Annotated in this window: 98 protein-coding genes and 1 tRNA gene (2 of these 99 only partly in view); 49 read left to right on the top strand and 50 right to left on the bottom strand. The window is 64.7% G+C overall.

Going from position 1 to position 113840, the window contains the following annotated elements; all coding sequences use genetic code 11:
- The 3 genes in view from ACXZ1M_RS10180 to ACXZ1M_RS10170 are tightly spaced (at most 52 nt apart) and all read right to left on the bottom strand, a layout consistent with a single transcriptional unit that may run on beyond the window.
- Positions 1–913, bottom strand: the start of a protein-coding gene (locus tag ACXZ1M_RS10180; protein WP_459053044.1) for an MHYT domain-containing protein. Its footprint begins 2510 nt before the window's first position; the window shows 913 of its 3423 coding nt (coding positions 1–913); it begins with the start codon at positions 911–913; its stop codon lies off the left edge, out of view.
- Between the two features lie 52 nt (positions 914–965).
- Positions 966–1925, bottom strand: coding sequence for an alpha/beta fold hydrolase (locus tag ACXZ1M_RS10175; RefSeq protein WP_459053043.1), 960 nt, complete (start codon positions 1923–1925; stop codon positions 966–968).
- A gap of 15 nt (positions 1926–1940) precedes the next feature.
- The gene (locus tag ACXZ1M_RS10170; RefSeq protein ID WP_459053042.1) at positions 1941–2645 is read right to left on the bottom strand and encodes a dienelactone hydrolase family protein; all 705 of its coding nucleotides are present in this window, start codon (positions 2643–2645) and stop codon (positions 1941–1943) included.
- A gap of 237 nt (positions 2646–2882) precedes the next feature.
- On the opposite strand from ACXZ1M_RS10170, the gene ACXZ1M_RS10165 reads away from it, so the two are divergent.
- From ACXZ1M_RS10165 to ACXZ1M_RS10155, 3 genes are read left to right on the top strand one after another with little or no spacing between them, the layout of a single operon-like run.
- Positions 2883–4151 (top strand): efflux RND transporter periplasmic adaptor subunit, encoded by a 1269-nt coding sequence (locus ACXZ1M_RS10165; protein ID WP_459053041.1) that lies wholly within the window; start codon positions 2883–2885, stop codon positions 4149–4151.
- The gene (locus ACXZ1M_RS10160; protein ID WP_459053040.1) at positions 4148–4885 is read left to right on the top strand and encodes an ABC transporter ATP-binding protein; all 738 of its coding nucleotides are present in this window, start codon (positions 4148–4150) and stop codon (positions 4883–4885) included. Before ACXZ1M_RS10165 ends, ACXZ1M_RS10160 begins: the two co-directional genes overlap by 4 nt.
- A gap of 5 nt (positions 4886–4890) precedes the next feature.
- Positions 4891–6114 (top strand): ABC transporter permease, encoded by a 1224-nt coding sequence (locus ACXZ1M_RS10155; protein ID WP_459053039.1) that lies wholly within the window; start codon positions 4891–4893, stop codon positions 6112–6114.
- Between the two features lie 12 nt (positions 6115–6126).
- On the opposite strand, the gene ACXZ1M_RS10150 is transcribed toward ACXZ1M_RS10155, so the two are convergent.
- The gene (locus ACXZ1M_RS10150) at positions 6127–6588 is read right to left on the bottom strand and encodes a hypothetical protein (RefSeq protein ID WP_459053038.1); all 462 of its coding nucleotides are present in this window, start codon (positions 6586–6588) and stop codon (positions 6127–6129) included.
- A 111-nt stretch (positions 6589–6699) separates the two neighbouring features.
- On the opposite strand from ACXZ1M_RS10150, the gene ACXZ1M_RS10145 reads away from it, so the two are divergent.
- From ACXZ1M_RS10145 to ACXZ1M_RS10125, 5 genes are all read left to right on the top strand, one after another.
- Positions 6700–7983, top strand: a complete 1284-nt coding sequence (locus tag ACXZ1M_RS10145) for a BNR repeat-containing protein (RefSeq protein ID WP_459053037.1) — start codon at positions 6700–6702, stop codon at positions 7981–7983.
- A 38-nt stretch (positions 7984–8021) separates the two neighbouring features.
- Positions 8022–9554 (top strand): S10 family peptidase, encoded by a 1533-nt coding sequence (locus ACXZ1M_RS10140; RefSeq protein ID WP_459053036.1) that lies wholly within the window; start codon positions 8022–8024, stop codon positions 9552–9554.
- Between the two features lie 256 nt (positions 9555–9810).
- Positions 9811–12888, top strand: coding sequence for a TonB-dependent receptor (locus ACXZ1M_RS10135; protein WP_459053035.1), 3078 nt, complete (start codon positions 9811–9813; stop codon positions 12886–12888).
- Positions 12889–12957: 69 nt separating this feature from the next.
- Positions 12958–14598 (top strand): GH35 family beta-galactosidase, encoded by a 1641-nt coding sequence (locus tag ACXZ1M_RS10130; RefSeq protein ID WP_459053034.1) that lies wholly within the window; start codon positions 12958–12960, stop codon positions 14596–14598.
- Positions 14599–14622: 24 nt separating this feature from the next.
- Positions 14623–15975 (top strand): enolase C-terminal domain-like protein, encoded by a 1353-nt coding sequence (locus ACXZ1M_RS10125; protein ID WP_459053033.1) that lies wholly within the window; start codon positions 14623–14625, stop codon positions 15973–15975.
- A gap of 57 nt (positions 15976–16032) precedes the next feature.
- On the opposite strand, the gene ACXZ1M_RS10120 is transcribed toward ACXZ1M_RS10125, so the two are convergent.
- The 4 genes from ACXZ1M_RS10120 to ACXZ1M_RS10105 all read right to left on the bottom strand — a co-directional run bounded on the left by ACXZ1M_RS10120 (position 16033) and on the right by ACXZ1M_RS10105 (position 21061).
- A complete protein-coding gene (locus ACXZ1M_RS10120) occupies positions 16033–16512 on the bottom strand; it encodes a glycine zipper 2TM domain-containing protein (protein ID WP_459053032.1) in 480 nt (159 codons plus the stop codon).
- Between the two features lie 134 nt (positions 16513–16646).
- Positions 16647–17327 carry an isochorismatase family protein gene (locus ACXZ1M_RS10115; RefSeq protein ID WP_459053031.1) on the bottom strand — a complete coding sequence of 227 codons (681 nt, stop codon included), beginning with the start codon at positions 17325–17327 and terminating at the stop codon, positions 16647–16649.
- 118 nt (positions 17328–17445) lie between these two features.
- Positions 17446–18099, bottom strand: coding sequence for a response regulator (locus ACXZ1M_RS10110; RefSeq protein ID WP_459053030.1), 654 nt, complete (start codon positions 18097–18099; stop codon positions 17446–17448).
- Positions 18092–21061 (bottom strand): sensor histidine kinase, encoded by a 2970-nt coding sequence (locus ACXZ1M_RS10105; protein WP_459053029.1) that lies wholly within the window; start codon positions 21059–21061, stop codon positions 18092–18094. Before ACXZ1M_RS10105 ends, ACXZ1M_RS10110 begins: the two co-directional genes overlap by 8 nt.
- Before the next feature lie 516 nt (positions 21062–21577).
- Between ACXZ1M_RS10105 and ACXZ1M_RS10100 the strand changes: the two genes are divergently transcribed.
- Complete coding sequence (locus tag ACXZ1M_RS10100; RefSeq protein WP_459053028.1) at positions 21578–24667, top strand: HD domain-containing protein; 3090 nt, start codon at positions 21578–21580, stop codon at positions 24665–24667.
- A gap of 190 nt (positions 24668–24857) precedes the next feature.
- Here ACXZ1M_RS10100 and ACXZ1M_RS10095 read toward each other — a convergent pair whose 3' ends face one another.
- Positions 24858–25340, bottom strand: a complete 483-nt coding sequence (locus tag ACXZ1M_RS10095; RefSeq protein WP_459053027.1) for a phage integrase central domain-containing protein — start codon at positions 25338–25340, stop codon at positions 24858–24860.
- Here ACXZ1M_RS10095 and ACXZ1M_RS10090 point away from each other — a divergent pair.
- A complete protein-coding gene (locus tag ACXZ1M_RS10090; RefSeq protein ID WP_459054095.1) occupies positions 25275–25469 on the top strand; it encodes a hypothetical protein in 195 nt (64 codons plus the stop codon). The genes ACXZ1M_RS10095 and ACXZ1M_RS10090 overlap by 66 nt on opposite strands.
- 359 nt (positions 25470–25828) lie before the next feature.
- Here ACXZ1M_RS10090 and ACXZ1M_RS10085 read toward each other — a convergent pair.
- Positions 25829–25913 (bottom strand) — tRNA-Leu (locus ACXZ1M_RS10085).
- Positions 25914–26045: 132 nt separating this feature from the next.
- Between ACXZ1M_RS10085 and ACXZ1M_RS10080 the strand changes: the two genes are divergently transcribed.
- Complete coding sequence (locus tag ACXZ1M_RS10080) at positions 26046–26504, top strand: hypothetical protein (protein ID WP_459053026.1); 459 nt, start codon at positions 26046–26048, stop codon at positions 26502–26504.
- Here the strand turns inward: ACXZ1M_RS10080 and ACXZ1M_RS10075 are convergent.
- Positions 26484–28382 carry an AAA family ATPase gene (locus ACXZ1M_RS10075; RefSeq protein ID WP_459053025.1) on the bottom strand — a complete coding sequence of 633 codons (1899 nt, stop codon included), beginning with the start codon at positions 28380–28382 and terminating at the stop codon, positions 26484–26486. The two genes, ACXZ1M_RS10080 and ACXZ1M_RS10075, sit on opposite strands and share 21 nt — an antisense overlap.
- Before the next feature lie 386 nt (positions 28383–28768).
- Here ACXZ1M_RS10075 and ACXZ1M_RS10070 point away from each other — a divergent pair, with 386 nt between their 5' ends.
- A complete protein-coding gene (locus tag ACXZ1M_RS10070) occupies positions 28769–29158 on the top strand; it encodes a gel scht (protein ID WP_459053024.1) in 390 nt (129 codons plus the stop codon).
- Positions 29159–29202: 44 nt separating this feature from the next.
- Positions 29203–29601: a gel scht gene (locus tag ACXZ1M_RS10065; protein WP_459053023.1), complete on the top strand. Its 399-nt coding sequence runs from the start codon at positions 29203–29205 to the stop codon at positions 29599–29601.
- Between the two features lie 21 nt (positions 29602–29622).
- On the opposite strand, the gene ACXZ1M_RS10060 is transcribed toward ACXZ1M_RS10065, so the two are convergent.
- The 8 genes from ACXZ1M_RS10060 to hutC all read right to left on the bottom strand — a co-directional run bounded on the left by ACXZ1M_RS10060 (position 29623) and on the right by hutC (position 40362).
- Positions 29623–30351 (bottom strand): substrate-binding periplasmic protein, encoded by a 729-nt coding sequence (locus ACXZ1M_RS10060; RefSeq protein ID WP_459053022.1) that lies wholly within the window; start codon positions 30349–30351, stop codon positions 29623–29625.
- A gap of 81 nt (positions 30352–30432) precedes the next feature.
- Positions 30433–32157, bottom strand: a complete 1725-nt coding sequence (locus ACXZ1M_RS10055) for an ArnT family glycosyltransferase (protein ID WP_459053021.1) — start codon at positions 32155–32157, stop codon at positions 30433–30435.
- A gap of 101 nt (positions 32158–32258) precedes the next feature.
- Positions 32259–32528: a type B 50S ribosomal protein L31 gene (locus ACXZ1M_RS10050; protein ID WP_459053020.1), complete on the bottom strand. Its 270-nt coding sequence runs from the start codon at positions 32526–32528 to the stop codon at positions 32259–32261.
- 227 nt (positions 32529–32755) lie between these two features.
- Positions 32756–34018, bottom strand: coding sequence for a transcription termination factor Rho (rho, locus tag ACXZ1M_RS10045; protein ID WP_110845290.1), 1263 nt, complete (start codon positions 34016–34018; stop codon positions 32756–32758).
- A gap of 121 nt (positions 34019–34139) precedes the next feature.
- Positions 34140–34466 carry a thioredoxin TrxA gene (gene trxA / locus ACXZ1M_RS10040; protein ID WP_459053019.1) on the bottom strand — a complete coding sequence of 109 codons (327 nt, stop codon included), beginning with the start codon at positions 34464–34466 and terminating at the stop codon, positions 34140–34142.
- Positions 34467–34662: 196 nt separating this feature from the next.
- Entirely contained in the window at positions 34663–35094 is a 432-nt protein-coding gene (locus ACXZ1M_RS10035; RefSeq protein WP_459053018.1) for a response regulator, read from the bottom strand.
- 1 nt (position 35095) lies between these two features.
- Complete coding sequence (locus ACXZ1M_RS10030; protein WP_459053017.1) at positions 35096–39376, bottom strand: PAS domain S-box protein; 4281 nt, start codon at positions 39374–39376, stop codon at positions 35096–35098.
- 221 nt (positions 39377–39597) lie between these two features.
- Entirely contained in the window at positions 39598–40362 is a 765-nt protein-coding gene (gene hutC / locus ACXZ1M_RS10025) for a histidine utilization repressor (protein ID WP_459053016.1), read from the bottom strand.
- Between the two features lie 94 nt (positions 40363–40456).
- Here hutC and ada point away from each other — a divergent pair, with 94 nt between their 5' ends.
- Positions 40457–41530 carry a bifunctional DNA-binding transcriptional regulator/O6-methylguanine-DNA methyltransferase Ada gene (ada, locus tag ACXZ1M_RS10020; protein WP_459053015.1) on the top strand — a complete coding sequence of 358 codons (1074 nt, stop codon included), beginning with the start codon at positions 40457–40459 and terminating at the stop codon, positions 41528–41530.
- A gap of 175 nt (positions 41531–41705) precedes the next feature.
- Positions 41706–42425, top strand: coding sequence for a 2OG-Fe(II) oxygenase (locus ACXZ1M_RS10015; protein WP_459053994.1), 720 nt, complete (start codon positions 41706–41708; stop codon positions 42423–42425).
- 92 nt (positions 42426–42517) lie between these two features.
- Here ACXZ1M_RS10015 and msbA read toward each other — a convergent pair whose 3' ends face one another.
- Positions 42518–44356, bottom strand: a complete 1839-nt coding sequence (gene msbA / locus ACXZ1M_RS10010) for a lipid A export permease/ATP-binding protein MsbA (protein WP_459053014.1) — start codon at positions 44354–44356, stop codon at positions 42518–42520.
- 110 nt (positions 44357–44466) lie between these two features.
- On the opposite strand from msbA, the gene ACXZ1M_RS10005 reads away from it, so the two are divergent.
- Complete coding sequence (locus tag ACXZ1M_RS10005) at positions 44467–46122, top strand: amidohydrolase (protein ID WP_459053013.1); 1656 nt, start codon at positions 44467–44469, stop codon at positions 46120–46122.
- Between the two features lie 47 nt (positions 46123–46169).
- Here ACXZ1M_RS10005 and ACXZ1M_RS10000 read toward each other — a convergent pair whose 3' ends face one another.
- Positions 46170–46688, bottom strand: coding sequence for an FxDxF family PEP-CTERM protein (locus ACXZ1M_RS10000; protein ID WP_459053012.1), 519 nt, complete (start codon positions 46686–46688; stop codon positions 46170–46172).
- Between the two features lie 283 nt (positions 46689–46971).
- Here ACXZ1M_RS10000 and hutU point away from each other — a divergent pair, with 283 nt between their 5' ends.
- From hutU to ACXZ1M_RS09960, 8 genes are all read left to right on the top strand, one after another.
- A complete protein-coding gene (gene hutU / locus ACXZ1M_RS09995) occupies positions 46972–48675 on the top strand; it encodes a urocanate hydratase (RefSeq protein ID WP_459053011.1) in 1704 nt (567 codons plus the stop codon).
- 10 nt (positions 48676–48685) lie between these two features.
- Entirely contained in the window at positions 48686–50230 is a 1545-nt protein-coding gene (gene hutH, locus ACXZ1M_RS09990) for a histidine ammonia-lyase (protein ID WP_459053993.1), read from the top strand.
- A gap of 11 nt (positions 50231–50241) precedes the next feature.
- On the top strand, positions 50242–51036 hold the full coding sequence (gene hutG, locus ACXZ1M_RS09985) for an N-formylglutamate deformylase (protein WP_459053010.1): 795 nt from the start codon (positions 50242–50244) through the stop codon (positions 51034–51036).
- Entirely contained in the window at positions 51033–52406 is a 1374-nt protein-coding gene (locus ACXZ1M_RS09980; protein WP_459053009.1) for a formimidoylglutamate deiminase, read from the top strand. Before hutG ends, ACXZ1M_RS09980 begins: the two co-directional genes overlap by 4 nt.
- Positions 52403–52978 (top strand): HutD/Ves family protein, encoded by a 576-nt coding sequence (locus tag ACXZ1M_RS09975; RefSeq protein WP_459053008.1) that lies wholly within the window; start codon positions 52403–52405, stop codon positions 52976–52978. The genes ACXZ1M_RS09980 and ACXZ1M_RS09975 overlap by 4 nt, the downstream gene beginning before the upstream one ends.
- Positions 52979–52990: 12 nt before the next feature.
- Positions 52991–54208 carry an imidazolonepropionase gene (gene hutI, locus ACXZ1M_RS09970; RefSeq protein WP_459053007.1) on the top strand — a complete coding sequence of 406 codons (1218 nt, stop codon included), beginning with the start codon at positions 52991–52993 and terminating at the stop codon, positions 54206–54208.
- Positions 54209–54275: 67 nt separating this feature from the next.
- Positions 54276–56933: a zinc-dependent metalloprotease gene (locus ACXZ1M_RS09965; protein ID WP_459053006.1), complete on the top strand. Its 2658-nt coding sequence runs from the start codon at positions 54276–54278 to the stop codon at positions 56931–56933.
- Positions 56933–58477: a glycine betaine ABC transporter substrate-binding protein gene (locus ACXZ1M_RS09960; protein WP_459053005.1), complete on the top strand. Its 1545-nt coding sequence runs from the start codon at positions 56933–56935 to the stop codon at positions 58475–58477. Before ACXZ1M_RS09965 ends, ACXZ1M_RS09960 begins: the two co-directional genes overlap by 1 nt.
- Positions 58478–58599: 122 nt before the next feature.
- Here the strand turns inward: ACXZ1M_RS09960 and ACXZ1M_RS09955 are convergent, their stop codons facing one another.
- Together ACXZ1M_RS09955 and ACXZ1M_RS09950 are read right to left on the bottom strand one after the other, a co-directional pair.
- A complete protein-coding gene (locus ACXZ1M_RS09955) occupies positions 58600–59091 on the bottom strand; it encodes a GNAT family N-acetyltransferase (protein ID WP_459053004.1) in 492 nt (163 codons plus the stop codon).
- Positions 59091–59999 (bottom strand): DMT family transporter, encoded by a 909-nt coding sequence (locus tag ACXZ1M_RS09950; protein WP_459053003.1) that lies wholly within the window; start codon positions 59997–59999, stop codon positions 59091–59093. Before ACXZ1M_RS09950 ends, ACXZ1M_RS09955 begins: the two co-directional genes overlap by 1 nt.
- A gap of 176 nt (positions 60000–60175) precedes the next feature.
- Here ACXZ1M_RS09950 and ACXZ1M_RS09945 point away from each other — a divergent pair, with 176 nt between their 5' ends.
- Positions 60176–60313 carry a hypothetical protein gene (locus tag ACXZ1M_RS09945; RefSeq protein ID WP_459053002.1) on the top strand — a complete coding sequence of 46 codons (138 nt, stop codon included), beginning with the start codon at positions 60176–60178 and terminating at the stop codon, positions 60311–60313.
- Positions 60314–60323: 10 nt separating this feature from the next.
- Here the strand turns inward: ACXZ1M_RS09945 and ACXZ1M_RS09940 are convergent, their stop codons facing one another.
- Positions 60324–60761: an Mpo1 family 2-hydroxy fatty acid dioxygenase gene (locus ACXZ1M_RS09940; RefSeq protein ID WP_459053001.1), complete on the bottom strand. Its 438-nt coding sequence runs from the start codon at positions 60759–60761 to the stop codon at positions 60324–60326.
- A 60-nt stretch (positions 60762–60821) separates the two neighbouring features.
- Between ACXZ1M_RS09940 and ACXZ1M_RS09935 the strand changes: the two genes are divergently transcribed.
- Complete coding sequence (locus ACXZ1M_RS09935; RefSeq protein ID WP_459053000.1) at positions 60822–61316, top strand: DNA-deoxyinosine glycosylase; 495 nt, start codon at positions 60822–60824, stop codon at positions 61314–61316.
- 18 nt (positions 61317–61334) lie between these two features.
- Here the strand turns inward: ACXZ1M_RS09935 and ACXZ1M_RS09930 are convergent, their stop codons facing one another.
- The 5 genes from ACXZ1M_RS09930 to ACXZ1M_RS09910 form a co-directional block, all read right to left on the bottom strand.
- Positions 61335–62033: a GNAT family N-acetyltransferase gene (locus tag ACXZ1M_RS09930; protein ID WP_459052999.1), complete on the bottom strand. Its 699-nt coding sequence runs from the start codon at positions 62031–62033 to the stop codon at positions 61335–61337.
- On the bottom strand, positions 62030–64648 hold the full coding sequence (locus ACXZ1M_RS09925; RefSeq protein WP_459052998.1) for a BACON domain-containing protein: 2619 nt from the start codon (positions 64646–64648) through the stop codon (positions 62030–62032). The genes ACXZ1M_RS09930 and ACXZ1M_RS09925 overlap by 4 nt, the downstream gene beginning before the upstream one ends.
- Before the next feature lie 127 nt (positions 64649–64775).
- Positions 64776–65960 (bottom strand): tetratricopeptide repeat protein, encoded by a 1185-nt coding sequence (locus tag ACXZ1M_RS09920; RefSeq protein WP_459052997.1) that lies wholly within the window; start codon positions 65958–65960, stop codon positions 64776–64778.
- A gap of 118 nt (positions 65961–66078) precedes the next feature.
- The gene (locus ACXZ1M_RS09915; RefSeq protein WP_459052996.1) at positions 66079–67266 is read right to left on the bottom strand and encodes a hypothetical protein; all 1188 of its coding nucleotides are present in this window, start codon (positions 67264–67266) and stop codon (positions 66079–66081) included.
- A gap of 14 nt (positions 67267–67280) precedes the next feature.
- Positions 67281–68147, bottom strand: a complete 867-nt coding sequence (locus tag ACXZ1M_RS09910; RefSeq protein WP_459052995.1) for an HDOD domain-containing protein — start codon at positions 68145–68147, stop codon at positions 67281–67283.
- A 183-nt stretch (positions 68148–68330) separates the two neighbouring features.
- Between ACXZ1M_RS09910 and ACXZ1M_RS09905 the strand changes: the two genes are divergently transcribed.
- Positions 68331–68924, top strand: a complete 594-nt coding sequence (locus tag ACXZ1M_RS09905; RefSeq protein ID WP_459052994.1) for a DNA-3-methyladenine glycosylase — start codon at positions 68331–68333, stop codon at positions 68922–68924.
- Here ACXZ1M_RS09905 and ACXZ1M_RS09900 read toward each other — a convergent pair.
- Positions 68826–70571 (bottom strand): methyl-accepting chemotaxis protein, encoded by a 1746-nt coding sequence (locus ACXZ1M_RS09900; protein ID WP_459052993.1) that lies wholly within the window; start codon positions 70569–70571, stop codon positions 68826–68828. The genes ACXZ1M_RS09905 and ACXZ1M_RS09900 overlap by 99 nt on opposite strands.
- Positions 70572–70595: 24 nt before the next feature.
- A complete protein-coding gene (locus tag ACXZ1M_RS09895) occupies positions 70596–71042 on the bottom strand; it encodes a cache domain-containing protein (protein WP_459052992.1) in 447 nt (148 codons plus the stop codon).
- Positions 71043–71176: 134 nt separating this feature from the next.
- Here ACXZ1M_RS09895 and ACXZ1M_RS09890 point away from each other — a divergent pair, with 134 nt between their 5' ends.
- The 4 genes from ACXZ1M_RS09890 to ACXZ1M_RS09875 are packed head-to-tail and all read left to right on the top strand — an operon-like array spanning position 71177 to position 75644.
- Positions 71177–72607, top strand: coding sequence for a KamA family radical SAM protein (locus ACXZ1M_RS09890; protein ID WP_459052991.1), 1431 nt, complete (start codon positions 71177–71179; stop codon positions 72605–72607).
- Between the two features lie 9 nt (positions 72608–72616).
- Entirely contained in the window at positions 72617–73900 is a 1284-nt protein-coding gene (locus ACXZ1M_RS09885; RefSeq protein ID WP_459052990.1) for an MFS transporter, read from the top strand.
- A 7-nt stretch (positions 73901–73907) separates the two neighbouring features.
- Positions 73908–74759, top strand: a complete 852-nt coding sequence (locus tag ACXZ1M_RS09880; protein WP_459052989.1) for a 2OG-Fe(II) oxygenase — start codon at positions 73908–73910, stop codon at positions 74757–74759.
- Between the two features lie 30 nt (positions 74760–74789).
- Entirely contained in the window at positions 74790–75644 is an 855-nt protein-coding gene (locus tag ACXZ1M_RS09875) for a fumarylacetoacetate hydrolase family protein (protein WP_459052988.1), read from the top strand.
- Here the strand turns inward: ACXZ1M_RS09875 and ACXZ1M_RS09870 are convergent.
- Positions 75619–76947, bottom strand: a complete 1329-nt coding sequence (locus ACXZ1M_RS09870) for an aspartate aminotransferase family protein (RefSeq protein ID WP_459052987.1) — start codon at positions 76945–76947, stop codon at positions 75619–75621. The genes ACXZ1M_RS09875 and ACXZ1M_RS09870 overlap by 26 nt on opposite strands.
- 103 nt (positions 76948–77050) lie before the next feature.
- Between ACXZ1M_RS09870 and ACXZ1M_RS09865 the strand changes: the two genes are divergently transcribed.
- On the top strand, positions 77051–77647 hold the full coding sequence (locus ACXZ1M_RS09865) for a carboxymuconolactone decarboxylase family protein (RefSeq protein ID WP_459052986.1): 597 nt from the start codon (positions 77051–77053) through the stop codon (positions 77645–77647).
- On the opposite strand, the gene ACXZ1M_RS09860 is transcribed toward ACXZ1M_RS09865, so the two are convergent.
- From ACXZ1M_RS09860 to yjgA, 4 genes are all read right to left on the bottom strand, one after another.
- Entirely contained in the window at positions 77638–78126 is a 489-nt protein-coding gene (locus ACXZ1M_RS09860; RefSeq protein WP_459052985.1) for a PEP-CTERM sorting domain-containing protein, read from the bottom strand. The two genes, ACXZ1M_RS09865 and ACXZ1M_RS09860, sit on opposite strands and share 10 nt — an antisense overlap.
- Before the next feature lie 146 nt (positions 78127–78272).
- Positions 78273–78941 (bottom strand): alpha/beta hydrolase, encoded by a 669-nt coding sequence (locus ACXZ1M_RS09855; RefSeq protein ID WP_459052984.1) that lies wholly within the window; start codon positions 78939–78941, stop codon positions 78273–78275.
- Complete coding sequence (gene mog / locus ACXZ1M_RS09850; protein WP_459052983.1) at positions 78938–79594, bottom strand: molybdopterin adenylyltransferase; 657 nt, start codon at positions 79592–79594, stop codon at positions 78938–78940. The genes ACXZ1M_RS09855 and mog overlap by 4 nt, the downstream gene beginning before the upstream one ends.
- A complete protein-coding gene (gene yjgA / locus ACXZ1M_RS09845; RefSeq protein WP_459052982.1) occupies positions 79584–80183 on the bottom strand; it encodes a ribosome biogenesis factor YjgA in 600 nt (199 codons plus the stop codon). Before yjgA ends, mog begins: the two co-directional genes overlap by 11 nt.
- 95 nt (positions 80184–80278) lie before the next feature.
- On the opposite strand from yjgA, the gene pmbA reads away from it, so the two are divergent.
- Positions 80279–81631: a metalloprotease PmbA gene (pmbA, locus tag ACXZ1M_RS09840; protein ID WP_459052981.1), complete on the top strand. Its 1353-nt coding sequence runs from the start codon at positions 80279–80281 to the stop codon at positions 81629–81631.
- A gap of 158 nt (positions 81632–81789) precedes the next feature.
- Here the strand turns inward: pmbA and ACXZ1M_RS09835 are convergent, their stop codons facing one another.
- The 6 genes from ACXZ1M_RS09835 to ACXZ1M_RS09810 form a co-directional block, all read right to left on the bottom strand.
- A complete protein-coding gene (locus ACXZ1M_RS09835) occupies positions 81790–82815 on the bottom strand; it encodes a branched-chain amino acid ABC transporter permease (protein ID WP_459052980.1) in 1026 nt (341 codons plus the stop codon).
- A 1-nt stretch (position 82816) separates the two neighbouring features.
- Positions 82817–83740, bottom strand: a complete 924-nt coding sequence (locus tag ACXZ1M_RS09830) for a branched-chain amino acid ABC transporter permease (RefSeq protein ID WP_459053992.1) — start codon at positions 83738–83740, stop codon at positions 82817–82819.
- A 75-nt stretch (positions 83741–83815) separates the two neighbouring features.
- On the bottom strand, positions 83816–84538 hold the full coding sequence (locus tag ACXZ1M_RS09825) for an ABC transporter ATP-binding protein (protein ID WP_459052979.1): 723 nt from the start codon (positions 84536–84538) through the stop codon (positions 83816–83818).
- On the bottom strand, positions 84531–85280 hold the full coding sequence (locus ACXZ1M_RS09820; protein ID WP_459053991.1) for an ABC transporter ATP-binding protein: 750 nt from the start codon (positions 85278–85280) through the stop codon (positions 84531–84533). The genes ACXZ1M_RS09825 and ACXZ1M_RS09820 overlap by 8 nt, the downstream gene beginning before the upstream one ends.
- A 12-nt stretch (positions 85281–85292) precedes the next feature.
- Entirely contained in the window at positions 85293–86462 is a 1170-nt protein-coding gene (locus tag ACXZ1M_RS09815; protein WP_459052978.1) for a substrate-binding domain-containing protein, read from the bottom strand.
- Positions 86463–86506: 44 nt separating this feature from the next.
- Complete coding sequence (locus tag ACXZ1M_RS09810) at positions 86507–87373, bottom strand: alpha/beta fold hydrolase (protein WP_459052977.1); 867 nt, start codon at positions 87371–87373, stop codon at positions 86507–86509.
- Between the two features lie 149 nt (positions 87374–87522).
- Here ACXZ1M_RS09810 and ACXZ1M_RS09805 point away from each other — a divergent pair, with 149 nt between their 5' ends.
- A complete protein-coding gene (locus tag ACXZ1M_RS09805; RefSeq protein WP_459052976.1) occupies positions 87523–88443 on the top strand; it encodes a LysR family transcriptional regulator in 921 nt (306 codons plus the stop codon).
- 29 nt (positions 88444–88472) lie between these two features.
- Here ACXZ1M_RS09805 and ACXZ1M_RS09800 read toward each other — a convergent pair whose 3' ends face one another.
- From ACXZ1M_RS09800 to ACXZ1M_RS09790, 3 genes are all read right to left on the bottom strand, one after another.
- The gene (locus ACXZ1M_RS09800; RefSeq protein WP_459052975.1) at positions 88473–90848 is read right to left on the bottom strand and encodes a TonB-dependent receptor; all 2376 of its coding nucleotides are present in this window, start codon (positions 90846–90848) and stop codon (positions 88473–88475) included.
- A 122-nt stretch (positions 90849–90970) separates the two neighbouring features.
- Positions 90971–92077, bottom strand: coding sequence for a hypothetical protein (locus tag ACXZ1M_RS09795; RefSeq protein WP_459052974.1), 1107 nt, complete (start codon positions 92075–92077; stop codon positions 90971–90973).
- Positions 92078–92171: 94 nt separating this feature from the next.
- Positions 92172–93305, bottom strand: coding sequence for a M14 family metallopeptidase (locus ACXZ1M_RS09790; protein ID WP_459052973.1), 1134 nt, complete (start codon positions 93303–93305; stop codon positions 92172–92174).
- Between the two features lie 169 nt (positions 93306–93474).
- Between ACXZ1M_RS09790 and ACXZ1M_RS09785 the strand changes: the two genes are divergently transcribed.
- Entirely contained in the window at positions 93475–93729 is a 255-nt protein-coding gene (locus ACXZ1M_RS09785) for a DUF2442 domain-containing protein (protein WP_459052972.1), read from the top strand.
- Here ACXZ1M_RS09785 and ACXZ1M_RS09780 read toward each other — a convergent pair.
- Entirely contained in the window at positions 93726–94700 is a 975-nt protein-coding gene (locus ACXZ1M_RS09780; RefSeq protein WP_459052971.1) for a PaaX family transcriptional regulator, read from the bottom strand. The two genes, ACXZ1M_RS09785 and ACXZ1M_RS09780, sit on opposite strands and share 4 nt — an antisense overlap.
- Before the next feature lie 156 nt (positions 94701–94856).
- Here ACXZ1M_RS09780 and paaA point away from each other — a divergent pair, with 156 nt between their 5' ends.
- The 11 genes from paaA to paaZ all read left to right on the top strand — a co-directional run bounded on the left by paaA (position 94857) and on the right by paaZ (position 105577).
- Positions 94857–95840 (top strand): 1,2-phenylacetyl-CoA epoxidase subunit PaaA, encoded by a 984-nt coding sequence (paaA, locus tag ACXZ1M_RS09775; RefSeq protein WP_459052970.1) that lies wholly within the window; start codon positions 94857–94859, stop codon positions 95838–95840.
- A gap of 92 nt (positions 95841–95932) precedes the next feature.
- On the top strand, positions 95933–96217 hold the full coding sequence (gene paaB, locus ACXZ1M_RS09770) for a 1,2-phenylacetyl-CoA epoxidase subunit PaaB (protein WP_373989026.1): 285 nt from the start codon (positions 95933–95935) through the stop codon (positions 96215–96217).
- A gap of 8 nt (positions 96218–96225) precedes the next feature.
- Positions 96226–96978, top strand: a complete 753-nt coding sequence (gene paaC / locus ACXZ1M_RS09765; protein WP_459052969.1) for a 1,2-phenylacetyl-CoA epoxidase subunit PaaC — start codon at positions 96226–96228, stop codon at positions 96976–96978.
- A gap of 5 nt (positions 96979–96983) precedes the next feature.
- Complete coding sequence (paaD, locus tag ACXZ1M_RS09760) at positions 96984–97538, top strand: 1,2-phenylacetyl-CoA epoxidase subunit PaaD (RefSeq protein WP_459052968.1); 555 nt, start codon at positions 96984–96986, stop codon at positions 97536–97538.
- Between the two features lie 5 nt (positions 97539–97543).
- Positions 97544–98623, top strand: coding sequence for a 1,2-phenylacetyl-CoA epoxidase subunit PaaE (paaE, locus tag ACXZ1M_RS09755; RefSeq protein ID WP_459052967.1), 1080 nt, complete (start codon positions 97544–97546; stop codon positions 98621–98623).
- A gap of 11 nt (positions 98624–98634) precedes the next feature.
- Complete coding sequence (gene paaG / locus ACXZ1M_RS09750) at positions 98635–99435, top strand: 2-(1,2-epoxy-1,2-dihydrophenyl)acetyl-CoA isomerase PaaG (protein ID WP_459052966.1); 801 nt, start codon at positions 98635–98637, stop codon at positions 99433–99435.
- Position 99436: 1 nt separating this feature from the next.
- Positions 99437–101092 carry a 3-hydroxyacyl-CoA dehydrogenase gene (locus ACXZ1M_RS09745; protein ID WP_459052965.1) on the top strand — a complete coding sequence of 552 codons (1656 nt, stop codon included), beginning with the start codon at positions 99437–99439 and terminating at the stop codon, positions 101090–101092.
- The gene (gene paaI / locus ACXZ1M_RS09740) at positions 101085–101531 is read left to right on the top strand and encodes a hydroxyphenylacetyl-CoA thioesterase PaaI (RefSeq protein WP_459052964.1); all 447 of its coding nucleotides are present in this window, start codon (positions 101085–101087) and stop codon (positions 101529–101531) included. Before ACXZ1M_RS09745 ends, paaI begins: the two co-directional genes overlap by 8 nt.
- A 13-nt stretch (positions 101532–101544) precedes the next feature.
- Positions 101545–102870, top strand: a complete 1326-nt coding sequence (gene paaK, locus ACXZ1M_RS09735) for a phenylacetate--CoA ligase PaaK (protein WP_459052963.1) — start codon at positions 101545–101547, stop codon at positions 102868–102870.
- 8 nt (positions 102871–102878) lie between these two features.
- Positions 102879–103490 (top strand): phenylacetic acid degradation protein PaaY, encoded by a 612-nt coding sequence (locus ACXZ1M_RS09730; protein ID WP_459052962.1) that lies wholly within the window; start codon positions 102879–102881, stop codon positions 103488–103490.
- 41 nt (positions 103491–103531) lie between these two features.
- Positions 103532–105577 (top strand): phenylacetic acid degradation bifunctional protein PaaZ, encoded by a 2046-nt coding sequence (paaZ, locus tag ACXZ1M_RS09725; RefSeq protein WP_459052961.1) that lies wholly within the window; start codon positions 103532–103534, stop codon positions 105575–105577.
- A gap of 15 nt (positions 105578–105592) precedes the next feature.
- Here paaZ and ACXZ1M_RS09720 read toward each other — a convergent pair whose 3' ends face one another.
- Positions 105593–105979 carry a VOC family protein gene (locus ACXZ1M_RS09720; RefSeq protein ID WP_459052960.1) on the bottom strand — a complete coding sequence of 129 codons (387 nt, stop codon included), beginning with the start codon at positions 105977–105979 and terminating at the stop codon, positions 105593–105595.
- A 41-nt stretch (positions 105980–106020) separates the two neighbouring features.
- Positions 106021–107244, bottom strand: coding sequence for a M24 family metallopeptidase (locus ACXZ1M_RS09715; protein WP_459052959.1), 1224 nt, complete (start codon positions 107242–107244; stop codon positions 106021–106023).
- Positions 107245–107369: 125 nt separating this feature from the next.
- Here ACXZ1M_RS09715 and ACXZ1M_RS09710 point away from each other — a divergent pair, with 125 nt between their 5' ends.
- On the top strand, positions 107370–108971 hold the full coding sequence (locus ACXZ1M_RS09710; protein ID WP_459052958.1) for a CehA/McbA family metallohydrolase domain-containing protein: 1602 nt from the start codon (positions 107370–107372) through the stop codon (positions 108969–108971).
- On the opposite strand, the gene ACXZ1M_RS09705 is transcribed toward ACXZ1M_RS09710, so the two are convergent.
- Together ACXZ1M_RS09705 and argH are read right to left on the bottom strand one after the other, a co-directional pair.
- Positions 108972–111311: a M4 family metallopeptidase gene (locus ACXZ1M_RS09705; protein WP_459052957.1), complete on the bottom strand. Its 2340-nt coding sequence runs from the start codon at positions 111309–111311 to the stop codon at positions 108972–108974.
- A 114-nt stretch (positions 111312–111425) separates the two neighbouring features.
- The gene (gene argH / locus ACXZ1M_RS09700) at positions 111426–112820 is read right to left on the bottom strand and encodes an argininosuccinate lyase (protein ID WP_459052956.1); all 1395 of its coding nucleotides are present in this window, start codon (positions 112818–112820) and stop codon (positions 111426–111428) included.
- An 86-nt stretch (positions 112821–112906) separates the two neighbouring features.
- Here argH and ACXZ1M_RS09695 point away from each other — a divergent pair, with 86 nt between their 5' ends.
- Together ACXZ1M_RS09695 and ACXZ1M_RS09690 are read left to right on the top strand one after the other, a co-directional pair.
- Positions 112907–113341 (top strand): GNAT family N-acetyltransferase, encoded by a 435-nt coding sequence (locus ACXZ1M_RS09695; protein ID WP_459052955.1) that lies wholly within the window; start codon positions 112907–112909, stop codon positions 113339–113341.
- A 181-nt stretch (positions 113342–113522) separates the two neighbouring features.
- Positions 113523–113840, top strand: partial view of a hypothetical protein gene (locus ACXZ1M_RS09690; protein WP_459052954.1) — the 5' portion only. The gene runs 147 nt beyond the window's last position; 318 of the gene's 465 nt are visible here — the first part of the coding sequence; it begins with the start codon at positions 113523–113525; the stop codon falls past the right edge of the window.

The raw sequence follows: 113840 nt of genomic DNA, 5'->3' as shown, positions 1-113840 counted from the left end.
AGCCGAAGATGCGTTCGGCCGAGGCGTTGAATTCGTGGATCACGCCGGCGCGGTCGACCGTGATGACGCCGTCGACGGTGGTGGTCAGCAGGGCGCGCATCCAGGCTTCGCTTTCGGCCTGCTGGCGGTACATCTCGCGGTAGCGCAGCATGCCGTTGGCAGCCATCACGAAGATGGTGAAGGCGACCGTGATCAGGGTGATGGCCAGCGCCAGGAAGGTGGAGTTCTGCTGCGGCGAGGCGTCCACCGGCAGCGTGCCAACGAAGCGCGCCGCCGCCATGCCGGTGTAGTGCATGCCGGCGATGGCGCAGCCCATGACGGCGGCGCTGATCGCGCCCAGCACGCGGCGCGGCAGCTTCAGCTCGCGCAGGCCGAAGCGGATCCACAGCGCCAGCGTGGCCAGCACCACCGCCACCACGATCGAGAGGCCGAACATGTAGGGGTTGTAGCGCAGGTCCAGCGCTGTCTGCATGGCGGCCATGCCGGTGTAGTGCATGGCGCCGATGCCGGCGCCCACCAGTACGCCGCCGACGATCAGCGAGGCCGTGGTCAGGCGCCGGCGGCTGATGATGGTCAGCGCCACATAGGAGGCGGCAAGGCTGGGCAGCACCGAGAGCAGCGTCAGGCCATGGTCGTAGTCGACATCGATGCACAAGTCAAAGGCCAGCATGCCGATGAAGTGCATGGCCCACACGCCGCAGCCCAGCGCCAGGCTGCCGCTGGCCAGCATGGCCGCGCGCAGGCCGCGCGTGCTGGCCAGGCGTGCCTGTCCGGCAACTTGCAATCCCATCCACGATGAGAATATGGCAACGAGTATCGAGAGCATCACCAGCCACGGCGCGTAGGTGCCGTAGTGGAGCAGGGAAGGATTGTCGGGCGGCGAGAAGATTTCCATCATGGTGAGGGAAACCATAGCACAGAAAAAAACCGCCCGGAGGCGGTTTGTTGCGAATTGTCAAAACTGTTTAAGACTTGGCGAAGGCCAGGAAGTCGGCGTTGAACTTGTCCTTGTGGGTGTCGGTCAGGCCGTGCGGCGCCCCCGGGTAGACGATCAGCTTGGCGTGCTTGACGATCTTGGCCGAGGCCTTGCCGGCGGCGTCGATCGGCACGATCTGGTCGTCGTCGCCGTGGATCACCAAGGTGGGCTTGTCGAATTTCTTCAGGTCGTCGCGGAAGTCGGTTTCCGAGAAGGCCTTGATCGAGTCGTAGGTGTTTTTGAAACCACCCTGCATGCCCTGCGCGTACCAGGCCTGGATGATGCCCTGCGACGGCTTGGCGCCCGGACGGTTGTAGCCGTAGAACGGGCCGGAGGCGATGTCCAGGTACAGCTGGCCGCGATCCTTGACCGAGCCGGCGCGGATGCCGTCGAACACTTCGATCGGCAGGCCGCCCGGGTTGGTGTCGGTTTTCAGCATCAGCGGCGGCACGGCGGAGATCAGGCCCAGTTTGGCGATGCGTTTGGTGCCGTGGCGGCCGACGTAGCGCGCCACCTCGCCGCCGCCGGTGGAGAAGCCGGCCAGGATGATGTTCTTCAGGTCCAGCGCTTCGATCAGCTGCGCCAGGTCGTCGGCATAGTGATCCATGTCGTTGCCGTCCCATGGCTGGCTCGAACGGCCGTGGCCACGGCGGTCGTGGGTGATGACGCGGAAGCCGTTATTGGCCAGGAAGAAGGCGGCCGATTCCCAGCTGTCGGCATTCAGCGGCCAGCCGTGGCTCAGCACCACCGGCTGGCCGCCGCGCGGGCCCCAGTCCTTGTAGTAGATCTCGACGCCGTCGCGGGTGGTGATGGTGCTGGCGGTCTTGGTGACCTTGCCCATCGGTGCGGCCACGGCTTCGGTGCCGACGGCGGCCAGCGCGGTGGCGGCTGCGGCGACGGCGCTGCCGACCATGGCGTTGCGGCGGGATGGGTTGATTTGTTCGGTCATGATGTGCTCCTTGGTTTAGGCTAAGTGTTGTTTGAAGAAGGCGTCGGTGCGGGCGTTGGCCAGGGTGGCGGCGGCCGTGTCGTAATGGGTGCCGCCGGGGCGCGCGAAGGCGTGGTTGCAGCCCGGGTAGCTATGCAGCTCGATGTTCGGGTTGTCCTTGAAGGCGGCGGTGATAACGGCTTGCGCATCCTTGCCGATGTATTCATCCTCCTCGGCCAGGTGGTATAGCAGCGGCTTGCCGACCTTGCCCGCTTCGGCCGCGTACTTCTCGGTGCCGCCGCCGTAGTAGGCGACGAAGGCATCGGCGTTATCACCGGCGCGGGCGGCGGTCAGGAAGGTCATCAGGCCGCCCAGGCAGTAGCCGGTGACGCCGACCTTGCCCGAGGCGCCCTGCATGCCGCGCGCCGCCGCCACGGTGGCGGCGATGTCGCCCACGCCGCCGTCGAAATCGTAGGCGCTGTACAGCGCGAAGCCGCGCGCCCAGTCGCCCGGGCTGTCTTCCGACATGTCGAGGCCTGGCTCGGCGCGCCAGAACAGGTCCGGCGCCACCGCGATGTAGCCCTTGGCGGCGTAGTCGTCGGCGATGCTGCGGATGCCGGCGTTGACGCCGAAGATCTCCTGCAGGACCACGATCACCGGCGCGCTGGCGGCGTTGGCGGGACGGGCCACATAAGCCTTGAAGCTGCCGTCGGCGACCTGGATGGTGAGGGTTTCTGACATGGTGTCCTCCGTTGTTTGGAGCACCCATCTTAGGGAGAAAACCGGGGCTTGAGAACGGACATTCCTGCAAAGCCGCATTGCAATTTTGCATATACCACGACGCAGGTACGACCGCCTGTGCCCTAAGTAATAGAAAGTGGATGGAAAACTGGTTTGTTGCTTTAAAAACAAATTTGTTTGATACTGAGCCGGCTGATCCGCATATCGCCGGATCTCACTACGAGAGTGTTGAAAACAATGGCTTTTTTGACTAAGAAGAAGATCGCGGTGGCCATCGGGCTGCTGGTGATTGTCGGCGGCGCGGCCGCCTACTATTCCAAAAGCAAGACCCCTGTGGTGGAAGCACCACGCTTCCGCACGGCGGCCGTCGATACCGGCAATATCACGCAGTCGGTGACGGCCACCGGCACCATCAACCCGGTGGCCCTGATCAACATCGGCTCGCAGGTATCGGGCACGGTGAGCGAGCTGAAAGCGGACTTCAACGACCGCGTGACCAAGGGCCAGGTGCTGCTGAAGCTGGACCCGACCATCTTCAACGCGCAGATCCGCCAGGCCGAGGCGCAGCTGGCGTCGGCGCGCGCCTCGCTGCGGCTGGCGCAGGCCACGCACTCGCGCAATCAAACGCTGGTGACGCAGAGCTTCATTTCGCCGCTGGCGCTGGACCAGTCCAAGCGCGAGGTCGATGTGGCGGCGGCCAATATCCAGCTATCGGAAGCGCAGCTGGCGCGCGCCCAGGCGGACTTCAACAACAGCGTGATCCGCGCGCCGATCGACGGCGTCATCATCAAGCGCACGGTTGACCTGGGGCAGACCGTGGCGGCGTCGTTCACCACGCCGCAGCTGTTCCAGATCGCGCGCGACCTGACCAAGATGCAGATCGATACCAGCGTCTCGGAAGCGGACGTCGGCGCGCTGAAGGAAGGGCAGGAGGCGCGCTTCGTGGTGGATGCTTATCCGGACAAGGAATTCAACGCGCGCATGCGTCAGTTCCGCCTGGCCGCCAACGTGGTGGCAAACGTGGTGACCTACAACGTGGTGCTGGATGTCGACAACCAGGACGAACTGCTCAAGCCGGGCATGACGGCGCAGGTGCGTCTGCTGGTGGGCAATCGCCAGAATGTGCTGCGGATTCCCACCGCCGCGCTGCGTTTCCGCCTGAGCGACGAGGAAGTGGAGAAGCAGAAAAAACTGGAGGAAGCCGTAGCAGCAGGCAAGACGGCATCGGCTTCCGCATCGGCTTCCGCATCGGCTTCCGCTTCTGCCTCTGCTTCGGCCAGCGCGGTGGCGGCGGCGCAAGAAGACGACACCTCCTTCCGCAGCAAGGCCGACCTGGCGCGCTTGTTCCGCATCTACACGCTGGACACGCACAACCAGCCCAAGGCGCTGGACGTGAAGATCGGCCTGTCCAACTTCCGCTACACCGAGGTGGTGGGTGGCGACTTGAAAAAGGGCGACAAGGTCATCACCCGCGCCATCGGTACTGAAAAAGAAGGTGAGCTGTGAGCGGACATGCGGGCGAACTGCTGATCGATATCCGCCAGGTTACCAAGAGCTACTTCTCCGGCAGCGTGGAAACGCAGGTCCTGTTCGGCATCGACCTGGCCGTGCCGCGCGGTGATTTCCTGGCCGTGATGGGGCAGTCCGGCTCCGGCAAGTCGACGCTGATGAACATCTTCGGCTGCCTGGACCAGGCCACCGGCGGCAGCTATTTCCTCAACGGCGTGGACACCCTGACGCTGTCGCGCAACGAGCTGGCGACCATCCGCAACCGCACCATCGGCTTCGTGTTCCAGAGCTTCAACCTGATCAAGCGCATGAGCGTGGCGGAGAACGTGGCGCTGCCGCTGATCTATGCCGGCGTGTCGCGCGCCAAGGCGCACGCCAAGGCCCTGCTGGAGCTGGAGCGCGTGGGCTTGAAGGAGATGGCCAAGCGCACGCCGAACCAGCTGTCCGGCGGCCAGCAGCAGCGGGTGGCGATCGCCCGCGCGCTGGTGGGCGATCCGCCGCTGATCCTGGCCGATGAACCGACCGGCAACCTCGATACGCAAACCAGCGAGGAAATCATGCGCTCGTTCCAGCAGTTGAACGAGGAACGCGGCATCACCATCCTGCTGGTGACGCACGAACCGGACATCGCCGCCTACAGCAAGCGCCTGATGCGGCTGAAGGATGGACACGTGCTGTACGACGGCCCTTCCGCCGAAGGCCTGCTGCAAATGAAAACCTTAACGGTATAAACGATATGAATATTTTGCAGATCGTGGTGGAGGCGTTCCGCTCTATGCTGGCGAACCGCCTGCGCACGCTGTTGACCATGCTGGGCATCATCATCGGCATCACCTCGGTGGTACTGCTGCTGGCGGTGGGCGACAGCATGAAGCGCTTCATCGCCAAGGAGCTGGAGCAGTTGGGCACCAATATGCTGTTCATCTCGCCCGGCGGCGACCGCGCGCAGCAGCAGCGCATGCGCAACGGCGCGCAACCGGCGCTGACCGTGCGCGACGCGGCGGCGCTGGACCAGCTGCCATCGCTGGCCGGCGCGGCGCCGGTGCTGCAGGGCGGCTTCAATATCGGCGTCGGCAACGAGAACTCGTCGAAGACCGTGCACGGCGTGACGCCGGCCATGTTCAAGATACGCGGCTGGAAGGTGGACAAGGGCAGCGCCTTCAGCGACGCCGACGTGCGCGCCGCCGCGCGCATGGTGGTCATCGGCCGCAAGGTGGCGGACCAGTACTTCTACAAGCAAGACCCGCTGGGCAAATTCATCCGCATCGAGAACGTTTCGTTCCAGGTGGTGGGCGTGCTGTACGGCGAGGGCAAGCAGGTGGATGGCGGCGATTTGAGCGAATACGTGATCGTGCCGATTACGGCGGCGGCGGCCAACCTGGTCAAGATGCAGTTCCCCGGCAATGTGCACTACGTGGTGGCGCAGGGTAAATCCGGCGGCAACCTGCAGGATGCGATCCAGGACATCAACGAAACGCTGCGCGACCGTCACCACATCAAGGTCGACCAGCCGGACGACTTCCGCATCGATAACCTGGCCTCGTTCGCCGAGACGGCGCAGAAGATCAGCGCCGGCATCGCGCTGCTGCTTGGCTTGATCGGCGCGATCTCGCTGGTGGTGGGCGGCATCGGCATCATGAACATCATGCTGGTGTCGGTGACCGAGCGCACGCGTGAAATCGGCATCCGCATGGCGATCGGCGCCAAGCCGCGCGACGTGCTGCTGCAGTTTTTGACGGAGGCGGTGGTGATCTGCCTGGTGGGCGGGATCTTCGGTATTTTGCTGGCCAGCGGCGCGGCGGCGGCGATCACGGCGACCGGAAAGTTCGACGTCATCATCACCTTGCGGGCGGTGGTGGTGGCCTGCGGATTTTCCAGCCTGGTGGGCGTGTTCTTCGGCTTCTATCCGGCACGCAGGGCGTCGCGCCTGCTGCCGGTGGATTGCCTGCGCTACGAGTAGTTAATAGTCGACTCAGTATTCGAACTTGCTGCTGCGGCCCGAGGCCTTGGCATAGATGGTGTGCTCGGCGCGTTCCTGGCGCACTGCTTCGCGGCGCTCGCGGTTGGCCTGCATGCGTTCTTCGCGGCGCGCGTTCTGCTCGTCGATGCGCCGCTGCGTGGCCAGGCCCTGCTTGCTGTTGTGTAGCAGGCCGAATTTCTGGCGCAGGGCGGCGGCCCACAGCAGGAAGATCAGCAGCAGCGCCGCCACGTAGGCGGTCTGCCACAGGCCGTAGTTCTGGCTGATGATGGGCAGCAGCGGCGCACCCTGTTCCAGCCAGCCCTGTCCCAGCACGCCAAGTCCGGCCGCGAGAGCGCCCAGGCACAGGGTCTTGATGATCATCCAGCGGCTGGCCTTGATGCGCGACTCCCAGAAGGTGTGCGGATCGTCGTTCAACTGGTCGAGATAGGGCGTGTGGTTGTGTTGCGTGGTCATGGCGGCAATGTGTGGAGGCGCTCGGTTGCGGTGGATATTATCGCATAGTTTGCCGTATGGAAACTCCGTTGGTTTTGATTCAAAACAGGCTTTTTGCACTATCATGGCAAGATGATAAAACGTTTACTTTCGGCGGCCTTGCTGGCTGCGTCCTTACACGTTGCCGCCGCGCCGGTCGAGTCCACGGTGGGGCCGGGCTGGGCCAACAATTCGGTCAACGCCGTGGTGTTCCGCAAGAATTCGCTGGTCACGCATGGCGACACGCAATATGTGGCCTACTACGACGCCGAGCGTTACCTGGTGCTGGGCAAGCGCAAGCTTGGCGGCGCCGAGTGGACCACGCGTCGCACGCCGTGGCAGGGCAACGCGGCCGATGCGCACAACGCCATCAGCATCATGGTCGATGGCGCCGGCTACCTGCATGTGTCGTGGGACCATCACAACAATCCGCTGCGCTACGCGCGCGGGGTGGCGCCGGGCTCGCTGGAGCTGGGCGCCAAGCTGGCGATGGTCGGCGCCGATGAGGCGGAAGTATCGTATCCGGAGTTCTACCGTCTGCCCAATGGCAATCTGCTGTTCTTCTACCGCCTGGGCGGCTCGGGGCGCGGCGACCTGATCATCAATCGCTACGACGTCGCCACCGAGCGCTGGACCCGGCTGCACACCAATCTCATCACCGGCGAGGGCAAGCGCAACGCCTATTGGCAAGCCTTCCTCGACCATCGCGGCACGCTGCACCTGTCTTGGGTGTGGCGCGAATCGCCGGACGTGGCCAGCAACCACGACATGGCCTATGCGCGCTCGCCCGATGGCGGCGTGACCTGGGAGCGTTCGGACGGCACGCGCTACGCCTTGCCGATCAGCGCGGCCAGCGCCGAATACGCGCTGCGCATTCCGCAGAACAGCGAGTTGATCAACCAGACCTCGATGGCGGCCGATAGTGAAGGGCGTCCCTACATCGCCAGCTACTGGCGTGACGCCGGTTCCAGCGTGCCGCAGTACCACGTGATCTGGCACACCGGCACGGCATGGCAGGTGCGGTCGCTGGACTTCCGCAAGACGCCGTTCTCGCTGGGCGGGCAGGGCACCAAGCGGATTCCGATCTCGCGTCCGCAGATCATGCTCGGTGCGGCCGGTGGCCTGCTGGTGTTCCGCGATGAAGAGCGCGGCAGCAAGGTGTCGGTGGCCAGCATCGCCGATTTCGCCAGCGGCGCATGGCAGCTGCGCGACCTGACGGCGACCTCGGTCGGCGCATGGGAGCCCAGCTACGACACCGAGCTGTGGCGCCGCAGCGGCATACTTAGTCTCTTTGTACAGGATGTTCAACAAGTTGATGGCGAGGGCCGCGCCGCCGTGCCACCGTCGCCGGTGTCGGTGCTGGACTGGACACCGTAAGCGCTCTACTATGGGCGCTTTCAACCTTGAGAGATGCCATGAAATCCAAGCTTGCCCTATCAATGCTGCTGGCCATAAGCTGCGCCGCATTCGCCCAGGACGCCGACAAGGCGCCAGCCCTCACCAAGGAGCGCGCCGCCGAGCTGCAGGCCAGCGAGCGTCTGCTCAAGGCCGAATCGCAGGTCAGCAAGACCGGCCAGGTGACCATCAAGGGCAAGCTGGTGCCGTACAAGGTTACGGCCGGCACGCAGCCGGTGTGGGACAAGGATGGCAAGGTGACGGCATCGCTGTTCTACACCTACTACCAGCGCAGCGACACCGCCGACAAGGGCAAGCGGCCGCTGGTGATTTCGTTCAACGGCGGTCCCGGCTCGGCGTCGGTGTGGATGCACGTGGCCTACACCGGCCCGAAAGTCTTGAACCTGGACGCGGAAGGTTATCCGACCCAGCCTTACGGCGTGAAGGACAATCCGCACTCGATCCTGGACGTGGCCGACATCGTCTACATCGATCCGGTCAACACTGGCTTCTCGCGCATCCTGGACGGCAAGGCCGACCGCGCGCGCTTCTTCGGCGTCAACGCGGACATCCAGTACCTGGCGGAGTGGCTGAGCACCTTCGTTTCGCGTGAAGGCCGCTGGACCTCGCCCAAGTATTTGATCGGCGAAAGCTACGGCACTTCCCGCGTGGCCGGCCTGGCGCTGGAACTGCAGAACGCGCAGTGGATGTACCTGAACGGCGTAGTGCTGGTGTCGCCGACTGAACTCGGTCTGAAGCGCGACGGCGTGATGGATGATGTACTCAAGCTGCCGTACTACGCGGCCACCGCCTGGTATCAGAAAGTGCTGCCGGCGGACCTGCAGGCCAAGGATCTGAAGGACGTGCTGCCGGAAGTGGAGGCCTTCACCACTGACGAATTCCTGCCGGCGCTGGCCAAAGGCGGTTTCATCGACCCGCAGAAGAAGGTGCAGATCGCCGCCAAGGTGGCGCGCTACTCGGGCCTGTCGGTCGAATACGTTTTGCAGAACAACCTGGCGGTGCAACCGCAGCAGTTCTGGAAAGAGCTGCTGCGCAAGCAGGGCAAGACCGTGGGCCGTTTGGACTCGCGCTATATCGGCATCGACAAGAACGACTCGGGCGACAAGGTGGACTACAACGCCGAGCTGACCTCGTGGTTGCATTCGTTCACGCCGGCCATCAACCAGTACCTGCGCGTGGACCTGGGCTACAAGACCGACATCAAGTACAACCTGTTCGGCGACGTCCATCCGTGGGACTTCAAGAACGAGAACACGGGTGAGAACCTGCGCCTGGCGATGGCGGCCAACCCCTACCTGAAGGTGCTGGTGCAGTCCGGCTACTACGACGGCGCCTGCACCTACTTCGACGCCAAGTACACCATGTGGCAACTGGACCCGAGCGGCAAGATGAAGGACCGCCTGCAGTTCGCCGGCTACCGCAGCGGCCACATGATGTATCTGCGCGCGGAAGACCTGGCGACCTCCAACGAAGACCTGCGCAACTTCATCCGTTCCGCCACCCCGGCGCCGAACGCGCCCGCCAAGTACTGATTTTTATCGTTCCATCGTCCTCCCCCGGCGGCGTTTCGTCCGCCGGCGTTCCCCACCGTAGCATTTCCACCACGCCTCGCAGTCATCGCCCGGGCCATCGTGCGACAAAATGGTTGCGCATAGCATTTTTGTCGAGATTTCCGTTGACAAGGGCTTTTAAACGCTCCTACACTAAAAATGATCGCGCAACCATTTTGGCTTACTGTTGTGTGATACATAACAATAACCCCGGTTCCTCACCGCAGGAGACATTAAAATGCAAGTGAAACAACAGAAATCCCGGCAATCGCGCCGGCAGATGGCGTTTGGCCTGACCGTCATGGCTGGATTGATTGCGCAGTCATACGCCCAGGAGGTCGCCCCGACCGCCCCGGCCCAGGAGGCGGAAGCGGCGCCGATGACGGTGGTGCAGGTTAGCGGCTACCGCAACAGCTTGCTGTCGTCGGCCAAGGACAAGAAGGAAGCCGTCGGCTTCCAGGACTCGATCAACTCCGAAGACTTCGGTAAATTCCCGGACAAGAACATCGCCGAATCGCTGAGCCGCATTCCCGGCGTCGGCGTATCGCGCGACATCACCGGTGAAGGTTCCACCATCCAGATCCGTGGCCTGGGTTCGAGTTTCACCAAGATCCTGCTGAACGGCGCACCGATCGCGGTGGCTTCGTCCGGCCCGATCGACGGCGCCAACACCAACCGCGAGGTCGACCTCGACCTGCTGCCGACCGACCTGTTCACCAAGCTGACCGTCAGCAAGAGCCCGACCGCCGAAATGATCGAAGGTGGCGCGGCCGGCGTGGTCAACCTGCGCAGCGCGCGTCCGTTCGACAAGGAAGGCCGCACCATTTCCGCCAGCGTCACCGCCACCAAGCAGCAGATAGCCGACAAGACCGGCGGCCGCGGCTCCTTCCTGGCCAGCCAGACCTTCGGCAACTGGGGCATCCTGGGCGGCGTTACGCTGTCGCGCCAGCAGGTGCACACCACCGGCTGGGAAACCGTCGGCTACACCAACGCCAACCTGTCGGCCGCGCAGAATCCGGCCGCCAACCGCAACAACACCGGCGGCGGCAACTACACCATTCCAGCCACCGTGCCTGTCGGCGCGGGCAATGGCCTGGTCACCGGCGAGGTCATCGACCAAGCCTGGCTGCTGGCGCATAATCCGGGCCTGACCATCCAGCAGATCGACAATGCGATCATCCCACGCCTGGGCCGCAAGATGGATTACTTCGGCACCAAGGACAAGGGTTCGGCGATCTTCAGCACCGAGTACCGTCCGACCGAAAACCTGCACTTCTACCTCGACACCGTGTACAGCAAGCGCGACGACAAGATGACGCGCATGGACTACGACTGGTCGGTCCGCAACGGCGGCATGATCCCGCTGAACATGAAGGTCGACAAGGCCGATTGCGCCGACGGCTGCACGGTCACCGGCGGCACCTTCGCCAACACCCAGAACTTCTTCGAGCACGGCTATCGCCGCGACCAGGTCAACATGCTGGGCATTAACCCGGGCATGGAATGGAAGATCACGCCGACCCTGAAACTGGACGCGCAGGTCAACTACACCCGTAGTAGCTTCAGCCACGAAGCGCCGACCGTGTACCTGATCACCGCGCCGAACAGCGGCAACACGGTCACCTTCAACAACAACAACGGCGGCATCCCGTCGGTGGTGGCCAGCACCAACCTGAACGATCCGAACAGCTATGTGTGGAACACCGGCCGCGTTAACGTGCAGAACGAGTTCCGCAAGACCGAGACCAAGGGCTTCCATAGCGACCTGGCCTGGGGCGACGAGAAGTTCAACCTGAAGGGCGGCGTCGCCTACGACGACATCACCCGCCGCATCAACGCCACCGACAACTCGGCGGCATGGCAGGCTGCAGTGTGCGGCAACAATCCTAGCGTGTTCCTGCTCGGCCCGAACGGCGCACCACCGTGCAACGGCGCGTCGACGCCAGGCGCCAGCGCCGCCGCGCTGTATCCAGGCTACGGCACCGGCTACACCGCCGGCGCCACCACGCCGCTGACCTATGGCGGTTCGCTGATTCCGCAAAGCGCTCTGGCCGGCTACATCCAGAACGGCCCGTACGGCCAGCCGGTCCTCGACTGGGATCGCTTCGCCAAGGATTCGAGCTACCAGAAGTACTACAACACCGCGCCATCGAGCGGTGCCTCGTCGACCGGCGCCAGCTCGGGCTTCATCGGCGAGAAAACCACCGGCCTGTACTTCGAAGCCAACGGCAAGGCCGATCTGGCCGGCTTCCCGGCACGCTACAACGCCGGCGTGCGTTATGTGCGCACCAAGCAGTCGGTGGGTTCGCTGAATTCGATCTCCGATCCGCGCAACGCCACGCTGCCGCTGAACGGCAGCAAGTTCCCGAACATCGACCAGTGGGTGTACCAGGACACCACCTACAACAACACGCTGCCTTCGGGCACGCTGGCGGTCAATCTGCGCAGCGACGTGGTGGCCCGTGCAGCACTGTCGCGCAGCATGACCCGCGCCGACCCGAACGCGCTGCGTCCTGGCGTGAACTTCTCGTCGGTATCGGCGGACGTGGGCTCGATCGGCAATCCAGCGCTGAAGCCTTACCTGTCGGATAACATCGACCTGGGCATCGACTGGTACACCGGCCGCGAAGGCTACGTCAGCCTGACCGCGTTCCAGAAGAAGGTGGACGGTTTCACCATCAACGAAAACGTCACCCTACCATTCAGCGCGCTGGCTGCCTACGGCATCACCTACAACACGCTGATTCCGAACCAGCAGCAGGCGATCGATTCGCGTGGCGGTCCTAACAACGCCACCGTGGTGATGACCCGTGCCCGCAACGCCGAAGGCGAACTGCGCATCCGTGGCCTGGAACTGGGTTGGGTGCAACCGCTCGACAAGATCCTGCCGGTACGCGGCTTCGGCATCAACGAGACCGCCACCTTCATCACCCAGCGCGCCAGCGGCGAAGGTTCGAACGGCTTTGTGGCGCTGGGCGTTCCACGTCGTACCAACAACTTCTCCGTCTACTACGAGAACCACGGCTACATGGCGCGCCTGTCGCACACCTTCTCGAAGGGCAGCCAGGCCGCCAACGCGAACCAGAACGGCATCACCAACGCCGCGCTGTTCTCGGACAACTACAAGCAGCTGGACTTCTCGTCGAGTATCGACCTGGGTGAAGTGTTCGACAAGGATGGCTGGCCTAGCCTGAGCTTCGACATCGTCAATCTGAACAACGATTCGCGCCGTACCTACTTCCAGTTCAGCAACGCCAACTTCTCGCAGTATTCGCCTGGCCGCACCTACTCGCTCGGTCTGCGCGCCAAGTTCTGATCGTCTGGTCCCGTTCTCCACGGGGACTTTTACCCGCCCCTTTACGGGGCGGTTTTTTTAAGGAATGCCATGTTCCCATCGTTCCACCAGATCGGCGCGGCGTGCGCCGTGTCCGTGGCTTTGCTGAGCTGGACGGCGGCGCAGGCCGCCGAGCCGCCGCAGTTGCGCAAGCAGGGCAGCGCGACCCAATTGATCGTCGACGGCCAGCCGTTTCTGCTGCTGGGCGGCGAACTGCGCAACTCGTCCGCCTCCAATCTGGACTATCTGAATAAACAGTGGCCGACGCTGAAGGCGGCCGAACTCAATACCGTGCTGGCGCCGGTGGAGTGGGACCAGCTCGAGCCGGCGGAAGGTAAGTTCGATTTCACCGTGATGGATGGCCTGCTGAAACAGGCGCGCGCCAACAACACGCGGCTGGTGCTGCTGTGGTTCGGCGCCTGGAAGAATTCGATGTCGACCTATGCGCCGGCCTGGGTCAAGCGCGACACCCGGCGCTTCCCGCGCGCCGTGACGCGCGCCGGCGTGGCACAGGAAATCCTCACACCGTTCGCGCCGGCCACGCTGGCCGCCGACACCGCCGCCTTCCGCGCCATGCTGGCCCACCTCAAGCAAGTGGACACGCAGCGCACCGTGCTGATGATCCAGGTCGAAAACGAGATCGGCATGCTGCCCGAGGTGCGCGACTACAGCGCCGCCGCCAACGAGGCCTGGCGCGCACCGGTGCCGGCCGCACTGACGGCCTACCTGGCCGCCAACCGCGCCACCTTGCAGCCGGGCGTTAAGGCTGCATGGGAAACGCGCGGCGCGCGCAGCAGCGGCACCTGGGCCGAGGTGTTCGGCGACACCATCGAAACCGAAGAGATGTTCCAGGCCTGGCACTACGCCGCCTTCGTCGAATCGATGACGGCCGCCGGCAAGGCGGTGTACCGCTTGCCGATGTATGTGAACGTGGCGCTGAACCGGCCGGGCAAGCGTCCCGGCGAGTATCCGAGCGCGGGACCGTTGCCGCACCTGTTCGACATCTGGAAGCCGGGCGCGCCGTCGATCGACGTGCTGGCCATCGACACCTACTTCCCCAACTTCAGCTACTGGGCCAAGCAGTTCAAGCGCGCGGACAATCCCTTGTTCGTGCCGGAAGCGAATCATGCGGAACGGCCGGACGCCGGCGCCGATGCCTTCTACGCCATCGGCGAGCATGACGCCTTCGGCTTCTCGCCGTTCGCCATCGACGACATCAAGGATGGCAACTCGTCGCTGCCGCAGGCTTACCGGGTGCTCAGGCAACTGGCGCCGGTGATCAATCAACACCAGGGCAGCGGCAAGGTGCGCGGCTTCAAGGCGCCGCTGTCGTATGACGGCGTGGTGGACACCGCGCCGCAGCAAGTCGCCATGGGCGGCTACACGCTGAACGTCAGCTTCAACGCGCCGTGGGAAAAACTGACGCCGGAGCAGGTGCAGAATCGCGGCGGGCTGGTGATACAGACCGGCGAAGATGAATTCATCGTCGCCGGCATGGGGCTGACCGTGGTCTTCGGCAGCGCCGATGGCGCCATGGTCGGCATCGAGAAATCAGTGGAAGGCAGCTACCAGAATGGCCGCTGGATCGAAGGCCGCTGGATGAACGGCGACGAAACGCACCAGGGCCGCCATATCGGCCTGCCGGGCAGCGCCTTCACCATCCAGCGCGTGAAGCTGTATCGTTATCGCTGATTGACATTATCCGGATTGGAATCTATGAGCACTATGAGCCCTGTGGTAACGACCATGCAGGTGATCCCGGTGGCGGGCTACGACAGCATGCTGCTGAACCTGTGCGGCGCGCACGCGCCTTTCTTCACCCGCAACCTGGTGCTGCTGACCGACAGCGTCGGCAATACCGGCATGGGCGAAGTGCCCGGCGGCGCCGGCATCCTGGCGGCGCTGGAACGCGCCGTGCCGCTGGTGGTGGGCACGCAGATCGGCCGCTACAACCGCACCCTCAACGCGGTGCGGGCGTCGATCGGCGGCCAGCACCAGGTGACCTCGGCCGCCGAGGCCGAGGTGCTGAAGCAGCCGCACGAAATCAACCTGCGCCTGGAAAACGTGGTGACCGCTGTGGAAGCGGCGCTGCTCGATCTGTTGGGCCAGCACCTGGGCGTGCCCGTGTGCGAATTGCTGGGCAGCGGACAGCAGCGCGACAGCGTGCCGATGCTGGCCTACCTGTTCTACATCGGCGACCGCCGCCGCACCGACCTGCCTTACCTGACCGGGGATGGCGCCAGCGGCTGGTATGCGCGCCGCCATCAGGAGGCGATGACGCCGTCGGAGATCGTCGAACTGGCCGAAGCCACGGTGGAAAAATACGGCTTCCGCGATTTCAAGCTGAAGGGCGGCGTGATGCGCGGCTCTGAGGAAATGGAAGCGGTGACGGCGATTAAAAAGCGCTACCCGGATTCACGCGTGACGCTGGACCCGAACGGCGCCTGGTCGCTGCGCGAAGCGATCGACCTGTGCAAGGGGAGGGGAGATGTGCTGGCCTACGCGGAAGATCCGTGCGGACCGGAGAACGGCTACTCGGGCCGCGAGATCATGGCCGAGTTCCGCCGCGCCACCGGCATTCCGACCGCCACCAATATGGTCGCCACCGACTGGCGCCAGATGGCGCATTCGCACTTGCTGGGCGCGGTCGATATTCCGCTGGCCGATCCGCACTTCTGGACCATGCAGGGTTCGGTGCGGCTGGCGCAGTTGTGCGAGCAGTGGGGCCTGACCTGGGGTTCGCATTCGAACAATCACTTCGACGTGTCGCTGGCGATGTTCACGCACGCCGCCGCTGCGGCGCCGGGCAATATCACCGCCATCGATACGCACTGGATCTGGCAGGAAGGGCAGGAACGCCTGACGCGTGATCCGTTGCAGATCGTCGGCGGCGCGGTGCAGGTGCCGCAGAAGCCGGGCCTGGGCATCGAGCCGGACATGGAGCGCATCCAGGCCGCGCACGACTTGTACAAGAAAGTAGCCACCACCGCGCGCGACGACGCGATGGCGATGCGCTACCTGGTGCCGGACTTCGTCTACTCGCCCAAGCGCCCCAGCTTCCACGGTTAACGCATTGCGGACGGCGAGCGCCACAAGGTGGTGCTCGCCGTCGTCCGTGCTTGCTGATTACTGCTGAGGCTGTTGCTGCTGATTGCGCTTGGCGATCTCGTTGCCAGCATAGCCGCCACCGATGGCGCCGGCGACAGTCGCCAGCTTCTTGCCGTTGCCGCTACCCACCTGGTTGCCGAGCAAACCACCCACCACGGCGCCGATACCGATCCCGAGGGCGCTGTTCTGCGGCGCCGGAGCAGGTGCTGGCGCCGGTGCCTGTGCCACCTGCGGTTGTGGAGCCGGCGCGTTGGTGTGATGCACCACTGTGCGATGCTCGACCACGCGGCGTGGTTCCGGCGCTGGTGCGGCTGCAACTACGGGTGCTGGTGCAGGCGCCGTCACTGCGGCGACAGGAACCTGATCGCCGTTCGGCGTAGCGTGCGAGCTCGGCAGAAGGCCGGCAATCGAAGCTGCGCCAACCAGGCTAACCAGGGCCACCGAAGCGGCGGCGGCGATCATCATCGGATGAATGCGGGTGCGTGCGGTCTGTTCCATTTTGTTCTCTCCTGTATGTCGCCATGAGTGGCGCTTAGCCATATAACGAGCTCGGGAGTAAAAGCGGTGACGCAGAAAGTGTTTCTAGCGTAAGCAAATGTTACATACCGATCGGTGGCCGCCAGGCGGACGCGTTAAGACGCGTCCCGCACCGCTTGTTGCGCACGAGCATAGCTTTCCATGACGGCAGCATAGTTCGGCGCCACCAATCCGTACAGCGTAGCCAGGTCGACAGCTTCCGGGCGGGCCCAGGTGCGGTGCATCTCCGACAGCAGGGCGTTGGTGGTGGTGGGCTTGACGCCGCCCTGAACAAAGCGCGCCAGCGACACACGCGAGGCCATCTCGCTCGGATCACCGGAGGCATCGATGACGGCATACACATCGTAGCCGGCGGCCACCGCGTCGAGCGCGGGGAACATCACGCACACACTGGTCCAGACGCCTGCCATGACCAGCGTCTTGCGTCCGCTGGATTTCACCTTCTCGACGAAATCGGCATTGTCCCAGGCGTTGACTTCGCCCTTGCGCGGCACGTAGACGGCGTGCGGTGCATATTCGTGGATTTCCGGCATCAGCGGACCGTTGCTGCCGGCCGGCTCGGACGCCGTGGTCAGTACCGGAATCTTCAGCAAGGAGCACAGCTTGGCGATCATCTCCACATTGCGCCGCAGGTCGGCAACCGGAATATCCTTGACGGTCTGGAACAAGCCGGACTGGTGATCGAGCAGCAGCACCAAGGTATCGGCGGGATCGAGCAGGCGCGCGCCGCCGCCGGTGGACAGTATGCTGGCTTTCTGTTGGGAAGTATTTTGCATGGTTAATCTCCTTCGTTGATGAGTCCATTTCAAGAAGGTTTAGATTGCCTGAGTTTGCCCGCGATGTGCGGGCGCGGGAAAAAGATAGGCCCGTGTGCTCCCCCGAAACGGGGTAGCGCTAAAGGTGGAGGACGCCGCGCTCCAGCGCGATCATCACCGCGTGGGCGCGGTCGTGCGCCTGCAGCTTGAGCAGGATGCTGCTGATGTAGCCTTTGACGGTGTCTGCGGAAATGCCCAGAGCCTTGCCGATCAGCAGATTGGAATTGCCGCGCGCCACCAGCTTGAGCACATCGACCTCGCGGCTGGTGATGACGCTGCTGTTGCGGCTTGCCACCATGGCGTGCTCCAGGGCCGGCGGGATGATGCGTTCGCCGGCATGCACGCGCCGCACCGTGTCCAGCAGGGTCTTGCGGACCGTGGTCTTGAGCATGTAGCCGACCGCCCCGGCCTTGATGGCGCGCACCGCGTGGACGTCGCCCTCCAGCGTGGTCAGCACCACGATGCGCGCGGTGGGAAATTCGGCGCGGATGGCGGCGATGGCGTCCACGCCGCACATGCCGGGCATCTGCAAGTCCATCAGCGTGACGGCCGGGCGCAACTGCCGATGCATGGCGACGGCCTCGGCGCCGTTGTCCGCCTGGCCGAGCAGATAGAGATCGGGTTCGGCCGTGATGACGCCGGCTATGCCCTGTTGGAACAGGGGATGGTCGTCCACGGTCAGCAGCGTAATCGGCAGCGGTTGGAAGGTGCTCATGGAAGTGGTGTTATGCATAGCACTGCCTGGCGCGCAGCGTTACCACCACGCCCGTTCCTTTGCCGCGCGTGCTGTCGAGCGCGAGCCTGGCGCCGATGCGGGCGGCGCGTTCGCGCATGCCAGCCAGGCCCCAATGGCGGTGCAAGCGTCCGGCCTTGCGTACCTCGTCGTCCAGGCCGATGCCGTGGTCGCGCACCTCCAGCGTGAAGCTGGCTGCGTCATAGCTCAGATGCAGCTCCACCGTGTCGCTGCCGGAGTGGCGCAGCGCATTGGTCAGCGCCTCCTTGGCGATGGCCAGCAATTCATCCTGGACATTGGCCTGCAGCTCGCGCCGCGCGCCGTGCTCGTGCAGCGAAAACGCCACGCCGTGCTGGGCGCAAGCGGCGGCGCCGGCCGTCTCCAGCACCTGCGCCATGGCTGCGTCGATGGGTTCGCTGGCGCGCAGTTCCATGAGCTGGTCGCGTCCTTCGACATTCACCGCATCGGCCAGTTCAAGCGCGGCGTCGATCTCCTGCCGGACCACGTGCTCCTTCGGCAGCACCGCCTTGATCCGGTTGAACCGCAGGATCAAACCCTGCACGCTTTGCAGGTAGGTGTCGTGCAAGGTGCGGGCGATCCGTTCGCGTTCTTCCAAACGCTCGTGCATCAGCTCGACGACGCGCGCCGTCATGCGTGCCAAGCGCCACCGGTACAGCAGGCTCATCGCACCGGCCACCAGGACCGCGCACAACGCCTTGAACCAGTTGGTCTGGTAGAACGCCGGCGCAATGGTGAAGGCGACGCTGGCGGGTGCCACGCTCCACACGCCGTCTTCATTGGCGGCCATGACTTCGAAGCGGTAGTCGCCGGGGCCGAGGTTGGTGTAGAACGCTTGTCGGCGTGCGCCGGATTCGCGCCACGCATGGTCTTGCCCGATCAGCCGGGTGCGAAAGCGCGCCCGTTCCGGGATCGACAGCACGGCAGCGGTGAAGTCGATCTGCAGGTTGCGGGTATGCTGCGGCAAACCGAGTCCGCTGACGGCATGGTGGCGCGCGTTGTCGGTGCTGAGCCAGGTGATGAGGGGCGTTGGCGCGAGCCGGTTGCGATCGATGCGGTGCGGGTCGATCCAGCCGACGCTGCTATTGGTGGCGTACCACAGGCGGCCATCGGTGGCCTCGACCAGCGAGCCGAGCGGGCGCATCTGCGCCGCCATGCCACGGTAGCCGTCCAGGTAGTCGATGCGCTCGATGGCGACCCGGTTGCGGCCATCGGCCAGCGCGCTCGCCAGCTCGTTGGCGCCGATGCGGACCAGTCCATTCGCATCGTGCAGCCAGAGTTCGCCGGCCGCCGTTTCCACGATGCCGGACACGCCGGTGAAAGGCCGGCCGGCGCTGTCGTCGACCGCGACGAAACGGCGACCGTCGAAGCGCGCCAGTCCCTGGTCGCCGCCGATCCACAGCATGCCCCGGCGGCTGAAGATGGCCAGCACATTGCCAAGCGCGAGGCCGTCGGCCGGGCCGAATTGCTGGATCTTCCCGTCATGCAGCATCGCCATCGCGTTGTTGGGATAGCCGAACCAGATGCGGTCCTTGGCGTCTGCGTGCAGGGACACAGCGGTGCGGCCAGCCAGTTCGGCGTACCCGCCGCCGGGCAGCCACACGCCGTCCTTCAAGACATGCACGCCGCGCTGGATCACCGAAGCCCACAGCTGGCCGTCGTTCCCCAACGCCAGCGCCTGCACCGGCTGACCTTTCAGCGCCGGCGGCAGCGGCCAGCGCGCCAGTTTGCCAGCCTGACGGCGCCACACCATCGTGGTGTCGCCAAACCACAGGCTGCCATCGGCGCCGCGCGTGCTGGCGCTGGGGGACGGCATGTCGCTCTCGATGCGATGGCCGTCGGCGGCAACGGCAAAGGCGTTCGGCGCAATCGTTTCCTTGGTCGAGTTGGAGCCGACCCACACCTCGCCGTCGGCGCCGGCCGTGACGATGAAATCGCCGTAAAACGGCGGCAACGGCTGGAGCGTCAGGCGGGAGTTTCGAATACGGTCCACCCCGTTTTCGGTGGCAAACCACAGATTGCCTTCGCGGTCGTTGAGCGGCGTGGTATAGACCCCCGTGCCGCTGAAGCTTTGGGGCGCCAGCAACAGCTGCTTCGCTTGAAAGTTGAGGTCGTACAGCTGCACCCCGTTGCCGGTGGCGATCCACCAGGCGTTGCGGCGGTCGCGGTGGATGGCCACGGGTGTGGGGATGGCGGCGGGCATTTGCAAGGGCGTCGCCGTTTCCGTGACGGGATCGAATATCCGGGGCGTTTGGCCGAACCTCTTCAGGACCACACTGCCATCGACGCTCACTTCGGTGTAGTCGATGGCGCCGCTCACGGGCAGCTTGCGGAACTGATGTGTTCCCGGCACGCTGCGGAACAAGCCGTTCGCATGCGATACCAGCAGGGTGCCATCTTGCAGTTCGGCGAAGGTGCCATACACGCTTTCCGGCAGCGCCTGGCGCCACTTTGCGCCATCGAGCCAGTAGACCCCACGGCTGCAATACACCCAGCGCGTGCCGTCGGCGGTCTTGCCGAACTGGCTGATACTGCCCGACGGCAAACCGTCCGCTTCCCCGTAGTGGCGCACCATGCCGTTTTCAAACACGCTGACGCCGCCGAAAGCGTAGCCTATCCACAGTGCATCGCCGAACACTTCCAGTGCGCGGACATTGGGCGAGAGCAGCTTGTTGCCGCCGATCTCGACGACGCGCTCGAAGCGGACGCCGTCGAAACGGAACAAGCCATCGGCGGCGGCAAACCACAGCATGCCGGTGCGGTCCTGCATCATCGCGGCAGCGGCGACGGGAGCGCCGTCCAGCTTGGTCCATGCTTTATGTGTGGGATTGGCGTTCCAGAACGGCAGCGGCTCGATCGCGGACAGCGCTGGCGTCGATGCGGTGGCAAGCAGCACCACCGTGGCCGAAAAGATGACCAATGGATTGCGCAGGAAAAAAATCATGCCGCCGCTTTTTGGTATTCAAAAGATAAGAGCCTACACCAAGGATGGCGACGGCTCCATATCCCGATAGGCGGAGGTTTGTTCGTGGGGACTAAAGGTTCACGAAGCGCTATAGCACGATAAGCAGCGCGACCGACCCAAGATATGAGCGCTGATGCGATATTTCATAGTTTTCACATCGGTGTAGATTGTCGGAAATATGATGTATCTTCTGACATGCGCACAATTCAGCAACGTCAAAGGTTCAAGTCACATTAAGTAGCGAACCTGGGCTGCAGCAGGCGATGTGGGTGCAGTCCGCCCAACTGAATTGCGCCGGAGGGAGGGAAGGTTATCCCTGTTACCGTGAAGAAGTTTATGTCGAAAGACAAGATTAAAGAATAAATTTAAAATTCAGAAATTCGTTTAGATTAAGCTAAAAACTTTTAATAAATTTATTTTTATTCATTAAATTAATCGTATTAGGCAAAATTAATCTGGAACGCTCAAAATTTTATACTGAAAAGAAAATAAAAAATGCCAACCAAAATTGAAGAAACGCTCTTATATAAAAGCTTTTCGCTCCGAATTAGTGAAATGTCGGCAGCGCCAAACAATTTACTTTCGATTTTTAATAATCTTCGAGAGCGACTTGAGGCTGAAGGAAAATACATTGTAACTGTATTCCCAGAATATACTCCTCATGATTGGGTGGATCATATAAGTAACCTTTTTTCTTTGGCCGACCGTCTCTTGGGGCAGAAAATTTACGATAAATTACGATCTGCGGAACTAACGCTTCTGGTTTTCGGGTTGGCTTCGCATGATTGGGGTATGGTAGTTGGCGATACGGAAATTCAAATCTTAAAAGGAAGTTTAACGCACGATTTTTCATTTGCGATGCTTCCAGGGGAGCCTAATTATGCAATTCACAAAGTAAAATTAGCTAAAAGCCATGGAGTTGAAGAGGGGATGGCATGGCAGGAATATCTTCGCGAAACATCTGGCTTACGGAGTGGTGCTAGGCTTCGCCAGCTCCTTGCGCCGACAAGTATTGTATTCGCCGAGGCTGTCGCCAAAATTGCAGAAGGGCACACATTAGATACTCAAGAGATCCGTGATCCCAATATGTATCCTAATAGCATGTCCGTATTTGGTGAGGCCGTGAACTTGGCTGCGGTCGCGACTTATGTTCGACTTATTGACTTATTAGACATTGGTGAGGATCGAACTCCTTATGTGCTTTGGAGGTTTATTGCGCCTAAAGATCGGATCTCAAAGATGCATTGGGAACGCCATCGCGCCTTATCCCCAATTTCGGTAAAGCAAGGAGATGTATTACGACGTGTTGTGGTTACCGGTACTACATATGATCCAGAAACGTATGCAGCGTTGGCGGACTTGCAATCGTGGATCGAAAGCCAATTTGAAAAATCCATTAATACTTTAAGAACGATACCAGGAGACTACGATGTTGACCTCGATTCACGGATTGATTGGACTATCCACGCTGTGGGATTTGAACCATTAAAGCTGAGATTCGAGCTTGACGGTAGTCGAATAATGCAGTTATTGAGTTCGGAGCTGTATGATAGAGATGCACTAGTTTTTCTGCGTGAGCTTCTTCAGAACAGTGTTGATGCGATTGATACTAGAGTGGAGGTGCTTCGTGCTGAAGGTGCATTGTTGCGTGGAGAGATCGACGTAAAAATTAATACTGATTCCGATGGACTTTGGATCGAATGGAGGGACAATGGTATCGGAATGGATGAAAAAATCCTTCGGTCCTTCTTTTGTAAAATAGGCCATAGTTGGTACCGAAGTAAGGAGGCTCGGAATTTCCCCGGATTGGATGCAATTTCCCAGTTTGGAGTTGGTATCTTAAGTTGTTTTGCCGTGAGCGATGAAATTCAAATCGAAACTCGCAGAGATCCTAATGTAACGGATAATCGAGAAGGGTTTCTTATAGAGATTCCAGCTCGTGACAGTTACTTTAGGATAAAAAGGATGCCGGCAGTTCCCGTGGGAACATGCATTCGTATGAAGATTATTCAGATTCCGGGTCGAGAAATATCAAAAAATAAAATACATAGTGCGATAAAAAAAATATCACGTTTTGTAAAGCATAACATTAAAATTGATGTTCAAGGTATGGTGGCGAATGCAGGGCGTCTCGGTGAAATTGGAGAAGATGAGAGGCGGGTGATAGATTTTATCATACCGGTTGACGAGGACTCTGCTGAATTTATTAGAAAAAATACGAAATTTATTGAAATGAAAATTGGTGGTGATTCTTATGACTATGATGGTATATATAAAGCGTTGTTCCCGAATAATCCATCTGAAGTAAGATCTACGGTAAATACTAAGGTTTGGAATATCAATGGTAAATCGGTTAATTTTAACAGTGTAATTTTTCAATCAGAACAAGCGGTCTTTCTGAAAGGTGTGCAAACCGGCAGCGTCGCCGTTCGCCGCAGGGGTGGCTTTCAAAGAAGTGAGTTCTCAAGTTTATTAATGCATTCCGATTGGGCAATGCCTACACTTTTATTGAATTTAAAAAGACCTTCTCTTGCAGATGTAGATCTTTCAAGGTCTGAAGTTAATGTAAAAAATGATAAATTAATTTCGACTCTGCACTGTGATATTGCGAAAAATCTTGTGGCTAGTTTTTTTGGGGGATTCAGTCAAGATCCAGCTTATAATGCGCTTATTTTGGGAACGATAGCATGTTTTTGCGGAATTCCGCCAAATTCCCTCTTATTTTTGCTCCCAATTGAGGAGATTCCCGTTCTAGTAATGACTTCTCAAAAGGGGTTTCAATGGAAAAAAATTGGTGAAGTTATTGCGAGCGGTAGTTTCATCGAAGCTCCATTTGAATTTAAATATGCATGGAATAATCAATATGGCGAACATTCTTTAGACGTTGCTCAAGAGTTCAAATGGGGCGGGAGCGATGCGTTAATCTTAGAGCTTAGTAGTAAGAGACAACCTTGGTTGAGTTACTCTCTTGAAGTTGTTAGAACAGCTTTAGATACCCTTGGGTGGCGACCCACAGGATTACGGTTAGTTACTTCGCCTAGCAGTGAGCTTGTTCCTTTGGTTTGTCGGACTTGGACGAATGATGCTATACATCACTTAAAGTCAGTGGATAGAGATTACGACGATAACAAAGTTTGGAAATCAGATTCGCCGGAGCTTTTTGCATTTCCAGAGGAATTCAATGGATTCGCTTCTATCGGGAGTCGATATTGGAACTTATCTCATAAAAAAATCCGTGCAATTGTTGACGTACTTAAAAAGCTAAGATTTCAAGTTGAAGAAGGAATAGTTTCTGAAGAAGTTTGTAAAAAATATCGATATTTAACAAGTCATGATTTTTATGGTTATATCGTCCCGTCACGTAAATCAGGAACTCAAATGGCAATGACTTTGCCAAATAAATTACTTGATTTGGCTAATGAGGGCGGATTGGAAATAGATTACAGATTTGAATTGGAAGATTTTTTTCCCAATACTGCGATTGGTTATGAAAACCCCTACCATTATCCTTTAGGATCTTGGGGCAATTCAGATAGTCTATTTGGACATGAAAACAATTCAGCTACTATATATCCTTCTAAATAAAATTGGAGATTTATTGCTTAATATTATCGTTGCGTAATGAAAAATTTTCTTCGAATAGGCTTTAATGGTTTTTAGTTTGATTTTTGGATTTTTTGGTACCGAGGTTGGTAATTTCCTACTTCGGTGGCAAATTAATGAATAATTCGATTGCCAAAAGCGGATTTTTCCAGATAATCGATCCAGGGTTGCATCATTTGCTTCCTGGCGGGGAGGGGTATGCGCCATTCGGCTTCAACGCAATCAATCTCATCCTATTGTGCCGCCGTAGTTGGCGGGACCTTACGAATAGGTTGAGAGCTTGAGTGCGGCCATGGCATGAGATGCCCCCGATAGTTGTAGATCGCATAAGCGTAATTGTATGATTCGGATCGGTGATTTCGGCATAGTTGGTCTTTTCGGGCGTGGCTAAGGCGCCTTTTAGATCGGCACTGATGCGCTCAACGATTCCATTCGCGACGGCGAAATGGACGATTTGTTCACATACTTTCCGAACCTGATGGCCTGATTCGACAGCGTCGCGTGCTGCCATTCGCTGAGCGGTGATCAGGATATCGCTGGGTCTGAGAGAGGAGATTGGTCGCGCGCCGAGATAAGGAAGCAGGTTCTTGTGATCCAGCCGCTGATTTTCTCTTGTGAGCTGGCCGCGCGCTCGGCTTCCGTTGTGCTCAGCCATTCGAGTGCCACTGCCAAGCGTCTGGTTGGAGATTCGCTGCGGCTGAGTTTATCCTCGTGGCACTATGCATGGGTTGATACATCCAGCAAGCTGGCTTTTGGCGTCGGCGCGTTTGAAGCGCCTTACTGACAGTAATTTGTGGGATAGACTCACAGGGCCAATGTCGTGTGCTTGCCGAGATACCGGTAGTCCAGCCGCCATATTTCCCGGCCCGCGTGACGAGGAGACACATGTTTTCTCCGTCGCGGTATTTCTCTCCAGTCGCCTAGATGGGTTTGACCATTTTCACGAATGTGTCTGTCAACGCCATCGCTGCCTCGCTCTGCGACAGTATACGGATTTAACCTAGCAAACCTACAGTAAGAAATACCGTCAAAATCAAAGTTTGTGGGATTAAGGCAGGCACGGGCCTTAGTCAATAAAAAACCCGCCGTCATAGGAGATGGGCGGGTTTTTGACTGATACTGATGCGCTTGAATATTAACTGTTGGTGCCCCGGGCCGGAATCGAACCGGCACGCCTTGCGGCGGCGGATTTTGAGTCCGCTGCGTCTACCAATTCCACCACCGAGGCAGGTGTAGCAATGCGACCCGCATTATTACCGATTTGCCCCGGCTCCGCAACCCTGGGACGGGTTTTTGAGATAAATCAATCGGAACGAGGGAGGGGCGGGCGGATAATGGTCGTCTACGCGCGGAGGCGGCCATGGAATTGGTTGAGCGGGTGACCTTGCTTGAAGAGCGTTTTGTACGGATCAGGATGTTGGTCACAGAGAGGCGCGGCGGCTTACTCAGTTACCACAGCGGAGAGCTGCTGGAGCTGCGCAAGGATGCATTTACGCTGATAGTAAAGGTTGCTTTTTTCGAGGAGCGTGCCAAAGCGCTGGCTGAAAGATTGGCATCCCTTGGGCTGCGAGGCGAGATGCTTGGGAAGCGGCTGGAGGCGTTTGAGGTGCGACTTGCGGCAATTGAGACGCGACTTGTAGCGCTTGAGCAGAATATCAAAGCGCTTGAGAAGCTGATCGAGGCGCTTGAGAAACGGCGGATCGAGATGGATAGGAGGCTCGACGCGCGCCTTCTGCGCGTCGAGATCCTGCAGTGGTTCACCCTCGCCCTGCTGGCGCCGCAGGCGCTGATCTTTTACTTACGCATGCTTACCACTTAACTGCTGCTGCTCCAGCAGCGCGAAGATCGCATCCTTGGACAGCACATACTGATCCATCAGCACGCCCTTCAGCTCGCTGATCTGGTCGCGGTAGTCGGCGATGGCTTTCAGGGTGTAGCTATAAAGCTCGTCGGCCTTGGCTTCCACCTGGTCGAGGTCGCTTTCCTTGTTCTTGAACTGACTGTGGTCGATCTTCGAGCGCGAGTACATGGACAGTTTGTTGACCATCAGGTCCAGCATCGAGGTCGCCTTTTCAATGTCGTTCTGGCTGCCCACCGAAATGCCGCGCGCGCCGTAGAACAGTTCTTCCGCCGCCACGCCGCCGTACAGCTGGATCACGTCGCGCTCCAGTTCTTCCAGCGTGCGCAAGGCAACGTCGTCCGACGCCGACAGCACATAACCGAGCGCGCCCAGCTTGGAGACCGACTCGGTCGAGATCTTCAGCAGCGGCGAGCGCTCCTTCACTTCCGCCAGCGTCATGCCCTCGCGCAGCCATGGATCGATCTGCATGAAGAAGTGGCCCAGCTCGTGCAAGGCGACGCGCTCGCGCTGGCGCGTCTTCTCGGCCGTGGTGGCGCGGTCGGTCAGGCCGATGGTGGCGCGCTCGAAGGCGCGGAACATCAGGTCGGTGTTGATGACCTTGGTCTCCTGGATGGCCAGCATGCTGGCGCGTTCCACCACCGTTTGCAATACCGCCGGACTGAGGTTGGCGGTGATTTCGGCAACATGGTCGAGCTGCAAATCTTCCCAGTCGACGCAGCCTTCGGCCTTGCGCGCCAGGAAGGAGCGCAGCAGTTCGCGGCGCTCGGTCTTGTTGGGCAGGCGGAAGTTGATCTTGACCGAGAAGCGGCGCAGCATGGCTTCGTCCATGCGCGTGGTGGCGTCGTCGAAGTTGGAGGCCACCACCCAGATCACGCCCTTGCCCTTGTCGCTGCGCACGCCGTCCAGCAGGCCCAGCAGGGTGTTGGCGGTGTCGTCTTCCCATTTCTTTTCGCCACGGCCGCGCGGCATGAACAGGCTTTGCGCTTCGTCGAGGAAGATGATGCAGCTGCCGCGCGCGCAAGCCTTGCGGTGCAGCGCGTGCAGCGCTTTCGAGCCGCCGCCGATGTAGCCCGATTCCAGCGCCGAGCCGGAGGCCTGGATCAGCGGGATGTTGAGGCGCTTGGCCAGGTAGCCGGCCAGCTTGGTCTTGCCCGTGCCCGCCGGTCCCGTCAGCATGACGTTGAACGGCTTGTCGATGTCGTGTTCCTTGTACAGCGCGCGGTTGCGGATCATGTCTTCCAGGTGCAGCACTTCCTGCTTGATGTCTTCCATGCCGATCAGGTCGTCCATGCTGCCGCCCAGCTGGTCCGGCGTCAGCACGGTGGCGTTCACGCCCATGCCCGGCAGGCCGTGGCGCAGCAGGAACAGCGCCAGTCCGATCAGCAGGATGTCGAGCACATGGCGCGACAGGAAGGCGCCCACCTTGGCCAGCTTGCTGACGTCGTCGTCCAGCATCACCGCCTTGTGCGAGGCCAGGTAGTCTTCGCGCGCGATGGCGTAGGGGATGTTGTTGCGCAGCAGGACTTCGCGCTCCAGGCTCAGGTGCGTGGTGCCCGGCACTTTCACCACGTACAGCGTGGCTTCGTTCTTGAGCTTGATGATGTAGCGCGGCGCTTCCGATTGCGGCGCCGCCACCAGCAGGTATTCCAGCTGGGCGCGCTTGGCCGGCAGGGCCGTGATCTGGGCGATGTCCTGGGTGCGCAGCACGGGGCTGCCGTCCTGCGGCACTTCGGCGCGCAGGCCCAGCACGATCGCCAGGCTGATGGTGAGCGCCAGCAGGGCGAGACGGACGTAGTTGTTACGGAGAGCGGATTGAAGTTTGTGCAAAGTGAACATGATGCCATCCAGAGAGGCATGCTGCCAGGGCCGAGCGCGGGGATAAGGCGCAGCAGCCAGGGCCGCCGTGACCGGCGCGCAGACTGGGGGCGCGGCCGGGGGTCATCTAATGCTGCCGTACGGCAATGCATTCATTGCGCAACTATAGCCGCAGCGGCGGCTTTTGTATCACTTGGGGGCCACAAAAAGCCGCGATGCGCAACAGATGCGGCGCCGGCGCCGTCCATGCCGGTTTTTTTGCAGTTGGTGCGCGTGCTTTGACCGCTCGTCGCATGCGCAGGATATTTGCCGGGGGCTTTGTTAATCTGATCATGTCTACCGCTGAATTGAAGATTACAGCGGTGGCTCCCGGTAGTAGTTCAGCACACAACTTATGGAGCACACCTATGAAAACGATCCTGATTGGCATCGCGGCTTCGCTCGCCCTGTCGTCCCTGTCCATCGCCCACGCCGACGATCTCAGCGTGCAGATTACGTCCAAGTCGCCCCAGCGCTATCACATGGTGGAGCAGGACTTCCACGATTTCAAGAGCACCTACCAGCTGGAGAACGGCCAGCGCGTCACCTTCAGCGCGCGCATGAATCACTACTATACCCAGCTCGATGACGGCGACCGCGTGCGCATCTATCCGGTCTCGCGCAGCGCCTTCGTCACCGATGCCGGCGCCCGCTTCGAGTTCCGCGAAAAAGGCGAAACCGTGGGCATCGCCAACTTCGAAAAACTGTCGGTGGCCGGCAAGCTGCCCGCCAACACCCTGGTCATGGCCCGCCGCTAAGCGCCGCCCCGCAAACATCCCTTTAACGATCCTGGAGAACCATCATGAAAACCACCCTGTTGAGCATGGCCGTCGCCGCCGCATTGTCGATCACCACCCTGGCCCACGCCGCGCCGCCCGATAACGATAGCGTCAAGATCACCGCGCCGGGCGTGTCGGACTTCAAGTTCAAGCCGCAGGAGTTCTCGGACTATCTGTATTCCTACGCGCTGAGCAATGGCGACAAGCTGAAGTTCAGCCAGAAGGTGGCGCATTACTACGCGGAAGTGCGTGGCGAGAAGCGCGTGGAAATTTTCCCGGTCGCGCCCGGCGAATTCGTGACCCAGGCCGGCACCCGCCTGACCTTCACCGACGACGGCGCCGAACTGATCATCGACAACTACGAACGCCTGCCGATGACGGCCCAACTGCCAGCCGGCACCAGCGTGGTGGCCACGCGTTGAGCGCGGCCGCAGCGAGCCGGCCTACCTGGCCGGCTGATCGTATTTGCGGTCGATCCGCGCGAAGGTGCCGTCGCGCCGCATCTCCGCCAGCGTGGCGTTGAGTTTCTCGATCAGTTCTTCCGGTACGGCGTGGTTGCAGGCCAGGTAGACCTTGACGCGGTTGAACACCATCAGCGGCACCACCTTGTCCGACCATTCCGGATTGCTGGGCATGGCCGCGCCGTTGCGGATGCCCACGGCCCACAGGTCGATGCGGTTGAGCAGTAGTTTTTGTGGATTGACCTGGTCGTTGTTGACGGCGTCGACATTGAAGCCGCGACTGCGCAGGTATTCGTCGCGGGCGTCGCCGATGTAGGTGCCGATGCGCAGCTTGCGCGCGTCGTCGATATTGTTGAGCGGGAAGCTGTGGTCGGCGCGGCCCCAGAACTGCCATTCGGCCTCGTCGGTCGGTCCCACCCATTTGAACATGCCCTCGCGGTCCGGCGTGCGCGAGGTCGAATACACGCAGGTGTGGGCCTGCGTTTGCGCCATCAGGAAGGCGCGCTTCCAGGGCAGCAGTTCGATCTTGTAGTCGGTGCCGGTGCGCGCCATCAGTTCGCGGATCTTGTCGGTGGCGCGGCCGGTGATGACGCCATCGGCGCCGCGCATGCTCGACGGCGGCAAGTGTTCCGTGGTGATCAGTAGCGGCGCGGCCGCAGCCACGCCCGTACAAGTCGCCAGCAGAAATATTATGTGAATGATAAATCGCATGGGCTGGCCGCTTTCTGAAGAAAAGCATAGCAGCAATGCGATCCGGGCGGCAACACGGCTTTGTATCCGTGTCGCACATCCTTAGTCGGCGCGGCGGAACAGGCGGAAGCGTTCGGTGCGGTCGGCCGGACGGCGGCCTTCCCACAGCAGCACCCATTGCTTGCCACGGTGCTGCGCCTGGATCTCGCGGTTGTCGCGCACCTTGATGCTATCTTGCAACAGCAGCAGGTCGCAGCGGCCGCCTTCGACGCCGGTGAACGGCAGTTGCGCGTAGTAGGCGAACGAGGCGCGCTGGGCCGGACCGACATTGGTTTCGATGCAGCCGGAATTCGGCGGCAGCTTGTCGGCGATCTGGCGCGCGACGCCGGCGTAGCTCTTGCTGTAGTTGACGTCGGGCAGGAACAGGGTCATCAGCAGGATCCAGATGAGGATCAGGCCGCCCGAGGACAGCACCACCGCGCGCCACAGCACGGCCGGCCGGCGCGAGACGCGCCAGTACACCAGCGCAAACCAGCCCAGCGTGGCCGCCAGCGCCACGAAGAAGGCGATCCAGCCCAGTTCCGGGGTGAAGCCCGGCACCAGCTTGAGCGCGTTCTTGGCGGCCCGCGCCGGCACGCCGGTCAGCTTGGCCACCCAGAAGATCCAGATCACGGCCGCGCACAGGGTCAGCGCCATCACCGAGAACCAGTCGATGGCGTTGATGGCGCCGCGCTTGACGGTCAGCAGGCCGAAGGCGGCCATCACCGCCAGCGGCGGCAGCAGCACCAGCAGATTGGCTTGTTCGGGCTGAGGATGGCACAGCGTCAGCAGCACGCCGACGCCGACGAAGGCCAGCGGCACCACGATGTGCAGCACGCCGCGCTGGCGGCGCCAGGCCCACACCGCCCAGGCGGCGAACGGCCAGGCCGGCCAGAAGAACCACAGGCCCACGCGGAAGAAGAATTTCAGGCTGTCCCAGCCGGGCCAGGACAGTTGCAGCCAGTTCCAGCCCAGCCAGGCGTTCAGCGGCTCTTGATGATACGGTTCCAGCAGCGCGGCCGGGAGCAGCCACAGCGCGGCGATCAGGCCGCCGACGGCGATCATGGCGCCGAGGTCGCGCATGGCGCGGATGGCCGGCTGGGCCAGGAAACGGGTGCAGGCGAACAGGGCCAGCATCAGGCACACCGGCGTGATCCAGCCGCGCGTCAGGGTCAGCAGGCCGACCGCCAGGCCGCTCAGGGCGGCGTTGCGCAGCGACGGTTTTTCCACGTAGCGCACGGTGCGGTACAGCAGGAAGGCAGTCATCGACACCAGCAGCGATTCGGGCGTGGTTTCGTGGCTGTGCAGCAGCAGGCCGAGGCAGCCGAGGTAGATCAGGACGGCGGCGTCGGCCAGGGTGCGGCCGAAGTCGTCCGGCTCGGGCTGGCCGCCGAAGGCCAGGCGCAGCGGTTGCGCGTCCTGGCGGCGGCCCAGGTGGAAGGTGGCGTACCACAGCGACAGCACGCCGCTCAGGAAAATGACGATGGTGCCCACGCGCGCGGCCATGACGTCGCCCAGCAGCCAGCCGAACAGCTTGATGCCGGCCGCGCCCAGCCAGAACGCCAGCGGGCCTTCGTCCGGCCACGACAGGCCGGCGACATTCGGCCACAGCCAGTCCTGCCAGCTGCCGTGCGCCATGGTCCACATGATGCCAAAGCTGGCGGCGTCGTCGTTCTTCCACGGCTCGCGGCCGATCAGGCCGGGCAGGATGTACAACAGGCCGAGGGCGAACAGCGCCCAGCGCGGCAAGGCCAGGGTAGCGGCGGCGGGAAGACGGACTGGCTTCATCGATCAGTGTGTTTTTATGAGTAGAACCGGAGTATGCAGGAAAATGCTGCGGCCAACAAAAAAAGCAGCCAAAGGCTGCTTTTTGAGCGAAGCGGCTGAAATTAGCCTGCTGCGACGGCGGTTTTCGAACCGACGGTACCGAACTTCTGGCGGAATTTCTCAACGCGGCCAGCGGTGTCGACGATTTTGTGTTTGCCGGTGTAGAACGGGTGCGATTCAGCCGATACCTCGATCTTGACCAGTGGGTATTCTTTGCCGTTGAATTCGGTTTTTTCGCGGGTGCCGATGGTCGAACGGGTGACGAATTTGAAGTCGCACGACAGGTCGTGGAACACAACTTCGCGGTAATCTGGATGGATTTCTGCTTTCATTTGTAGCCTCTATGGTTTGGTAGCCAAACAGCACTTCGTCGGTCATTCCTGCTTCTTGACCCGATTGCCGATCACTTGCCTAGTTAAATAATGCGATCGGGGATTATACCGGGGTAAACGCAAACAGGCAACCGAAGTTGCCTGTTTATACACTCCGTCATTCCCGCGCCAGCGGGAATCCATGGTCAGCATGGGTACCCGCCTGCGCGGGTACGACGGCGACGGCTTTAGCCGCCGCGACGCATCATGTCGAAGAACTCGGTATTGTTCTTCGTGGCGCGCATCTTGTCGAGGATGAACTCCATCGCTTCGATCTCGTCCATCGAGTACAGCAGCTTGCGCAGGATCCAGATCTTCTGCAGCTGGTCCGGCTTGATCAGCAGTTCTTCGCGACGGGTGCCCGATTTGTTCAGGTTGATCGACGGGTAGACGCGTTTCTCGGCCAGGCGGCGCTCCAGGTGCACCTCCATGTTGCCGGTGCCCTTGAATTCTTCGTAGATCACGTCGTCCATGCGCGAACCGGTTTCGATCAGCGCGGTGGCGATGATGGTCAGCGAGCCGCCTTCTTCGATGTTGCGGGCGGCGCCGAAGAAGCGCTTCGGACGTTGCAGCGCGTTGGCGTCGACACCACCGGTCAGCACCTTGCCGGAGGCAGGGATCACGGTGTTGTAGGCGCGCGCCAGGCGGGTGATCGAATCCAGCAGGATGACCACGTCTTTTTTCATTTCGACCAGGCGCTTGGCTTTTTCCAGCACCATCTCGGCGACCTGCACGTGGCGGGTGGCCGGTTCGTCGAAGGTCGAGGCGACCACTTCGCCGCGCACCGAGCGCTGCATCTCGGTAACCTCTTCAGGACGTTCGTCGATCAGCAGCACGATCAGGGTGACGTCCGGGTGGTTCGAGGTGATCGCGTGGGCGATGTGTTGCAGCATGACCGATTTGCCGGACTTCGGCGACGCCACCAGCAGGCCGCGCTGGCCTTTGCCGATCGGCGCGATCAGGTCGATGATGCGGCCGGTGATGTTTTCCGTACCGTTGATGTCACGTTCCAGGCGCAGCGGCTCGTTCGGGTGCAGCGGCGTCAGGTTTTCAAACAATATGCGGTGCTTCGAGGCTTCCGGCGATTCGCCGTTGACCTTGTCGACCTTGACCAGCGCGAAATAGCGTTCGCCGTCTTTCGGGGTGCGCACTTCGCCCTCGATCGAGTCGCCGGTGTGCAGGTTGAAGCGGCGGATCTGCGATGGCGAGATGTAGATGTCGTCGGTCGAGGCCATGTAGCTGGCGTCCGGCGAGCGCAGGAAGCCGAAGCCGTCCGGCAGCACTTCCAGGGCGCCGTCGCCGAAGATCTGTTCGCCCGACTTGGCGCGTTTTTTCAGGATCGCGAACATCAACTCCTGCTTGCGCAACCGCGCAGCATTGTCGATATCGAGACCGATGGCCATCTCCAGCAATGCCGAGACGTGTAAGGCCTTTAGTTCAGATAGATGCATATTGTTTGAGTATCCCGTGACGGGAAAGTAAAGGTAGGGGAGGGGACTACGTGGGTTGTCTCGTATTATTCAGCGGCGTCGCGGGCGCGGCGCCGCTGGTACAACGTAGCGATATCTTATCTTAGATATTGCTGTCGATGAAAGAGGTCAGCTGGCCTTTTGCCATTGCGCCAACCTTTTGAGCGGCGGCGACGCCGTTCTTGAACAGGATCAGGGTCGGGATGCCACGGATGCCGAACTTGGCCGGTACGGCCTGGTTCGAGTCCACGTCCATCTTGGCGATCGTGATCTTGCCTTCGTATTCTTTCGCTACTTCTTCCAGGATCGGCGCAATGCTCTTGCATGGACCGCACCACTCGGCCCAGAAGTCGACCAGCACAGGACGGTCGGATTTCAGCACGTCAGCTTCGAAGGAAGAATCGGTAATGTGTTTGATATTTTCGCTCATAATTTCCTCAAATGAGGTCAGTGTCAGTAATAACGCCTGGGGACGTGCCTCAAACGCTGCCATAGGCAGCAAGTGGTGGCCATTTGCACGATTTCAATGTCTCGGAGGGGATGGCAGTCAGGTCGGCAGGCGAGGGATGGCGTAAATAATAACCCATTTTTTAGAAATGTGCGGCGCTTTGTCGCAAGTGGCTAAACTATTTACCAAGATTGTCTGGAAGCACGGCCGGCTGCGGCGTCGGGGCCGGCACCGCGCTGCGGGCGGCGGCGCGCTGCAGCACCGTGGCCAGGGCCTCGATGCTCATCGGCTTGGCGCAGGCGTCGAGGATGGCCAGGCCCTGCGCCTCGGCCAGGCGGGCGGCGGTCTTCAGCACCGCGCCGTCCACGCCCGACAGCAGCACCACGTCGCCGCGGTATTGCTGGGCGGCGGCCAGGCGCAGGAAGTCGATGCCGTCCATCACCGGCATCGACAGGTCGCAGATCACCAGCTGGGGCGGGCGCAGGCGCAGTTCGATCAGCGCACGGCGGCCGTCGGTTTCGCGCAGCACGGTGTGCTCGCCCAGTCCGGCGATCATGTCGGCCAACAGTTCCAGCATGAAGGCGTCGTCATCGAGCAGCAGTATGCGCATGTCAGTTGTCGTCGGCGAAAGTAGTATTGGTCATGATTTGTTCGGTGATGCGTTCGAGCAGCGGCCAGAGTTTTTGCAGCACTGCGCGGGCGTGCTGGCGGTTGCCGGCGTCGCTCTCGGTGACCGGCAGCTGTTCCACCTCCAGCAGCAGCTCGCCCATGCCCAGCGCGCCGACCGTGCGCGCCGGCGACTTCAGGCGGTGGCCCAGCTCGCGCACAGTGGTCAGGTCGCCGCGCTGCAGCGCCGCTTCCATCTGGTTCAGGCCATCTTGCGTATTTTGCAAAAACTTGAAGGCGAACTTACGCACCTTATGAGGATGATAGCCCAACAGCTTGGCCAGTATCGATAAATCGATCACGGCCGGGTCGCCGCCCAGCGTGGTCTTGAAGGCGGTGCGCTGCGCCCGCGCTATCGCGCCGCCGCGCAGCTCACCATCATTGCGGCCCTCGCCGTCGTCATCGCCGCGCGCCGGCAGCCAGTTGGCGATGGTCTGGTACATCAGCGCCGGCTGGATCGGCTTGGAGATGAAGTCGTCCATGCCGGCCTCGATGCAGCGCACCCGGTCTTCGCTGGTGGCGGTGGCGGTCATGGCCAGCACCCGCATATTGGTCAGGCGCGGATCGGCGCGGATGCGGCGGGTCGCCTCCAGGCCGTCCATCAGCGGCATCTGGACGTCCATCAGCACGCAGTCGAAGGCGGTCTGGCGCAGCAGCTCCAGTGCCTCCATGCCGTTGGCGGCCAGGCACACCGAGGAGCCGACATCCTCCAGCATTTCCAGCGCGATCTGCTGGTTGAAGGTGTTGTCCTCGACCAGCAGGATGCGGGCGTTCTTCAGCGCCGCCATCACGGCCGCGCTGCGCGAGGAGGCCAGCAGCTCGGCGGCGGCGTCCTTGACGCGGTCGATCAGGGCCGGCACGGTGGCGCTGGAAATGCCCAGGCGCGCGGTGAACCAGAAGGTGCTGCCCTGGCCGGGGCGGCTGTTGACGCCGACGTCGCCGCCCATCAGTTGCGCCAGCTGCTTGCAGATGGCCAGGCCCAGGCCGGTGCCGCCGTATTCGCGCGTGGTGGAGGTGTCGGCCTGCTGGAATTGCTGGAACAGTTTTTCGATTTCGGCCTCCGACAGGCCGATGCCGCAGTCGCTCACTTCGAAGCGCAGCAGGCAGCCGGCGGCGTCGCCCACCACCTGGCGCACGCGCACTTCGATGCGGCCTTTTTCGCTGAACTTGATGGCGTTGTTGGCGTAGTTGATCAGCACCTGGCCGAGCCGCAGCGGATCGCCGCGCAGCACCTTGGGCAGGCCGGGATCGAGGTCGTACACCAGTTCCAGTTCGCGGCTGGCGGCCTTCGGCGCCACCACCGTGTTGAGGGTCTGGATCACGTGGTCGAGCGCGAAGTCGACCTGCTCGATCTCCAGCTTGCCGGCCTCGATCTTGGAGATGTCGAGGATGTCGTCGATGATGCCCAGCAGGTGCTCGCCGGCGAAGCGGATCTTCTCCAGGTAGTCGCGCTGGCGCGGATCGAGTTCGGTCTTCAGCGCCAGGTAGGCCATGCCGATCACGCCGTTCATCGGCGTGCGGATCTCGTGGCTCATATTGGCCAGGAACTGGCCCTTGGTCTGGCTGGCCTCCTCGGCCACCAGGCGTGCATGATCGAGTTCGCGGGTGCGGATCTCGACCCGTTCCTCCAGGTGTTCATTGAGTTCGCGCAGCGCGTCCTCGCCGCGCTTGCGGTCGGTGATCTCGGTCAGGCTGGCCACCACCAGGTGCACCGCGCCGCCGTCGTCGAAGATCGGCTCGGCGTTGACCGACAGCCAGCAGCGCGTGCCGTCCGGATGCGTCAGGCCCATCACCACGTCGCGCACCGACATGCCGGTCACCAGCGCCAGGCGCACCGGATGGCTGGCGCTGTCGAACGGCGTGCCGTTCTCGCGCACGCCGGCCCACAGGCCGCCGGCGTTCAGCTCTTCGCTGTGATCGAGCATGCGCGCGGCGGCGGCGTTGCGTTCGAGGATCAGGCCATGGCCGTCGACCATCACCAGGCCGTTGGTGACGGTGTTGAAGATCGAGGCCAGGCGCTGGCTGGAGTCGCGCAGCGCGCCTTCGGCCTGGCGGCGCGCGGTGATATCGGTCAGCATGGCCAGCATGCCGGCGTAGTGGCCGGAATCGGCGTTCAGCACGGTGGTCGACAGCAGGCACCAGACGGTGCTGCCGTCGCGCCGCCGGAAGCAGACGTCGCCCTGGCTGGCCTGGCCGGACAGGCGGTGCTGCAGGTGCTGCTTGAGCAGGGCGCGGCCGCTGTCGTCCATGAAGTCGGTCATGGCGCGGCCCATCATCTGCTCGACGTCGTAGTCGAGCATGTGGGCCAGGGTGGGATTGACGAAGGTGGTGTGGTCGTCGGCGTTGGTCATCCAGATGCCTTCGGCGGCGGTCTGCACGATCTGGCGATAGCGCTCGGAGCTGGCGTGCAGGGCTTCCTCGGCGCGCTGGCGCTGGGTCATGTCGCGCAGCGCCACGATCACCAGTTCCTGCCCGCCCAGTTCCACCGGCGACATGTGCGCCATGGCCGGGAAGCTGCTGCCGTCGGCGCGGATGGCGCACAGCACGCGGCCCGGCAGGTTGGGGCGCGAGAACAGTTCGCGCGCGCGGCCGTTGCTGCGCATCGCTTCCGGCGCCAGTTGTTCGAGCGAGCGGCCGGCCAAGTCGCCCTCGTAGCCGAAGCTGCGGGCGCAGGCCGGGTTGGCGTGGCGCACGCGCCCGGCCTTGTCGGCCACCAGCAGCGCGCCGGGCGTGGCATCCACCAGCGCCCACATGCGGCGCTCCTCGGCGGCGGCGCGCTCGCCGCTCTCGGTCAGGGTGCCGGCGGCGCGCAGCGGCAGGCCGTCGGCGTCGCGCTCGACGATCATGCCGCGCGCCACCACCCAGGTCCAGCCGCCGTCGCGCGCGCGCATGCGGTGCTCGCTGCGGATGCGGCCGGAGCTGTCGCCGCTGCTGGTCAGGTAGTCCTGGATCTCGCGTTCGAGGCGCGGGCGGTCGTCCGGATGCACGTGGTCGAGCCATTGTTCCAGTGTCGGGTGGAATTCGTCGGCGCGGTAGCCGAGCAGCGCGCAGTAGCGCGGCGACAGCTTCAGGGCGCCGGTGTCGAGCCGCCATTCCCAGCTGCCTTCGTCGGCGCCTTCCAGCGCCAGGCTGGCCGCGCGCTCGACGGCGCCCAGCTCCGCGCGCGCGGCGCGCAGCGCGTTGCCCTGCACGCGCAGGCGCCAGGCGCCGGCCATCGTCACCAGCAACAGCAGGGCGCCGACCAGCATGCCGCCGTAGCGCAGCAGCGGATTGCCCTGCGGCGGTTGGTAGAGAAAGCCGTCGAGGTTGAAGCTGGCCGGTAGCATGCCCTGCGCGATGTAGGCGGAGGCGATGCCACGCCAGCGTTCAGGATTGCTGTAACCGAGTTCGATCAGCGGCTGCTCGAGCAGCGGCGCCAGGCGCCGGGCCTCGAACATCAGGTGCTCGCGGCTGTGGCGCTCCGGGTAGCGCGCGCGGATCAGGTCGGCGATCTCGCCCGGATGCTGCATGGCGTAGACCCAGCCGCGCAGCGTGGCGTCGCGCAGCGCCTGGGCGCGCGCCGGATGCTCGCGCAATTCGCTTTCGGTGGTGTACAGCACGTCGCCGTAGAAATCCAGGCCGTGGCTGCGCGGCGACAGCAGTTCGTAGGACAGGTTGAGGCGGTCCAGCAGATACGGCGCCTCGGTCAGGTAGACCGACATGGCGTCGATGCGGCCCTCGGCCAGGTCGTCGAAATTGTAGCCGTGCGGGACCATCAGCACGCTGTCCAGGCGCACGCCCTGCTGTTTCAGGAACACCGTCAATTCTTCGTTATTGGGGGCGATCATCAGGCGGCTGCCGGGCCAGGGGCGCGGCTTGCCGTCGGCTTCGAGGCGGCGCAGCAGGTTGGCGCCGGAATGCTGGAAGATCGAGGCCAGCACCACCACCGGCTGGCCGATGCTGCGGGCCAGCAGCAGCGTGGTGTTGCCGACGCCGTACTGGGCCTGGCCTTGCATCACCGTTTGCAGCGGATCGGTGCCGGGGCGCGCTTCGAGCAGGGTGACGTCGAGGCCGGCGTCGCGGTAATAGCCCTGGTCCTGGGCGGCGTAGTAGCCGGCGAACTGGAACTGGTGCAGCCATTTGAGCTGGATCGTCACCTTTTCGGCGGCGCCGGCGGGCGCCACGGCCAGCGCGAACAGGCACAGCGCCAGCCTATGCGACCAACGTTGCCAAGGGATCTGGCGCAAGCGCGAACGGCAGTGAAACAAGAGCTTCCCTTTCGGTGATCGATGCGAGCTGTACCGAGAAACTATAGCATTGAAGCGCAGGCAGTTGGCGCGGACGTGGCAAGAAAACGATTGCATACTGGATGGACGGCAAACGGCGCCCGATTTAACAATTGGGGCCGTTTTTCGTGACAATCGGAGAGAATGCGCGGCGCGCGGTTGCTTGCGCCGTGCTAGCCAGCCTAGCTGAAGCTGCCGGTGAACTGGTAGCGGTGGCCGGGATGCCACATGGTCGCCAGGGTGGCGGTCTTGCCGCCGGAGCGGGTCTGGCGCTTGAGCACCAGGCAGGCCTGGCGGGTGTCGATGGCCAGCATGTCGGCGATGTCGCGCGGGGCGGCCAGCGCCTCGATGCTGTAGACGGCGCCCTGCAGCGGCGCGGCCTGCATCAGGTATTCGTTGGGCGTGATGTGGGCGAAGTCCTGCTCCATGTAGTCGGGCGCGCACTGCGGATTGACCCAGCGGTCCTCGACCTGGATCGGCACGCCGTTCTCGAAGTGCACGATGACGGAATGGAACAGCGGGTGGCCGGCCGGCAGGTCGAACTGCTTGGCCATCAGGTCGCTGGCCTTGACGCGTTCGAGCTGCTGCAGGCTGCTGCGGTGGGCGTGGCCGCGCGCGCGCACCTCGTCGGCGATGGATTTGATCTCCAGCAGGGTGGCCTGGTACTTGGGCTGGGCGACGTAGGTGCCGGAACCCTGGCGGCGCGTGAGCACCTGGTCGGCGGTCAGCTCGCGCACGGCGCGGTTGACGGTCATGCGCGACACGCCGAATTGCTTGACCAACGCCTGTTCGGACGGGATCACGTCGCCTTCCTTCCAGGTGCCGGCGGCGATTTCCGCCAGCAGGTAGTCTTTGATGCGCTGGAAGATAGGCGTGCTGTCTTGTGCGGTCTCTTGCGTCGGTTGATCGTCCAAACGGCTTCTCCTGGAAAGTGAGCATTCTAGCATCGCCTGCTTGTACAATTCAAAAGCAAGAGGCGGGATGCGCGGCTTTTTGGTGCTGGCTAAGATAGTCCGTATTCCACCAACCACGGAGTCTGAGATGGGCAAAAGTGAAAACATGAGTGCTTACGGTACGGATGAAGCGCGCTGGGAAGCGGTGCGGCAGCGCGACGCCGGCGCCGACGGCGTGTTCTGGTATTCGGTGCGCAGCACCGGCGTGTACTGCCGCCCGTCGTGCGCGGCGCGGCCGGCCCTGCGCAAGAACGTGGCTTTCCACGACAGCCGCGCGGCGGCCGAGCAGGCCGGCTTCCGGCCCTGCCTGCGCTGCAAGCCGGACCAGCCGCCGCTGGCCGAGCGGCAGGCCGCGCTGGTGGCCCAGGCCTGCCGCCTGATCGATGAAGCGGAGCAGGCGCCGGACCTCGACAGTCTGGCGGCGGCGGTCGGCGTGAGCCGCTTCTACTTCCATCGCATGTTCAAGACCGTGACCGGGATCACGCCCAAGGCCTATGCCAACGCGGCGCGGGCCAGGCGGGTGCAGGACGGCCTGGCCGGGCAGGCCTCGGTGACCGATGCGCTGTATGCGGCCGGTTTCAATTCGAGCGGGCGGTTTTATGCGCAGTCGCCGGCGGTGCTGGGCATGAAGCCATCGGCCTTCCGCTCCGGCGGCAAAGGAGAGCAGATCCGCTTCGCGATTGCCGAGTGTTCGCTGGGGCCGATCCTGGTGGCCAGCACGGAGCAGGGTATCTGCGCGATTCTGATCGACGACGATCCGGATTTCCTGGTGAAGGATTTGCAGGACCGTTTTCCTCGTGCCGAGTTGATCGGCGCGGAGCCGGAGTACGAGCAGGTGGTGTCGCGCGTGATCGGCATGGTCGAGCAGCCGTCGCTGGGATTGGACTTGCCGCTTGATGTGCGCGGTACGGCGTTCCAGCAGCGCGTGTGGCAGGTGCTGCGGGCGATTCCGTCGGGGCGGCGGGTGTCGTATGCCGAGCTGGCGGAGCTGGCCGGCGTGCCGCGCGGCGCGCGGGCGGTGGCCACGGCCTGCGCTGCCAATGCGATCGCGGTGGCGATCCCTTGTCACCGCGTGGTGCGCAACGATGGTTCGATTTCCGGCTATCGCTGGGGCGTGGACCGCAAGGCCGAATTGTTGAACCGGGAGGCGCTCAGTGAGTAAGGCGGGCAATGGCGAGCTGGACTTCGGCGACGCTGCTGCCGAGCGCAAGGCGCGCCCGGTGCCGCCGGTGATCGCGGCCACGGGGGAGCCGCGCAGCGAGGGCGACGCCGACGGCGATAGCGCGGCGGCAGCCGGGCGCGAGGCCGCTGCCGCCCACGCCGCCGCGCGGCGGGCGGTGGGGGCGGCGGCGGGCATTGCAGTGCACGTGGCGGGGCTGGACTGGCAGGCCATCGGCGACGAACTGAATGCGCGCGGCTATGCCATCCTGCCCGGCATGCTGGACGCTGGGGAGTGCGCCGCCATGGCCGCGCAATACGCGCAATCGCAGCTGTTCCGCAGCCGCGTGGTGATGTCGCAGCACGGCTTCGGCAGCGGCGAGTACCAATACTTCCGCTACCCGCTGCCGTCGATGATCTCGGCGCTGCGCAATGCCCTGTATGGCCCGCTGGCCGTCATCGCCAACCGCTGGCACGAGCTGATGGACCTGCCCGACCGCTTCCCGCCGGAGCACGCCGACTTCCTGGCGCGCTGCCACGCGGCCGGCCAGCAGCGCCCCACGCCGCTGCTGTTGCAATATCAGGCCGGCGACTACAACTGCCTGCACCAGGACCTGTACGGCGAGCACGTGTTCCCGCTGCAGGCGGCGGTGCTGCTGAGCGAGCCGGGCAAGGATTTCGAAGGCGGGGAATTTGTGCTGACGGAGCAGCGCCCGCGCATGCAGTCGCGGGTGGAGGTGGTGTCGCTGAAACGTGGCGACATGGTCATCTTCGCGGTCAACCACCGCCCGGTGCAGGGCGGTCGCGGCATCTACCGCGTCAACCTGCGGCATGGCGTGAGCCGGCTACGCGCCGGATCGCGCCACACACTGGGCATCATCTTTCACGACGCCACCTAAAACCGGGGTCAGTTCCGACATTCGGACACGAGCCCAACCGTAGCGACCGCTACGGTTGGGCTCGTGTCCGAATGTCGGAACTGACCCCGAATCTAGGCCACGGTTTTCTGCGTTTGGTAGAGACGGGCGTAGATGCCGTTCTGCGCCAGCAGGGCGGCGTGCGGGCCGGCTTCGGCGATGCGGCCGCGGTCGAGCACCACGATGCGGTCGGCGTTTTCAATCGTCGACAGGCGGTGCGCGATGACCACCGTGGTGCGGCCCTTCATCAGCACTTCCAGCGCCTGCTGTACCAGCCGTTCCGATTCCGTGTCGAGCGCGCTGGTCGCTTCGTCCAGGATCAGGATCGGCGCGTTCTTGTAGATGGCGCGGGCGATCGCCAGGCGCTGGCGCTGGCCGCCCGACAGGCGCAGGCCGTTTTCACCGACTGGCGTGTTGTAGCCTTCCGGCTGGCGGACGATGAATTCGTGGGCGTGCGCCGCTTTGGCCGCCGTTTCGATGCGCTCCATCGACGGCGCCGGGTCGCCGTAGGCGATGTTGGCCGCCAGCGTGTCGTTGAACAGCACCACGTCCTGCGAGACCAAGGCGATCTGGCGCCGCAGCGAGGCCAGGGTGTAGTCGCGCAGGTCGATGCCGTCCAGTGCTATGCCGCCGCCGCTGACGTCGTAGAAGCGCGGCAGCAGGCCGGCCAGCGTGGTCTTGCCGCTGCCCGAGCTGCCCACCAGCGCCACCGTTTCGCCGGCGGCGATGTCCAGCGATACCCGGTCCAGCGCCGGACGCGCATCCGGGGCGAGCGGCGTGCCGTCGGCGCCGCGATAGTGGAAGCTGACCTCGCGCACCGTCAGGCGGCCTTCGGCGCGCTCGATGGCGCGGGTGCCCCGGTCCATTTCCGATTCCAGGTCGATCAGGCCGAACACCGATTCGGCCGCCGCCAGCCCGCGCTGCATCGGCTCATTAATCTTGGTGAGGTTCTTGATCGGCGACTGCATCGCCATCAGCGACGACATGAAGGCCACGAAGGCGCCCGGCGACAGCGCGCCGGCCTGCGCGCGCAGCAGCGCGAAGTAAATCACCGACGACAGCGTGATCCCGATCAGCATCATGATGATGCCGGAGTTGAGCGCCGACGTCGCCGCGTGCTTGACCGCCAACTGGCGGTTAAGCTTGACCACGTCGTCGAAGCGCGCCTGCTCGTAGCGCTGGCCGCCGAAGATCTTCACCACGCGCTGGCCGCTGATGCTTTCATCGAGCACGTTGGTCAGGTCGCCCATGGCCGCCTGCGCGCTCTTGCTCAACTTGCGCATGCGCCGTCCGGCGAAGGTGACGATGGCCGCCACCAGCGGCAGCAGCCCAAGGCAGAACACCGCCAGCTGCCAGTCGATGGTGAACAGGGTAAGCAGGTAGCCGATGGTGGCCACCGAGTCGCGCACCGCGACGTTGACCACGGTGAGGCCGGCCTGCGCCACCTGCGCCGCGTCGAACGCCACCCGCGACAGCGTGGTGCCGGTGGACGATTGGTCGAAGTAGCCGTTCGGCAGGCGCATGATGCGGGCGAACATGACCTCGCGCAGGTTGGCCTGCACCCGGCTGCTCAGCCACGCGGCGCCGTATTCGCCGGCGAAGCTCGACACCATGCGCATCACGGCCAGGCCGAAGATGACGGCCGGGATGGTCCACAGCGCGGCGTTGACCGGGTCCCTGGGCAGCAGATGGCCCAGCAAGTCCTGCACCGCCGCCAGGATGCCGGTGGCCGGCGGCTTGGCCGCGCCCAGCGTGTGGGCCGGCGCCAGCGCGTCCACCACGTTTTGCAGCTGGCGGATCAGCAGCACGTCGGTGGCCGCAGCCAGGCCGACCGCCAGCAGCGTGACGGCGGCGATCCAGGCGTAAGGGCGGAATTCCTTGAGCAGGCGGAGATAAAGTAGGCGGCTGGACACTGGTTCTCTGTGTTCTGTGTGCTGGGAAGCCTGCATTGTACCTGTCCCGCTACTGAATTTCCCCGCTTTGCCTGCTACACTTCGATTCTTGCTGCCGAATGGAGAGATCGATGCGCACCCCCCTTTTAATCGCTGCCGCGCTGGCGCTGGCCTTCCCAGCCCACGCCGACACCATCATTGACCGCGCCAACGGCTACACGCTGGACGCGGCCGGCCAGCTGCAGCGTTTCACCTCGCTGGCCTTTGATGATCTGGGCCGCATCGTGGCGGTGGGCAGCGAGGCGCAGACGGCGGCCGCGCTGCCGAAGGCGGAGCATATCGACGCCCAGGGCAAGACCCTGTTGCCCGGCCTGATCGACGCCCACGGCCACGTGTTCGAACTGGGCGAGATCGCCTCCGGCGTGGAGCTGTACAGCCCCACCTCGCTAAACGGCGCAGTGCGCGCGGTGGCCGACTTCGCGCGCTCGCATCCGAAGAACGCCTGGATCATCGGCTTCGGCTGGAACCAGGAGATCTGGAAGCTGGGCCGCTTCCCCACCGCCGCCGAGCTGGATGCGGTGGTCAACGACCGTCCGGTGCTGCTGCACCGGGTCGACGGCCACGCGGTGTGGGTCAACACCAAGGCGCTGGAAATGGCGGGCATCAGCCGCAGCACCGTCGATCCGGCCGGCGGCAAGATCGAACGCGACGCCAGCGGCAAGCCGACCGGCGTGTTGGTGGACGCGGCGATGGAGCTGGTGAACAAGGTGGTGCCGCTGCCGACGCTGGCCGAGGCGCGCGCCACGCTCGATGTGGCGCTGGCGTCGCTGGCCAAAGTGGGCCTGACCAGCGTGCACGATGCCGGCATCAAGGCGGTGCAGGATGATATCTACCGCGACTACGCCGACCACGGCAAGCTGACCGCGCGCGTCTACGCCATGATCGGCGACACCGGCGCCGATTTCGACGAACTGTCCAAGGACGGCCCGCTCAAGTCCTACGCCAACGACGTGTACGCGCTGGCCTCCGTCAAGTTGTATTCGGACGGCGCGCTGGGCAGCCGTGGCGCGGCGCTGCTGGCGCCTTATTCCGACATGCCGTCCACCAAGGGCCTGCTGTTCTATCCGGACGCCGAGATGCGCGCCAAGATGAGCAAGGCCATGAAGGCCGGCTTCCAGGTCAATATCCACGCCATCGGCGACGCCGGCAACCATCAGATCCTGGATGCCTACGCCCAGTTGATCGACCAGTACAAGAACGTCGGCCTGCGCCATCGCATCGAGCACGCGCAGGTGGTCACGCCGGAGGACATCCCGCGCTTCAAGCAGTTGGGCATCATCCCGTCCATGCAGCCGACGCACGCGACGTCGGACCAGAACATGGCCGAGCAGCGCATCGGGCCGGTGCGCATCAAGGGCGCGTATGCCTGGCGCACCTTCCTGGACCAGGGCTCGAAGATCGCCTGCGGTTCGGACTTCCCGATCGAGTCGCCCAATCCGTTCGAGGGCCTGCACGCGGCGGTCACGCGCCAGAACAACGCCGGCGTGCCGCTGGGCGGCTGGTACAAGAACCAGGCCATGTCGTTGACCGAGGCGTTCCGCTGCTTCACGCTGGACGCGGCCTACGCGGCGCACCAGGAAGAGGTGATCGGTTCGCTGGAGAAGGGCAAGTGGGCCGACTTCATCCTGGTCGACCGCGACATCTTCAAGATCGCGCCTGAGCAGCTGGGCAAGACCCAGGTGCTGCAAACCTGGATGGGCGGCAAACGCGTCTACCACCGCAAATAAAAAAAGGGAATCACATGTGATTCCCTTTTTTGTGGACAAGTCTTTTCTCATTCTTTGCGGCGCCTTGCGAACATGGCCAGGATGCCCAGGCCGCCGATCATCATGCCGTAGGTGGCTGGTTCCGGCACCATGGTGACCGTGATGTTGCCGCCGTAGCTGCCGCCGGCCATGCTGTTGCCCTTCACTGTCAGCGTGAGCAGGCCCGAGACAGGGGTTTTCAGCAGTTTTGCCCATGAGGTGACGGTATCGCCTTCCGTCGTGCCGGACAGGGTCAGCAATGTCCCGTTCAGATCCACACTGGTGAAGGTAATGCCGTCCGCGCCATCGAAACTAGTGCTGACCAGTCGGACGGCGGCGTAGGCGCCGGCGCTGGTCAACGGCGAAAATGTAAAGACGTCGATAAAGTTACCCCCGTCCACCACGTCGCCGATGGCTGCGGTCCATGAGTTGCCACTGGTGTTGGTGAGCGTTACCACGCCCGGCCCCTGCGGTGGCGCGGCGGCCAACGCCAGCGAGGAGCTGGCCAGCAGGAACGCCAATGCTACCGCATTTAATTTTTTATTCATTTTTTTACCTCACACAATGATGATGAGAACAAAAACCCCGACTGCTCAGCGACGATATGACTAGGCCGTTTTATTGTCAATACTGCATTTATGGATGGAAAATTGGCAATGAATAGGAATCTTTAATGCTGGGGCAAAAACGGTATCAGCCATTAGCTTGAATCGTGGTAAATCATTGGTTTTGAGTAACTGTGTTGTTTCTTTACGATGAAAAAGCGGTTGACTATGTTGTATAGACAACTTATGCTCCGCTGTATTCCCATCACCGCCGCAGGAGACCAGCATGAGCAGCCATTTAGACAGCGACCCCCGTTACGACGCCAGCCGCGAGATCCGCGCGCCGCGCGGCCCTGAGCGCACCTGCAAGAACTGGGGCGCCGAGGCGGCTTACCGCATGATCCAGAATAATCTGGACAAGGAAGTGGCCGAGAATCCCAAGCATCTGGTGGTCTACGGCGGCATCGGCCGGGCGGCGCGCAACTGGGCCTGCTACGACCAGATCCTGGCCTCGCTGCGCGAGCTGGAGGAGGACCAGACGCTGCTGATCCAGTCCGGCAAACCGGTCGGCGTGTTTCAGACCCACGCCGACGCGCCGCGCGTGTTGATCGCCAATTCCAACCTGGTGCCGAAGTGGGGCAACTGGGAGCACTTCAATGAGCTGGACCGCAAGGGCCTGTTCATGTACGGCCAGATGACGGCGGGTTCGTGGATCTACATCGGCACCCAGGGCATCGTGCAGGGCACCTTCGAGACCTTCGCCGAAGCGGGTCGCCAGCATTTCGGCGGCGACCTGAAAGGCCGCTGGGTGCTGACCGCAGGCCTGGGCGGCATGGGCGGCGCGCAGCCGCTGGCCGCCACCATGGCCGGCGCGGTGTCGCTGACCATCGAGTGCCAGCAGAGCAGCATTGACTTCCGCCTGCGCACCCGCTACCTGGACAAGCAGGCCGCTTCCATCGACGAGGCGCTGGAGATGATCAAGCTGCACAAGGCCAACGGCGACGCGATCTCCATCGGCCTGCTGGGCAATGCGGCTGACGTGCTGCCGGAGTTGGTGCGCCGCGCCAAGGCCGGCGGCATGGTGCCGGACATCGTGACCGACCAGACCTCGGCGCATGACCTGATCAACGGCTACCTGCCGCAGGGCTGGACGGTGGAGCAGTGGAAGGCGGCGCAGCAGGAGCCGTCGCGCCACGCGGAATTGACCGCTGCCGCCACCGCCGGCTGCGCGGTGCACGTGCAGGCCATGCTGGACTTCCAGGCGCTGGGCGCCAAGGTGGTCGACTACGGCAACAACATCCGCCAGGTGGCGTTCGACCACGGCGTGCAGAACGCCTTCGATTTCCCCGGTTTTGTGCCGGCCTATATCCGCCCGCAGTTCTGCGAAGGCCGTGGCCCGTTCCGTTGGGTGGCGCTGTCCGGCGATCCGGAAGATATCTACAAGACCGACGCCAAGATCAAGGAGCTGTTCCCGCACCACGCCAACGTGCACCGCTGGCTGGACATGGCGCGCGAACGGATCGCCTTCCAGGGGCTGCCGGCGCGCATCTGCTGGCTGGGCCTGGGCGAGCGTCACATCGCCGGCCTGGCTTTCAATGAGATGGTGCGCAACGGCGAGCTGAAGGCGCCGATCGTGATCGGCCGCGATCACCTGGACACCGGCTCGGTGGCCAGCCCGAATCGCGAGACCGAGGCCATGAAGGACGGCACCGACGCCGTCTCCGACTGGCCGCTGCTGAACGCCCTGTTGAACACCGCCGGCGGCGCCACCTGGGTGTCGCTGCACCATGGCGGTGGCGTGGGCATGGGATACTCGCAGCATTCCGGCGTGGTGATCGTGGCCGACGGCACCGATGCCGCCGCCAAGCGCCTGGCGCGCGTGCTGGTCAACGACAGCGGCTCGGGCGTGATGCGCCACGCCGATGCGGGCTACGACAGCGCGGTCGCTTGCGCCAAACGCAATGGCTTGAACCTCCCAATGATTAAATAATTAAATGAGCATGACTATGACCTTGATTCTCAAACCGGGCGCGATGACGCTCACCGAACTGCGCTCCGTGTGGAACGCGGCCGCTCCGCTGTCGCTGGCTGCGGAAGCCTATCCTGTGATCGAAGCCTCGGCCGCCGCCGTGCAAGCGATCGTCGCCAAGGGCGACGCCGCCTACGGCATCAACACCGGCTTCGGCCTGCTGGCCAAGACCCGCATCCCGGACGAAAAGCTGGAGCAGCTGCAGCGCAACCTGATCCTGTCTCACTCCGTTGGCACGGGCGACCTGATGTCGGACGCGGTGTGCCGCCTGATCATCCTGATGAAGGTCGGCAGCCTGGCGCGCGGCTACTCGGGCGTGCGTCCTTTGATCATCGATACGCTGATCGCCATCTACAACGCCGGCATCACGCCGGCCATTCCGGCCAAGGGTTCGGTCGGCGCCTCGGGCGACCTGGCGCCGCTGTCGCACATGACGCTGGCCATCATGGGCGTGGGCCAGGTGCGGGTCAAAGGTGAACTGGTGGACGCGGCCGATGCGCTGAAGGCGGCCGGCATCGCGCCGGTGGTGCTGGCGGCAAAGGAAGGCCTGGCGCTGATCAACGGCACCCAGGTGTCGACTGCGCTGGCGCTGCATGGCTTGTTCATGGCCGAGCGCCTGCTGGAGGCGGGCATGGTGTCGGGTGCGCTGTCGCTGGACGCGGCCAAGGGGTCCGATTCGCCGTTCGACGCGCGCGTGCACGAAGTGCGCGGCCAGCCGGGTCAGATCGCCGCCGCCTCGATCTATCGCCAGTTGGTGTCGGACAGCGCGATCCGCGCCTCGCACCTGGTGGGCGATGAGCGCGTGCAGGATCCTTACTGCCTGCGCTGCCAGCCGCAAGTCATGGGCGCCTGCTGGGACATCATCAACAATGCTTCGCGCACGCTACTGATCGAAGCCAATGCGGTGACCGATAATCCGCTGCTGTTCAAGGACGGCGAGCTGTCGGTGGTGGTCTCGGGCGGTAACTTCCACGCCGAGCCGGTGGCCTTCGCTGCCGATACGCTGGCGCTGGCGATCGCCGAAATCGGTTCGATTTCCGAACGCCGCATTTCGCTGCTGATCGACGCCACCTTGTCTGGCCTGCCGCCGTTCCTGGTGCGCGATCCGGGCGTGAACTCGGGCTTCATGATCGCCCACGTTACCGCCGCCGCGCTGGCGTCGGAGAACAAGTCGCTGGCGCATCCGGGCAGCGTCGATACGATTCCGACTTCGGCCAACCAGGAAGACCACGTCAGCATGGCGACCTACGCGGCGCGCCGCCTGGACGATATGGCGCAGAATACGGCGGTCATCATCGGCATCGAGCTGCTGGCGGCGGCGCAGGGCATCGATTTCCATCGTCCGCTGACCACGTCGCCGCACCTGGAGCATGTGCATGAGCAGCTGCGCAACAAGGTGCCGTTCTACGACGTCGACCGCTTCTTCGCACCGGATATCGAGGCGGCCAAGGGCATGGTGATGCGCGGCGAGTTGAGCGCTTCGTGCAAAGAGCTGTTCACTTCTCTGCATCCTTGATGGAGACAGGCATGGATTATCAGTTCAAAGCAGGCAGTATTCCCTTGCTGGTGTCCATGCCGCACGTGGGCACCGATATTTCCGACGACGTGCTGGCGACGATGACGCCGGCCGCCGTCAACAAGCAGGATACCGATTGGCATCTGGTGCGGCTGTACGATTTTCTGGACGGGATGGGGGCATCGGTGTTGTCGGCGCGCTGGTCGCGCTATGTCATCGATTTGAATCGTCCGCCGGAGAACACCAATCTGTATCCGGGGCAGGATACGACGGGCCTGTGCCCGGTCGATACCTTCCATCGCGAACCGCTGTACCTGCCGGGCCGCACGCCGGATGAGGCGGAGGTCAAGCGCCGCCTGCAGGCTTACTGGAAGCCGTATCACGATCAGCTGCGCGCGGAGCTGGACCGGTTGCTGGCCTTGCACGGCCGCGTGGTGCTGTGGGACGCGCATTCCATCGCCTCGGTGGTGCCGCGCTTCTTCGAGGGCAAGCTGCCGGACCTGAACTTCGGCACGGCCGATGGCAAGAGCTGCGCGCCAGCGCTGGGCGAGGCGATCGTGTCGAGCGTGCAGCGCGCGCAGGGCGGCGATTACACCATCGCCGTCAACGGCCGCTTCAAGGGCGGGCATATCACGCGCTTCTACGGCCAGCCGGCCAACGGCGTGCATGCGATCCAGCTGGAGATGTGCCAGTCCACGTATATGGATGAAGATGCGCCGTATGGGTATCGCGAGGACCTGGCGGCGCAGGTGCAGCAGCCTTTGCGCGCCATGTTGCAGGCCGCTGCCGATTGGGCGCGGGCATGAGCGCGCTGTTCGCACGCCACGCGCTGTTGCCCGATGGCTGGGCCAAAGATGTGCTGATCGAGTGGGATGCGGCCGGCACGCTGACGGCGGTGACGTCCGGCGCGGCAGGCGTGAGCGGCGCCGGCAGCGTCGACAGCGTGGAATATGCGTTGCCGGGCATGATCAACCTGCACTCGCACAGCTTCCAGCGCGCGCTGGGCGGGCGTACGGAAAAGGCCGGCAACAGCAAGGATAGTTTCTGGACCTGGCGCGAACTGATGTACCGCTTCGCGCGCAACATCACGCCGGAGCATATCGAAGCGATTGCCGCACAGCTGTTCAGCGAGTGCCTGCGCCACGGCTACACCTCGCTGTGCGAATTCCATTACGTGCAGCGCGCGCCGGACGGCGCCATGTATCCGCGACCGGCGGAAACGGCGGAACGCGTGGTCGCCGCCGCACGTTTGGCGGGAATTGGCGTAACCGTGCTGCCGGTGTTGTATAGTTATTCCGGCTTCGGCGAAATGGCGCTGAAACCGGAGCAGCAGCGTTTCCGCACCGATGCACAGGATGTGTTGCGCATCGTCGAGGCGCTGGAGCCGTTGCGCGACGCGCAGACCGAAGTCGGCGTGGCGCCGCATTCGCTGCGCGCGGCTTCGGTGGAACAGGTGCGGGAGGTGTTGGCGACGCTACCCGGGACGCGTCCGGTGCACATCCATATCGCCGAACAGATGGCGGAAGTGCGACAATCGCTGGACTGGAGCGGACGCCGCCCGGTGCAGTGGCTGCTGGAGAATCTGGAAGTGGACCGGCGCTGGTGCCTGGTGCACGCCACGCACCTGACGGACGATGAGGTCAGCGGCATCGCCGCCAGCGGCGCGGTGGCAGGCCTGTGCCCGACCACGGAAGCGAATCTCGGCGATGGCTTGTTCCCGCTGGAGAGTTTCCTGGCGCAGGGCGGCGTGTTCGGCATCGGCAGCGACAGCCATGTGTCGCAAAGCCCGGTGGAAGAGCTGCGCTGGCTGGAGTACGGACAGCGCCTGCAGCACCAGCGCCGCAATATCGCGGTGTCCGATGCGCAGCGCAACGTCGGCGATTTTTTATGGCAGGCCGCCTTGCGCGGCGGTGCGCAGGCGGCGGGACGGCCGGTCGGCGCGCTGGCGCCGGGCCTGCGCGCGGACATCGTGGTGCTGGATGACGCGCATCCGAATATGTTTGGGTTGACGCTGGATGAGGTGGTCGGCAGCTTTGTCTTCAGCGGCAACGACAATCTGGTCAAGGACGTCATGGTCGGCGGCCAGTGGGTAGTACGCAATCAGCAGCACGTGGCGCAGCAGGCGATCGCTGCGCGCTTCAGGCAGACCTTGGCCGAACTGAGGGAGTTCCGATGACCCAGCTAATCCAGTACGCAAACCTGCGCTCCGCACCGTGGAAAAACGGCGGTGGCTGCACCACGGAAATCGCCGTCTCGCCGGCCGGCGCCGGCTTCGACGATTTCGACTGGCGCGTCAGCCTGGCCACCATCGCGCAGGATGGCCCATTCTCCGTGTTTCCCGGCATCGACCGTTCGCTGGCGCTGGTCGACGGCGACGGCGTGCTGCTCGACTTCGGCGACGAGCGCTTTGTGCTCAGCCCCAGCGAGCCGCTGATCGAGTTTGCCGGCGAGGACGCGGTGCACGCCACCGTCACCGGCCATAACACCACCGATTTCAACGTCATGACGCGGCGCGGCCAGTGCCGCCACCGGCTGGAGCTGCGCGCGGTGCGCGGCACGGAAGCGCTCAAGCGCCGCGCCGGCACCACGCTGCTGTTCCTGGCCGACGGCGAAAGCCTGACCTTGAGCAGCGCGCGCGAGCGCATCGCCATGGTGCGCTACGATACGTTGGTGATGGAAGCAGAAGACGACTGGACACTGGAGGCGCAGCAGGCCACGGTGCTGGTGGTAGAGATTATCCGCAATTAAGGAATGCCAGGCATGTGGGATGTGTTGTTTACGAATGTGCATCTGGCCACCATGGCCGATGCTACGGGATACGGCGAGATTCGCGACGCCGCCATCGCCGTCAAGGGCGGCCGCATCGCCTGGCTGGGCGCGCAGGCCGATATGCCGGCGGACGCGCAGGCGGTCACTGTGCACGATGGCGGCGGCAGCTGGCTGACGCCGGGCCTGATCGACTGCCACACCCACATCGTCCACGCGGGCAACCGCAGCGACGAATTCGAGGCGCGCCTGAACGGCGCAACGTATGAAGACATCGCCCGTGCCGGCGGCGGCATCATGTCCACCGTGCGCGCCACGCGTGCGGCGTCGGAGGACGAACTGCTGCGCCAAAGTTTGCCGCGTGTGCGCAGCCTGCTGGCGGAAGGCGTGACCACCATCGAGATCAAGTCCGGCTACGGCCTGACGCTGGCGTCGGAAGCGGCCATGCTGCGCGTGGCGCGACGCATCGGCCGCGAATTCCCGGTCGATGTGGCGACCACTTTCCTCGGCGCGCACGCCTTGCCGCCGGAATTCGCCGACCGCGCCGACGACTATGTCGATGAAGTCTGCAAGATGATCGCGCCGCTGGCGGCCGAAGGTTTGGTCGATGCGGTGGACGCGTTCTGCGAACGCATCGGCTTCTCTTATGAACAGACGGAGCGTGTGTTCAAGGCCGCGCAGGCGCAAGGCCTGCCGGTCAAGCTGCACGCGGAACAGCTGTCCGACCAGCGCGGCGCCGAGCTGACGGCGCGCTACCAGGGCTTGTCGGCTGACCACCTCGAACACCTGAGCGCAGCCGGCATCGCCGCCATGGCGGCGGCGGGCACGGTGGCGGTGCTGCTGCCGGGCGCTTACTACTTCCTGCGCGACACCACGCCGCCGCCGGTGGCCGCCATGCGCGAAGCGGGCGTGAAGATGGCGGTGGCGACCGACTGCAATCCCGGCACCTCGCCGATGACGTCCCTGCTGCTGGCGATGAACATGGCCTGCACCCTGTGGCGCCTGACGCCGCAGGAAGCGCTGGCCGGCTGCACGCTGAACGCGGCGCGCGCGCTGGGTTTGCAGCAGCAGATCGGCAGCCTGGCGGTAGGCAAGCGCGCCGATTTCGCGTTGTGGCGCATTGCCCGTCCGGCCGACCTGTCCTACGCCATCGGCTTGAATCCATGCCGGGGCGTGGTCAACGCAGGCATCCTGCGCTCGCCGGCCGTGTAAAAATTCCGTCGTTTCGTTGTGCTTTCGGTTACATTACCCGGATGCCTTACAACGAAGCAGGATGCCCATGTTTGCCTTGAATTCCGTACGTGCCGCCGTGCTGGCTGCCCTGAGTGCCCACGCGCTGGCGCAGGAGCCGTCGCCAACGCCGCCGGTACCGCCGTCGCCCGATGCGCCGGCCGCCGCTACCGCCACCACGCCGCAAGCCGCTGCTGTGCCGACGCCGGTCGCCGTGCCGCCGGTTGCCGCGCCGCGTCCCTTTGCCGACATCGTGCGCGGCGCATCGCATTTGCCGGGCTTTCTGAACCTGTACCAGAAAGATGAAAAAGTCTGGATCGAGCTACGGCCCGACCAGTTCGACCGGCCGATGTTCATGTCGGTGAATATGCCGAACGGGATAGGCGAACGCGGTATCTACGGCAGCCAGATGGGCTTGAGCCAGGTGGTGGTGTTCCACCGCATCGGCAATCTGGTGCAGATGATCGCGCGGAATACCGACTTCGGCGCCAAGCCGGGCACGCCGCAGGCGCTGGCGGTGCAGCAGGCCTACTCGGACAGCTTGCTGGCGCTGACGCCGGTGGTGAGCAGTCCGCATCCGCAATCGAAGGCGATATTGGTGGATGCGAACGTGCTGCTGTTCGGCGATATTCCGTCGATGACGACGCGGCTGGAAATGGCGTTCCGCATGACGTATATGATGGACGCGCGCAATAGCAGCTTCCTCAAGGTGCGTTCGGATGAGGGCATGACGGGCTTCCACGTGAATGCCCACTTCTTTACGCCGCGCGTTGCGGCGCCGCCTGCGGTTACGCCGCCGGTGCCGGCCGCCGTGCCGCATCCACCGGTGACGCTGCCCGACCCGCGCAGCATGTTCCTCGGTTTCTATTACAGCTTCATGCCGCTGCCGGCGCAGGCCATGCATGGCCGCCGTGCGGACGACCGCCTCGGACATTTCGTCAACACCACCCAGGATTATTCGGACGACGTGACGCCGACCACCGCCGTGCACCAGGTGGAGCGCTGGCGGCTGGAGAAGAAAGATCCGGAGGCGGCGCTGTCGGAACCGAAGCAGCCCATCGTCTACTGGATCGACGCCAACGTGCCGGAGAAGTACCGCGAGTCCATGCGGCAGGGCGTGCTGGCGTGGAATGCGGCCTTCGAGCGCATCGGCTTCAAGGACGCCATCGAGGTGAGGCAGCAGACGGCCGGCGACAAATTCGATACCATGGACGCGCGCCATGCGTCGATCCGCTGGTTCGTCGGCAGCGATGTGGGCTTTGCCATCGGGCCGAGCCAGGTCGATCCGCGCAGCGGCGAGATACTCGATGCCGATATCGGCATGTCCGATGTTTTCGCGCGCGGTGCGCGGCGCATGGTTGGCGAGGATAGCTTCGACCTGTCGTTGTCGACGCCATCCTCACAGGCCCTTTGCGGCTACATGAACGAATCGGCGCAGGAGATGGGCTTCGCCATGGACGTGCTGGAAGCGCGCGGCGGCTTCGATATGGACGGCCCCGAGGCGGATGCGGTGGCGCAGGCCTATGTGAAGTCGGTGATCATGCACGAGGTGGGGCATACGTTGGGCTTGCGACATAACTTCCGCGCCTCGACCATCTACTCGCTGGGCCAGTTGCAGGACCCGGAGTTCACCAAAAAGAACGGCATGACCGGTTCGGTGATGGATTACACGCCGTTCAATCTCGCGCTCAAGGACGAGAAGCAGGGCGAGTACGTGGCGTCCACGCTGGGGCCTTACGATTACTGGGCCATCGAGTACGCCTACAAGCCGATCGAGCCGGCGCAGGAGAAGCAGGAGCTGGCGAAGATCGCCTCGCGCTCCAACGAGCCTTTGCTGGCCTTCGGCACCGACCAGGATGCGAACGGCTTCAATCTCGATCCGGACGTGAATGTATTCGATTTGGGCAGCGATCCGTTGGCTTACTTCCAGCGTCGCCTGGCGATCTCGCGCGAACTGTGGGACCGTGTGCAGAACCGCACCCTCAAGCCGGGCGAGAGCTACGAGGTGCTGCGCCGCAGTTTCGATTACGGCTTCCAGCAGTTCGCGCGCACCTTGCCGGTGGTGGTGAAGTATGTGGGCGGCGTGACCTATCTGCGCGACCATGCGGGAACGGGACGCGCGACCTTTACGCCGGTGCCGTTGCCGCGCCAGCGCGCGGCCTTGCAGATGCTGACCGCCAGTTTGTTCAAGGCGGACAGCTTCAAGTTTTCCCCTTCCACCGTCAGCCGATTGGGCGTTGACCATTTCAGTACACGTGGCAGGCCGGATGTATCGGTGGGCGGGCGCGTGCTGTCGTTGCAGGCGGCGGCGCTGGATCAGTTGATGTCGGACGGCGTGGCGGTGCGCCTGCTCGATTCGCAGGAGAAGCTGGAGGACCGCAAGGAGGCGCTGACCCTGGCGGAGCTGTACAGCACCGTGCAGGATACGGTGTGGAGCGAGCTTAAGACGGGCAAGGATGTCGTCGGCATGCGGCGCAATTTGCAGCGCGAGCATTTGAAGCGGCTGGTGGCGTCGCTGTTGCGCGTGTCGGTCGGCACGCCGGCCGATGTACGCAGTCTTCAGCGCGAGAACGCCTTGCAGTTGCAGCGCGAACTGCGCACCGCCATGGCCGGGCCGATCAGCCGCGAGGCCAAGGCGCACTTGTCGGAAAGCGTGGAAACGTTGAACCAGGCGCTGAAGGCCTCCATGCTGCGAGCGGGCGCTTGATGCGGGCAGCGAGGGGATGGCGATGGCTGGCGGGCGCGCTGCTGCTGGCCGCTGCGGCGATGGCCACGGCGGCCGATACGCTGCACGTTGGTTCCAAGCGCTTCACCGAGTCGTATATTCTTGGCGAGGTGTTGACGCAGGTGGCGGCGCCGCACACGCAAGTCGAGCATCTGCAAGGACTGGGCAACACGGCGATCGTATTGGCGGCTTTGCAGGCAGGGCGTATCGATGTCTATCCCGAATACCTGGGCACCATCGACCTGGAGATCCTCAAGCACGACAAGCCCGCCACGCTGGAGCAGATGCGCAAGGAGCTGGCGGCCATGGGACTGGGCGTGGCGGTGCCGCTGGGCTTCAACAACACCTATGCGCTGGCGATGCGCGGCGATGCCGATGCGCCGCACAAGCTGAGCGAGCTGGCGTCGCGCGGGCAGCTGCGTTTCGGCCTGTCGCATGAATTCATCGGCCGCGCCGATGGCTGGCAAGGCCTGGCCGCGCGCTATGGCTTGCCGCAACGGCCACAGGGACTGGATCACGGCCTGGCTTACGAGGCGCTGAATGGCCGGCAGGTCGATGTGATCGATATTTATTCGACCGATGCGCGCATCGGGCAGTATCACTTGCGCGTGCTGGAGGACGACCGCGCCTACTTCCCGCGCTACGACGCCGTGCTGCTGTACCGGCTCGACGCGGCACAGCGCTTCCCGGCGGCGTGGAAGGCGATCGAAGGTCTGGAAGGGCGCATCAGCGAGGCCGACATGATCGCGATGAATGCGGCGGCGGAAATCGAGCGCAAGAGCTTCACGCGCGTGGCAAGCGATTGGCTGGCCGCACATCCGCTGGCGGGGAAAGAGGCAGCCGCCAAGGCGCCTGCGTCATCGCCGCGCGCCGGTGAGCGTGAGGGCTTGCTGGCGAAAGTCTTCGATCACAATCTGGGCCGGCTCACGCGCCAGCATCTGACCCTGGTGCTGCTGGCGGTGGCGGTGGCGTGCCTGATCGGCGTGCCGCTGGGGATGCTGGCGGCCTTTATGCCGCGTCTGCGGCAAGTGGTGCTGGGACTGACCGGCGTGCTGCAAACCGTCCCCTCGCTGGCCTTGCTGGCGCTGCTGATTCCCCTGCTCGGGATGATAGGCACGGCGCCCGCGCTGGTGGCGTTGGTGGTGTACGCGCTGCTGCCCATCGTGCGCAATACCTGCACCGGCATGCTGCAGGTACCGGAAGGATTGAAGCTGGCGGCGAAGGCGCTGGGCCTGCGGCCGATGCAAAGGCTGGTGCATATCGAGCTGCCGCTGGCGCTGCCGGTGATCCTGGCCGGCGTGAAAACGGCTGCGGTGATGAGCGTGGGGACGGCCACCATCGCCGCCTTCATCGGCGCCGGCGGTTTCGGCGAACGCATCACCATCGGCCTGGCGCTGAACGACAACGACATGCTGCTGGCCGGGGCCATTCCTGCGGCGGTGCTGGCCTTGCTGACACAGGGCTTGTTCGAGCTGTTGGAGCGCGCAGTGACGAACAGACATCAGCTTTCTGTAAAGTCGCCGTAATGATTTGTAAGGCCGGCTGCGGGCGGCAAAGGGGAGGGATATAGTGAATCCGTTGATTCAACCTCCCTCCCTCTGACACGGGTTCTGCCCATCCAGCGCTTGCCGCTGGGTGGGATTTTTTTTCAGCCCTGCGACGACAGCTGCGCCAGCGCGTCGCCGGTGACGCGGCAGATGCGCCAGTCCGGCATTACGGTCGCGCCCATGCCTTCGTAGAACTTGATGGCGTTGGCGTTCCAGTCCAGCACCGACCATTCGAAGCGGCCGCAGTCGCGTTCCACCGCCAGTTGGGCCAGCGCCACCAGCATCTGCTTGCCGTAGCCCTTGCCGCGCTGCGACTGCTGCACGTACAAGTCTTCCAGGTACAGGCCTTTCTTGCACAGGAAGGTGGAGAAGTTGTGGAAGAACAGCGCGAAGGTGACCACCTCGCCGCCGGTTTCGCCGACCAGCGCTTCGCACACCGGCTTGTCGCAGAACAGGCTGTCGTGCAGCATGGCTTCGTTGGCGACCACCATGTGCTCCAGCTTTTCAAACACCGCCAGCTCGAAGATCATGCCGAAGATGGCGGGGATGTCGGCCGGCGTCGCCGGGCGGATGGTCAGTTCGGAAGTACTCATCAGGTTTTTGCAGTAGTAGAAGAAGTTGGTTTCAAGGCCCAGGCCACGCTCGACAGGCACAACACCATGCCCAGCCATTCCAGCGGGCCGGGGCGGTAGTGTTCAAGCTGAATCGACAGCAGCACGGAAATCACCGGCGTCACCACGCCAATGTACACGGCTTTGTCCGAGCCGATGCGATGAATCAGCGTGAAATAGGCGGCAAACGCGATTACCGAGCCCAGCAGCGACAGATACAGCAGGCCGCCCCAGTAACGGGCGGTGGTCGGCATGACGAAGGACTGGCCGCTGACCAGCACCCACACCGCCACCAGCAGGGTGCCCCACATCATGGACCAGGCCATGGTCAGCAGCACGTTCGACGATTGCTCGCGCACCTTGATGACGACCACGTTGCCGACCGAGCTGGCGATGGTGGCGCAGATGGCCAGGATCAGGCCGAGCAGGAAATGCCCGTTACCGCCGTTCATGATCTCGTTCCATGCGCCATGGATGGAGTGGTAGAACAGCAGCGTCACGCCGGCAATGGCCACGCCGCCGGCGGCCCAGGTGCGCAGGCTGAGCGCGGTGCCGAAGGTGTAGTGGTTGAGGATGGGGTTCCAGAACACCATCAGCGCGAACAGCACGGCCACCAGCCCGGAGACCAGGTACTGCTCGGAGGTGTAGGTGCAGATGTAGCTGACGGCGAAGGTGGCGCAGCCCTGCAGGATCATCCAGCGCTGCACGCGCCAGGGCAGCAGCAGCTTGTCGCCGCGCGCGGCGCACCAGGCGAACAGCACGGCCGAAGCCAGCGCGAAGCGGTACACCACCGAGACGGCGGGCGGAACTTCCCCGAGTTGCAGCGTGATTGCGAAGAAGGTGGAGCCCCAGATCAGGCAGGCGAGCACAAAGAGCAGTGGAGAAGACATCAAACCAGTATAGCTGGCCGAGCGGCATCTTGCCTAGCGGCCAGTATTTTGTTGCGACGCAACAGATTGATGGTTTATTGATACGAAGTTGTAACGGGAGTGTAAATTCAGCGGTGCTGGCCGGAAGACCAAGTATATTGAAATGACAGGACTTTTATTTATTTCAGGAGAGCGTCATGAGTACCGCGCTGCAAGTCAAGGTCGTCACGCTGCTGGGTTACGTGGCAGTGAGCACCGTGCTGGTGCTGATGCTGACCGACAATGAAATGCAGGGCGCGGCACAGGCGCTGTTCGCGCATTCGTGGTTCCGCTGATGTCCGGCGTTTAATACGCCCAGTGCAGGCGGCGGTACAGGAAGCTCAGCACAAACAGCGGACCAATCAGCAGGAAGCGCAGGTCGTCGAAAAACGACGGCTTCTTGCCTTCGATCTTATGGCCGATGAACTGGCCGATCCACGCCAGCACGAAGATGGTGATCGACAGCGGCAGGACGGTCGGCGGCGGCAGCGCGGCCAGGATGGACAGCATCACGGCCGCCATCAGCAGCATCCCCACGGCAAACGGTTTGGACAGCTTGAAGTAGTACCACATCGCCGCCACCGTGAACGCCAGCGCCACCAGCGGGTGCAGCGCCCACAGCAGCCCCAGCAAGGTAAACATGATGACGGGCACGCAGACGATGTGGATCAGTTCGTTGGTGTGGTTGAGGTGGCTTTCGCTGTACTGGGCCAGCAGGGTGTCGATGGTGCGGTTTTCCGGCATGGTTGTCTCCTGCGAGTTATAGTTATCGACTGCCCAACGATTCTACACCTACAATGGCGCATGAATGATGATTTGCGCAAGCGCTGCTTCGACCCCGTGGTGGACCGGCAAACCCGTCTGCTGGTGCTGGGCAGCCTGCCCGGTGAACAGTCGCTGGCGGTCCAACAATACTATGCCAACCGGCAGAACAAATTCTGGCTGCTGATGTCGGAGGTGATCGGTGTCGCGCTGGTGCCGCTGGCCTACGAAGCGCGCCTGCTCACGCTGCTGGCGCATGGCGTCGGCTTATGGGACGTGGTGGCCGAAGCCCACCGCCCCGGCAGCCTCGACAGCGCCATCCGCCACCGCGACGACAACGACCTTCCGGGCTTGCTGGCGCGCTATCCGGGCATCGAGGCCATCGCCTTCAACGGCGGCACCGCCACCAAGCTGGGCATGAAAGTGCTGGGCGAACAAGCCGCCCGCTACCGCATCTTCAGCCTGCCATCGAGCAGCCCGGCCTATACCTTGTCCTACGCCGAAAAATCGCGGTTGTGGCAGGTACTGCGTGAATAACAATGGCAAGCATGAAACTTACTCCGCCATCACCACCCGCACCGTTGATTCCAGGTAATCCTTGAAGCCCATGTCCAGGTAGAGCTGGTGGGCGGGGTTGGTGCGCATGACGTGGAGGAAGGAGCGGTCGCCGCGTTGGGCGTGGCGGTGCAGCAGCTTGCCGATCAGTTTTTTGGCCAGCCCGCGCCCCTGGTAATCGGGATGCGTGCAGACGCCGCTGATTTCGCACAGGCCCGGCGCGCGCAGGCGTTCGCCGGCCATGGCCATCAGGCTTTCGCCGTCGAAGTAGCCGAAGTAGTCGCCCAGCTCAATGGTGCGGATGCCGAACGGGCCCGGCTTGCACAAGGTGGCCAGTTCCAGCGCCTGCTGCGCGTGCTCAGCCCGCAGCGGGCGCGCGTCCGGCGCCGGATCGGCGGCCGGCGGCGGACTATCCCACAGCATGCGGAACATGGTGGTCTCGGCCTCGATGCGCCAGCCCGGCGGCGCGGCGCCGGTCCAGTTTTCACAGTAGAAGTGCTCGCCGCTGGCGCACCACGGCGCCAGCGCGGCGAAGTCCGGCTGCGCCGGGTCGGCAAAGGCAATGATGGGCGAGAAGCCCTGGGTGTAGCGCCGCGCCGACGCCGTGCCGTCCGACCAGTGGCGATGGGCGCCGTTCAGCGCCTCCCAGAAAATATGGTCGAGCAGCGGATCTCGTTGCATCGCCACCTCGACGCTCATGGTCCGATCGGCAGGAAGGTGACGATGTTGTCGTCGGTGATCGCCACCAGCATCCAGCCGTCGCCCGACAGCACCATCTGGCGCGGCAGCAACTGCTTGCCGGTGTTGCTCAGCTTGAACTGCTGCACGATGTTGACGCCGGTGCTGTCGTACATATAGATGTCGTTGCTGCTGGATTTGGCCGCACCGCCGCAGTAGATGCGGCCGTCGAAGCCGATCTCGATGTTGTTGGGCGTGGCGTCGCCGATCGGCAGGTAGCCCATGATGCCGAGGTCGCTACTGGCCATGACCACGCACGATTTCGGCGTGCCGGCGGCGCTGTAGACGCGCGCGCCGTCGTCGCTGACCCACAGATCCTGGCCCTGCGTGCCGGGACTGGCGTGGCTGGACGGCGCCAGTTTGGCGGCGAACAAGGTGCCGCCGTTGAGCGCGGCGTAGTCGATGCTGGCGCTGGTGTGCTGGATGGTGGTGCCTGCTTCGCTTTGCTGGACCAGGCGCTTGCCGTCGGCGCTGGCGGCGATCGCGCCGCCGGTGCTCAGCGGCAGCGCGGCCAGGCGCGTGAAGGCGGCGGTCAGGAACAGTTGGCCATCGCTGAGCGCCAGCATTTCCACGCCGTTCGGGCGGATCACCTTGAGGCGGGTGGCCTTGGTGCCGGGCGCGGCCAGGGGCAGTTGCTTGCTGATGGCGCGCGTGGCCAGGTTGACGGTGGTCACGCGGGCGTTGTCGACATCCACCACGTACAGGGTGTCGCCGTTGGGCGTGACGGCCATGTCGCCCAGGTGCGCGGAGAAGCCGGTGATGCTGGTTTCCTTGATGCCCGTGTAGACGTTGTAGACGTCGATGACGGCGCCGCCGTTGTGCACGTAGACGTAGGGACGCAGCGGGTCGGCGGTGACGTTGGTGTACGGCAGCGTGGCGGTGGCCGGGGCCGACGGCGTGGCCGAACCCTTCCACAGCGCCACGCGGATCACTTCCGGCGCCGCCGCGTCGGGATCGCTGGCGGTGATGGTGATGGTGGCCGTGCTCAGGGTGTCGGTCAGCATCTGGCTCGGGTCCGCGGTCAGGATCAAATTGCCGGCGTTGACGCCCACCACCAGCCACGACTGGTCGCTGGTCGCGCTCATGCCGTTGAAGCTGTTGTAGTTGTCGTTGACGGTGATGACGCGCGACAGCCGGCTCCAGCCCGGCGTGCTGACGAAGGCGACCGCCACTTCGGCGGGCAGCAGCTTGTGGGTGTCCTTGTTGAGCGAGAGCAGCACCGGTGCCGTCACGCTGTCGCCGTTGACGGCGGCGGTCGCGTTCAGCAGGGTGGAGGTGACGCCGACGGCGGCGTTGGCCGGCTTGGGCTTGAAGGTGATTGTGGTCCCGGCCGCGTTGACGGTGCCGCCGGTGGTGTTCACGGTGGCCCAGGCCGGCATGCCGCCCAGTTGCCACGGCCAACTGATGGTGCCGGTGTTCAGGCTCAGCTTGAGGTCCTGGCCGCTGCTGAAGTCGCGCCCGTAGGTGCCGCCCAGGGTGATGGCGGTGGCCGAGGCGGCCAGCGTGGCCTTGTTCAGGTTCAGGGTCACCGGCAGGGTGCGCGTGGTCAGGCCTTGCGGCGTGATGGTGATAATGGCGTTATGGGTGCCGCTGGCCAGCGTGCCGACGGTCGGATCGACGCTCAGCACGGTGGTGGCCGGCGTGGCGCCGGCGGTCGGCGAGACGCCCAGCCAGGCGGCGTTGCTGGCGGCGCTCCAGTTGGCGGTGATCTTGTTGTCGGTGTCGAGGCTGACGATCTGGCTCGGAATGGCGGCGCCGTTGATGGCGTTGAAGGTGATGCTGTTGCTGCCCAGCACCAGGCCCGGCGGCAGCACCGTCAGCGCCACCGGCAGCACCACGCTCTGGTTGTCGTTGGAGGTGACGCTGAGGTCGGCGGTGTAGTCGCCCTGGGTCAGGCCGGTGGCGTCGTAGCTGACTGTGATGCTGCCGTTGCCGGTGCCGCTGGTGGCGCTCAGCTTGAGCCAGGCGGCGCTGCTGCTGGCGGTCCAGTTGCGGCCGACCGCGCCGACCGCCACGGCGACCGGCGCCGGCGCCGGCGTGCCGTTCTGCGCGGTGGCGACCAGCGGCATGGCCGGCACGGCCGTGAAGGCCACGCTGCCGGCGGCCAGCACGGTGATGTCGTAGGGCAGCGCTACCGGCGAGCCGGGGAACTGGCTGGCGCAGGCGCTGTCGCGGCACAGGCGTACGCTGAGCTCGCCCTTGTAGTTGGCGGCGGCCAGCGTCGGCGCCGATTGCAGCACGGCGTGGTATTGGTTGGGGTTGTCGTTGACCAGCGCCGCGCCGGGCGCGAGCACGCCTTTGGCGTCGACCACGCTGGCGAACACGCTGGCGCCGGTGAAGTCGGCCGGCCGGGTGACGGCGGCCAGCACATTCATGGTGAGCGAGGTGCCGGCCACCACGGTGGCGCTGAGGGTGGCCGGCGTGAAGGTGAGGGCGGGCGTGGCGACCGCTGGCGGCGTGGTGGTGCCGCCGCCATCGCCGCTACCGCCGCCACCCCCGCCGCAGCCGGCCAGCATCGCCAGCAATGAGACGAGGATGAAAGGGGCGGCGGCGCGGGCGGGCCAGGGTCTCAGCATGACGGAATCCTTGTGGTGTGCAGCGAAATAGGTGCAGCTTGATTTGCTTGCAATTGTTGCGTATTTGCAACTAAGTGTCAAGCAAGTGGCAAACTTCAGCCAGTTTCAGCATACCACTGCTGCCGCCTTATTTTGCGCGCAACTGCGCCTCGTAGGCGCGGATGCGGTCGAGCTTGGCCGCATACAGGTCGTGGTCGCCGCGCGTGGTGCTGTTTTTCTGCGCCAGCGCCATGTGGCTGTCGGCGGCGCGCAGGTTGCCCAGGTGGTAGTTGGCCACCGCCAGCCAGAAGTGGAATTCGTGGTATTCCGGCACCCGTTCCAGCTCGCGCTCGAACAGCTTGCGGGCGCGCGCATAGTCGCCCAGCTTCATGGCTTCCTGCCCCTGGTTGAAGAAGTAGAACGGCGGATACGGTTCCAGTTCGGCCAGGCGGGTGCGCAGCACGGCCGCTTCCTCGGGCTGGTGGTTGTTTTCCAGCGTCATGGCCAGGTTGGCCAGGAAGATGGTGTTGTTGGGGCCTTGCGAGTGGGCGTAGCGCAGCACCTGCTCGGCGGCGTCGGCGTTGCCGTGGTGCTGGTAGATCACACCCAGGGTGTTGTAGGCGTTGAGGAACTGCGGGTCGACCTCGGCCGCCTTGCGCACCGACCAGTAGGCGTCGTCGATCTTGCCGGCCGACAGCAGCTCGGCGGCGCGGTTGTTGAGGAACATGGCGACGATGGTGGTCTCGGTCAGCGGCCGGGCGTTTTCGCGCGCCTTGGGCGGCACCGGGATGAAGTCCACCGTCAGCGAATTGGCGGTGTCGGCGCTGTAGCTCAGGTAGGGGTTGCGGTCGGTTTGCGGCCGGCCCAGCGCCAGGTTAACGTGGTTGCTGGCGAAATACAGGTTGCCGGCGCGGCTCCAGACTTCATCGACCTCGATCTGCTGGAACTGCACCGGCAGGTTGAGCTCGCGCGCCAGGGCGGCGGTCATGATGGCCAGCGACAGGCAGTTGCCGGCGCGCGCCTCGAAGGTCTGGGCGGCGTTGCGGGTGATGGCCGAATCGTATTCGAGTTGCAGCTTGTCGCGCCGGTAGAGCGCGTCGAACAGCATGCGGCGCACGTCCTTGCCGGCGGCCGGATTGCCGATTTCGTAGCGCACGTAGTCGCGCATGGCCGGGGTGAGGGCGAACACGCTGGTGGTGTCCACCGGCGCGCTTGGCGGCTGGAATAACTGGTCGTGGAACAATTGCTGACGCGGCGCTTGCAGCGCCACGGTTTGACTGGCGCAACCACTGAGGAATGTGGCGGCGCACAGGAACAGGGCCCAGGCTTTCATGACATTGTCTCCCTTTGCTGCGGAGCACAAGGCCTGCACCGCACCAGGCTGCGGAATCTGCGTTCCGCGTCAGGAAAGTATCCTCGGCTCGTGGGCGCCTGTCAAACAGGAAATCGCTTTAATTCAGCGGGTCTTCCGAGACCGCGATGTCGGTCAGGCCCAGGGTGGACAGGGCGTCGGCCAGGTCTTCCAGCGCCAAGGCCAGGTCGGCGGCGTCGTCGTGCGGCTTGTCGGCGCTGGTCAGCACGGTGTCGCCGACGCTCAGGCGCACCCGCAGCAGCGCTTCCTCGTCGTCGTCAGCCGGGCCAATCACGGCTTGCACCTGGGCCGGATCCTGACCCTCAAGCGCCTGGTTGAGCTCGGACAGCAGTTGCAGCATCTCGTATTCGGACTGGGCCTGGGCGCGGGCGCCGAAGAACAGGTCCTGGTACTGGAAGCTGAGCGACAGCTCCTGGTCGGCGCCGCGCGCGCGGCCCAGGCAGCGCGCCACCAGCGGACCGTAGCTCTCGGTCCATTGCTGGTAGGCCTCGGCGCGCTTGGCGAAGTAGGCGTCGGCGGCTTTTTCGCCGGCCGGCACCTTGTAGAACGGATCGTCGGCGCGCTTGAGCGAGAAGCCGAGCAGGAAGCGCAGCTCGACCGCGCTGTCGGCGGCGTCGAAGCTGGTGGCCGACCAGCCGTGCTGCATGCTGCGCTCGAGCGCCGGGGCGGCGGCGATTTTCTTTTCGGTCAGCGAGTGCACCGCTTCGCGCAGCATGGCGTGCAGCTGGCCATAGCTGATGCGTTCGATTTCGCCGGCGTCGTAGGCGTGGCTGACCAGCACCACCTTGGCTTTCGGGCTTTCCAGGCCGGCGTCGGTGAAGCTGGCCAGCAGGGCGTCGTAGGCTGCGCCGTCCTGGAAGTCGGCGGCCGGGTCGAGGCCGCCCTGGCTGCGCACGAACACGGGGATGGCGAAGGCGTCGATTTCCATTTCCGGCGCGCCCTCGCGGCGCAGCAGCAGGTTGGCCGCGCCTTCCTCGATGGCGGCGCGCAGGTAGCGGTAGCCGTCCAGCGATTCGTCGCGGGCCAGTTCGATGGCGCCGTACAGTACCTCATCCTTGCCCTGCGCCAGCAGGCGGCGCAGCAGGCGCTGGAAGTCGATGTGCTTCTGCGCCAGCTCGGCGCGGGTGGTGGCGGCGATGATGTCGGCGCCGGCCGATTCGTCGGCCAGGTCGAGCGCCAGGGTGCACAGTTCGTGGGTGTTCTGCTCGTCCTTGGCTTCAGGCGAGGTGGCGGATTTGCGCGGTACGGGGCGCTTATTTTTCGGCATGTTGGCTTTGCTTCTTATCGTTCGGTGTGGAAGGTTTCGTTCAGCTCTTCGAGCAGGTCTTCGGTTTCATCCTCGCTCAGGCCGAGGTGGCGGCAGGCGGCGTCGCCGCCCTTGTCCCATTCGTAGGAGGTGCTGTGGCCGTGCAGGCGCTGGATGCCTTTTTCGGCCAGCACCGATAGCGCCACCAGCGAGCGGATGGCGTCGTCGGTGGACGGGTCGTCCAGCACGCGGTAGTCGTGGTGCAGCAGGATGGCCCAGGAGACGTCGGGCGACAGGCCCCAGTTGCGCGCCAGCAGGCAGCCGATGGCGGCGTGGTTGGTGCTGTAGCGCTGGTCTTCGACGGCGGTGAACATCTGCGCCGGGTCGTTGCAGGCTTGCTCGTAGGTGGCGGCGTAGTCGGCGAAGCGGTTCATCAGCAGCGGCACGCCGATGTCGCAGAACAGGCCGAAGGTGTGGGCGATGTCGGGCGGGGCGATGCGCAGCTTGCGCGAGGTGAACACGAGCGCCTGGGCGCGGCGCGCCGAGATTTCCCAGAAGGCGTTGAGGTCGGCCTCGTTGCCGTCGATGGCCTGGCGTGCCAGCAGCCCGGTCAGCAGGGCCGCGCACTGGTTGATGCCGAGGAAGTTGATGGCCTGCTCGACCGACTTGGCCTTGCGGGCGGCGCCGAAGAACGGCGAGTTGGCCAGCTTGAGCAGGGCGCCGGACATGCCGACGTCGTTGCCGATGATGCGCGCGATCTGGCGCGGCGAGGGATCGGCCTTGGCCAGCTCGCGCTGCAGGTCGACGAGCAGGCTGGGCCGGGGCGGAATACGGATGGAACGCATCAGCGCGTCTTCCACCGCGTTTTCTGTTGGCAAGGCTTGGGCAGCTGCTGTTGTCATTGTGATTTCTGGGGCTAGGGCAATCGTACCCTCGATTATCGCCGCAAGCCGGGTCCGGTTGCGCGAATTTGTGGCGATTTTCTTACCGTAGGACCATATTTTGTCGCGAATTGCCGGGAATCGATATGCATTTTGCACGATTTTCGTGATCGGGCGGTTCAGATTGGCATTTAGAATAGACGCATGACTACGACTCTGGCTGGTATCGATTTCAACGCGCCTTCGGAACTGGTGGCGCGACAACTCATCGGCGTGACCTTGCTGGTGGACGGCGTGGGCGGGCGCATCGTCGAGACCGAGGCCTATGACCGCGCGGAGCCGGCTTCGCATTGCTTCATCGGCGAGACGCCGCGCAATTTCGCCATGTTCGGGCCGCCCGGCCGGGCGTATGTGTACCGTTCGCACGGCCTGCACTGGTGCCTGAACTTCGTCTGCCGCGAGCCGGGACACGGCGCCGGGGTGCTGATCCGCGCACTGGAGCCGCTCGATGATGCGGCCGGGCTGGCGCTGATGCGCGCACGGCGCGGTTTGGACGATGTGCGCCTGCTGTGCGCGGGGCCGGGGCGACTGGCGCAGGCGCTGGGCGTGACGCGTGCGCACAACGCGCTGCCGCTGGACGCGCCGCCGTTTCAGCTGCTGCCGGCCGCGGGGGCCGGCGCGGGCGCTGCCATAGAAGTGCTAGCCGGCACGCGCATCGGCATCTCGAAGGCGGTGGAGCTGCCGTGGCGCTTCGTGGCCGCCGGCTCGCGCTTTCTGAGCAAGCCCCACCGCGCCTGACGCGCCGGTGGCCGCCCGCGCCCCCGCCGCCGCGCGTGTCGCAGCGGACGTAGCGGCCGTCGCGGACGCATTCGCCGCATTCGCCGGCAGCGGCTCCAGCTTGAACACCGACACCGCCTGCGACAGGTGGCCGGCCTGGTCCTGCAGGCTGGCGGCGGCCGCCGCAGCCTGCTCGACCAGCGCGGCGTTCTGCTGCGTCACATCGTCCATCTGTCCCACCGCCTGATTGACTTCGGCGATGCCCTGCGCCTGCTCGGCGCTGGCGCTGCTGATGCGGGCGATGATGTCGTTGACCTGCTGCACGGCGGCGACGATGCCGCCCATGCGCTCGCCGGCCTGCTGCACGGTGGCGCTGCCGGCGTCGATGGTGGCGACCGAAGCGGCGATCAGGGTCTTGATTTCCTTGGCGGCGGCGGCCGAGCGCTGCGCCAGGGTGCGCACCTCCGAGGCCACCACGGCGAAGCCGCGTCCCTGCTCGCCGGCGCGCGCCGCTTCGACGGCGGCGTTCAGCGCCAGGATGTTGGTCTGGAACGAGATGCCGTCGATGACGGCGATGATGTCGACGATCTGGCGCGAGCTGGCGCGGATCGAGGCCATGGTCTGCACCGCGTCCTCCATCGCCGCGCCGCCGTGCTGGGCCAGGTCGCTGGCGCCGGCGGCCAGCTGGCAGGCCTGGCGCGCGTTGGCGGCGTTGGCCTGCACCGCCTGCGTCAGGCTGTCCATGGCGCTGGCGGTCTGCTCCAGCGAGCTGGCCTGCATTTCCGTGCGGGTCGACAGATCGAGATTGCCGGTGGCGATTTCGCGCGCGGCGGTGTCGATCGAGCGCACCGCGCCGAGGATGGTGGTGAGCGTTTGCGTGAGGTTGGCCATGGTCTGGTCGAGCATGCGCGCGGTGTCGGCGATTTCGTCGCGGCCCTGGTTGCCGCGCCCGGCCGCCAGGTGGCCGGCGGCCAGCGCCACCACCACGTCGGCGATGGCGCGGATGTCGCGCAGCATGGCGCCGCGCACCGCCATGGTGACGCCGATCGATAGCGCGATCGACAGCAGCACCATCGCCAGCATGCTGGTGTTGAGGGTGTGGAAGTCGTCCTTGGCCTGCGCGTGGGCCTGTTCGCTGAGCCGCTTTTCCATCGCCGACAATTGCGCCAGCTGCTCGTTCAGCAGCAGGAATTGTTTTTCGGCGATGGCCATCGAGTTGGTGGCGATGCTCTGGTCCATCTGCGCCATGTCCATGGTTTGCAGCACCGCCTTGCGGTAGGCGGCCAGCGCCTGCAGCGATTGGGCGACGATCTTGCGTTCCACCGGATCGGCCAGCGCCTCGAGCTGGCGCAGCTCGGCGTCGATGGCGGCGTGGCGCTCCTTGATTTGCTTGCCTAACGCGTCGAGGCGGGACTGGGCGAAGCTGCCGTTGACCCACGCCAGCAGCTGGTAGATGTGGGCGTGGGCGTAGCGCGCCTCGCCGCTGACGTCGGCGGTGGCTTTCAGGCGCGCGGCGCGCACCTGCACCAGGTTTTCCAGCGAGGCGTTCTGGCGCACCATGCCGACGTAGGCCGCGGCGGCGGTGGCAATCAACAGCAGCAGCACCAGCATGGGGGCCAGCAGCAGTTTGGGACCGATACGCAGTTTGTTCAGCATGGTGTTCAGCATGGCGGGCTCCTGGGTGGACGGCGGTTATTTTTTGTAGATGCCGGCTTCCAGCACGACGTCGCCGACGCGCAGGATGTAGGTGGATTTCGGTTCGATCTTGCCAGTGGTGGGATTCTTGTATTGATAGTCGACCCAGCCGTGGCCTTTTTTGGCGGCCAGCTCGATGATCTCGCGGCGGTACTTCTTGCCGCTGGCGTCGGGAATGTCGGTCAGGTCCTTGCCGACGATGGAGGGGTTGACCGGATGCGCCAGCACGATGCCGGTCTTGATGTCGCGGATGTCGACGTACAGCGAGCCTTGCAGGTACTCGGGGTCCTTGGCGGCGATCTTTTTGATGAAGGCTTCCTGGCCGTTGGCCTTGATGAAGGCGGCGCCTTTTTCGGCCATGGCTATGGCGTCTTTTTCGGTCGGATCGGCGGCCAGGACGGGCAGGGAAATCACAGCGAAGGCAATGGCGGCAAGGGTTTTCATGAATAACTCCTGTGGGGTGGATGACAGATCAAACTGTACGCCGCCGGCAATTTAAAGAGTTGCGTTCGCGCAAGACTGGGTTGCGGCGCGCGGCCTAGCATGGGGTTTTCCGCCACCGATAGAGGACCTCGATCATGGATGCGCCAAAATTCAAGCCGTTTATCCGCCAGACCATTTCCCACTCGCGCCAATGGGAGTGGATACCGCCCGACCTGCAGGAAGCGGTGCAGGTGGTGTCGCATGTGCTGCCGTTCCGCACCAACGAGTACGTGCTCGATCATCTGATCGACTGGAACAATATTCCCGATGATCCGATTTACCGCTTGACCTTCCCGCACCGCGACATGCTGGCGCCGGACGACTACGCGCGCCTGAAGGAGCTGGTGCTGGGCAAGGCCGACCAGCCGGCGCTGGTGGAGCTGGTACGGCGCATCCGCATGCGCATGAATCCCCATCCGGCCGGGCAGATGACGCACAACGTGCCGCGCGTGAACGATGCGCCGCTCAAGGGCCTGCAGCATAAATATAAGGAAACGGTGCTGTTCTTCCCCAGCTCGGGACAGACCTGCCACGCGTATTGCACCTTCTGCTTCCGCTGGCCGCAGTTCGTCGGCATGGAGGACATGAAGTTCGACGCCAAGGAGTCGCACGAGCTGGCGGCCTATCTGCGCATGCATCCGGAGGTGACCGATGTGCTGATCACCGGCGGCGATCCCTTGATCATGAATACGCGCTCGCTGGAGGCGTATATCGAGCCGCTGCTGGCGCCGGACCTGGCGCACATCCAGAACATCCGCATCGGCACCAAGTCGGTGGCGTACTGGCCGCAGCGCTTTGTCTCGGACCGCGACGCCGACGATTTATTGCGGCTGTTCGAGCGGGTGGTGAAGGCCGGGAAGAACATGGCCATCATGGGCCATTACAACCACGCGGTGGAGCTGCGGCCGGAGATCGCGCAGCAGGCGGTCAAGCGCATCGTCGGCACCGGCGCCACCTTGCGCATGCAGGGGCCGCTGATCCGCCACATCAACGAAGACCCGGCGTCGTGGGCCGAGTTGTGGCAGACCGGCGTGCGGCTGGGGGCGATTCCCTACTATATGTTCGTCGAGCGCGATACCGGGCCGCGCGAGTATTTCCAGCTGCCGCTGGCGCGCGCGCATGAGATTTTCCAGGCGGCGTACCAGATGGTGTCCGGCTTGTCGCGCACCGTGCGCGGGCCGTCGATGAGCGCTTTCCCCGGCAAGGTGGTGATCGATGGGATTGCGACCATCGGCGGTGAGAAGGTGTTTGCGCTGCAGTTCCTGCAGGCGCGCAATCCGGATTGGGTGCGCAAGCCGTTTTATGCGAAATTCGATCCGAAGGCGACCTGGATGGATGAGTTGAAACCGGCGTTTGGCAAGGAGAAGTTTTTCTTCGAGGAGGAGGGCGGTGCGCGCAGCGAGTTGGGAGCGGGCGAGCCACCCGGCGCGCGCAAGGTGATTCCGCTGATGGCGGCGCGGCAGGAGGGCGGCGGGCAGGCGTCGTCCTCGCCGTCCTCGGGCTGCGATTCGCACAACGCGGCCTAGGCGGGCGTCATGCGCGATCCCGTGCAGCCGGCGCCGGCCGCTCCGCCGCTGTCCGGACGGACGGTGTTTGTGCTGGTGTTCCTGCCGTTCGCGCTCGGGCATTTTTTATCGAGCCTGATGCGCACCGTGAACGCCACGCTGGCGCCGCAGCTGGTGGCGGCGCTGGCGCTGACGCCCGGCCAGCTTGGCCTGCTGACCAGCACCTTTTTCCTGGCCTTCGCGCTGGCCCAGCTGCCGGTCGGCATCGCGCTCGACCGCTGGGGGCCGGCCCGGGTGCAGCTGCCGATGCTGCTGCTGGCCGGCGTCGGCGCGCTGGCGTTTGCCGGCGGCCAGACCTTCGCCCAGCTGCTGGTGGCGCGCGCGCTGATCGGCCTGGGGCTGGGTGGCTGCTTCATGTCGGCCGTGAAGGCGATTTCGACCTGGATCGCGCCGGCGCGGCTGCCGTCGGTGCAGGGCTACCTGATCGCCGTCGGCGGCCTCGGTGCGGCGGCGGCCACCTTGCCGGTGCGGCTGGCGCTGCACTACATGGATTGGCGTGGCCTGTTCCTGTGGCTGGCCGCCGCCGCCGCGCTGACCGGCATTTTGATCCGCGCGCTGGCGCCGCCGCAGCCGCACGCGGGCGGCGGCCGCAAGCCGGCCTTGCTCGAGGCTATGGCCGCCGTGTACCGCCATCCGGCCTTCCGCGAGACGGCGGCGCTGGTGCTGATTCCGCACACGGTGTTCTTCGGCATCCAGGGCCTGTGGATCAGCCGCTGGCTGGGCGACGTGGCGGGCTACTCGGAGGCGGCGGTCGGCTATCTGCTGTACCTGGGCATGGCGGCGGTGATCTTCGGCGCCATCGCGGTGGGCATGGTCACCGAGTGGGCCGGCCGGCGCGGCGTGCGGCCGATCAGCGTGGCGGCGGCCGGGGTGAGCCTGTTCGTGCTGGTGCAGCTGGGCTTTGTGTTCAACTGGCGGCCCAGCTACCAGCTGCTGTCGGTGCTGTTTACGCTGGTGGGCACGGTGACCGGCATCGAGTACACCATCGTCGCCCAGAGCCTGCCCGGCGCGCTGACCGGGCGCGCGGCCACCTGTTTGAATTTGCTGATCTTCCTCGGCGCGTTCGCGGTGCAGGCGGGCTTCGGGATGGTGGTGGGCTGCTGGCGGCCCGATTTGCTCGGGCACTATCCGGTCCAGGCTTACCAGACGGCGTTCCTGGTGCTGGTGTTGTTGCAGTTGCCGGGATTGTGGTGGTTCGCGCGGCGGCGCCCGCGCAATCCGGTAGAATGGGCGTCCCATCCGACCAGCCTTTGACGACGCGATGACGCCCTTCGAACTAGCCTTTGCAGACCTGCCGCAGAACTGGCGGGATTGGATCATGGAGAACCTGGCGCTCGGCTGCCGGCCGCAGGATATGGTCGACGGCATGGCCGGCAGCGGCCAATTCAGCCCGGCGGCGGCGCGCGCGCTGATCGACCAGGCGCTCCAGGCGCGCGATGGCGTGGCGCCGGCACCGCAGGCCATGCCTTTCATCGACACCAGCAGCAACCGCATCGCGCTGCCCGACCGCGAGGTCGAGGTGCTGTTCGTGCTGAAAAAACCGCAGGTGATCCTGCTGGGGAATGTGCTCAGCGCGGAGGAGTGCGACGCCATCATCGCCCATTGCGGTTCGCGCTACACCCGTTCCACGGTGGCGGCGGAAGCCGACGGCGCCAGCGTGGTGCACGAGGGCCGCACTTCGGAGATGGCCTTTATCCAGCGCGGCGAGGCGGAGGTGGCCGAGCGCATCGACCGCCGGCTGGCGGCGCTGGCGCATTGGAATATCGAGTGCAGCGAGCCGTTCCAGCTGCAGAAATACGACGCCACGCAGGAGTACCGCCCGCATTACGACTGGCTCGATCCGGACAGCGCCGGCCATCGCGCGCACCTGGCGCGCGGCGGCCAGCGCTTGGCGACCTTCGTGCTGTACCTGTGCGATGTGGCGCAGGGCGGCGGCACGGTGTTTCCGAATCTGGGGCTGGAGGTGTTCCCGAAGAAGGGCAACGCGCTGTGGTTCCTCAACACCGACCACCATCACACGCCGGACCCGCAGACGCTGCACGGCGGCGCGCCGGTGGTCAGCGGCACCAAGATCATCGCCAACAAATGGCTGCGGCAGGAGCGCTACGGTTAGAATGGCGCAGACATTTTAATCGAGGTGAGTATGCGACTTGTACGTTATGGCCGTCCCGGCAAAGAAAAACCAGGTTTGATCGATGATGAAGGCAAGCTGCGCGACCTGTCCGGCGTGATCGTCGACATCGACGCGGCCACGCTGGCGCCGAAGGCGCTGCGCAAGCTGGAGAAGATCGCGCACGCCACGCTGCCGCTGGTGCGCGGCAATCCGCGCTTCGGCGTGCCGGTGGCGCGGGTGGGGAAATTCATTTGCATCGGCCTCAATTATTCCGACCATGCGGCGGAGGCGGGCATGGCGGCGCCGCAGGAGCCGATCGTGTTCATGAAGGCGATCAGCGCGCTGAATGGCCCGGATGATCCGATCATGCTGCCGCAGGGATCGAAGAAGACCGATTGGGAAGTGGAGCTGGGCATCGTGATCGGCGCGCGCGCGCAGTATGTGAGCGAGGCCGATGCGCTCAAGTTCGTGGCCGGTTATACGGTGGTCAACGATGTGTCGGAGCGCGAATATCAGCTGGAGCGCGGCGGCCAGTGGGACAAGGGCAAGGGCTGCGATACCTTCGGCCCGGTCGGCCCGTGGCTGGTGACGCAGGAGGATATCTACGACGTCCAGGATCTGGATTTGTACCTGGAGTTGAACGGCAAGCGGATGCAGACCGGGAATACCTCGACCATGATTTTCACGGTGGCGCAGATCGTCAGCTATCTGTCGAAGTTCATGACCCTGGAGCCGGGCGACGTGATCGCCACCGGCACGCCGCCCGGCGTGGGCATGGGCCGCAAGCCACAGCGCTTCCTGAAAAAGGGCGATGTGGTGCGGCTGGGGATTGCCGGCCTGGGCGAGCAGCAGGCCGAGGTCATCGTCTGGCAAGCGACGAAGTAAGCGTGTCCGCCAGGCGGCTGGTGATTTCCGCCAGTTCCGCCTCGGTGGCGATGAAGGGCGGCGCCAGCAGGATGTGGTCGCCCCGGCGGCCGTCGATGGTGCCGCCCATCGGGTAGACCATCAGGCCGCGCGCCATCGCCTCCTCCTTGACCGCCGCGTGCAGCCGTAGCGCCGGGTCGAACGGCGCTTTGCTGTCGCGCTCCGCCACCAGTTCCAGTCCGATCAAAAGCCCGCGCCCGCGGATGTCGCCCACGTGCGGGTGCTGGCCGAAGGCGTCGCGCAGCATGCGCCGCAGCGCCGCGCCGCGCACCGTGACGGCGCCCAGCAGGTTGTCGCGCTGGATGACCTTTTGCACCGCCAGCGCGGCGGCGGCGGCCACCGGGTGGCCCATGTAGGTGTGGCCGTGCTGGAAGGCGCCGCTGCCGTCGCGCAGGCGCTGCACGATGTGCGCCCGCGCCAGCACCGCGCCGATCGGCTGGTAGCCGGCCCCCAGCCCTTTGCCCAGCACCACCAGGTCCGGCAGCACGCCTTCCTGCTCGAACGCGTACAGCGTGCCGGTGCGGCCCATGCCGCACATGACTTCGTCGAGGATCAGCAGCACGCCATATTGGTCGCACAGCTTGCGCACGCCGCGGAAGTAGCCGGGCGTGGGCGGCACCGCGCCGGCGGTGGCGCCGACCACCGTTTCGGCGACGAAGCCGATGACGTTTTCCGGGCCGGCGGCCTGGATCGCTTGTTCCAGTTCGCGCAGCAGGGCGGCGGTGTAGTCTTCCGTGCTTTGGCCCTCGGCGCGGTCGCGGTATGCGTAGCAGGGCGCCACGCGCGGCACGTCGATCAGCAGCGGCGCGAACGGCTGGCGGCGCCATTCGTTGCCGCCCACGGCCAGCGCGCCGAGGGTGTTGCCGTGGTAGCTCTGGCGGCGCGCGATGAACACGCCGCGCTGCGGCTGGCCGGCTTCCAGCCAGTATTGGCGCGCCAGCTTGAGCGCGGTTTCCATGGCTTCCGAGCCGCCCGAGACCAGGTAGACGTGATCGAGGTCGCCGGGGGCGTCGGCCGCCAGCCGCGCGGCCAGGTCCTCGGCCGCCTGGCAGGTGAAGAAGGCGGTGTGGGCGTAGGCGTTGCGGTCGATCTGGGCGTGCATGGCGGCCAGCACGTCGGGGTGGGCGTGGCCCAGCGAGGAGACGGCGGCGCCGCCGCTGGCGTCGAGGTAGCGGCGGCCGGCGCTGTCGGTGACGGTGATGCCGGCGGCGTGCACGGCGACCGGTGGCGCGCGGCGCAGGTTGCGGTGGATGATGTGGCTCATGGCGTCCTTTCGGGATGGAGGGCAGACTGCCTACGTTAGCCGCGTTTGGCTTGCGCGCTTTTGATTTATCCCGGAACATGGCCGAATAATTGGAGGAGGCAGCATGGAAGACAGACTCGGAGCGATCGCGTTCGCCGACATGAGCGCGGCCCAGCAGGTGGCGGCGCAGGCGGTGATCGACGGTCCGCGCGGGGCCTTGTACGGGCCGTTCGTGCCGCTGATCCGCAGCCCGGAGCTGATGGCGGCGGCGCAGCGCATGGGCGAGTACCTGCGCTACCGCTCGGCGATCGGCACGCGCCTGACGGAATTGGCGATCCTGGTGACGGCGCGCCACTGGAGCCAGCAGGTGGAGTGGGCGATCCACGCGCCGATCGCGCGCGAGTACGGCATCGCGGAGGCGGTGATCGCGGCGATTGCGGCCGGCGAGCGGCCGGCCGCGCCATCGGCGGCGCTATTGCCCGACGAGGCGCTGGTGTATGAGTTCTGCGTGCAGCTGCAGCGGCGGCAGCGGGTGGACGATGCGACCTACGCGGCGGCGCTGGCGGCGTTCGGCGAGCATGGCGTGGTCGATTTGATGGGGATTAACGGTTACTACACGTTTCTGGCGATGGTGATGAACGCCGCGCAGACGGTGGCGCCGGCATCGCTGGCGCCACCGCTGCCGGCATTGCCGGCGTCGCAGGGATCAGGTCAGGCTTGACGGCGGCGCAGCACCACGCCCATCAGGCCCAGGCCGCCCAGCAGCATGCCGTAGGTGGCCGGTTCCGGCACGGCCGAGATGGTCAGGCTGTATTTGCCGCTGCCCTGGTACTCGGTCAGGGCGAAGGTGCCCAGTTTGAAAACCGGGCTGCTTTCGGCGCCGGTGTAGAGCTGCGAACCATCGGTGAGCAAGAGCGTGTTGGCACCGTAAAAATCGTCGATTTGCACACCGCCGCCACTTGCGCTGTTGTAGAAGTAGACGTCGGCGACGCCGATCACCGCGTCGGGGAAGCCGTCGACGTCAAACACCACAAACCCAGCCCCGAGGCTGTAGTCATCCGGCACGACGTGGGAGTCCAGTTGCCAGGTGGCCGTGTAGTCGCCGGTGACGGCGAAGTTGTACAGCGCGGCGTTGGCGACGCCGGCCCAGACGAACAATGCGGCGGCGGCGGAGGTGCGCAAGATCTGTTTCAGTTTCATTGGATAATCCTTGTAAGGTTGCCTTGGCGGAACATCAATGGACTGCGCATGTAAGCTTGCAGTGTTGTTAATATTACACCTGAATCTGAAACAGTCGTGTCACATTATTATCATATATTTATTAAAAATATGATAATTAGGTGGAATCAGGCCAGCACGCGCTTGAGCCAAGTGCTGATGTGCTCGACTTCTTCCTGGCACAGCGAGTGTTGCATCGCGTATTCGTGCCATTCGACGTTGTAGCCCCATTGCTGCAGCAGGTCGCGCGAGGCGGTGGCGCGGGCGATCGGGATCACCGGGTCCATGCGGCCGTGCACCAGGAAGATCGGCGTGGCCTTGCTTTCCGGAGTGTGCTCGGCGGCGGCCTGGGCGGCGATCGGCACGTAGCCGGACAGGCACATCAGGCCGGCCAGCGGCGTGGTCTGGCGCAGGCCGGCTTGCAGGGTCATGGCGCAGCCCTGCGAGAAGCCGGCCAGGATGATGCGGTCATTCGGGATGCCGCGCGCGTTTTCGCGCGCGATCAGGGCTTCCACCTTGAGCTGCGAGGCGCGCAGCCCGGCTTCGTCTTCCTGGCGGCCGAGGTCGGTCGCGACGATGTCGTACCAGGCGCGCATGACGTAGCCGCCGTTGATGGTGACCGGCATGGTGTCGGCGTTGGGGAAGATGAAGCGGATCGGCGGCAGGCCGGCCAGGTCCAGCTCGTGCAGCATGGGCACGAAGTCGTTGGCGTCGGCGCCCAGGCCGTGCATCCAGATGATGGACACGGTCGGGTTGGCGCCGGTTTCTTTTTCGATGGTGTGCAGCAGAGCGGTCATGCTTGTCCTTGGGCTGGGCGTATGGCGGATTTGGGGCGGAAGGTTTTGCTCACGGCCGGGTCGGTTTCCATGTAGGGCCCGCCGATCAGGTCGACGCAGTAGGGCACCGCGGCGAAGATGCCGCCGACGATCTGCTTGCCGTCGGCGTCCTTCAGGCCGCCCAGCGTTTCGGCGATGGCCTTCGGCTGGCCCGGCAGGTTCAGGATCAGGGCCGCGTGGCCGGCGCTTTCGCGGATCACGGCGGTCTGGCGCGACAGGATCGCGGTCGGCACGAAGTGCAGGCTGATCTGGCGCATTTGTTCGCCGAAACCGGGCATTTCCTTGGTGCCGACGGCCAGCGTGGCTTCGGGCGTGACGTCGCGCCGGGCCGGGCCGGTGCCGCCGGTGGTCAGGATCAGGTGGCAGCGGGCGCTATCGGCCAGCTCGGTCAGGGTGGCTTCGATCTGCGCGCGCTCGTCGGCGATCAGGCGGGTTTCCACGCGGTAGGGCGTGGTCAGGGCGCGCGCCAGCCAGTCCTGCAGCGCCGGCAGGCCGAGGTCCTGGTAGACGCCGCCGCTGGCGCGGTCGGAGATCGAGACCAGGCCGATGAGCAGCGGCGATTCCGCAGCCGGCGCGGCGGCAGGGACGGCGGGTGCGGCGGTGTTACTCGTCATCTTCTTGGTCGTCGCCTTCTTCGTCGGTTTCGCCGGCGGCTTTACGCTTGTCGGCGTCGAGCTGCTTGAGGATCTGGAAGATTTCGCGGTAGGCCTTCGGCGGCTTGTTCTCGGCCTGCTCCTTGCGGGCATTGCGGATCAAGGTGCGCAGGTGCTGCACGTCCAGTTCCGGGTGGTCCGACAGCAGGGCGGTCAGGGCGTTGTCGTCGGTCAACAGCTTCTCGCGGCGGCGCTCGAGCGCGTGCATGGCGGCCGTCTCCGACTTGGAGGCGCCTTTCCAGCTGTCGATGGCTTTCTGGATCAGCGCCACTTCCTCTTCGTCCAGGGTGCGCATCTTCTTGCCGACGAATTGCATCTGGCGGCGGCGGCCTTCGTGGTTGGTGATGGTCTGGCACATCAAGATGGCCTCGAGCACGTCCTCGGGCATCGGCACGCGTTTGACGCGGTCGCGCGGGGCGTCCACCAGGACTTCCCCCATCTTTTGCAGGGCGTTGGACTGGCGCTTGGCCTCGGATTTGGAAGGGCGTTCGTACTCTTCTTCGAATTCGGTGGAGCTGAAGCCGACGGCGCCGCGGTTAGGATTTACCATATTATTAACTTTCCGTAGGGCGCATGGCCGCGCCCTGTAAACTGTAAACGACTGCTATGATAACTGTTTTAGCGGCCACCCGAAGAAAACAGCCCATGAGCGATACCCATTTTACCCACACCCAGGACCAGTTGAAGCAGCTCGCACGCGATGTGCTGGGCTACGCCAAAGCGCAGGGCGGCACCGATTGCGCCGTCGAAATCAGCGAAGGCAGCGGCTTGTCGGTGTCGGTGCGCAAGAGCCAGATTGAGACCATTGAGCAGAACAAGGACAAGGGCATGGGGGTGACGGTGTTCATCGGCCAGCGCCGCGGCAACGCCTCGACCTCCGACTTTTCGCCGGCCGCGCTGAAGGCCACGGTGGAGGCGGCCTACAACATCGCCCGCTTCACTTCCGACGACGATTGCGCCGGCCTGGCCGACGAGGACCAGCTGGAACTCAAGCCGCGCGACCTGCAGCTGTTCTATCCATGGGAAATCTCGACCGCCGAAGCGGTGGCGCTGGCGCAGCGCGCCGAGGCGGCCGCGTTCGCCGTCGATGCGCGCGTGACCAATTCCGAAGGCGCCGGCGTGCACGTGCAGCAGTCGCATTTCGTGGCGGCCAATTCGCGCGGCTTCATCGGCGGCTATCCGTATTCGCGCCACACGCTGTCGGTGGCGCCGATCGCCGGCAAGGGCAAGCACATGCAGCGCGACGACTGGTATTCGTCGGTGCGCGATGCGTCCAAGATGTCGTCGCCGGAAGCGATCGGCCGTTACGCCGCCGAGCGCGCGCTGGCGCGCCTGCATGCGCGCACCATCGATACCCGCAACTGCCCGGTGCTGTTCGAGGCGCCGCTGGCGGCTGGTTTGCTGGGCGCTTTCGTGCAGGCCACTTCGGGCGGCGCGCTGTACCGCAAGTCGACCTTCCTGCTTGATACACTGGGCAAGCAGGTGTTGCCGAAGCACGTGCAGATTCATGAAGATCCGCACGTGGTGGGCGGCGTTGGTTCGGCGCCGTTCGATGAAGAGGGCGTGCGCACCGTCAAGCGCGATGTGGTGAAGAACGGCGTGGTGCAGGGCTACTTCCTGTCGACCTATTCGGCGCGCAAGCTGGGCATGAAGACCACCGGTAACGCCGGCGGCTCGCACAACCTGTCGCTGACGTCGTCGCTGACCAAGCCGGCCGATGATTTCGCCGGCATGCTGCGCAAGATGGGCACCGGTTTGCTGGTGACCGAGTTGATGGGGCAGGGCACCAATTATGTGACCGGCGACTATTCGCGCGGCGCGGCCGGCTACTGGGTCGAGAATGGCGTGATTCAGTATCCGGTCGAGGAGATCACCATCGCCGGCAATATGAAGGATATGCTGGCGCAGATCGTGGCGGTCGGTTCGGATGTGCTGGTGCGCGGCACCAAGCAGACCGGCTCGATCCTGATCGAGAATATGGTGGTGGCCGGCGGCTAGCCGGCCAGGCGGCTAAAGCGTGTCGGTGCTGCGGCGGGAGCGCCGGCGGCGGTTGACGCCGGGACGGCGCGGCTGCTCGCCGGCGGCAGCGCGCCAGGCACTCGCTTGCGTCCAGCCAGGCGAGGGCTCGGAAAGGCAAAGCCTATGTATATACCCGGCTACATAGTTTTTCTCAGCTTGCCGACGATCCCGCTCGGGAAGAAGTAAATCGCAAGAATGAACAAGATCCCCAGCCACAGCAGCCAACGGTCCGGATGCAGCGCGGCCTCCAACAGCGGCACGCCGGACACCGCGCCCGCCGCCTGTTCCATCAACGCCTTCAGGTAATTATTGGCGAGGATGAACAGGGCCGCGCCGATTACCGCGCCATACATGGTGCCCATGCCGCCGATCACGACGATCAGCAAAATATCCGTCATCACCTCAAAGCCCAGCGTAGTCTTCGGCCCCACATAGCGCAGCCACAATGCCAACAGCGCACCAGCCAGCGCCGCCGCCAGCGCCGCAATGCAGTTGGCGGTAATGCGGTACAACACGGTCCGATAGCCCAGCGCCTCGGCGCGGAACTCGTTTTCCCTGATGGCCTGCAGTACGCGCCCAAACGGCGAATTCACCACCCGCAGCAACAGCAGGAACAACAGCACCGCGCCGAAGAACACGATGTAGTAGGTGGTCAGCTTGCCGTATTCGGCGGCCGGCGACAGCATCTCCGGCACGCTGAAGGTGGCGCCGTCCTCGCCGCCGGTCCAGTCGGACAGCTGCGAGGCCAGCACCGCGAACGAGGACGCCACCGCCAGCGTAATCATGGCGTAGTAAATGGCGCGCACCCGCAGCGCAAACAAACCAATCAGGAAAGCCAGCACCAGTGTCAACGCCAGCGCGCCGGCCAATCCCAGCGCGAGACCGCGCCAGGTCGGTTCATCGCCCGCCAGCCCAAGACCGACGCCATACGCGCCGATACCGAAGAACATGGTATGCGCAAACGACACAATGCCGGTATAACCGAGCAGCAGGTCATACGAAGCCACCAGCACGATATAAACGCAGATGGTGGCCGCCGTATTGAGCGGCCGCGCGCCGCTGGTGATGAACGGCGCCAGCGCCAGTCCCAGCACCACCAGCACCAGCAGAAGGGACAGCGCGCGGCTGCGCGGAAGGTCGCCGGATAACAGCTTATGCAGCATCTTATTTCCTCATCAAGCCGGCCGGGCGCCACAGCAGCACGGCAAGCATCAACACGATATGGGACACCAGCGCCAGTTTCGGCGCCAGGAAGCCGGCGTAGTTGGCGGTGAGCGCCATCAGCAGCGCGCCGATGAAGCAGCCGCCGACCGAACCGAGGCCGCCGATGATGACGGTGATGAACACCATCACCATCACTTCCGCGCCCATGGAAGCGGTCAGGGTTTCCTTGTACAGGCCCCACATGATGCCGCCCAAGCCGGCCAGCGCGGAGCCGGCCGCGAACACGGCGACGAACAGGCGGCGGATGCGGTAGCCCAGCGCTTCCACCATCTCGCCGTTTTCCACGCCGGCGCGGATCAGCAATCCAAGCTTGGTGCGGTTTAAAATCAGGAACAGAGCGGCAAACACCAGCAGCCCGACCACCACCGCCAGCAGGCGGTATTTTTCAATCGCCGCGTCGCCCAGAAGGATGGAGCCGCGCAGCGCGGCGGGCAGCGGCAGCGGCACCTGTTCCGAGCCCCACACCACGTTGATCATTTGCTCGACCACGATCATGCCGCCCATGGTGATCAGGATCTGCTTCAGGTGCTGGCCGTATACCGGCTTGATGATGATGCGCTCGAACACCAGGCCGAGGACGGCGGTGACGGCCATCGCCATCAGCACCGCCAGCCCCAGCGCGCTGAGGTTCATCAGCAGCGAGTCGGCCTCCAGCCAGCCTTTCATCGGCAGCAGCACCAGCGTGGCGGCAAACGCGCCCACCGAGACGAAGGCGCCGTGGCCGAAGTTCAGCACGTCCATCAGGCCGAACACCAGCGTCAGGCCGCTGGACATGATGAAGATCATCATGCCCATCGCCAGGCCGGCCACGGTCAGGGTGACCCAGGTCGGTGCGCTGCCCACCAACGGCAGCATGGCCAGCATCAGCAGCGGCACCAGCAGCAGCGGGGCGTAGTCGCGCGGCAGGGAAGGCAAGGAAGTTTCGCTCACGGTCGCTCCTTATTGGTGGGCATCGAGGGCCAGGCCGAGCAGGCGTTCCTGCAGGGCGCGGTCGGCGGCCAGTTCGGCCATGCTGCCGCTGTGGACCACGCGGCCGTCGTCCATCACGGCCACGGTGTCGCCCAGCTTGCGCACGAAGTTGAAGTTCTGTTCGACCAGCAGCACGGTGGTATTCCCTTTCAGCTGGCGGATCGCTTCGGCCAGGTTGTCGATGATGGCCGGCGCCAGGCCCTTGGTCGGCTCGTCGATCAGCAGCAGCTCGCGCGGCTCGACGATGGCGCGGGCGATCGCCACCATCTGTTTCTGGCCGCCCGACAGGTTGCCGGCCGGGTAGTGCCAGAATTTCTTCAGCGCCGGGAAAAAGCTGAAGATCCACTCCAGACGCGCCTCGTCCATCGCCCCGCCGCGCGCCGCCAGATACAGGTTCTCGCGCACCGTCAGGCCGCCGAAGACGGCCATCGATTCCGGCACATAGGCGATGCCGGCCTGCGCGATGGCCGGCGTCGGCAGCGCCGTGATGTCGCGGCCGTTGAAGTGGACTTTGCCGGCACTGGCCCGCCACAGGCCCATGATGGTGCGCAGGGTGGTGGTCTTGCCGGCGCCGTTGCGGCCCAGCAGCACGGCCAGCCCGCCGCGCGGCACCACCAGGTCCACGCCTTGCAGGATGTGGTATTCGCCGATATGGGTATGCACGCCGGATAAGGTCAAGAGGGCGTCAGTCATGGGTTGCGCTTCCAAGGTAGGCTTCCCGCACGATGGCGGAGGACATCACGGCGGCCGGTTCGCCGTCCGCCACCAGCGCGCCGTGGTGCAGCACGATGATGCGGTCGGCCAGCGCGCGCACCACGTCCATCTTGTGCTCGACCAGCAGCACGGCGCGCTGGCGCTCGGCCTTGACCTGATGGATCAGGTCCAGCACCACCGGCACCTCGTCCACGCTCATGCCGGCGGTCGGCTCGTCGAACATCATCACCTGCGGTTCCAGCGCCAGCAGGATGGCCACCTCCAGCTTGCGCTTGTCGCCGTGCGACAGGGCGGCGACGGCGGTGTCGCGGCGGCCGGCCATGGCCACCCGCTCCAGGTAATGGTCGGCGCGCGCGATCAGCTCCTTGTGGCTGGACCAGATCGACCACAGCTTCATGCCGGCGTTGGCGTGCGCCTGCACCGCCAGCCGCACGTTCTCGTGCACCGTCAGGTGCGGGAACAGATTGGTCAGCTGGAAGGCGCGGCCTATGCCCTGGCGGGTGCGGTGCGCCGGCCCGCTGCGCGTGATGTCCTCGCCGCGCAGCAGCACCTGGCCGCTGGTGGCCGGCAGCTGGCCGGAGATCAGGTTGAAGTAGGTGGTTTTCCCTGCGCCGTTGGGGCCGACGATCACCGTCAGCTGGCCGGCGTGGAAATCCGCGCTGACGTTGTCGACGGCCGTGTGGCCGCCGAAGCGTATCGTCAGCGCGCGGGTGGACAGCAATGGCGTCATCGTTCAGCGCTTGTTCTTGACCGGCAGTGGCAGCTCGGAGGCCGGAATCTCACGCACCAGCTCCAGTAGATCCCACTCGTTCTTCTGCTCCGTCTTGATGCGGAAGTGGTACATCGGCTGGATGGCCTGGTGGTCTTCCTTGCGGAAGCTCATCTTGCCCTTCGGCGTCTCGAACTCCATGCCTTCCATGGCGGCGATCAGCTTGTTGGTGTCGCCGCCGCCGGCCTTGCTCAGGGCCGTGAACACGGCGCTGGCGGCGGTGAAGCCGCCGGCGGTGAACATGTCGGGCGGCGATTTATAGCGCTTGGTATGCTCGGCCACCAGCCAGTCGTTCATCTTGTTTTTCGGGAAATCGTAGTAGTAATAAATCGTGCCCTCGGTGCCGGAGAAGGACTTCCAGGTCTTCAGCACCGGCAGGATATTGCCGCCCGGCGCCAGCGTGATGCCATAGCGCTCCGGCTTCATGTCGGCGATCTTGTTCATCGGATTCGGCCCGGCCCAGATGATGGCCAGCACGCGCGGCTGCGGCTTGTCCTTGAGCGCATCGAACAGGCGCTGGGCCGAGGCGGTGAAGTCGGTGGCGGTCTGCGGCGCGTACTCCTCGTGCACCACCTTGGCCTTGCTGCCGGTCAGCGTCAACGCCTCCTTGGCGGCCTTGATGGCGTCCTTGCCGAAAGCGTAGTCCTGGGCCAGGAACCCGACGCTGCCCTGCTTGAAGGTGGACGCCGCCGCCAGCCCGTCCTGCATCGAGCTGCGCGCGGTGCGGAAGATGTAGCGGTTCCATTTCTCGGCGGTGATGGCGTCGGCCACGGCCGGCTCCACCACCAGCACCTTCTTGTACTCCGCCGCCACCGGCAGCATGGCGATGGCCGAGCCGGAGGAACTGGTGCCGACCGCGATATCGACCTTGTCGTCGCCATAGGCCTCGGCCAGCAGCGTGCGGCCCAGGTCAGGCTTGCTCTGGTCGTCCTTGACGATCACCTTCAGCTTGCGGCCGTTGATCTCCATCTTGCCGCCGGTGAGATATTCAAGCCCCATCATGAAACCGGTCTCGGTCTCCTTGGCATACGGCTCCAGGATGCCGGTCTTGCCGGCGATGAGGGCGACCTTCAGGTCTTGCGCGGACGCCAGCAGCGGCGCCGCCGCAAGCAGCAGGGGTATCAGTTTACGCATGGTTGTCTCCGTTATTTTTTTAAGGCGAATCTATCTATGGTAGTTCAATCGACGCCGGCGAGGAAGCTGCGCAGCGCCTCCTGTGCTTCCGGTTCGTCCAGCATCGGCGCGTGGCCGACGTTGGGCACCTCGGCGTAGCGCATGCGCGGCGCGGCGGCGCGCATGGCGCCGGCCTGCGCCGGCTCCACCAGGTCCGACAGCGCGCCGCGTATCAGCATGGTCGGACGGCGCCACGCCAGGTTGCGGAAAGCGAATTGCGCCAGCATCGAATGCGAGCGGATCTTGTTGGTGCGCACCGGGATGGCGATGTTTGGATCGTAGCGCAGCTGCAGCTTGCCGTCCGCCGCCTCGGCGAAGGCGCGCTGCGCCCAGCGCCGCCACTCCTCGTCGCTGTTGGCGGGGAAGGCGTAGGCGTTGATGTCGCGGATATAAGCGGTCGCCTGGTCCCAATCCGCCACCGCGCCGCCGCGTCCCGCGTAGCCGGCGATGCGCTGCAGGCCGCGCGGCGACAAGGTCGGGCCGACGTCGTTCAGCACCGCCGCCGCCACCAGGTCCGGGCGGCGCATAGCCAGCGTCATGGTGATCAAGCCGCCCATCGAAGTGCCGATGAACACCGCGCGCGCGATGCCCAGCTTGCGCGCCAGCTGCGCCACGTCGTTGGCGTACACCGGCAGCATATAGCGCTGCGGCTGCGGATCGTAATCCGAGTTGCCGCGGCCGCGCACATCCACGGCGATCACGCGTCGGCCCTGGGCCGCGATGATAGGCGCGATGTCCTCGAAGTCGGCCGAATTGCGGGTCAGCCCGTGGATGCAGATCACGGGCAGGCACGCCGCGCCGCCGTGGGCGTGGTAGTCGCGTGCGTACAGGCGCAGGCCGTCGTCGCTCAGGTAGCTGATGTCGGAATACATGGTCCTTGTGGGCAGCGTGGCAGGAAGGGCCAGTGTGCGCGAAACGGCGGCCGCCGCAAACCCGCCGGCACGCCCACCGTGTGTGCATTTATGCACAGTCGCCCCCAGTGTCGTTGCCACGGCGTGGTGCATTGATGCACAATGGCCGCATGAAAATTCTGCCCGAATGGACCGACATGCGCTTCTTCCTGGAGCTCGCGCGCTCCGGAACCTTGTCCGGCGCCTCGCGCCGGATGGAGGTCGAGCACACCACCGTCGCGCGCCGCATCGACCGCCTCGAGCAGCAGCTGGGCGCCACCCTGTTCGACCGCTCGCGCGAAGGCTACGAGCTGACCGAAATGGGCCAGGCCGTGCTGCCGCATGCGGAGGCGATGGAAAGCGCGGTGCTGGCGGCGCAGGGCCAGCTGTCCGGCACCGAAGTGGCGGTGCGCGGCGTGGTGCGCCTCGGGGTGCCGGAAGCGCTGGGAGTGCGCTACATCGCGCCGCTGCTGGGCCGCTTCCTGCGCGACTATCCCGACCTGTCGGTCGATCTGCTGGTGCAGCCGCGCTTCGCCAACCTGGCCAACCGCGAGGCCGACCTCGGCGTGACCCTGGACGCGCCCAACACCGGCCGCTACATGGTCACGCGCCTGGTCAGCTTCCGCCTGTACGTGTTCGCCTCGCCCGACTACCTGGCGCGCCATCCGCCGATCCGCCGCCGCGCCGACCTGATGGGGCACGACTTCGTCGATTACGTGCAGGACCGCCTGGCCAGCCACGAGCTGCAATTCCTGGACGAACTGGGGGTGCAGCCGCGCCGCCGGCTGTGCTGCACCGGCATGCTGGCGCAGGCCGAAGCGGCGGCGGCGGGACTGGGATTGATGATGGCGCCGCCCTACATCGCCAACGACGGCCGGCTGGTGCCGGTGCTGCAGGACGAGATCTGGGTGGAGCGCGCCTACTGGCTGGTGGCGCCGCAGGATTTATACCGTTTGCCACGGGTGCGCGCGGTGTGGAATATGCTGCGCGACTTCGCCGAAACGCAGCCGGAGCTGTTCGCCTTGCCGGGAGCCGCGCCCGCCGCCACCTAGCGTGACGTGCGGCGGGCGCGCTCCGGCCTTTAGAACTTGTACGACGCGGTCAGCTTGTAGGTGCGCGGATCGCCATAGAAGCTGGTGACGGAGTTGAAGTAGCCGCCGAAGGCGTAGCCGGCCACCTTGTAATGCTTGTCCGTCAGGTTGCGCCCGTGCAGGCCGACCTGGATGCGGCGGTCGGAACTGGTCCACACCAGGCCCGCGTCCCACAGCGTGTAGCCGCTCTGCGCCAGCATCAGGTTCTGCGGCACCAGCGCGTCGAGCGAAGCGACGCCGGCGGTGCGCACGATCTCGGCCTGATACACCTTGTCCTTGTACGACAGGCTGTTGTTCAGGCTCAGCGAACCGGCGCGGCCGCCGACGGCCAGCGGCCACTCGTAGCTGGCCGACAGGTTGGCCGACATCTTCGGCGTGTTCTGGAACTCGGCGCTGCCGGCCACGTTCACCAGATTGGCGCCGCTGGCCACCATCCACTCCTTGTACTCGGCATCGATGTAGCTCAGCATGCCGTTGACGGTGAGGCGCTCGGTCACGCGGGCGATCGCCTCCAGCTCCAGGCCACTGAGCTTGGCCTTGCCGGCGTTGGTCAGAGTGCCGGCGAAGCCGTTCACCTTGCCAGCCGCGTCGTAGGTCGGAATCGAACCGGCGATCTGCACGTTCTTGTAGTCGGTGTAGAAGGCGGCGACGTTGGTCTGCAGGCGGCCGCCGTTGACCGACGACTTCAGGCCGATCTCATAGGTGGTCACTTCCTCCGGCTTGACGCCGGCGCGCTTCTGCAGCGAGGCCGGGGTATTCGGACCGCCCGACGCCGCCAGGTCCATGCGCGGATCGAACATGCCGCCCTTGATGCCGGCCGAATAAGTGCCGTAGACATTGTGCTCGGGCGCCAGCTTCCAGCCGAAACCGACCTTCGGCGTGAACTTGGTGTCTTCGCGGTGCAGGTCGTTCTTGCCCAGGTCCGTATTGGCGGCCAGGCCGACGGCGGCCGGATTGCCCAGCGTCGGCGAACCGGTCAGGCCGACGTAGGTGCGCTTGTAGATGGCGGCCTTGCGCTGGTCGTCGGTCCAGCGTCCGCCGACGCTGACGTTGAAGGTATCGGACACGGTGTAGCTGGCGTCGGCGTAGGCGGCCCAGGTCTTGGAATCGATATCGTCGCGGGTGTACAGCGACAGGCCGCCGGCGGCGTTGTACAACACGTCGAACTCATTGAAGGCGTTGGTCTTCATATAGAACACGCCGGCCACGCCCTGCCACTTGCTGCCGGTGTAGGTGAGCTGGAATTCCTGGCTGTCCTGCTTATCCTTGTAGATGGTCGGCGCCTCGAACAGCGGCGTCTCCAGCGAATCGAAGTCCATCGGCGCGTAGGACTTGGACTGGCGGTGCGCGGTGACCGACTTGAAGGTGGTCTCGGGCGTCAGGTTGTACTCGATGTTGAGCGAACCGCCGGAAGTGGTCACCTGCGCCTTGTGGCCCAGCACCGAATACAGGTTGGAGCGGGTGTCGTAGACGTTGTCGAGCACACCCTGGCCGGCGGCTGGACCGGCCAGCAGGCGGTGGCCCTGCTTGGGCAGCGAGTTGTCGCGCGTGTAGTCGGCGGTGAAGCGGATGAACAGATCGCTGTTCGGCGTCAGCTCGGCGCTGACGCGGGCCGCGCCGACGTCCTTGTTGTAGTTGTCCTGGCCGGTCAACACGTTCTTGCCGAAGCCGTCGCGGTTGAAGGTGCCGACGGTGGCGCCGACGCGCAGCATGTCGTTGATCGGCGTGCTGCCCTTGACCACCAGGTCGGCCTGGCCGTAGTTGCCGACCGCGCCCTTGAGCTCCAGGGTCGGATTGGCCGACAGTTTGCGGGTCACGTACTTGACGGCGCCGCCGATGGTGTTGCGGCCGTACAGCGTGCCTTGCGGGCCGCGCAGCACCTCGATGCGTTCGAGGTCGTAGATATCGGTCAGCGCGCCTTGCGGGCGGGCCAGGTAGACGTCGTCGAGGTAGATGCCGACGCCCTGCTCGTAGCCGGCCACCGGGTCTTGCTGGCCGATGCCGCGGATGAAGGCGGTCAGCGTGGTGTTGGTGGCGCGCGAGGATTTCAGCGTGGTGTTGGGGATGATGTCGGTCAGCGCGGTGATGTCGGGCAGCGCCATTTTCTCCAGCTGGGCGCCGGACAGCGCGCTGACGGCGCCGGGCACGTCCTGGATCAGCTCCGCGCGCTTGCGGGCGGTGACGATCACTTTCTCGACGGCGCCGTCGGCGGTGGCCGCAGCAGCGGCGCCGGCGGCATCCTGCGCGGCGGCCGGCGTGGCCGGTGCGGCCGCCGCCTCCTCGGCCTGGGCGACCATCGCCGGCAGGGCCAGCATCACGGCTGCGACGCAGCGGCGCAGGGGGAACGTCTGTGGTGACATACGCATTTTTATCTCCATTGTTTTGTTTATGCGATGGAGTGTGCATCCTTTAGGTGCTGTGTGAAACTGACAGCATTGCACTCAGAGTGTGCAATTTTGCACAGCGTTCCCCGGCGAGGCGCAAAAAATCACTTGCAGCGCGCGCTGGCGGGCCGGCCGCAGGCGATCAGGCGGCCGACGTCCGGGTTGCCCAGGTACTCGAGGTGCGCGGTGTCGGGCCGCTCCAGCAGGCCAAGATAGGTGGGCGCGTTGGAGACCAGGATGTTGTAGACCGTGACGCTCAGCTGCGCGTACTGTTCCGGCGGCAGCGTGTACGAGAGCAGGTCGTTGGGATCGGTGAAGGCCACCAGCGTGAGCGGGCGGGCGGCCTTGGCGTCCTCGCCGGCCTCGGTGGCTAGCCGCAAGCGTAGCAGCTGCAGCAGGCTGTCGGGCGGCGGCACCGAGGCCGGCGCCGCCACTGCTGCGGCGCTCAGCGGCTGGTCGGCCAGCGACAGCAGTGGGATCTGGTTGGCCGCCATCACCAGAAAGCGCAGGCGTTGCACCGCTTGTCGCGCCGTTACCGCCGCCGCGCTGCCGGCCGGTTCCTGCGTCATGCGCAGCAGCGTATCGAACAGGAGCTTGCTGCCCATGCTGTGCGAGACCACCACCAGCGGCAGGTCGGCGCGCGCGCCGGACAGCACCTGCAGCACAGCGTCGCGCATGCGCAGCTGCATGGTGTCGCGCGCTACACCCTGGTAGATCAGGGCGTCCGGCAGGCAGTCGTCGATCAGGCCGTCCTTGAAGCGGGCGTTGAGTTTGGCGCGCATGTGCGGGTAGGGCGGCGCGCCGGTGCACAGCGCTGACTTGGTGCTCTGGTCGTAGCACAGCTGGCGCTTGAGGTCATTGGTCAGCGGCGACCAGATCAGCGCGTCGAAGCGCAAGCGGCCCGACGGTGTGTCGACCATGGCGGGGACGATCTCCACGGCCGCCGCTGCCGCGCTGCGCGCCGGCGCTGCGTTGCTGGCCGTGGTGGCGTCGCGCAGCGCCTGCGCGAGTTGCGGCACCACTTCATCGACCCAGCTGGCGTCGTGCGTGCAGATGCCGTGCACCAAGAGCACGTCGGCCGCCTGCGGCGTGGCCTGCGCGGCCAGATCGATCAAACCGGGAAAGGTGGTGTTGGCGTCCGTGAATTGCGGTGGACGGTAAGGCGTGGTGCAGCCGGCAAGCAGCAGCAATGTGCAGACGAGAAATTTCATGATGGACCTCCAAACGCGGCGCGCGGATGCGCCGCCTGAGGTCCAGTGTATTTTTCCCTGCGGCGCCCGCTTTGTGGCGCCGCAGGGAATCAAATCACGGCTGTTGGGCCAGCAGCGATTGCAGCACCGGCTGCAGGATCGACTTGCCCAGCTCGGCGCTGCGGGCGCCGTTCCAGCCGGTGTCGGCGTCCGGATCGTTGGCGTTGTCCTTGAACGGCATCTCCAAGGTCAGCGACAGGCAGCCGAAGGCGTGGGTGATGTGCGGCGAACCCATGGTCAGCGTTTCCGGCGTGTACGGCGTTTCGCCGTAGCCGAATTCGTCCTGGAAGTCCGGGCTGGCGATCAGGAAATTGTCGATGAAGTACTGCTGCGCCTCGGCCTGTTCTTCGGTGAACTCCGGCAAGGACTCGCTGCCGGCCACGAACACGTAAGGCAGGCCTTCGTCGCCGTGGATGTCCAGGCACAGGTCGACGCCGGTTTCGTGCATCTTCTGCTTGACCAGGAACACTTCCGGGCTGCGCTCCATGGTCGGGTTCAGCCACTCGCGGTTGAGGTTGGCGCCGGCCGCGTTGGTGCGCAGGTTGCCGCGCACCGAGCCGTCCGGGTTCATGTTCGGCACCACGTAGAACACGGCTTCCTTCAGGCACTGGCGGCCGAACGGATTGGCCGGGTCCAGCAGCGCCTCGACGAAGCCTTCGACGAACCACTCGGCCATGGTCTCGCCGGGGTGTTGGCGGGCGATGACCCAGACCTTCTGTTCCGCTTCTGGATCTCCGATCACCAGCATGTTCAGGTCGCGGCCGTCGATGGTGCTGCCCAGGTCGACCAGCTTGACCAGCGGCGACAGCTGGGCGTTATCCAGCAGCGACAGGTGGCGTTCCCACGAGTACGGCTCGAAATAGGCGTAGTAGACGCTGTCGTACTCGGGCGTGTGGTTGATGGTCATGGTCTTGCCATCGTAGCTGGTCGGCACGCGGAACCAGCTATCGCGGTCGTAGCTGGCCACGGCCTGGTAGTCTTTCCAGCCATCCGGGTAGGCGGCGCTGCCGGCGTTGAGGAAGTTCATGGCCAGCGGCGTGCCCTGCGCGCCCTGCACGCGGTAGTAGAACCACTGCACGATGTCGGCGTGGGAATCCTTGCGGATGTTCAGGTCGATGGCGGCCGGATCGTCGGCGCGAACCACTTCGATGGCGCCGGCGTCGAATTGCTGGCTGATTTTGATAGGCATGGCGGAATCCTGGTGAATTCTATAAAAATAGGTGCCCGCGCTCGTGGCGCGGAGCCGACATGATACAGGGTCGCGTGCCGGCCCGCCCGATTTCTGCTCTCATCCTCGCCGGCATGAACTGTCCGCCGCACGAAATGCCTAAGGCACTATCCTCATTTGGAGATGCAAGATGCGTGGCGAAGCTATTTCTCACCAGGTCAGGATACTTGAGCTGTCCCGGCATGGCTTCTGGGTCGATCTCGGCAACGAGCGGCTGTATGCCGCGTTTGCGGATTTCCCGTGGTTTGCCCGCGCCAGCGCGGAACAGATCGGCGAGGTCCAGCGGCCCAGCGTCGGCCACTTGTACTGGCCCGCGCCGGATATCGATCTGGCGGTCGCTTCCCTGCGCGACCCGGCGGCCTTTCCGCTGATCGCGCGGACTTAGGCCAAGCCGCCGAAGCGGTCGAAGAAGGCGGCTTCGGCGAGGGGTGCGGCGGCGTCTTCGCGGCGCAGGGCGAGGTCGATGTGGTTCTCGGCGGCCGCGTACACGGCCAGATAGATCTGCCGGGCCAGCTCGTAGGCCAGGGCGCCCGGCCACGGCGTCGGCAGCAGCTCGACCGGCAGTTGCGGGTCGTGCAGCTGCACGCGGCGGTAGGCGTGGATCAGCAGGGTGCGCACCACGAAAGCCTTTTCCGCCGACAGCGGCTCGTCGCAGCCGTCGACGCCATAGGCGTCCACCGCCGGCCCTTCGGCCTGCGCCGCCGCCGTCGCCCGCAGCGCCGCCAGCAGCGGCTCGAACTGGGCGATGAATTTGTTGTAGCCCTCGGCCACGCCGGCCACGTCCCAGCCCTCGGCCACCAGGTCGCTCAGCGGCCGCGCGCTGACCTGGCGCATCGACTTGCCCTGCACCACGAACAGCTTGCCGGCCACGCCCAGCCGCTTGAGCAGCTCGTCGAGCGCCGGGCCGTCGGCCGCCGGATGGCCCATGATGCCGGGCGCGATCACGCTATAGCCTTCCCACAGCAACTCCTTGCGCACGGCCGCGCGCTCGGCCGCGTTGAGCGCGCCGTCGCCGTTGAGCACCAGGGTCCAGCTGCCGTCCCAGTGCACATTCGGCGGCGCGTAGATGCGGCGGTAGGCGTGCACGAAGCGCGCCATGGCGTCCGGCGTGATCGCGTACGAGCTGCGGCGGCCATCGCGCTGCGCGCCGAGCCAGCCTTCCTGCGCCAGCCGGAACACGGAGGTGCGCAGCAGGCGGTCGTTGACGCCGAACGGCGCCAGCAGCTCGATCAGGCTGCCCAGCCAGACCATGCCGCCGTGCGGCACGATGGCGTCGCCGAAGATGGTCACCACCAGCGATTTCGAGCGCGGCGGGTCGCTGGCCAAAAATCCGGCTATCCAGTCGTTGCAATTCATAAGCGGGTTAGTAAGCTGTACACGGAAACGCTAGTTTACTTGGCCGCACGCGCGGCGCAGTAAAAAATTAACACGATGCATGATTTTAATATGACTCAAAATAAACGTGGCTAAATAAAAATCTGTATCGTATTATGTGTTGAAGGAGGAGACAGCATGTACGCACAACTGGTGGAAACCGGCCTCAAGCAAGTCCGCACGGCCGACGACATGAGCCCGGAAGAGCAGGCCTTCCAGGCCCGCATCGACGAGGGCATCCGCATCGAGGCCAAGGACTGGATGCCGGAGGCCTACCGCAAGACACTGATCCGGCAGATCTCGCAGCACGCGCACTCGGAAATCGTCGGCCAGCTGCCCGAGGGCAACTGGGTCACGCGCGCGCCCACGCTCAAGCGCAAGTCCATCCTGCTGGCCAAGATCCAGGACGAGGCCGGCCACGGCCTGTACCTGTACAGCGCCGCCGAAACGCTGGGCGTGTCGCGCGACGAGCTGCTAGCCGCCCTGCACAGCGGCAAGGCCAAGTATTCCAGCATCTTCAATTACCCGACCCTGAGCTGGGCCGACATGGGCGCCATCGGCTGGCTGGTGGACGGCTCGGCCATCATCAACCAGATCCCGCTGTGCCGCTGCTCCTACGGCCCGTATGCGCGCGCCATGATCCGCGTGTGCAAGGAAGAGTCGTTCCACGCGCGCCAGGGCTACGACATCATGCTGTCGCTGGCGAAGGGCACGCCGGCGCAGAAGGCCATGGCGCAGGATGCGCTGAACCGCTGGTGGTGGCCGTCGCTGATGATGTTCGGCCCCTCGGATGCGGAATCGGTCAACAGCGCGCAATCGGCGCAGTGGCGCATCAAGCTGTTCTCCAACGACGAACTGCGCCAGCGCATGGTCGACCAGACCGTGCCGCAAGCCGAGTTCCTGGGCCTGAGCGTGCCCGATCCCGATTTGAAATGGAACGCCGAGACCGGCCACTATGAATTCGGCGCCATCGACTGGAGCGAGTTCCACAACGTCCTGAAGGGCAACGGCCCGTGCAACCGCGAGCGCTTGCGCACCCGCGTGCAAGCGTGGGACGACGGCGAGTGGTTCCGCGACGCGCTGGTCGCCCACGCCGACAAACAAGCGGCGCGCGCCGCCTGACGTCGCTCCCGCGCAGGCGGGAGCCCATACAACGCAGGCTACTGAAAATCAGCATGGATTCCCGCATACGCGGGAACGACGAGGAGACAAGCATGAGCAAGGAATGGCCGTTGTGGGAAATCTTCATCCGAAGCCAGCACGGGCTGGCGCACAAGCACGTGGGCAGCCTGCATGCGCCGGACGCCGCGATGGCGGTCAACAATGCGCGCGACGTCTACACGCGGCGCAATGAGGGCGTGAGCATCTGGGTGGTGCGCGCGGCCGACATCGTCGCCAGCAGCCCGGCCGACAAGGGCGCGCTGTTCGAGCCGGCCAACAGCAAGGTGTACCGTCATCCGACCTTCTTCCCGATGCCGGAAGAAGTCAAGAATCTGTGAGGCCGCCGATGGACGACAAGGTCAATTATCTGCTGCGCCTGGGCGACAATGCGCTGATCCTGAGCCAGCAGCTGTCGCAGTGGTGCGGCAAGGGGCCGGCGCTGGAGGAGGATATGGCGCTGACCAACGTGGCGCTGGATCTGCTGGGCCAGACGCGCATGTGGTACGAGTACGCGGCCGAGCTGGAAGGCGCGGGCCGCGACGAGGATCAACTGGCCTATCTGCGCGACGCCCACGATTTCAAGAATTGCCTGCTGCTGGAGCAGCCGAACGGGAATTACGCCGACACCCTGGTGCGGCAGTTTTTCTTCGATGCGTGGCACTACTTTTTGATCGAAGGCCTGACGCGCAGCAGCGATGTGCGTATCGCCGCGATTGCGGAGAAGTCGCTCAAGGAGGTCACTTACCATCTGCGCCGCAGCGGCGATTTGATGGTGCGGCTGGGCGACGGCACGGACGTTAGCCATGCGAAGACGCAAGGCGCGGTCAATGAGTTGTGGATGTATAGCGGTGAGGTGTTCGCTTACGACGCGGTGGACGAGGCGATGGTAGCAACAGGCGTGGCGCCGGCCGCCGACGCACTGCGCGCGCAATGGCTGGCGCATGTGGCCGAGATCCTGGGCGAGGCCACGCTGACCATGCCGCCGGCCGACGCCTGGATGCAGAAGGGCGGCAAGCAAGGCCGCCACACCGAGCACCTGGGCTACATCCTGGCCGAGATGCAGTTCCTGCAGCGCGCCTATCCCGGCGCGCAGTGGTAGCAGCGATGACCGCCGCCGCACAAATCCAGGCCTGGCTGGGCGAGGTGCCCGATCCGGAGATCCCGGTTATCAGCATCGTCGATCTGGGCATCGTGCGCGACGTGCGCGTTGCGGCCGATGGCGCGTGCGATGTCACCATCACGCCCACCTATTCCGGCTGCCCGGCCATGCAAGTCATCGCCGATGCCATCCGCGAAGCGCTGCACGCACGCGGCGTGCACGAGGTCCGCCTGCACAACCAGCTCTCGCCCGCCTGGACCACCGACTGGATGAGCGAGGCCGGCAAGGCCGCGCTGAAAGGCTACGGCATCGCGCCGCCGGCGCAGCAGGTGATCGACATCAGCGGCCTGCAGGCGGGAGCGGCCGGCCGCAATCCCGCGTTGGCCGCCATCTCGCGCCGCACCGATGCGCGCCACGCCCGGCCCGCGCCGGTGGTAGCCTGCCCGCACTGCGGTTCGCAGCATACCGAAATCACCAGCCAGTTCGGCTCCACGCCCTGTAAGGCGCTCTACAAATGCCTGGACTGCCGCGAACCGTTCGACTACTTCAAGTGTCACTAAAGACCATGAGCAAATTCCACCCGCTGACCATCGCCCACGTGCGCAACGAAACGCGCGACACCATCGCCGTCACCTTCGCCGTACCGGCCGAGCTGCAGGACAGCTTCAAGTACCAGCAAGGCCAGCACCTGACCCTGCGCGCTAAAATCGGCGAGGAGGACGTGCGCCGTTCCTACTCGATCTGCTCCGCCGTGCAGGACGGTGCGCTGCGCGTGGCCATCAAGCGCACCCAGGGCGGCCTGTTCTCCAGCTGGGCCAACGACACCCTGCAAGCCGGCCATACGCTGGAAGTCATGCCGCCGATGGGCCACTTCAACGTGCCTTTGGACGCCGCCAACCGTAAGCACTACCTGGCCTTCGCCGCCGGCAGCGGCATCACGCCCATCCTGTCCATCGTCAAGACCACGCTGGCGGCCGAACCGCACAGCAGCTTCACGCTCTTCTACGGCAACCGCGCCTCGTCCTCGGTGATCTTCCGGGACGAACTGTCGGACCTGAAGGACACCTACATGGAACGTCTCACGCTGGCCTACGTGATGAGCCGCGAGCAGCAGGACATTGAATTGTTCAACGGCCGCATCACCAAGGACAAGGCCGTGCAGTTCCTGCAGCACTGGGTGCGGGTGGAGGACATCGACACCGCCTTCATCTGCGGGCCGGAAGACATGATGCACGGCGTCTCGGAAGCGCTGCAGGAAGCCGGCATGCCGAAAGCGCACATCAAGGTCGAGCTGTTCGCCGCCAGCATTCCGAAGCACGCGCACCAGCCGCGCGCGGCGTCGGCCACGGCCGCGCACCAGCAGACCGAAGTCACCGTCATCATGGACGGCAACGCCGCCAGCTTCACCATGGAGCAGGACAAGGAGTCGTTGCTCGACGCCGGCCTGCGCGCGGGCCTCGACATGCGCTACTCCTGCAAGGGTGGCGTATGCTCGACCTGCCGCTGCAAGGTCATCGAGGGCAAGGTCGACATGGACGCCAACTACGCGCTGGAAGACTACGAGATCGCGCGCGGCTATGTGTTGAGCTGCCAGAGCTTCCCCACCACCGCCCGGGTCGTGATCGACTTCGACCAGGCAGAATAAACGGAGACACCATGGACTACCAGAACATCCTGTTCGACATCAGCGACGGCGTCGCCACGCTGACGTTCAACCGCCCGGACAAGTTGAACAGCTTCACCCAGGCCATGCACGAGGAAGTGCGCCACGCGCTGAAGCGCGTCGCCAGCGAGGCCGCCAGCGGCGTGGCGCGCGTGCTGGTGCTGACCGGCGCCGGACGTGGCTTCTGCGCCGGCCAGGATCTGGGCGACCGCGCGGTGGAGCCGGGCGCGCGCGCGGTGGACCTGGGGGATTCGGTGGAGAAGAATTACGCGCCGCTGGTGCAGTCGTTGCGCGCGCTGCCGATGCCGGTGATCTGCGCCGTCAATGGCGTGGCCGCAGGCGCCGGCGCGAATATCGCGCTGGCCTGCGACATCGTGCTGGCGACCAAGTCCGCGTCGTTTGTGGAGGTGTTCTGCAAACTGGGCCTTATTCCGGACACCGGCGGTACTTATTTCCTGCCGCGCCTCGTGGGCAATGCGCGCGCGATGGGGATGGCGATGCTGGGCGAAAAACTGACCGCTGAAAAGGCCGAGGCCTGGGGCTTGATCTGGAAGGCGATTCCGGACGAGGATTTCGCCGCCGAGGTGCAGGCCATGGCGCGTCATTTCGCCAGCGCGCCGACCAAGGGTCTGGCCTTCACCAAGCAGGCCTTGCAGGCCAGCCCGCACAACAGCCTGCAGCAGCAGCTTTCGCTGGAGTGCGGCATGATGAGTGAGTTGGGTCGCAGCGAGGATTATCGCGAAGGTGTGGCGGCCTTCATGGAAAAACGTTCGCCACAGTTCAAGGGGCGCTGAGATGGCGGCCCTGAATATTGATCGCGTCGTTGCCGTCATCGGCAGCGGCGCCATGGGCGCGGGCATCGCGCAGGTGGCGGCGCTGGCCGGTTATACGGTTCGCCTGTATGACACGCGGGCCGAGGCCGTGGCCAAGGCGATTGCCGGCATCGACGCCGCGCTGGAAAAGCTGGTCGCCAAGGAGCGCCTCAGCGCCGCCGACCGCGCGGCCGCAGTCGCGCGCCTGCATGCCGTCGCCGAGCTGGACGACCTTGCTGCCGACGCCGACGCCGACGCCGACGTGGGCGCTGCCGCTTCCGCTGCCGGCCGGGCGGCCGGGGGCGGGGTCGGGCTGGTGGTGGAGGCCATCGTCGAGAACCTCGACGCCAAGCGTGCGCTGTTCGCGCAGCTGGAAGCGGTGGTGGCCGACGATTGCATCCTGGCGACCAACACCTCGTCCATCTCCGTGACGGCGATTGCTGCGGGCCTGCGCCTGCCGGGACGCGTGGCAGGTATGCATTTCTTTAATCCTGTGCCCCTGATGGCGCTGTGCGAGGTGGTGAGCGGGCTGGCTACCGACGCTGCGGTGGCGCAGATCGTGTTCGACACCGCCGCCGCCTGGGGCAAGAATCCGGTGCACGCCAGTTCGACGCCAGGCTTTATCGTCAATCGCGTGGCGCGGCCGTTTTATGCCGAGGGCTGGCGCTTGTTGAATGAGCAGGCGGCCGATGCGGCCACCATCGACGCGGTGATGCGCGAGGCCGGCGGCTTCCGCATGGGGCCTTTCGAGTTGATGGATCTGATCGGGCATGATGTCAATTTTTCGGTGACGCAGTCGGTTTTCAATGCCTACTTCCAGGATCCGCGCTTTACGCCGTCCGTGCGGCAGCAGGAGATGGTGAATGCCGGTTTCCTTGGCCGCAAGACGGGACGCGGCTTCTTCCAGTATGGCGGCGAGGCCGCTGTTCCTCCGGCGCAGGCCGAGGCGGCGCAGGCGAAGCCGGAGTATGTGAGCTTTACCAGCGAGCAGGGTGCGGCGTTGCGTGTAGCCGGCGGCGTGGTGATGGATGCGCTGGCGGCACGTCTGCGCGCGGCCGGCATCGAGATCGTGCATCGCAAGACGTCGGAGGCCATTCGTAATAGTGGCCACAATGGGGCACATGAGGAAGGCCCGGCCTTCCACTGCAACGGCGCGGCCGTCTACCTGACCGATGGCCGCAGCGCTACGCAGCGCGCGCACGACAACAACCATCCGGATACGGTGCTGGTCGATCTGGCGCTGGATTACGGCAGCGCTAAACGCATCGCCGTGGCGCGCTCCGACCAGTGCGCGCCGGCCGCGTATCTGGCGGTGGTGGGCTTGCTGCAGGCGGCCGGCTTTGTCGTCACGCGCCTGGACGACGTGCCTGGCATGGCCGTGATGCGCACCGTCGCCATGCTGGCCAACGAGGCAGCGGACGCCGTCAACCAGGGTGTGTGCAGCGCAGTGGCGGCCGATATCGCTATGCAGAAGGGCGTCAACTATCCACGCGGCCCGCTGGCGTGGGCCGACGCCGTCGGCATCGAGCATATCGTTCGAGTGCTGGCCAATCTGGCGGCGAGCTATGGCGAGGACCGCTATCGCGTGTCGCCGCTGCTGCGCCGCAAGCAGGCTAGTGGAGGGCGTTTCCATGAATAAGTCTGCCACCGGCGCGGACGCGCAAGCTCTGGCCGAGGCGGTCGCCGCGTCGATGTTCGCGCGCGATCCGGCGTCGCAAGCGCTGGGCATGACCATCGACGCCATCGGCCCCGGCTACGCCCGCATGTCGATGCCGGTCCGCGCCGACATGCTGAACGGCCACCAGACCTGCCACGGCGGCTTTATCTTCACGCTGGCCGACAGCGCTTTCGCCTTCGCCTGCAACAGCTACAACCTGACCACCGTGGGCGCCGGCTGCACCATCGATTACGTGGCGCCCGCCCGTGAAGGCGATGTGCTGAGCGCCGCCGCCGTCGAGCAGTCGCTGGCGGGGAAAACCGGCGTCTACGACGTCAAGGTGACGGCGCAGGACGGCCGCACCATCGCCCTGTTCCGCGGCAAATCGCATCGCGTCAGCGGCGAAGTCATTCCAGTCTAAGAAGGAGACAACGATGGTCCAATGCACTCCCGCGCCGTCCGACCTGGAGCCGATCGAGCGCGCCAGCCGCGACGAGCTGCAAGCCTTGCAGCTGCAGCGCATGCAATGGTCGCTGCGGCACGCGTACGACAACGTGCCGCACTACAGGGCCGCCTTCGAGCAGGCCGGCGTGCATCCGGACGACCTGAAGACGCTGGCCGATCTTGCCCGCTTTCCGTTCACCACCAAGCAGGACCTGCGCGAGAATTATCCCTTCGGCCTATTCGCCGTGCCGCAAGATCGCGTGGTGCGCGTGCACGCGTCCAGCGGCACCACCGGCAAGCCTACCGTGGTCGGCTACACGCAGGGCGACATCAATACCTGGGCCAACGTGGTGGCGCGCTCGATTCGCGCGGCCGGTGGCCGGCGCGGCGACATGGTCCACATCTCCTACGGCTACGGCCTGTTCACCGGCGGCCTGGGCGCGCACTATGGCGCCGAGCGGCTCGGCTGCACGGTGATCCCCATGTCGGGCGGCCAGACCGAGAAGCAGGTGCAGCTGATCCGTGACTTCAAGCCGTCCATTATCATGGTGACGCCGTCGTATATGCTCAACCTGATCGAGGAATTCCAGCGCCAGGGCCTGGACCCGGCGGCCAGTTCGCTCAAGCTGGGAATCTTCGGCGCCGAGCCGTGGACCGAGGCGATGCGCGCCGAGATCGAGCAGCGCGCCGGCATCGATGCGGTCGATATCTACGGCCTGTCCGAGGTGATGGGGCCGGGCGTCGCCAGCGAGTGCATCGAGAGCAAGGACGGCCCGGTGATCTGGGAAGACCATTTTTATCCGGAGATCATCGATCCCGATACCGGCGAGGTGCTGCCGGACGGCGAGGAGGGCGAGCTGGTATTCACTTCGCTGAGCAAGGAGGCGCTGCCGATCATCCGCTACCGCACGCGCGACCTCACGCGCCTGCTGCCGCCGACTTCGCGCGCCATGCGCCGCATCGGCAAGATCACCGGCCGCTCGGACGATATGCTGATTATCCGTGGCGTCAACGTGTTCCCCACCCAGATCGAAGAACTGATCTGCAAGATGCCGAAGCTGGCGCCGCAATATCAGTTGGTGATTACGCGCGATGGTCATCTCGACCAACTGGCGGTGCTGGCCGAACTGCGGCCGGAAGTGGCCGCCACGCATGCCAGCGATGGCGAAGTGCAGGCGCTGGCGCGCGAGCTTGAGCAGCGCATCAAGACCAACGTCGGCGTGAGCACCAAGGTCACCCTGCTGCCGCCGGACGGCATCGAGCGCACGCTGACAGGCAAGGCGCGCCGCGTGGTCGACCGCCGGCCGAAAGCATAGGAGCATTCATGGTCAAGGTGTATGAAATCAATGGCGTCACGCCGGTGGTCGATCCGACCGCCTACGTGCATCCCAGCGCGGTGCTGATCGGCGACGTGATCGTCGGCCCGCGCTGCTACGTCGGCCCGCTGGCGGCGCTGCGCGGCGACTTTGGCCGGCTGGTGCTGGAGGAGGGCGCCAACCTGCAGGACACTTGCGTCATGCACGGCTTCCCCGGCTGCGATACGGTGGTCGAGCGCGACGGCCATATCGGCCATGGCGCCGTGCTGCACGGCTGCCGCATCGGCCGCAATGCGCTGGTGGGCATGAACAGCGTGATCATGGATAACGCGGTGGTGGGCGCGGACAGCATCGTCGCCGCCATGAGCTTTGTGCGCGCGGGCATGCAGATCCCGCCGCGCAGCTTGGCGGTGGGCTCGCCGGCCAAGGTGCTGCGGGAGTTAAGCGACGACGAGATCCAATGGAAAACCAGCGGCACCGCGCAGTACCAGGAACTGGCGGTGCGCTCAATGCTGACCATGCGCGAGACGGTGGCGCTGACCGCGCCGGAGCCGGACCGCAAGCGCATCGAGTGGGATAGCGCGTTGCCGCTGCACCTGCACAAGAACGCCGGCGCCTGAGTTGCGCCCGCCGCGCGGCCTACAATTAACGGAGACAGAACATGACATCTATTTTGCAAAGCTTCATCGGCGGCCGCTGGATCGGCAGCGAAGCGGCCGCGCCGCTGCACAGCGCCCTCACCAACGCCGTCATCTACCACACCCATGCCGACCGCATCGACTTCGATGAAGCGGTGACCTATGCCCGCAAGACCGGCGTGCCGGCGCTGATGAAGATGAACTTCCAGCAGCGCGCGCAGCGCCTCAAGGCGCTGGCCCTGTATCTGCTGGAGCGCAAGGAAGAGCTGTACGCGATCTCGCACCTGACCGGCGCCACCCGCGCCGACAGCTGGGTCGATATCGAGGGCGGCACCGGCACGCTGTTCGCCTACGCCAGCATGGGCAGCCGCGAGCTGCCGTCGTCGAACGTGCTGCACGAAGGCCCGGCCATGGCGCTGGGGAAGAACGGCGGCTTCGCCGGCACCCACATCCTGGTGCCGCGCGGCGGGCTGGCGGTGCACATCAATGCTTTCAACTTTCCGATCTGGGGCCTGCTGGAGAAGTTCGCGCCGAGCTTCCTGGCGGCCATGCCGTGCATCGGCAAGCCGGCCAGCGCCACCAGCTACCTGACCGAGGCGGTGGTGCGCATGATGCATGAATCCGGCCTGCTGCCGGAAGGCGCACTGCAGCTGGTGATTGGCGGCACCGGCGATCTGCTGGACCGGCTGGGCGGCGCCGACGTGGTCACCTTCACCGGCTCGGCCGACACGGCGGCCAAGCTGCGCGTCAACCGCAACCTGATCGCCAATTCGGTGCCGTTCACGGCGGAGGCGGATTCGCTCAATTGCGCCATCCTGGCGCCGGACGTGATGCTGGACGATGTGGAGTTCGACCTGTTCGTCAAGGAGGTGGCGCGCGAGATGACCGGCAAGGCCGGCCAGAAGTGCACCGCGATCCGCCGCATCATCGTGCCTGAACAGATGGTCGACGCGGTCGGCACGCGCTTGCGCGAGCGGCTGGCGAAAGTTAGCGTCGGCGATCCGTCGGTCGAGGGCGTGCGCATGGGGGCGCTGGCCTCGCGCGACCAGCAGCGCGACGTGGCCGAGCGGGTCGAGCTGCTCGCGCGCGGCAACGAGGTGCTGTTCAGCGCGCGCGATGGTTTCAAACCGCTGGGCGAGGGCGTGGCCGACGGCGCGTTCTTTGCGCCGACCCTGCTGCTGTGCCGCGACGGCATGGGTAACGATGCGGTGCACGACGTCGAGGCCTTCGGGCCGGTCAGCACCATCATCAGCTACCACGGCATCGACGAAGCGCTGGCGCTGGCTGCGCGCGGCAAGGGTTCGCTGGTGTCGACCCTGGTGACCAAAGATCCGGCGATCGCCGCCTACGCGGTGCCGATGGCGGCGGCTTCGCACGGCCGCGTGCTGGTGCTGGAGCGCGAGGCGTCGGTGGATTCCACCGGCCACGGTTCGCCGCTGCCGCAGCTCAAGCACGGCGGGCCGGGACGCGCCGGCGGCGGCGAGGAGCTGGGCGGGATCCGCGCGGTGCGCCACTTCCTGCAGCGCGCGGCGGTGCAGGGCTCGCCGACCATGCTGGCGGCGGTGACGGGCGAGTATGTGCGCGGTGCGGCGGTGCGCGAGCACGACCTGCATCCGTTCCGCAAGCACTTCGAGGATCTGGCCATCGGCGATTCGCTGCTGACGCACCGGCGCACGGTGAGCGAGGCGGACATCGTCAACTTCGGCGGCGTCTCGGGCGATTATTTCTACATGCACTTCGACGAGGTGGCGGCCAGGGACACGCAGTTCGGCCAGCGCATCGCGCACGGCTATTTCGTGCTGTCGGCGGCGGCGGGGTTGTTCGTGTCGCCGGCGCCGGGGCCGGTGCTGGCCAACTATGGCCTGGACAACCTGCGCTTCGTGGCGCCGGTGGCGATCGGCGACACCATCCGCGCGCGCCTGACCTGCAAGCGCAAGGTGGATCGTAATCGCACCGACGACAAGGGCGTGGGGCAGGGCGTGGTGGCGTGGGACGTGCAGGTCACCAACCAGCGCGATGAGCTGGTGGCGAGCTACGACATTTTGACTTTGGTGATGAAGCGCGCCTGATGCGCGCTGCAGTCCTTACTGGCCGGGCGGCGGTTGCCACAGCTCGGCCTTGTTGCCTTCCGGGTCGATGACCCAGCCGAATTTGCCGAACTCGGAGTCGTCGGTTTTATCGAGCACGTTGCAGCCCTCGGCGCGCAGCGCTTGCAGCAGCGCGTCGAGGTCGGCCACGCGGTAGTTCACCACGAACGGCGCGGCGCCGGGCGCCAGCGCGTTGCTGTCGGTGGCCGAGATGCACCAGGCCGTGGTGCCGCCGGTCGGCTTGCCGTCGTCGCCGGTCCAGTCGAATGCCGCGCCGCCCCACGGTTGCACGTCGATGCCGAGGTGGCGCTTATACCATTCGCCCAAGGCCTTGGGATCTTTCGCGTAAAAGAAGATGCCGCCTATGCCGGTAACGCGCTTCATGTGTGCCTCCAGATGGTTAGCGTTTCAAATTGCGTATCAAGTTAGCGTTGAAGTCCAAATGGGTCGTCGATGCTGTGGGCCGGTTCGGTGAACCATTTCGGGCCGCTGGCGGTCATGTAGAAGTGGTCTTCGTGGCGCACGCCGAATTCGCCGGGGATGCAGATCATCGGTTCGTTCGAGAAGCACATGCCGACGTCGAGCGGGGTTTTGTCGCCGCCGACCAGGTAGGGCCATTCGTGGATGTCGAGGCCGATGCCGTGGCCGGTGCGGTGCGGCAGGCCTGGCAGCTTGTAGCCGGGGCCGAAGCCGTCGGCCTCCAGCGAACGGCGCGCGGCCTGGTCGACTTCCTCGCACGGCACGCCCAGCTGGGCGGCGGCGAAGGCGGCCGCCTGCGCTTTCTTTTCGCTGTTCCAGACCGAGCGCTGGCGCTCGCGGATCGGTCCGTAGACGTAGGTGCGGGTGATGTCGGAAATGTAGTTGTGCAGCTTGCAGCCGGTGTCGATCAGTACTGTGTCGCCGGCTTTCAGCGTTTGCACGTAGCTGACGCCGTGCGGGTAGGCGGTGGCTTCGCCGAACAGCACGATCACGAAGTAGGAGCCGGCGGCGCCGACCTTGCGGTGCGCGCGGTCGATGAATTCTTCCACTTCCTTGGTGGTGATGCCTTCCCGCAGGATGCTGGCGGCGGCGACGTGCACGGCCAGCGTCATGTCCATGGCGCGCTGCATCAGCGCGATTTCGGCGGCCGATTTGCGGGTGCGGCAGTGGGCGGTGACGCTGCGCGCGTTTTCCAGCGCATAGCCGTCGGCCAGCGGGCGGATGCCGTCGTAGATGAAGAAGGCGGCGCTTTCGCAGATGCCCACGCGCGGCGGCTGTGCGGGATTCGGCGCGATGCCCATGCGTTTCAGCACAGCGATGAATAGCGCGTAAGGACTTTCGTGCTCGTGCCAGCAATTGACTTCGCCTTCGACCAGCATGAAGTCCTTCAGCGTGCTTTCTTCGAAGGCCGGGGCGATGTATTCGACCGCGCCGTGCGCCGGCACGATGGCGCCGACCATGCGCTCGCTGGCGTACCATTTGGTGCCGGTGAAGTAGGTGAGGTTGGCGCCGGCGTTGATGTAGATGGCGGCGATGCCTTGTGCCTGCATATAGGCTTGTGCGCGGGCGATGCGCTGCAGATGTTCGTCTTTGCCGATCGGGACCGCGCCCGCCGTCATGTCCGATAAGGAGGCCAATGCCTCGTCCATGGTCTTTCCGCCTATAGTCATTTTTATATCCTGATGTTGGTTGCGAGGATCGCCCGCTTGAGCCTTCGATGATAGCAGGTCATGCGGCCGTAACACACCAATGTTATGTTGCCCGCTCTTCTGTTTCACACTTCAGGATCGTTCACATGTCGCCCAAAAAACTGCTGCTCCCTGTCGCTATCGCCATCATTCTGACCGTCGCCGCCTGCGGCGGCGACAACGCGCCGGTGAGCAGCGTGCCGCCGCTGCCGGCCGGCCGCTGGATCGCTGGCGATCTGCACACGCACACCACGCAATCGGCCGACGCCGATGTCAGCCAGACGCTGGAAAAAATTCTCGCCAAGGCCTTCACCACCTATGGCCTGGACTGGATGGCGGTGTCCAATCACCTGCGCGTTTCCACCCGCGATGAGAAGGGCGTCGCGCTGGCGACGTCGATTCCCATGTCACTCGGCGTCGAGCGCTACGAGATCCCGCGCGTGAAGGCGCTGCAGGCCGCCGGCACGTATGCCGACAAGTTGATCTTCTCCGGCTTTGAATGGGACATGCCGACCCACGACCATATCGGCGTCGGCATGTTCGACGGCGCCAATGCCAGCACCAAGGGTATGAAGGAATTCGAGTACCTGTTCACCACGCGCGACGCCGCCATGTTCGACGCCGCCGACGTGACGGCATGGAAGGCCAAGTACGGCGAGACCCGCTACAACAAGAGCGCCGACGATGCGCTGCAGGCGATCAATTGGCTCAAGCAGAATTATCCGGACACCAGCTACGCGGTGATCAATCATCCGTCGCGCAACAAGGGCAGCTACAGCATCGCCGACTTGCGCGCCTTCAACGACGCCGCGCCGAATATCATGTTTGCCATCGAGGGCATGGTCGGCAATCAGATGGAGCCGGATCGTGGCGGCTACACCGCCGCTTACACCGATGAGAATGCGCTGCTGCGCGTGTACGGCGGCGTCGATTATGTGGTGGCGAAGGTGGGCGGCCCGTGGGATGCGCTGCTGGGCGAAGGCCGCCGCATCTGGAACCTGACCGACTCCGATACCCACTTCAAGATCGTCGGCGGCAACAGCAGCGGTTATTTCCCCGGCGAGTATGCGAAGAACTATGTGTTCAACAGCGCCACCGGCGCGCCGGCCGCCAAGGATTTGCTGGCAGGGCTGCGTTCGGGGAAGATGTTCTCGGCCTACGGCGATTTGATTAACGCGCTCGATTTCAACCTGGCCAGCAAGGATGACCGCAAGGAGATGGGCGGCGAGCTGAAAGTGGTGGCCGGGGACAAGGTCAGCATCACCATCCGTTTCAAGACGCCGGCCAGGAACAATTACGAGAAGCCGGTCGACAGCGGCACCAGCGCCAACGTCAAGCCGGTGGTCGATCACGTCGATCTGATCGTCGGCGATGTCGGCGCCAAGGCCACGCCGGGTAGCGCGGCCTACAGCGTCGCCACCAATGCCAGCACCAGGGTGGTGAAGCGCTTCACCAGCGCCGACTGGAAGGTGGATGCGGACGGTTACTACAGCGTGACTTACGAAACCACCGCCAGCAAGAACCAGTACTTCCGCCTGCGCGGCACCAATCTGGGTCTCGATGTCGCCGGCTTGACGCAGGGCGGCGAGCCGCTGGCCGACCAGCGCACCGGCACCACCGACAACACCCAGCGCTTCAACGACATCAACGACCGTAACTACCGCAGCCTGTGGTTCTATTCGAACCCGGTGTTCGTTTCGCTGCGTTGATCACTTGGTCAGCAGGCTGACTTTGTCGAGCACGAAGGAGGTCTGCTTGGAGCGGTCTTCGCGCATGACGAAGGCCAGTGTGACGGTCTGGCCTTTGAAGGGCAGCAGGTCGAAATTGCGGATCTGGTAGCCGTCGGCCGGCGTCAGGTTGGTGTAGGTGGCCAGCGTCGACAGGGTGGCGCCGCCGCTGTTGCGCAGCGTGACCGTCATGCTGTCGTAGACGGTGTTGCTGGTTTCGTCGGTGTCGATGTGCAGCGCGAAGCTCAGTTGCGCGCTGGCGGCGGCGGCGGGGATGGCGACCCGCTGCGTCAGCGTTTCGGTGGCGCGCCGGCCGTTGCCGCCCAGCCAGGCGTAGCGCGTGCCCTCGTAGGGCGCCTGGTCGGGATGCGCGCCGATGACGGCGGTGCTGCCGCTCCAGCCGGTGGCGCCGCTTTCGAAGCCGCCGTTGGTCACGCGTTCGACGGCCTGGCCACCGCCGCCACCGCCGCCGCCGCCGCCGTCACCCTCGTCGATGTCGGCGCCGACGTTGATGGCGGCGTAGGCGCGTTGCACGGCGATGGCTTCCTTGGAGGCGGCGCCGTACAGTTCCTGCGCCGCCTGCAGCACCTTGTTGCGGGCGTCGGCGTAGTTGGTCGACGAGGTGAACTTGGTGGTCAGCGCCTTGAACCAGATGCGGTAGGCCTTGTCGCTGCCGATGCCGCTCATGGCCGCCGGCGTGCGCACCAGGTAGGGGCTGTGGTAGTCGCTGGACGCGTCGGCGCTGGAACCCTGGGCCAGGAAGTAGAACATGCGGTTGTTGGGGCCGCTCGAATAGTGGACGTCGAGGTTTTTCAGGTTGCTGCTCCAGGCGTCCGGGCTGCGGCCGTCCTTGCTCGGCTTGTACATCCAGCGCAGCGGCTGGCCGCTGCGGCTGATCTCGCGCCCGGTCATCCAGTCGTTGCCGGCCGCCGGGATGCTGGTGCCGGTGCCGCCGGCGCGGGCGTAGGCTTCCACCATGTCGCCGCCGATGTCGGAGTTCGATTCGTTGAGGCCGCCCGATTCGCCGGCGTAGATCAGGTCGGCCGTGGCGGCGGTGACGCCGTGCGACATTTCGTGGCCGATGACGTCGATCGCGCCCAGGCTGAGGAAGCTGTCGCCGTCGCCGATGTACATGCAATGGCAGCTGTCGTCGTAGAAGGCGTTGTCGTAGGCGGTGCCGACGTGGGCGGCGATGTAGGTGGCGGTGTTGTTGCCGTCGAGCGCGTGCCAGCCCAGCACGTTCTTGTTGGCGTCGTAGGTGTTCATCAGGCCCCACAGGGCGTTGACGGCGGCGGTCTGGCCGTTGGCGTTGCTGGTGCTGCCGCCGTTGTATTGCTGGCCGTCGCCCCAGGTGTTGCTGGCGTTGCTGTAGACGGCACCGGGGTCGGGGTTGTTGGGCGAGCTGTGGTTGGCGTTGGTGACGGCCATGGCGCCGAAGCGCCCGCCGGTGCCGCGCGCCGGGTCGAGCATCTGGAAGCCGCCGGCGGCGGCCGAGGTGCTGATCGGCACCTGGCCGTTGTACTGGCTGTTGCCGATGCCGGTGACGGTCTGCAGCGCCGGCCATTTGGCGAGGATGGCGCCGCTGCGGGCGTCGACGATCAGATCGTAGTAGACCAGCTTGCCGTCCTGGGCCATGCGCAGCTGCACCAGGTAGGCCAGGGCGTAGCGCTCGACCACTTCCTCGACGTCGAGCGCGTTGAGTTGCGACTCGGGCTTGTTGGCGGCGGCGGCGGTGCGCGCGCTGCGCATCAGCGGGTAGAGCAGCAGCTCGGCGCGCGGCGGCCAGCGGTGCACGGCGGACGGCGCGACCGCGCCGGGCGGCGCGCCGATGACGGCCTGCACGGCGGCGGCGATGGCGGCGTCGCTGCTGAGCGCGGGCGTGAGCTCGGCCGGCGTGGGCAGCGGCGCGGCGGCGGGGATGGTAGGGATGGCCGGTGCGGCCACGCCGCCGGTGCTGCTGCGCGGCAGCGTGCCGCCGGGGCGGCGGTCGGTGGCCGAGACGCTGAGGATGGCGCCGCCGGCGTCGGTGACCACCACCGATTCCGAGCCGAACACGCGCAGGCCCTTGTAGGTGTGCTGGGCGCGGGTGATCTTCTGGCCGACCACGCCCGGGTGTTCGCTGCTGATGCGGTAGCTGTAGTCGGCCACCAGGCCGGCGCGGGCCGGGCCGAGGCCGGCGTCGAGCGCCTGCAGGCGCGCGATCAGGCTGGCTTGTTGCTGCGGGGTGGCGGCGACGACCGGGGCCGCCATCAGCGGCGCGGCGGTGGCCAGCAGGGGCGCCAGGACGAGGCCGGTGGCCAGGAGTAGGGTGCGTGGGTTCATGTCATCCTCCGTTGGGTAGATGACTTCACGCTAAAGCGCCGGCGCTGCGGCGTACTGTGCCAGATCAAACAGCGGGCAGATCGGCGCCGCGCGGATGGCGGCGCCGGGAGGGACTTACTTCAGTTGTTCGCGCACGCGGGCGATGGCCTGGCGCACCTGGTTGGGGGCGGTGCCGCCGACGTGGTCGCGCGCGGCCACCGAGCCTTCCAGGGTCAGCACGGCAAACACGTCGTCGCCGATCAGGTCGGAGTAGGCGCGCAGTTGCTCCAGCGTCATTTCGGCCAGGTCGATCTTGAGGTCGTCGCAGGCGCGCACGGCGTGGGCCACCGCTTCGTGGGCGTCGCGGAACGGCAGGCCCTTCTTGACCAGGTAGTCGGCCAGGTCGGTGGCGGTGGCGTAGCCCTGCAGCGCGGCCGCGCGCATATTGTCCGGCTTGACCGAGATGCCGCCGGCCATGTCGGCGAAGATGCGCAAGGTGTCGACCAGGGTGTCGACCGTGTCGAACAGCGGTTCCTTGTCTTCCTGGTTGTCCTTGTTGTAGGCCAGCGGCTGGCCCTTCATCAGGGTCAGCAGGCCCATCAGGTGGCCGAACACGCGGCCGGTCTTGCCGCGCGCCAGTTCCGGCACGTCCGGGTTTTTCTTTTGCGGCATGATCGAGGAACCGGTGCAGAAGCGGTCGGCGATGTCGATGAAGCCGACGCGCGGGCTCATCCAGATGATCAGCTCTTCCGACATGCGCGACACGTGCATCATGATCAGCGAGGCGGCGGCCGTGAATTCGATGGCGAAGTCACGGTCGGAGACGGCGTCGAGCGAGTTGTGGCAGACGTCGTCGAAGCCCAGCGTCTGGGCCACGCGCAGGCGGTCGATCGGGAAGGTGGTGCCGGCCAGCGCGGCCGCGCCCAACGGCAGGCGGTTGACGCGCTTGCGGGCGTCGGCCATGCGCTCGGCGTCGCGGCCGAACATTTCGACATAGGCCAGCATGTGGTGGCCGAAGGTGATCGGCTGCGCCACCTGCATGTGGGTGAAGCCGGGCAGGATGGTGTCGGCGTTCTTTTCGGCCAGGTCGGTCAGGGCGCTGCGCAGCGCGTGCAGCAGGGCCAGCACGTCGTCGATGGCCGAACGCACGTACAGGCGGATGTCGGTGGCCACCTGGTCGTTGCGCGAGCGGCCCGTGTGCAGGCGCTTGCCGGCGTCGCCGACCAGCTCGGTCAGGCGTTTTTCGATGTTCAGGTGGACGTCTTCCAGGTCGAGCAGCCATTCGAAGCTGCCGGCGTCGATTTCGGCGCCGATCTGCGCCATGCCGCGCTCGATCTCGGCGCGGTCGGCGGCGCTGATGATGCCTTGCGCGGCCAGCATTTCGGCGTGCGCCAGCGAGCCCTGGATGTCGGCCTTGGCCAGGCGCTTGTCGAAGAACACCGAGGCGGTGTAGCGTTTGACGAGGTCGGAAACCGGTTCGCTGAAGCGGGCCGACCAGGCTTCGGCTTTTTTGGAGAATTGTGCAGTCATAGTCAAATAGTGTGGGTGCGCGTAGGATCAACAGCGATTATAAACCGCGATCTGCACTAAAATACGTCAACCTTGTCTTTTTGATTATGGAAAACATGAGCAAGCTGCACATCAGCACCGACCGCGAGGCGCTCGACGTCCCCCTGATCCATACCTTCCTGAGCGAGCGCTCGACCTGGGCCATCGGCATTCCGCGCGCCACGGTGGAGCGGGCCATCACCAATTCTCTGTGTTTCGGCGCGTATCTCAATGGCCGGCAGGTCGGGTTCGCCAGGGTGACCACTGACCGCGCCACCTTCGCCTATCTGGCCGATGTGTTCGTGGTGGAGGAGGAGCGCGGCAAGGGCATCGGCAAGGCGCTGCTGGAGGCGGTGCTGGCGCATCCGGACCTGCAGGGCTTGCGCCGCTTCATGCTGGCCACCAGCGACGGCCACGAACTGTACGCCCGCTACGGCTTCACCGCCCCGTCCCGCCCGGCAACGCTGATGGAACGCTACTTCCCGAATATTTACGCGAATTGATGATGTTGACCAGGGAGGAGGCGCCGGCGATCCCGTATAGGGGTTGCGGTGCTCCTCCCGCGTCAATGCCTCGTTTTGTCTCGTTTTGCCTCGCGAAATGCCTCGTTTTCTTTCGCACGCACAGAACTTCCCTCTGGGGCGACGGTCTAAATGTAACAAACGAGGCATTCGAAGAGGCAAAATGAGTACAAACGAGGCATTCGCCGTGGAGGTACACCCAAGGGTATATACGGAACTGTGCGATGCGCTATGGAAGCAGCGCGACTTGCGCGCGCCGGGCGATATCGCCACCATCGCCATCAAGGAATGGCTGGCCCGCAATACCGGCCGTCCGGTGGAACGCGGCTATCAATGGAAACAGCTATTCTTGCCGCACGGCACACGCCTGCGCATCACCCACGCGCGTGTTTGCCACTACGCCCAAGTGGAAGGCGACCTGCTGATCGCCGAAGGAAAAATCGTCACGCCGCGCAGCTGGGCCAACCAGGTTTGCGGCGGC

The organism is Duganella paludis (genome assembly GCF_054461335.1).
This window is presented reverse-complemented; position numbering and strand designations above follow the sequence as displayed.

Coding starts and splice junctions, on each gene's coding strand:
- paaB (WP_373989026.1), top strand. CDS start 95,933: ATGAGCAAGGAATGGCCGTTGTGGGAAATCTTCATCCGAAGCCAGCAC.
- ACXZ1M_RS09965 (WP_459053006.1), top strand. CDS start 54,276: ATGTTTGCCTTGAATTCCGTACGTGCCGCCGTGCTGGCTGCCCTGAGT.
- ACXZ1M_RS09975 (WP_459053008.1), top strand. CDS start 52,403: ATGACCCAGCTAATCCAGTACGCAAACCTGCGCTCCGCACCGTGGAAA.
- ACXZ1M_RS09795 (WP_459052974.1), bottom strand. CDS start 92,077: ATGAAATTTCTCGTCTGCACATTGCTGCTGCTTGCCGGCTGCACCACG.
- ACXZ1M_RS09885 (WP_459052990.1), top strand. CDS start 72,617: ATGCGCGATCCCGTGCAGCCGGCGCCGGCCGCTCCGCCGCTGTCCGGA.
- ACXZ1M_RS10065 (WP_459053023.1), top strand. CDS start 29,203: ATGAAAACCACCCTGTTGAGCATGGCCGTCGCCGCCGCATTGTCGATC.
- ACXZ1M_RS09950 (WP_459053003.1), bottom strand. CDS start 59,999: ATGTCTTCTCCACTGCTCTTTGTGCTCGCCTGCCTGATCTGGGGCTCC.
- ACXZ1M_RS10075 (WP_459053025.1), bottom strand. CDS start 28,382: ATGTTCACTTTGCACAAACTTCAATCCGCTCTCCGTAACAACTACGTC.
- ACXZ1M_RS10155 (WP_459053039.1), top strand. CDS start 4,891: ATGAATATTTTGCAGATCGTGGTGGAGGCGTTCCGCTCTATGCTGGCG.
- yjgA (WP_459052982.1), bottom strand. CDS start 80,183: ATGGTAAATCCTAACCGCGGCGCCGTCGGCTTCAGCTCCACCGAATTC.
- ACXZ1M_RS10105 (WP_459053029.1), bottom strand. CDS start 21,061: ATGATTTTTTTCCTGCGCAATCCATTGGTCATCTTTTCGGCCACGGTG.
- ACXZ1M_RS09800 (WP_459052975.1), bottom strand. CDS start 90,848: ATGCGTATGTCACCACAGACGTTCCCCCTGCGCCGCTGCGTCGCAGCC.
- ACXZ1M_RS09715 (WP_459052959.1), bottom strand. CDS start 107,244: ATGACTATAGGCGGAAAGACCATGGACGAGGCATTGGCCTCCTTATCG.
- ACXZ1M_RS09955 (WP_459053004.1), bottom strand. CDS start 59,091: ATGAGTACTTCCGAACTGACCATCCGCCCGGCGACGCCGGCCGACATC.
- ACXZ1M_RS10135 (WP_459053035.1), top strand. CDS start 9,811: ATGCAAGTGAAACAACAGAAATCCCGGCAATCGCGCCGGCAGATGGCG.
- ACXZ1M_RS10125 (WP_459053033.1), top strand. CDS start 14,623: ATGAGCACTATGAGCCCTGTGGTAACGACCATGCAGGTGATCCCGGTG.
- ACXZ1M_RS10110 (WP_459053030.1), bottom strand. CDS start 18,099: ATGCATAACACCACTTCCATGAGCACCTTCCAACCGCTGCCGATTACG.
- ACXZ1M_RS09915 (WP_459052996.1), bottom strand. CDS start 67,266: ATGCCGAAAAATAAGCGCCCCGTACCGCGCAAATCCGCCACCTCGCCT.
- hutI (WP_459053007.1), top strand. CDS start 52,991: ATGTGGGATGTGTTGTTTACGAATGTGCATCTGGCCACCATGGCCGAT.
- paaE (WP_459052967.1), top strand. CDS start 97,544: ATGAGCAAATTCCACCCGCTGACCATCGCCCACGTGCGCAACGAAACG.
- paaZ (WP_459052961.1), top strand. CDS start 103,532: ATGACATCTATTTTGCAAAGCTTCATCGGCGGCCGCTGGATCGGCAGC.
- ACXZ1M_RS09810 (WP_459052977.1), bottom strand. CDS start 87,373: ATGTATTCCGACATCAGCTACCTGAGCGACGACGGCCTGCGCCTGTAC.
- ACXZ1M_RS09695 (WP_459052955.1), top strand. CDS start 112,907: ATGGAAAACATGAGCAAGCTGCACATCAGCACCGACCGCGAGGCGCTC.
- ACXZ1M_RS10000 (WP_459053012.1), bottom strand. CDS start 46,688: ATGAATAAAAAATTAAATGCGGTAGCATTGGCGTTCCTGCTGGCCAGC.
- ACXZ1M_RS09870 (WP_459052987.1), bottom strand. CDS start 76,947: ATGAGCCACATCATCCACCGCAACCTGCGCCGCGCGCCACCGGTCGCC.
- mog (WP_459052983.1), bottom strand. CDS start 79,594: ATGACGAGTAACACCGCCGCACCCGCCGTCCCTGCCGCCGCGCCGGCT.
- ACXZ1M_RS10050 (WP_459053020.1), bottom strand. CDS start 32,528: ATGAAAGCAGAAATCCATCCAGATTACCGCGAAGTTGTGTTCCACGAC.
- ACXZ1M_RS09805 (WP_459052976.1), top strand. CDS start 87,523: ATGAAAATTCTGCCCGAATGGACCGACATGCGCTTCTTCCTGGAGCTC.
- ACXZ1M_RS10115 (WP_459053031.1), bottom strand. CDS start 17,327: ATGCAAAATACTTCCCAACAGAAAGCCAGCATACTGTCCACCGGCGGC.
- ACXZ1M_RS09960 (WP_459053005.1), top strand. CDS start 56,933: ATGCGGGCAGCGAGGGGATGGCGATGGCTGGCGGGCGCGCTGCTGCTG.
- ACXZ1M_RS10100 (WP_459053028.1), top strand. CDS start 21,578: ATGCCAACCAAAATTGAAGAAACGCTCTTATATAAAAGCTTTTCGCTC.
- ACXZ1M_RS09935 (WP_459053000.1), top strand. CDS start 60,822: ATGAATGATGATTTGCGCAAGCGCTGCTTCGACCCCGTGGTGGACCGG.
- paaC (WP_459052969.1), top strand. CDS start 96,226: ATGGACGACAAGGTCAATTATCTGCTGCGCCTGGGCGACAATGCGCTG.
- ada (WP_459053015.1), top strand. CDS start 40,457: ATGGGCAAAAGTGAAAACATGAGTGCTTACGGTACGGATGAAGCGCGC.
- ACXZ1M_RS09860 (WP_459052985.1), bottom strand. CDS start 78,126: ATGAAACTGAAACAGATCTTGCGCACCTCCGCCGCCGCCGCATTGTTC.
- ACXZ1M_RS09865 (WP_459052986.1), top strand. CDS start 77,051: ATGGAAGACAGACTCGGAGCGATCGCGTTCGCCGACATGAGCGCGGCC.
- ACXZ1M_RS09790 (WP_459052973.1), bottom strand. CDS start 93,305: ATGCCTATCAAAATCAGCCAGCAATTCGACGCCGGCGCCATCGAAGTG.
- paaK (WP_459052963.1), top strand. CDS start 101,545: ATGGTCCAATGCACTCCCGCGCCGTCCGACCTGGAGCCGATCGAGCGC.
- ACXZ1M_RS09705 (WP_459052957.1), bottom strand. CDS start 111,311: ATGAACCCACGCACCCTACTCCTGGCCACCGGCCTCGTCCTGGCGCCC.
- ACXZ1M_RS09900 (WP_459052993.1), bottom strand. CDS start 70,571: ATGCTGAACACCATGCTGAACAAACTGCGTATCGGTCCCAAACTGCTG.
- ACXZ1M_RS09925 (WP_459052998.1), bottom strand. CDS start 64,648: ATGCTGAGACCCTGGCCCGCCCGCGCCGCCGCCCCTTTCATCCTCGTC.
- ACXZ1M_RS09895 (WP_459052992.1), bottom strand. CDS start 71,042: ATGAAAACCCTTGCCGCCATTGCCTTCGCTGTGATTTCCCTGCCCGTC.
- hutC (WP_459053016.1), bottom strand. CDS start 40,362: ATGCTAGAATGCTCACTTTCCAGGAGAAGCCGTTTGGACGATCAACCG.
- ACXZ1M_RS09830 (WP_459053992.1), bottom strand. CDS start 83,740: ATGCTGGCCATGCTGCCGTTGGTGGGCAGCGCACCGACCTGGGTCACC.
- ACXZ1M_RS09980 (WP_459053009.1), top strand. CDS start 51,033: ATGAGCGCGCTGTTCGCACGCCACGCGCTGTTGCCCGATGGCTGGGCC.
- hutG (WP_459053010.1), top strand. CDS start 50,242: ATGGATTATCAGTTCAAAGCAGGCAGTATTCCCTTGCTGGTGTCCATG.
- ACXZ1M_RS10175 (WP_459053043.1), bottom strand. CDS start 1,925: ATGACCGAACAAATCAACCCATCCCGCCGCAACGCCATGGTCGGCAGC.
- ACXZ1M_RS10035 (WP_459053018.1), bottom strand. CDS start 35,094: ATGCGCATACTGCTGCTCGATGACGACGCCTTCATGCTGGAACTGTTG.
- ACXZ1M_RS09835 (WP_459052980.1), bottom strand. CDS start 82,815: ATGCTGCATAAGCTGTTATCCGGCGACCTTCCGCGCAGCCGCGCGCTG.
- ACXZ1M_RS09880 (WP_459052989.1), top strand. CDS start 73,908: ATGACGCCCTTCGAACTAGCCTTTGCAGACCTGCCGCAGAACTGGCGG.
- ACXZ1M_RS09785 (WP_459052972.1), top strand. CDS start 93,475: ATGCGTGGCGAAGCTATTTCTCACCAGGTCAGGATACTTGAGCTGTCC.
- ACXZ1M_RS10170 (WP_459053042.1), bottom strand. CDS start 2,645: ATGTCAGAAACCCTCACCATCCAGGTCGCCGACGGCAGCTTCAAGGCT.
- trxA (WP_459053019.1), bottom strand. CDS start 34,466: ATGAGCGAAAATATCAAACACATTACCGATTCTTCCTTCGAAGCTGAC.
- ACXZ1M_RS09940 (WP_459053001.1), bottom strand. CDS start 60,761: ATGCCGGAAAACCGCACCATCGACACCCTGCTGGCCCAGTACAGCGAA.
- ACXZ1M_RS09815 (WP_459052978.1), bottom strand. CDS start 86,462: ATGCGTAAACTGATACCCCTGCTGCTTGCGGCGGCGCCGCTGCTGGCG.
- hutH (WP_459053993.1), top strand. CDS start 48,686: ATGACTATGACCTTGATTCTCAAACCGGGCGCGATGACGCTCACCGAA.
- ACXZ1M_RS10165 (WP_459053041.1), top strand. CDS start 2,883: ATGGCTTTTTTGACTAAGAAGAAGATCGCGGTGGCCATCGGGCTGCTG.
- ACXZ1M_RS09920 (WP_459052997.1), bottom strand. CDS start 65,960: ATGAAAGCCTGGGCCCTGTTCCTGTGCGCCGCCACATTCCTCAGTGGT.
- ACXZ1M_RS10145 (WP_459053037.1), top strand. CDS start 6,700: ATGATAAAACGTTTACTTTCGGCGGCCTTGCTGGCTGCGTCCTTACAC.
- argH (WP_459052956.1), bottom strand. CDS start 112,820: ATGACTGCACAATTCTCCAAAAAAGCCGAAGCCTGGTCGGCCCGCTTC.
- ACXZ1M_RS10140 (WP_459053036.1), top strand. CDS start 8,022: ATGAAATCCAAGCTTGCCCTATCAATGCTGCTGGCCATAAGCTGCGCC.
- ACXZ1M_RS09930 (WP_459052999.1), bottom strand. CDS start 62,033: ATGAGCGTCGAGGTGGCGATGCAACGAGATCCGCTGCTCGACCATATT.
- ACXZ1M_RS10120 (WP_459053032.1), bottom strand. CDS start 16,512: ATGGAACAGACCGCACGCACCCGCATTCATCCGATGATGATCGCCGCC.
- paaA (WP_459052970.1), top strand. CDS start 94,857: ATGTACGCACAACTGGTGGAAACCGGCCTCAAGCAAGTCCGCACGGCC.
- ACXZ1M_RS09945 (WP_459053002.1), top strand. CDS start 60,176: ATGAGTACCGCGCTGCAAGTCAAGGTCGTCACGCTGCTGGGTTACGTG.
- ACXZ1M_RS09730 (WP_459052962.1), top strand. CDS start 102,879: ATGGTCAAGGTGTATGAAATCAATGGCGTCACGCCGGTGGTCGATCCG.
- ACXZ1M_RS09875 (WP_459052988.1), top strand. CDS start 74,790: ATGCGACTTGTACGTTATGGCCGTCCCGGCAAAGAAAAACCAGGTTTG.
- rho (WP_110845290.1), bottom strand. CDS start 34,018: ATGCATCTATCTGAACTAAAGGCCTTACACGTCTCGGCATTGCTGGAG.
- paaI (WP_459052964.1), top strand. CDS start 101,085: ATGAATAAGTCTGCCACCGGCGCGGACGCGCAAGCTCTGGCCGAGGCG.
- ACXZ1M_RS10005 (WP_459053013.1), top strand. CDS start 44,467: ATGCGCACCCCCCTTTTAATCGCTGCCGCGCTGGCGCTGGCCTTCCCA.
- ACXZ1M_RS09890 (WP_459052991.1), top strand. CDS start 71,177: ATGGATGCGCCAAAATTCAAGCCGTTTATCCGCCAGACCATTTCCCAC.
- ACXZ1M_RS10060 (WP_459053022.1), bottom strand. CDS start 30,351: ATGCGATTTATCATTCACATAATATTTCTGCTGGCGACTTGTACGGGC.
- ACXZ1M_RS10070 (WP_459053024.1), top strand. CDS start 28,769: ATGAAAACGATCCTGATTGGCATCGCGGCTTCGCTCGCCCTGTCGTCC.
- ACXZ1M_RS09825 (WP_459052979.1), bottom strand. CDS start 84,538: ATGACTGACGCCCTCTTGACCTTATCCGGCGTGCATACCCATATCGGC.
- ACXZ1M_RS10095 (WP_459053027.1), bottom strand. CDS start 25,340: ATGGCTGAGCACAACGGAAGCCGAGCGCGCGGCCAGCTCACAAGAGAA.
- ACXZ1M_RS10150 (WP_459053038.1), bottom strand. CDS start 6,588: ATGACCACGCAACACAACCACACGCCCTATCTCGACCAGTTGAACGAC.
- ACXZ1M_RS09710 (WP_459052958.1), top strand. CDS start 107,370: ATGTCGCCCAAAAAACTGCTGCTCCCTGTCGCTATCGCCATCATTCTG.
- ACXZ1M_RS09855 (WP_459052984.1), bottom strand. CDS start 78,941: ATGACCGCTCTGCTGCACACCATCGAAAAAGAAACCGGCGCCAACCCG.
- ACXZ1M_RS09910 (WP_459052995.1), bottom strand. CDS start 68,147: ATGACAACAGCAGCTGCCCAAGCCTTGCCAACAGAAAACGCGGTGGAA.
- paaG (WP_459052966.1), top strand. CDS start 98,635: ATGGACTACCAGAACATCCTGTTCGACATCAGCGACGGCGTCGCCACG.
- ACXZ1M_RS10130 (WP_459053034.1), top strand. CDS start 12,958: ATGTTCCCATCGTTCCACCAGATCGGCGCGGCGTGCGCCGTGTCCGTG.
- ACXZ1M_RS10080 (WP_459053026.1), top strand. CDS start 26,046: ATGGAATTGGTTGAGCGGGTGACCTTGCTTGAAGAGCGTTTTGTACGG.
- hutU (WP_459053011.1), top strand. CDS start 46,972: ATGAGCAGCCATTTAGACAGCGACCCCCGTTACGACGCCAGCCGCGAG.
- pmbA (WP_459052981.1), top strand. CDS start 80,279: ATGAGCGATACCCATTTTACCCACACCCAGGACCAGTTGAAGCAGCTC.
- ACXZ1M_RS10055 (WP_459053021.1), bottom strand. CDS start 32,157: ATGAAGCCAGTCCGTCTTCCCGCCGCCGCTACCCTGGCCTTGCCGCGC.
- ACXZ1M_RS09720 (WP_459052960.1), bottom strand. CDS start 105,979: ATGAAGCGCGTTACCGGCATAGGCGGCATCTTCTTTTACGCGAAAGAT.
- ACXZ1M_RS09780 (WP_459052971.1), bottom strand. CDS start 94,700: ATGAATTGCAACGACTGGATAGCCGGATTTTTGGCCAGCGACCCGCCG.
- ACXZ1M_RS09745 (WP_459052965.1), top strand. CDS start 99,437: ATGGCGGCCCTGAATATTGATCGCGTCGTTGCCGTCATCGGCAGCGGC.
- ACXZ1M_RS09905 (WP_459052994.1), top strand. CDS start 68,331: ATGACTACGACTCTGGCTGGTATCGATTTCAACGCGCCTTCGGAACTG.
- paaD (WP_459052968.1), top strand. CDS start 96,984: ATGACCGCCGCCGCACAAATCCAGGCCTGGCTGGGCGAGGTGCCCGAT.